Origin of the sequence: uncultured Tateyamaria sp. (assembly GCF_947503415.1) — a bacterium.
Lineage (GTDB): Bacteria > Pseudomonadota > Alphaproteobacteria > Rhodobacterales > Rhodobacteraceae > Tateyamaria.
In genome coordinates, this window is record NZ_CANNDS010000003.1 from 113828 (window position 1) to 227960 (window position 114133).

Here is a 114133-nt window from a genome sequence, read left to right on the forward strand (position 1 = left end):
GCAATCCCCGGACCAAAGTGCGCGCAACAACGGCACGGTTTCCCGCATGCGCTGCCCGGCTTCCCATGCGTCCATCCCGGGCATCATGCGTTCATATTCGTAGGAATAGGCGCCGCGTGCGATGCCCAGTTCGATCCGACCGCCCGTTATCACGTCTGCCGATGCAGCCTCGCCAGCCAGTCTGACCGGATGCCAGAAGGGCGCGATGACAGTGCCCGTGCCAAGGCGCACATTCCTGGTTTGGTGGGACAGGTCCACAAGCGTCAGGAACGGGTTGGGCGCGATCGTAAATTCCATCCCGTGATGCTCGCCTGTCCAGATTGCGCGCATCCCGCCGTCGTCGGCCATCTTGCACAGCTCGATGAAGTCGCGGCGCAATTCGTCGTGCTCCTGATCCGGGGTCAAGCGTTCCATATGAGCAAAGAGGGAGAAGTCCATGGCTCAGATCCTTTACGAAATGGTGTGGACGTCGCCATGCGTGGCGTCGCCCAAGTACAAGCCAAAGTCGCGGTTTTGAGCTTCCTCAGCATAGCGCGTCATCATGTGATTGATGGCTGGGCTGGCGTAGCTCAGCGTGGGCAAACGCGCTGTGTGGATGGGCTCCAAGTCGGGAAACCAGTTGGTTTGCCGCGCCGTTGCGCGAACAAAAGTATAGTGCGCGCGGGTGTCAGGATCATCGAAGATTGAATAAACAGGTCCCAATTCGATGGGCCCGAAGGTTGTTGTCATGTCGCTGCGAATGGATGCACGGTCGCGACAGGTGATGGACGGAGGCTGATAACCTGCGTCGGTTTTGTCGAGCAGTACGCTATCCCCGAACGCGATGATCACGCCGCCAATTGTTGATTTCGCACTGTCGGTCAGGGCTGCGCGCTCAAGCCCGAGGCTGAAGTAGCCTCCGTTGGCAAAGCCCAGCCCGAGGTCCGCCCGGTGTTCGAATGCCATAACTTCACCGATCAGAACGACATGATCGCCTGCAGGAACGGCCTTGTATGTGCGGCATGAGAATGTGCTGACTGCACCTTCGATCACCGGCACCCCACTTGCGTCATCATGGTGCGGAGCGACACCAAACCTGTCTGCTTTAGAGCTGGCGAAGGCATTTGAGATGTCCTCTTGCCCCTCTGCCAAAACGCTGATGGCGAAGTGTCGGCAGGCAGAGAAATCTTGAAAGGATGACAGGTGATGGCCGGGGCAAACAAGCACCAAGGGCGGGTCTAGCGAAACCGATGTGAATGAATTGGCGGTAAAGCCCCGTGCTGTCCCGTCGGACCGCCTCATCGTGACAACCGTGACCCCTGTCATGAAACTGCCGAAAGCAGAGCGCAGCGCGCGGCGGTCAAGCTGGGTCATGAGAACACTTTCCGTGCCAAGTCCGACAAAGCGTCGATCACAGCGTCCGCGTGTGTCATCGGCATCATGTGCGCCGCCCCGGGGACAATCCGCGCCCGGCCCAGCGGGGCAAGGGCCGCCATGCTATTCGACATTGCTGGGGTCGAATTGGGCTCGTCGCCGCCGGTCATGAAAAGCGCGGGGCAGCAGATGCTTTTCAGTTCTGCCTCTGTCGGGCCGTCCGAATGTGCAAAGACCGAATATGTAGATTTGTATCCAGCCGGATCGACATCGGTCAGCCACTTGCGACACGCCGTCCGTGCCGGCGTCTCCTCATCTCCGAACCAACGGCGCAGCGTTGGTTCCGGATCGCCATTCGTTTTGCTGTTCAGGCTTTGGGCGCGTGTGTTCACGGCCTGTGCCGCCTCTTTGCCGCGCTTGTGGATCGCGTTGAGTGCGGCCACACCGGCAATATTGTCCGGGTGCCGCCACGCCAGTTCAAGTGCAATCATCGCGCCGAACGAGTGGCCCACCACAAGGGACTTTGCCGGCAAGATGCGACGTATGACATCGACATAATCAGAAACGGATCGGGCATTTTCGAGCCTTGCGCTGTTCCCATGCCCGGGCAGGTCAATGGCGGTGACACAATAGCCGGTGGCCAGGCTGTCGATTTGTGCGTTCCAGGCTTCGGCACGCAAGCCAACACCATGCAACAACACTACATTTTGGCCTTCGCCCGCGACGATTGCGGACAGATCCGCCTGCTCAGACCGCTGCCGGGTTGTCCAGGTCATGTCCAAGGTCCTTGAGATCTTGATACCGGTCGCCAATCCGGTGGTGCGGGCGTCCGCCGGTGGCAGCTCCCAGAACCACGACGATCTCGTCCGCGCGTGGTGCATCCGGTATCGAGAATTGCAGCGTCAAGTAATGCGAGCGGCGCCCGGTATCGTTCTTGTCCATCAACGGCACCATGATCGGTGCGCACGCGGGACCACGGGTATTGGTAAAGGCAAGGTAGGATTTCGCGCCAACGGCCTCGCGAAAGAAGTTACCAAAGCGCAGGGTGTGGATCAGACCTGAGGCATGCTCTATCTCGCCATCAAGGCCAACCACAGCCGCCTTGCCGTAGGCTTCGATGGCGTCGCCACTGCCCGCCAGTGCGATCATCCGCTCGGTCAGCAGTTGACCGAGGACGGGTCCGTACGCATGAATCTCCGGTTTCAGATCCTCGACATACCGTCCAGCCCACGGGTTTCTGACAACCGCGGCCACTCCGAACATCCGCCAAGGCGGATCGGCTGGCCGAAAGCCTTCGACCAAAACCTCTTCGTCATAAGTGACGATCTTTCGAATGTCCGGTTGCATCGTGATCCTCGTTTCCGTGTTTGCGAACTATCGAAAACGGCACTGTCTTTGACAAACGAAGGTTTTGGGGGCTTAGGTATTAAAAAAACTAATGGCTGACTTCTGCAATGGCGAAATCCCTTCCTCCGCTCACCTGGTTTCGGGCATTTGAGGCCGCAGCGAGGCATTTGAGTTTCACGGCCGCCGCATCTGAGATCGGTATGACCCAATCCGCTGTAAGTCAGCAGGTCAAAGCCTTGGAAGCGCGGTTGAATACGGCCCTGTTTGCAAGACGACCAAGGGGTCTTGCGCTGACCGATGACGGGCGCAAGCTGTTGCCTCAGGTCGGTGCTGCGTTAGAAACACTTGCCGCAGCAACGGATGTTTTCGACTCCGGTGCGCGTTCCGATCTGCTTACCGTCGCGGCGTCAGTCAGCGTCGCACAATGGATCATCTCGCCACATCTTGCTGCGTTCAGAGCAAAGCATCCGCAGATACGGCTTCGGTTTCTAAGCACGATCTGGCCGGACGATTTTCGAGCGCCGCGTGCGGATGTGGAAATCCGGTTCGGGTCGCACAAGCAAGTCGGGCAAGGCGCGACCGAGCTGCAACCGAACCGGCTCATTCCGCTGAAAGCGCCAACGCTTGAAGGGGACCTGGAAAGCCTGCCACTGATCGAAGCGGTGGGCACGGCGGGTGGTTGGGCGATGTGGCGTGATCAGGTGAGTGAGGCTTCGCAGCCTGAGGTGTTTGTCGATTCGTACGGCATGGCGTTACAGCTTGCGATGCAGGGAAATGGCGTTGCTTTGGTCAGTGAAATCCTCGCCAGTCATGCCCTGCGCACCGGGGTTTTGACGCGTGCGCATGCCGCATCGCTTCCATCTCAAGAAGGCTACTTTCTGTGGTGTTCAGACGGCAATTCGAACGCAAAAGCATTCTCCGATTGGGTTATGCGCCTTGAGCATGAATAACTGCCGTTGATACTTTTTCGGCGTAAATGCGGGCGCGAAAAAACACGACTTATCAGTGGTGACCGATGCGACGTTGAAGCTGAATGATCGAGCCGACTGCGAGCGTATTCGCGTTTTCGAAACGCCGGAAAAGCGCGTGACTGACCGCTCTTCGCGCGGCGAAACTAGGGCCGACATACGCGGACAAAGCAGATCGCCCGCAAGCGGTTTTACGCGCACATGGTTTGACTCAAAAAACCATCGATGGTTGAATTTTCACAGAGTTACGCTGTTTTTCCGTTCGTTTTTTCGCTCCAAGTACTTTCAAAAGGTCATTGGCTCATGCCGTTCGATCTGGCTTTGGTAGATCTATTCAGGCCCTATATTCTTCGGGGCGAAGCGACTGCTTGGCACGCTGTTCTTTCCGTAATCTACGTCGAAAGCTACGAAACCGCGACTGGGCCCGGTGGTATGGTCATTCGCGGTGTTGCGCGGTTTTCAGGCGACGTTGATCTGCCCACGTTTGATCCCTCGACAGGGACGCTGACGGCCGGCGCTGCCAACACCGAAGGCCATCCCCGCAATCAGCCGGACAGATCCGAACCGTGGTTGGACATCACCGACACGCGTGTGGAATTTTCGATGACGGTGCCGCGGGTGGCAGGCACAATCATCGCCAATGGTGTTGCCACGGTTTCTGGTGGGAATGCGGCATTCCAACCCCTGCGTGACGTGTTGGATGCGCTGGACACACCGCCCATCGATCCGCCACCGTCGGATTACCCGAACACAGGCTTTACGTTGGATTTGATCCTTGCCGGGATCGAATTGCGCCCGCCTTTTTTGCAAGCTGCAGAGATGCGATCCGACGGCTTGCTGATCCCGCATTCGCAACGCTCGGACGTTGTGTTTCACCTGCCAAAGATCAAGCTCCGCCTGACGCAGGGATCCGACGCAAATGCGCAGGTTCAGGTGTGCCTTTTGTCGCTTGGCGCAACGGGTCTGGACGATCCCGGCGCACTGGCAGCCGCCGAACTGGTGACGATGGAGCCGAACCACGCGTTTATCGGGCCCGGTCGGGTGGTCGGGTTTGGTTTCCGGTCTGCGTATCTTGATCTGTCTGACGGTTACACGCCGCCCGAAGTGCTATCGCAATTTGGCTTCGACGAGGCGTGGACAGGTCTTTACCTGCCCGAGATTCGTATCTTCTTTTCCCCGAATGGGGCCGAGGATTTTGCCGTCAACGCCGGCGTGGAGAACCTGCTGATCGGCATCGGCGGCTCCAATGGTGTGACAGGCGACTTCGATGTGGCCGTCATCAATCAGGGCAGCGGCGATCTTGCCGTGGGCGCGAATTTTTTCACCAGTGACCGGCAAGGCATAGGGATCACGCGAACGGGGCCAGGCACGGCAACTGCTGCATTGCCGGAAACCACCCGGCTTGCCGTTGATATACGCGGGGGTCGGGCGCCCTACACCGTGACGGTTGATCAGGGCAGCGGTGTGCAAGCCGGTGTTGTGCACGACGTGACGACGCCCGCGACGGGTACACGCACAATCACGATCACTGCCAGCGACACCAGTGCGCCGCCCAAGCAGGCGGAGCTTGTCATCACCGCCGCGCGGCGCGCACCGCCTGCCATTGCGCCGCCACCGGGCGAGCCGCTTGCAGCCATTCTGACAACCACGTCCATTTCGCGCGAAATGCAGTCACTGCCTGCGCCGCCGCTGGTGCTGCTGAACGATAACCGTCAGGCGGGCACTGTCCGCGTCAGCTTGGCAGGTGTGACAGTTCCGCCCGGAACCGAGTGGATTGTCGATGGTGGGCCGCCAAGCTTGGGGACCAGCGTCGATATCAATGTCGCTGGGGGGCAGAGCCGCAGCATCGAAGCGCGAACGCCGTCGGATTCGATCTCATCCCTGACGGCCTATTTCCGTTTCGACACCCCGCCCAAAAACGATCCGCTCAACTACTCGCGGGCGACCGGCAATATTCGGGATGATCAGGCCCTGATCGCCAGCGAGACGTCGAATTGGAGACCGGGGGCACAGCCCTTTGATATCGCCCATGCCGGCGTCCTTTCGCGGATCAACCCCAAGGATGTCACCATCACCGGCACTGCCAGTTACGATGGCAACGAAGGCAAGGCGCAATACAACTGGTTGCTGAGCCAGCGACGCGCCGCAGGTGTGCGGGCGCTGATCGATGACCGTTTTCCGCCTGGCTTTACCGGAGCGGACTCACCATCCGGGCCCACCTTTACCGTCAGCTGGCGTGACAACACCTGGAGAACCCAGGGAGAGCCGAACAGGTCACAGTATTGGAGCGCCGAAATAGGCGGGTTCACCGTAAATTTCCCCGGCGAGGAGATCATCGGAGATGTCCGTCGCCCGGATGTTCCAGACCCGCCACCGCCGCCTGAGGTCACGGACACACCTCCCAGTGATCCGGCCACTCCGGATTGGTTCCGGTCTGCTCGCCTTAAGGTGCGGATCATCCGTAATCAGTTTGTAGCTCTTGAGCTGTCCGGCCAGATTGATTTCCAGACGGGTGTCGAAGGCGCGTTGCAACGCGGCGGGGCCGGAGAAACACCAGACGACATCCGGGGCGTCGGCAACAACCCCGCCGATGGCATCACCGATTTCCTGTTCCTTTATCAAACTGACCCGGCCAGCCAGACGGACGAGGTGAAATTGTACATCGGGGCAGACCCGGCGGACAAAGACGGGTTGGTCATGACGGGTCAATTGCCAGGTCAGGCGCTGCAGCCCAAGAATTTTGGGCGCGACCTGTTGGGTATGACAACGGTGTTCACACCGCTGTTGTCGGAAATCGCCCCGGCGAACCCCGCAGACGGAGGTGTCGCACCCATCGTTGCCTCGGCGGCGGTGATCGGCGTCGCAACGGGCTTGGCCACCGCCGGTTTCTTCAATGTTGAGCGGGTTATCCTGTTCGGTGGTGAAGGTGCATTCCGCAGGCAGGGTGACAATTGGCAGGTGAGCTTCCTCTTTGACGTGGAAACTGCCGTGTCCATGAACTTGTCGTTTGGCGGAGGGGACCCGCTTCTGGAAATCCCGCGCGATACGCCATTGGCCGTGCGATACAAGGCCATCGGTCTCAGCTTCGGTGAACCTCCGGGCAGCGGGGGGCGGTTCGAATTCCGTCCCGTCTTTGACAGTTCCAAAGGGTATTCGATTGATGTGTCGGGCCCCGGCGCCATCCGGGTTGCCGATCCGTTGGGCCAGATATTGCAAGTTTTGGGCGCTCGCATCGCGCGCACGAACCCATTGAGCTTCGAGATTGATCTGGGCTTTGCCATCGACTTGGGCGTGGTGTCCGTGGAACGCGCCCGCGTCCGCATGCCGGTGGATCCGCTTGGTCCGCCTGAGCTGACAGCCTTTGGCGCTGGCCTGAAAGTGCCCGGAGTGCTCGAAGGTTCAGGGTACATGGAGTTCAACGACGGCGCTGACGGAACCGAGATCAAAGGCGGCATCGATGTGCGCTTGATCCCGGTGAAGATGCGGATCGCGGCTCAGATCGCGATTGCGCAAATCCCGGAAAGCGCGGGCGGACCCGCCACCGGTGTTGCCGTCGCCTTGGAAGTCGAACTGCCTGTGGCCATCCCGCTTGCCCAGTCCGGTTTTGGCATATATGGCTTTGTTGGTCTGTTCGCGATGCATTACGCGCGGGACGAGGATGGGATCACGTCGCTTACGCCTGCGCTTGAATGGCTCAAAAACCGCGCCAATGGCGACCCCACGAACCTGCAGGCGTGGAAGACCAATGTGGACAGCTGGGCCTTTGGCGTCGGCATTACGCTGGGCACGATGGGCAGCCCGATCATCTTCAACGTCAAGGGCATGTTCCTGCTGGAACTGCCGGGCCCTCGGGTCTTGTTGGTGGTCAAGGCAAACCTGTTGGCAGTGCTTCCCGCCCTAAAGGACAAGAATGCCGAAGGCACGTTCCTGTGTGTCATCGACCTCGACTTTGGTCGGGGCACGCTGACAATCGGCATTTCCATCGATTTCACAATCGATCCGCTGGTCGAAATCAAGATTCCGATCGAGGCGTTCTTCAACCTCAAAGATGGCAAGTTCTGGCACGTTTATCTTGGCAGCTTTGCTGGCAGTGACCTGCAGGGGAACCCGCTGCCTGGCCCAATTCGTGCATCTATTCTAGGGGCATTCGACGGATCGGGATACGTCATGTTCTCCGGCCATGGCATTCCGAGTTACCAGCCCCCCGGGAACAATCTGCCCGCACTCAGTCAGGTCAATGGCTTCGGCATCGCCGCCGGTCTCGAAGTGTCGATCATCTGGGGCAACACCTCGATCAACCTGTACTTGAAGGTGACCGCCGGGTTTAACGCCATTATCGGCTTCCAGCCGTTCTATGTTGGCGGTCTGCTGTATCTACGCGGGGAGCTGAAGCTGTTCATCATCAGCCTGTCGGCGTCAGCGGCGTTGTCGGCGCAGGTGGGGGAACGGGCTGACGGCACGCAAGTCAGTCGGATCGACGGAGAGGTTTGTGGCGAGCTGAACCTCTTTTTCTTCAAGATCAAGGGCTGTGTGGATTTCCACATCGGTGAGGATTCCAAAATTCTGCCGCCGCCACCCGAACTGTACGCGGGTGCTGTTCTGGTCAGCCGCACACCCGCGCTTGCCGAAGGCACGGGCGTCGACCGCGGGATCGACAGCAAGATTGGCGACATGCCGCGCGGCAGCAGCCAACCTGCCGACAGCGAGATGCCAGTTGTCCCGATTGATGCGATCCCGGTTCTGAGCCTTGCAATGCCCGCCCTCGACGGTGGCATCACGCCGCTTGGCCAATCACCCGGGGGCAGCACCGGTGCGCCGTCTGGTGGTTTCATTGCCCGCGGTGATTTTGCGTATCGCTACACGATGACTGAGGTGTCTTTGGAGCGCGTGGGCGAAAGTGACGTTGTCCATCCCGGTAACACGCCGTCCACGTGGTGGACACTTGAGCCGCCTGACGGTGAGAACCTGACCACGCATCTGTCCCTGCTCAACTGGACGCCGAACCCTGCACCCAAGGCGTTGGAACGGTCGGAAATCCTCGAAGAAACAATACGAGAGCGTTGGGGTAACGTCTGCAACCCTGCTGCTCCAGCCGCCGCGGTTTTGTGGACCTTCGCAGATGAACGCCTTGGTCCGTCACCGACGGGTTGGGATTTGACAGGTATCGCATGGCCAGACCCCGAGGACACAACGCGTTCGGCCGACGCAGACACGGCCCTGCATGTGCACGAGACGTGGCGGACAAAGGACGCCGAATTGGACCAGTTGCGCGGCATTATCCCGGCAGTGGTCGAAGGTGGCTTGGTCAACTGTGCGCCTGATCCAAGCGATGACATACCCCAAGTCGGGGACGGTTTCGTCGGGCGCGATATCACTGGCCGCCCAGTTTTCGGAACGGTCAACACGGACACCGGAAACGATCTGGAGATAGGGCGGGAAGAACTGGAGCTTAACCTCGATATCGGACGGACGCTTCGCGGGGTAGCGCCCAACCTTTCGTTGGGGACAGGCACATTGAACGATGGTCTGACCGCCGCGACCGACAGAGACGTCACAACGCGGGCGTTCACGAACCGGACAAGCCGCTTGGCAGAACGAGCGCTGGTGGACCGGGCAGTTGTTGGATCGTTTGGATCTTCGCGCAACGTAGACAACCTGACGGCAGAACGACTTGACCTTGGCGAAGCCGCGCGGCGGCTGAAACAGGGATTGGCCTTGGACCGCAGCATGTTGCTTGGTGTTGCAAATGGCACCGCGCACGCGGCGGCGACGACCCATGTCCCCGGCGGGCCTCCGGGTGATCAGCCGCAATGCCCAGGCCGCGTACTGGCCTCACCGCTTTGGGACACTGGCGAACCGGTTGTCTTTGGTGACTTGAGCCGCGCCGACGAAGTGGCGGATCGGCTGGCCGAGCTTGGGGTCAAGCACGGACCCTTGTCGGATGTCATCGAAGTTGACAGCGGCGGTATTGTCGACGGTCACCTGCTGATGTGGGTCAACCGCGGCTTGCTGAACGATGAGCAGGGGACAGGCCGCGGGTTGATGATTCATTTCCTTGATGACGACGGAAACGTACTGGACGTGCGCCCGGTGCGCGTATCGGATCTGCTGTCAATGACCAGCATGCCGCCGCGCTGGGCTGATTTGAACGGACCATGGTTCGAAGACCTGTATCATACGGTTCTGTATGGTCAGTCACGCCTGTCGCCCCGCCAACCTGTCTGTGTGAAACTTGAGCCACCCAAGGAGGCGACGCGTTTCCGCATTGGCGTTCTGTATCTCGACGAAAAGCAGGCCAGCCGGTTCGAGCAGCAGGGGCGGCCATTCTATGTCGGTGCCATCGAACTCACCCGGTTGGGCGAGGTCGAGCGCGAGGATTACGACACCGCCGAAATTCAGAAGGACCGCGATGTGGTTCAGGAGTTCCTCGGCCCGATGAGCGCCGATGTCGCCCTGCTGTTCCCAGACTCGGTTTATCGCGTGACATGCCGCAGCGACGTGCGCATCCGCGATGACGAAGGTGTCGAAAGCGATGCGGCCGCTCAAACTGCCGAGTACTGGTTCCGCACCGATGCAGACGCGCCGACGCGGCTGGATCCATGGATCCTGTGCACCTTGCCGGCAGAGGGCGAAGCGCATGTGTTTGGCCTCGACAACCCGCGCATCGTGTTCGCGACAAATGCCGTCGACCAACTCTTTGCGGCCTACGGCAAAGAGTTGCGCGTGCGGCTCAAGGCGGCCTCGTTCAAGCAGGTTGAGGAACCGGGCCTTCCGCATCCCGTTCCAATCGATGCGGGCACGCTCGAGAACGTGCAAGCGCATGTGTTATCGCCATTCGAAGCGGTGCTTCAGGACGTCATCAAGGAAACCGGTCCATGCGTGGATGTTGCTGGCGACCGGGTGCGCCATTCCATGGTCAAACTGCCGATCCCGCTTGATCCGTACACTGACTACGTGATGGACATCGAATCTGTGGACATCGGCGCACCCGCTGAAACGGTGGGTGATCGGGTCTACCGTCTGAACTTCTCGACCGGCCAATTCGGACTGACCGAGGACTTTGCAAGAGACGTGCAAGCCACATTGACCGAGGATCGTTTTGTAGAAGCCGGAGCGCTGCAAGCGATTGGCAATGACCCACGGTTTGCTGGCCGGGAACTCGACAGTATCGTGCCGGGTCAGACATTGCTGACCACCATGGGCCCCGAACTGGACGAGGAACTGGTGGGCGCGGGCCTTGAGCCAATGGATGTACCGGGCGCGGCCCGTGTGATCGTCTTCTGGGAACAGGCCAATCCGGGTGCCGATCCACAACCGGCGGCCATTTTGCTGGATGCAAGTGAACCAATGCATCGGACACGGCCATTGCCGCAGGAAGTCACTGAGGAAGATCCCGATGGGATTGCCACAACCCGCTGGCGGCTTGAGCCGACACCGTGGCTGTCGATCGCGGAAAGTGCTGCCTCCGACAATGTCGTGGACACGATACTGTTTTCGCCAGGTGCGCAGCGCGCGCTGATCACACTCAAGCCCGGATCACGAGGGCAAAGCCTGCGCATCAACATGGTCCGCAAGGCATTTTCGGAGCCGTACCTTGATGAAGGCCTTGGCGGCGATGTCGAGTTTGAAATCATTGCAACCGATCTGACCCGCGCACCGTGGGAAGAGGACTAGGAGGGACCGATGAACCGTATTTTCAACCCTTACCGGTTCCGTGGCCAAGGTGCGATGATCACTGGCGACGCGCTGTTTCGCCCGTTCGCAGACGAAAGCGGGGTGGTCACCAGCCCGTTCGGACCTTCGGCAGATGTGGCCGCAACTCATGAAACCCTGCGCACGACGCGCGGCGCACCCCAAGGTCTGGACCTGAAGGATTTTGGCAATCGGACGCTGGCAGTCTTTCTGCGCTGGCAGGTCAACCCGCGCATCGGACTGCCGTCCGAACCTTTCAAGGTTTGGCGCCGTGTCGCCTTTCCGCTTTTGCAGAATCCCGAACCGGTCCTGTCGCACAGGGTCTCGCTGCCCCCGCTTGGCACGGTGCATCGATTCAGTGAACCGGTGATGTCGATTACCGTGCGCATCAGAAGCCTTGGGCCCGCGCTTGGCGTGACCATCGTACCGCTGGTGAACGGGGTCGGGTTCGAAAACATGTTGGGATTTGAAACCCTGAACATCCCGGCCAACGGCGTGCGCACATACCGGTTCTATGCCCCGTTCATAACAGCTGTAATGATTGCGGGAGCAGATGGGCAGGAAGTGTCTGCCGTTGGCGAGGCATTGTCGCAGGCAGAAAAAATCCAAGGCTGGGAGCTGGTGGAAACGGTGGGTCTGCCAGTTGATCCCAACGAATTCAGTGACCTGGACGGACAGGAGCATGGCATAGATCAGGGCATGGTGGGTCAGGAAGTGCCGGCACGCGAAGCGGCCAAGCAACGCTTTTCCCGCGGGTTGAATCCGTTCGGATGGTACCCGGCTTTCCCAACGGGGGACATGGCACCGACATGGGAGTTGCCTGACGTCGACGGCATGATTGACGATGCCAACAAGACATTGCTCGAGATGCTGCACAGGGCGCTGCAGGCACCACCCAACCAGCAGGTCAATGTACTGGATCACCACGTCATCCGCCCACCCGAAAACGCGAATGGCGACAGCATGCCAGCCGAAGATGGCGAAGCGCGCGTGTCGTCGGTCAAGCTGATGCAGATGGCGGTTGCCACAGATCCCATGCAATCCGTCTTGATGGGGTTTGGCACCGGATATCCTTATGTCGATCTGGATCCGATCCACTTTGGGGAGCAGAGCTTTCTCGGTTCATCAGATATGGCCGACTATGATTTCATGGTCACTGGCTTGTGGAACAAGGGGTTGGATGGCGACAGTGAACCACGCGAATACGCAGCACTCATTCCCCGCCCGCGCCGTGTCACCCGCCCGTTTCCTCCCGGTGACATGCGCGTTCATTTCCTTTCCCATCAACGACCCGCCGCCCCCGATGGAAGTTGGGTGGCCACCAGCCGCGCGAGTTGGGAGCAGTTGCCACTCGACAACATCAACGCGGTGTCCAGCTTTGCCTTCGGCCGGGCCGAGGGCGGTGTTGCAGGTCCTGCAACCCCGTTGATGGAGCCACGCCCCTCTGGCAAGGGCCTTATGCCGATCGGCAACAATGAAAACTTGCAAGACCCTGAATACCCACGGCAATCCGCATCGGACACCGGATTTGTCATCCCCAATTCACCCGGATCGGTAAGCGCGCAATACGGCGTGGCCACCCAAAATATCTTTGGCATCTGGAGCCCGTGGGGCACGCAACCCTTTTCAAGCACGCAACCAGAACCGGACACGGTCAACATCATCTCGGCTGAGATGCGACCGATCGATACGGGCAGTGGCACGGTGTGTCCCGCCGACTTGGTGGTGGAATTCGTCGTTGATTGGCGCGTCCGTTCCGTCAACAGGATCGATTTTGCCGGGCGTTTGTTCTCGGCGGACACACGCCACACGCCGGCACCCGGTGGATTACCCGGCGGATTGCAGAAAAGCATTGGTGGACCATCACAAAACGTCTTCATCGAATTTGCGGGTGACGTGCCATCACTGGTCGACCCAAGTGTGCCGGGCTTGAATGGTGCTGCCAACGTCATCAGTCTGGATGTTCAGGGGGAGGCCGAAGTTGGAACGCCTGGATTTGCCAGCCAAGGTCATGCGCGACGCTACCGTGTGACCATCCCCGGGTTTTCGCTGGATTATGCAGGCACCCCGCATGTGGGTCTTGCGATGCGCGCGCGCCTGCGAGAAGCCTTACCACCGGGGCGCATAGGCAGTTTCGGTCCGCGCAGCAAATTGACATACGCGTCGGATCCCCGATCTCGTCCGACGCAAGTGATCGAAATAGTGCGGCTTGCCAGCTTGCCGGATGCCAAAGGTGAATGCCACGCTATCGTCGAATGGCAGTCCGTTGCGGGTGCGGATGGCTATATCCTTTACCAAAGTACGGAAACCCGGATGCTGGCGAGCCGGGATTTGCCCGAGGCTTTGCCCGGCGTGACGCTCAGCACGCGCCTTGCAACCCTCAAAGCCGCATTTGAGGCATCGCCTGACAGGCGCGACTTCAATCGCGTGAACAAGACCTTGCTGACCGGAACCAATCTGGATGTTGCGCTGCCACGTGGATCGCAAGCCATTCATCTCTTTGTAGTTATTCCGATCAGCGCTGGCGGTGTCGAAGGTCCTTGGCCAAACGGACCGGATGCAAGCATGCAGTTGATCCCGTTCGTCGCCCCGCGCACCGCGACACCTGCACCCCCCACCATCGAGGCGCAGCGCATCGAAGAACCGGGTGGCTTTGCGGCACGCATACGTGTGGAAACCCGTCCCAGCTCTGGCGCACGCCCTGGCCGAATTGATCTGTATCGTACCCGTGTCGCGGATGCGGCCAGACAGATCGACAGCATGGGGCCGCCGCTTGTTTCACTGACCGGCAGCACGGCAGATTGGATGGTCGGCACCGACACAAACGGGACCGAGACGTGGATTACCGATGTTGCAGGCGACGACGCGCCGACCGGGTCGTGGAAGCCGCAGTGGTATCGGGCCATCGCCTGGGGGCTTGATGACGCACAACGCGGTGTACGCAAGGGCCGGGGGCGACCTTCGCCCGCCGTTCCTGTGGTGATACCGCCCGCTGGCCCACCGCAACTGTCGCCCCCCGTTCTAACCTGGCCCGGTGGGGGCAATCTGGGTGATATCCTGTTGTCCACGGCGTCGAATGCGCCCATCGCACCGACCAGTTTGGGGCCGCACACCTTGTCCGCCGAAGTGCGTCTGGAGGGGGAGCCGACGCTGCATTACTACACCATTGCGCCTGAGGCAGGCGATGATCCTCTAAACCCCGGTCAAAAGCTTCCAGGTGCGACGCCCTTGGACTTGATCCCGGAAGTGCCCGAGATGACGCAGACCGCTCTGTGGCGCGCGCCTAACGGCCTGGATCGCAACTATCGCCTCTTTATCCGCCGTCCAAACACAAGACCTGCTGGCAGCATCTTGTTGCGCATGACGGATCCGCTGGGACGGGTAACTGAACGCACCGTCAGTTTTGGCGAAGGTTCCATCATTCCGCTGCCGGATCTGAGTGATGTCGACCGGTTCAGCATCACGGGTCGGGGCACGGTGTATTCGGTGACCACCGACGCGCCTGTTGATGGCCCTCTCGAATATCGGGTTCGGATTTCCATCCGGCCTGCAGGCGGTGGCGGTATCTTGGGAACGGACAGGTTCCGTGATTTGCGTGAATTGCCAGACGCCTTCGATCGCTTTCGTCCGATACCGGACGAAACCCCGACCCCTGGCTTCCGTATCCCCCGACCATTCGAACCCCGTCCCGGTCCCATTATTGATCTGGGAACCAATCGCCCGTCGTCACAATTCAAAACGGACGGGCGCAACCTTGTGTACGACGCACCGTTGGATGAAGTGCCTATCGGTGGACGGCCGACAGCATCCGGCGCGCAGGCTCCGCTTTATGTCGCCACCCGGCAAAAGATCGGTGCGCGCACCGGCATCACCGTATTGGCCCGTCAGGACATTCGCAGCATCACGTTCGAGATCATCATGCCGGATGGGCGACGCGTCTCTAGTTCGGATCGGGATTGATCGCCATGACACAACTGAATGTCTTCACCCTGACCCCTCAAGCCGCCGCACAGGCGCTGCAAGACAATGGCCTCGATGCGCTTGGGTTGACCATGCCGCACTTGTCCAACGCTTGGGGTGCCGCCGATCCCAGCTTTGACAGCTCCACGTTGCGACTGACACCGTCCGGCAACGCGCTGGCACCTTTTCGCGGAACATTGGAATATCTGGATCAGGGCCATGAGTTTCGCGGTGTCACCGGCGCTGGGATAACTGGTCCCGTTGCTGCCTTTCGCCTTCACCCGCAGGCTGTCACACGGCTGTCGAGCCTTATGGCGCGTTACGCCGTGGCACCTGCACCCCATCATCGGCCCGTTCCGGAAACGCTGGTGTTCACTGGCGCAGTGCCTGCACCTGATCGCTCGCCGCAGACCTATGAACCCGGCGAAAGCCTGGGCCGGAACGAGCCGATGAGCTTTCATGACAGCCGTGGTCTGATTATCGATCCCGTGGCGGTCGCAGCGTTGTTTGATGACTTGATCACCGCATTCCCCGCTCTGGATTTTTCGGGCGGCGCAGGCACCGGAGGGGCAGGGGGCGTGGGCAGTATTGCGGGTCTGGCTACCGGAGTTGTGGCGCAGGTTGTCGATTTGCATGGCAACCCCTTCGTGGCGCCACTTGGCGATGTCGGTATCGAAAAGCAGGACGGGGCAGATACGCAGACCGGAACGCCTGACGGGTCGGGCTTGGTGACGCTTGGCACAGGCGAGGTGCTGGCCGCGACCGGCACGGGCGCAGACACCCGGATCCGCCTTGGTTGGGCCACGGGTGGCACGATGGCAAGCGGGCCATTGGCGCAACCCGGATTGCCGGGAGGCGTGACGTTGCCCCGCCAATTCCTGCGCGCCTTTGCCGTTGACCTTAATTGGCATTTGCGTGGCAACCGTACAACAAGTCCGGTGGTCGGTGTACCTGCCGAGGACGGTGACATGCCGGATGACCTCAAACCGCAGGTGCGGACCGAGGTGATTGTGGATTACGCCGTTGACGGCCCGGATTTGATGGCGCTGTCGAACGCCGTTCTGGCCCGGATGGACGGCGCAACAGGCAACCCCTTGATGTTTGCGGCGGCCCCGATCATTGCGGATGGCGTGGCGGCGCCGCTTGCACCGGGGGCACCTGCACGGTGGCCCGCATTTCCGGCCCCGGCGGGCGCCGGTGTCTTCGGAGCCAACCCGGCCCCATTGGTCGGGGCGACCGCGTCTTGGACTGCAGATGAGGATGTGGTTGTCACTCTTGCCGCCAACGCGGTGCCTGATGGATGTTCAGTGCGCATCTACAACCAACGGTTCATCTCCATCCCTGCAATCGGCGAAACGCCGTCTTTCAAACGGGGGGACGGCGGCGCGTCTATCGCCGTGGCGGGTCAACCGACCCTGATCCTGGTGCACAATCCGATGGGGCTGGAACCGGGCGACCCGAAACCAGACCCGGCAACGCTTGTCTTCGATATGGTCGTGACCCCACGTGCGCAAAATCGCCGTTTGTTTGCCGCACGAACCCTTCCCATTGCAGCGGGTCCTGCCGCTGTTCCTCCGGACGCTTTTGCGCCAGTGCTCGACCGCATGGCCGCTGTACCGGACACGGTGAAATCGGTCGCTCCCGTGCCGCTTTTTGGCACCGATGATGGCCCTGCCGATGGCGGAGCGGGCACGCCAGCTGACGCAGCGCGCGCGCTGGCGTCCGAAACGGTGCCGCGCACCGGGCCGCGCTTGCCCACCATGGGACGTCTGGAGGCCATCGTGGTCAGCGGTATCGGGTCTGCCGCGATCAGCGAAGGGCTTGACTGGGACGGTGTCCTGAGCGGCACGTCCTGGAGCCGTGATGCGATGTCGGCCAATCACGCGCAAGGCAATCCCGGCAACCCGCCGGGGCCTGATACGCACAGCGCAGGCGTGCGCGTTGAGGGGGCGCTGGCTTACGACCTCGCCCGTCATGCCGTTCGGCGTGTCCAGCCATTCATTCCACTGCCTGGCGGTCCACCCCCCGCTCAGGCGCCGGGGTGGCTTGCGATGTCGGGTGGCGACAACATGAACCCGCCGGAACGGGCAGGGGCGCCGCCAGCCGATGCAACCTCGTCAGGTGTATTGCTGCAATCCATCGCTGCCGTGGCCGAAACGCCGGAACTGTCGCTTTTGCCGCCGGGCAATCCTTTGGATTCTGCGGCGCCGATCGACGTGCAAACAGTGATCAATGATGTGGCGAGCGCCATTGGCATTCCGGCACCGATGATCGACGTCACAAACGGCAATCGCTTGCTGAACGAATTGCGACGAGAGTACGAATTGTCGGTCAACGGCGCACGTGATGCGCTCTGGTCATTGGCGCGCGCCTTTCATCAAGCGGAAGAGCTTGTGTACATCGAAACCGCCGGGCTTGCGCGCACGCTCCACGCCGGGGCAGGCGCGGGAGCCATCAGCATAGATCTGATGCAAATACTTGCAGATCGATTGGCGGTACAACCACGGCTGAAGGTCATTATCTGCACCCCTCGCGAGACCGACTTTGTACCACCCCCGTTTGTGCGTGCCGCGATCCAATTGCGGAATGAGGCGCTGACAGCGCTGACGTCCGGTGCCATGGAGCGTGTGGTGGCCTTTCACCCCGGGGGCTTCCCGGGGCGTGCGGCCAAACTGCCCGGAACGACAGTGATTGTGGACGACGTTTATTCCCTGACAGGGGCCACTCATCTGCGGCGTCGCGGGGTCAGTTTTGACGGTAGCGCAGCGGTGGCATCGGTTGATCACTCCATCGCTCAGGGCTACAGCGCAAAGGTGCGCAACCAGCGGGTTCTGTCTTTGGCTGCAAGGATGGGTATTGCGCAGCGCGATCCCATGGGATTGCCAACGTCAGACTTCATCCGGTTGCAACGGCCGTCTGCTGCGTTCTCATTGGTCCATGACGTCGTCGAACAGGGCGGTCTTGGCCGTGTTGAGCCAAATTGGGAGGGGCCCAGCGATGCCACTGTCATTCCCCAAACCGCAGATGTGGCGGACCCCGATGGAAGTGATGGGGCAAATCTGACCCTGTTCCTGGCGGCTTTGCTCAGCTGACCGTTTTAGGTCGCCTCGGCATTGAACGCCCGCCGATTGTGCAAGACAATGAGCATCAGCGTCGCGACCGCCGCGCTGATCCAAATCATTTCCAGCTTCATCATAAGCAGGGCTGCAAGCCCCAATCGGCACAATATCTCCCATACAGGCAGGCGATGCCTGTCAAATCCGGCCAATGCGGACGACAACAGGTAAAGCGCCACAACCAAACGGCAGAGCAACAGAACCAGCGCGCCAAGGTGAAGCTGTCCGTCATATCCTGAAAGGTACGCTGCGCCCCCAGCAGATTGCGGATCGCGGATGGCGTCGTCGATCAGCAAAAGCTCCGGATAAAAGGCAAAAACAAACGGGACCACAAACATCACGATGCCGGACCTCACCGCGGAAAAGCCGGTTGCCATCGGTTCAGCTCTGGTGATGGTCGCAGCCGCAAACGCGGCCAACGCGACAGGCGGTGTGATTGCACTGGCCACCGCGAAGTAGAAGATGAACATATGTGCCGTAAACAACGATAGACCTAACCCCGCCAGAACGGGGCCCATAAGAAGAGCTGCGTTGATATAGGCAGGCACGGCAGGCATCCCCATGCCCAAAAGCACAGCCAACAGCATCGTCATGAACAATGCCAGAAATTGGAAGAAATGAGAGCCTCCACCGCCCAAATCGAGACTGTTAAGCCAAGCCAGCACATCGAGAGACAGGAAGACGGGCAGCCCGGTAAAGGACAGGCAAAAGTCGATGATCGATACGGCAAGGAACATCAGGTAAAGGGTTGAGATCAGTTGACCCGCGTTAGCCAAGGCATCGACAATCCGACGCGGGCGTGCGCGCATTTCCGGGTCCAGAAACAAAAGCACAAGAAGCAGCATGACCGCCCACCACCCTGCAGCCCCTGCAGATCCCGCAGCGTTCTGAATGGCGCGTTGAATCCAGCTCAGACTTTCCACCTGACACCCGGTGTCCGACAGAATACGCTCCGCACCCAGCAAGCCACCAAGCAGGCCACAACCTACCGCATCCTTTGGTGTCAGCAACAATCCGAGGATCAAAAAGATAGGTCCGAAGATCATCATCAGGTTCAGGACATCCTGCCGGTTCAGGATCATGTCGTCGGTCAGTTTCCCGATGGCAGAGATGTTCTGCTTTCGGGATTGGAAGATGGCCGACAGGAACAGGCAGAAGAAATACGCGATGGCCGGTATGATCGCGGCGATGATCACGCTTGAGTAGGGGATGGCGGTCAATGAAGCGAGGACAAAGGCGGCAACACCCATCACCGGAGGCATGATAGACCCACCGGACGAGGCCGCCGCCTCAACCCCTCCGGCGAATACCTTGGAAAATCCGCGTTTGAGCATCATCGGAATGGTCAAAACGCCAGTGGAGAGCACGTTGACGATGGGGCCGCCGGAAATGGTGCCGAACATGGCAGATGACACAATGGCGGCATGTGCGGGACCGCCGCGCAGGTGACGTGTCCAGCGGAATGCCAGTTTGATAAGGGACCGCCCCCCCGCCGAACTGCCGAACAGCGACCCCAGAACCAGATACGGAAAGATCGTATTCAGCACGATATCCATGAACCGACCCAAAAGGCCCGAAGAGTTGTTCACCAACACATCATGTACGCGAGGTCGGCCATCAGCCAACATGCGTGGCTCTCCTGCCAGCTTGGTTACGAAGTACTTGTTGATGTCCTCGGCCCCGTACATGTACCAGACCAGCACGGTGAGGATTGTGTAGGCCGAAATGAGGATCGCGACGAGGACAAGGGGCAGTCCCCAGACCTTGATGTTGTAGGACAGGAACACCACGATCGCGAGGCCGACGATCAAGACAAGCCAGCCGCCGGTCGTATTCAGGCATTGCGGGTCTTCCACGGTTGTGGGCGCTGACAGGCCTATGCTTTCATTGAATGCCGCTGCCGCGGCGAGGCTTTCTTGTATCAAGCGCGCCCGGTCACCCGTCACCCGATCAATCAGGCAAATTGACTCGATCTCGATCAGGTAAGTGAGCGCTATGGTGAACGCCATCGCGACCATCGCGATATCAAGGCACAGACCAAATTTCCGCCTGATGGGCGACCTGTTCCGCCAGTCCCGCCACATGGAATGCTTCAGCACCACAATCAGCATCATCAACGCAAAGAACAGCGGGTAAAACCATTCAAAGGCGAACTTGCGGAACTTCGCGCCGCTCTGACCGGTGATGGCAGAGGCAAGCTGATCATACCCGGGTATCCCAGGGGTAGAGTTGATCAGCCCGATCAGCACCATCGCAATCGACAGGACATAAAGCAGGCGCAGTGCAAAGCCGCGATGTGCCTCATCCGCGTCCACTGAAGCGTCTGTCATAAGCTGTCCTGACGGTCAGGTGTCATGCCCGTGCGCAGCCTGCGCACAGGTCGGAAGGCGATGGGCTATTTTGCGCAATCGGGCAGGGCATAGCCCGCCTCTTCCCAGGCAGCGACAGCGCCCGGGTGGTACTTGAGTGGGTTGGGCCCACACATATCGGTCACAGCGATATCCGTCTCACCATGCCACGACACGGACATGAACGGTGCCTTAGCATGGTAGATGCCTTCGATATTTGCGATGAATGCCGCGGTCAGCGCCTTGGCCGTATCGAAATCCATGCTGGCGTTCACGATATCCGCCCCGACGGTCCCCGGACCGCGGAATGTGCCGTCTTCGGATGCGATCGTGACGCCATCGCCATACCCCATGTCAGCCACGGGCATCGAAAACCGAACCGTACCGGGAATGCCAGCCACCTTCTGAAACGCGTCACCTTCAAAGACATCCTTGGCCATCGAAAAGATGGTCATGTTGCCGGACGCAAGGGCCGCTGACACGCGCGGGTCCGGGAAGGACATCGGCAACACAAATGCATCAGCAGAGCCGTCCTGAATTGTTTTGACGGCCTGCCCCCAATTGACCTGGATCCCGGTGTAACCCGATCCCTCTTCGAGCCCTGTACTTGTCTTGATCAACAGGCGCGCATTTGACAGCGCAGCCCCGCGTGGTGGGCCGTTGTAGATGGTCTTGCCCTCAACACCGCTCCAGCCGGCGATGTTCGAGCTGTCATAGGCATAAAGCCCCTGAACGGAGATACGGTAGGTGTATAGAACAGCGAGATTGCCAGCCAATTCCGCACCTTTTTCCGCGCCGACGCTGGCATATGGGCCGACGCCACGGGAAAGAAAGAAGGGCAAGATGAACGGGGCTGCCGCGATGTCCGTTTTCCCTTCGGCGACGTTCTGGACCGAGTTGGTCAAGGTTTGACCGGATGTGACCTGTATGTCTGCCACGCCTTCTTTTGCAGCGGCTTCGGACAGCGCGATGATGGAGATGCCGGGCGTTGTATTCGGGGCTGCGGTCTCTGCCGTAAGAATGGACTGTGCCTGCGCGCTCGCGGCCATACATAAGGCCGTCGCCAGCCCGGCTATAATGGTTCGTGACATCATATTCCTCCCGAAGTGATGTGCATTCGACTTGGACCGTGCCGCTTGTTTGATCGTGGCTTTTGGCATGAAAATCGATTTTTTTGCTTGTTGGGTTAGTAATAACTAGATTATGATTCCAATCAATGCCGGACCTAAAGCTTTTTGTTGCACCCAATACTTGCGCGCGGGTTCCGACCATTGCGTTGGAAGAGATCGGCGTGCCCTTCGACACCGAGCTTATCCGTACGGCAGCGAACCAACAGAACTCGGCTGAATTTCTAAAGCTGAACCCTAAAGGCAAGGTGCCGACGCTGCTGATAAATGGCACACCACTCACGGAAAATGTCGCTATCTTAAGCTGGCTGAATGCCACTTTTCCCGACGCCGGGTTGCTACCAAGTACCAACTCCACTCTGGAGGCGCTGCAACAGACGGCAGATCTGGTCTTCTTTTCAGCCACAGTGCACCCGACCGTTACACGCGTCGCCATGCCTTTGAAGTTTATCGAAGATAAGGAATTGTCATTCGAAATCGTCCGTCCCTTGGGCATCGAGGCGATGAACAAGATCATGGCCATGATCGACGCGCGGCTCGAATCCGGGCCATGGTGGTACGGGGACGCCTGGTCCGTCGTCGACGGATATCTGTTCTGGGTCTGGGCCCGCATTCTGGGCGTAGGCTATCCTGGCGACACATACAGAAACATTCAACGTCACCATGATCTGAGCATTGCCCGCCCGGCTATTCAACGCGCGATGCTACGCGAAGAAAAGAACATCGAAATACTGAAATCCGAAGGGCTGTATATCCCGCCCCGTTGATGGTGCGAAGAAATTGGGGGATTCCGAATGAACGTCTTGTGGATCATGGCGGACCAGCTGCGGTGGGACTACCTCAGCTGTTACGGCGCAACCCATATCAACACGCCGAACCTCGACAGGCTTGCTTCAAGGGGCGTGCGGTTCAACCGAGCCTACGTGCAATCTCCGATCTGCGGTCCCAGCCGTATGAGCTTTTATACCGGCCGATATGTGCGCAGCCATGGCGCCACATGGAACGGTTTTCCGTTGCGGGTAGGGGAGCCAACATTGGGCGATCATCTGCGTGAGATTGGTGTGACCAGCACCCTTGTCGGCAAGACCCATATGCGCGCGGATGAAGAGGGCATGAAGCGCCTTGGAATTGAACCCGAAAGCACGATTGGCGCGCTGGTCAGCGAATGCGGGTTCGACGTGTTTGTACGAGACGATGGAACAAATGCGGCAACCGACAAGAACCGCCATGCAGAGGATTACGAACAGTATCTGCGTGACCATGGGATGGGGGGCGAGACCCCGTGGGAGGAATGGGCCAACACAGCAATCGGCCCGGATGGTCTGAAAAAGTCTGGCTGGCTTCTGGAAACCGCGCCGCTTGCGGCCCGGGTGCCCAAAGAGCATTCGGAGACAGCATGGCTGACAACACGCGGTATCGAATTCATGGAAGCTCAGGGTGACGACCCGTGGCTTTGCCATCTGAGCTACATCAAGCCGCACTGGCCGTATTTGGCACCCGCCCCCTACAACGACATGTACTCCAAGGATGATCTGCCAGAGGTAAATCGGCGCGAAGGGGAGCACACGCACCCCTTGATGCAAGGCTGGACCAACACACGCATCTGCAAAAGCTTCGCCCGCGACAACGTGCGGGATGTCGTGGCCCCTGTCTACATGGGTCTCATCAAGGAACTGGACGACAACATGGGCCGGCTCTTTGACTACCTTGAAAGCAGCGGGCGCATGGAGGACACCATGATTGTCTTCTGCTCGGATCACGGGGACAACATGGGTGACCACTGGCTTGGTGAGAAAGACCTGTTTTACGACTGTTCCGCCCGCATTCCACTGATGGTTTATGATCCAAGGCCGCAAGCTGACATGACACGCGGCACATCGACGGATGCTCTGGTTGAAGGGATCGATCTGGCTCCGACGTTCCAGTCCTTCTTTGGTGGGCCAGCCAAGGATCATGTGTTCGAGGGGTGTGCACTTGATCCTTTACTGCATGCAGACGGCGGGAAATGGCGGGATCACTGCATTTCGGAATACGACTACGCCACCCGCGATGCGCGGCGCGCGGTGAACGTGGATCAAAGCGATGCGCGCCTTGTTATGGTCTTTGACGGGCGCTGGAAATACATCCATGTGGAAACGATGCGACCGATGCTTTTTGATCTCGAGACTGATCCGGGCGAGTTGCATGATCTTGGCGATGACCCGCAGCACCAGGATCAGGTCGAGCGCTTGAAGGCATTGCACTTTGCGTGGACCCGTAAGCACCACACGCGGATCACGCGGTCGTCAGACGTGATCAACAGGATGGCGGATGCTCAGGAACCCGAAGGCATCTACATCGCCTATTGGGATCAGGAAGAGCTGGAAGCGAACGGGTTGAAAATGCCGCCGCACATTGATGCATAGTTTGGCGATCCTCCCGGCTGCACGAGCCTTCCACACGCCGGTTCTCTGCTGAACTCGACCTGAACAGCGACCGGCAAGGTATTAATTCGGGGGACAAAGTGGTGCCGCTGAAGGGACTCGAACCCCCGACCCCATCATTACGAATGACGTGCTCTACCAGCTGAGCTACAGCGGCCTGTTGGGTGCGGCTTATACTGAATGGATAAAACGGAACAAGAGGATATGTAATCACCCAAATGCCCGCGGTTTAAGGTGCCTTTAATCCCAGACGGGTAGGTCGCAGGCATCCTAATTGTGAATTGAACATGAAAACTCTGATGAAACTGCTCTTGGCCGTAAGTCTGATGCTCGGCCTGGGATTGCGGTCGGCGGACGCGGAACCAGCGACAGTGCGCGTTCTGGCAGACCAGGCAGTTTTGGTGCACCGGGTCACGAAATCGGTTTGTATGGTGCTGATCGGGGCTGAGACCCCGGTACATGTGCAGGACATTTCCCATTCGACCGAACAGCTTGTTCGACTGTCGCATGACTTGGACACAAGAGCAGATGTGTCAAAGGCACTACTTGCCGATGTCGATACGCTCACAAAGTCGGCACGCCAAATTGCAGCCGGTGATCTGCACACCGTTCCACTGACTCTTATATTGAGGATCAATCCGGATCTGGCCGACGCGTTCGATCAGATGAAGGTCGACGCGCCTTCTACGATCAGCGCTAAAAACCGCGGCTCATTCATGTTGGTTCAAGATTTGCGCGTTGTCTCGCAGGCATTTCAGCGTGATCTGTGCCTGGCGCTCACCGGTCTTGCACCTGATGGTGCAAACGAGGTTTTGGCCCGAAAAATTGCGTTCTTTGCCGTGTCGATGGACAGGTTGGTGACAGGCCGTGCGAAAGATGGGTTGGTCGCCGCACCGAACATCCACATCAAGATCACGCTTGGAAAAGTGGCGGGCAAGTGGAAGACGCTCGAACCCATTCTATCGGCAGCAGCGGCCGGACAACCGATTGATCCGCGTGATGCGCAGCTTGCTTCGGTCCTTGGGGACGCAATCCTCAAGAATCTCGACGACATAACGGATCGCTTTCTGGCGTTGTAGCCGTCAGCCCTGCAGCGCCTTTACCCCGACATCCCCATACGCTTGTTCGCGAATGGCCAGTGCCGCCGCGTAAGCGCCTGCGGCTGTCGTGAAGTACGGGATTTTGTCATACAGCGCGATGGATCTGATCGACTTGCTGTCTTCGACCGCCTGTGCGCCTTCCGTGGTGTTGAACACCAACTGGATACCGCTGTCTTTCATCATGTCCGTCACGTCAGGCCGTCCTTCATAGACTTTGTTCACCGTCCCGCATGGCACGCCATTGGCCTCAAGCCAGCTTGCGGTGCCGCGTGTCGCGACCGTGGTGAAGCCCAAACCATGCAGTATCTGTGCCGCCTCCAGCATCTGCGGGGTTTTGTCCATGTCCTTGATCGAGATGAACGTACATCCCGCACCGGGCAGCACCATACCAGCGCCCATCTGCGCCTTCAAAAACGCACGGGCAAATGTCCGATCCCACCCCATGACTTCGCCGGTTGATCGCATTTCGGGGCCAAGGATCGTGTCGACACCGGGGAAACGGGCAAAGGGCAACACCGCTTCCTTGACTGAAAACCACGGCATGTTTGGGTCGGCCAATGTCATCGGATCGGCCAGCGGCAGCACACTGTCATAGCTTGCATCCGCATCATAGGCCGGGCGCTGCGGGAAGTTCGACAGCGGTTCACCCGCCATGACCCGGGCTGCGATGGACGCGATGGCGCTGTCCGTGGATTTGGCAACGAAGGGCACCGTGCGCGATGCACGAGGGTTCACTTCGATCAGGAAAATGTCATCGCCCTGAATGGCGAATTGAATGTTCATGAGGCCCACCACGTTCAACGCTTTTGCCAGCGCATGGGTCTGTGCCTCAATCTCGGAAATCACGTCGGACGTCAGAGAGTAGGGGGGCAAGGAACAAGCGCTGTCGCCCGAGTGCACACCCGCTTCTTCGATGTGCTGCATGATGCCTGCAACATGCACATCCGTACCATCGCACAGCGCATCGACATCCAGTTCAACAGCGCCGGCAAGATAGCTGTCCAGCAACACGGGGCTGTCGCCCGATACGACAACCGCCTCGGAAATGTAGCGCTCAAGGTTGGCTTGATCGCGCACGATCTCCATCGCGCGACCGCCCAGGACGTAAGATGGCCGGATCACCAGCGGGAAGCCAATTTCACCTGCAATCTCAAGCGCTTCTGCGCCGGAATGGGCAATACCGTTCTTAGGCTGCTTGAGGCCCAGATCGTTCACGAGTGCCTGGAACCGTTCGCGGTCTTCGGCCAGATCAATGGCGTCGGGAGTGGTGCCCAGGATCGGGATACCCGCTTCTTCCAGCGCATTGGCAAGCTTCAGCGGTGTCTGCCCCCCGAACTGCACGATCACACCATGCAGCAATCCGTTGTCCTGCTCGACCCGCAGGATCTCCATGACATGCTCAAACGTCAGCGGCTCGAAATACAGCCGGTCAGACGTGTCATAATCTGTGCTGACCGTCTCCGGGTTGCAGTTGATCATGATCGTCTCGTAACCCGCCGCCGTCAGGGCAAAGCAGGCGTGACAGCAGCAATAGTCAAACTCGATCCCTTGCCCGATCCGGTTCGGACCACCGCCAAGGATAACCACCTTCTTGCGTTCGGACGGGCGCGCTTCGCACTCCACTTCGCCGAACACGGGCGTTTCGTAGGTGGAGTACATATACGGCGTTTGGGCTTCGAATTCGGCGGCGCAGGTGTCGATCCGTTTGAACACCGCCTTCACACCCAGATTTTCCCGCGCGCGGCGCACTTGACCTTCGTCGCGACCCGTCAATTGACCAAGCCGCGCATCGGTAAAGCCCATCATCTTGAGCGCACGCAGCCCTTCTTCGGTTACCGGCAGTCCGGCGTCGCGCACCTGTGCCTCGGTGTCCACGATTTCGCGAATGCGGGCAAGGAACCAAGGGTCGAACTTGGTCGCACCAAAGATATCATCATCGCTCAGCCCGTGCCGCATGGCCTGGGCAATCAGGCGCAAACGGTCCGGTGTCTGGGTAGAGATTGCTTTGACCACGGCTGCCTTGTCCGGCGCACCGGGAATGTCGATGTCGTCCAGACCGACAAGTCCGCTTTCCATCGACGCCATCGCCTTTTGCAGAGACTCGTGGAAGGTGCGCCCGATGGCCATCACTTCGCCCACGGATTTCATCGCGGTGGTCAGGGATGCCTCAGAGCCTGGGAATTTCTCGAACGCGAATTTAGGGATCTTCGTGACGACGTAATCGATGGTGGGCTCGAACGACGCGGGTGTGACCTTGGTGATATCGTTGTCGAGCTCGTCGAGCGTGTAACCGACCGCCAGTTTCGCCGCGATCTTCGCTATGGGAAAGCCCGTCGCCTTGGAGGCCAGCGCGGATGACCGCGACACGCGCGGGTTCATTTCGATCACGACCATGCGCCCGTCGTCGGGGTTGATCGCCCATTGCACGTTCGACCCGCCGGTCTCCACGCCGATCTCGCGCAGAACGGCGATCGAGTGGTTGCGCATGATCTGGTATTCTTTGTCGGTGAGCGTCAGGGCAGGGGCCACGGTGATGCTGTCGCCCGTGTGTACGCCCATCGGGTCCACGTTTTCGATGGAGCAGACGATGATGGCATTGTCAGCCGTGTCGCGCACGACCTCCATCTCGTATTCTTTCCAGCCCAGCAGCGACTCGTCCACCAGGATCTGACCCACGGGGGACGCGTCCATGCCCGACCGGCAAATGGCTTCATAGTCATCGCGGTTGTAGGCCACTCCGCCGCCCGTCCCGCCAAGGGTAAAGGCCGGGCGGATGATGGCAGGCAGGCCGATCTCTTCGAGCGTCTCAAGGGCGATGGCCACGCCTGCGGCAAGGTCCTTGTTGCCCTTCGCGTCCTTGGGCGCTGTCACGATGGTGGCGCGTGGGTTTTCGATCCCCAACCGGTCCATCGCCTCGCGGAACAGCTTGCGATCCTCGGCCATCTCGATGGCGTCGCGCTTGGCCCCGATCATCTCGACACCGAATTTCTCAAGCACGCCCATCTCTTCGAGCGCGAGGGAGGTGTTCAGACCCGTTTGCCCACCCATCGTGGGCAGCAAGGCATCGGGACGCTCCTTCTCGATGATCTTGGCGACAACTTCGGGGGTGATGGGTTCGATATAGGTGGCGTCGGCCAGCCCCGGATCGGTCATGATCGTGGCCGGGTTCGAGTTGACCAGAACCACCCGGTAGCCTTCCTCGCGCAGCGCCTTGCAGGCCTGAGCACCGGAGTAGTCAAATTCGCAGGCCTGACCGATCACGATGGGACCCGCGCCGATGATCATGATCGACTTGATGTCGGTACGCTTTGGCATCTTGGCCCCCCGGTGTGGATGCAGCCTGCGCAGCGGGCGCAAGCAAATTGTCCTGCGTTATAGGGATGGCGCGGGAAGGTGCAAGAGGGCCCGCGCGCCCGCGCCCGGAAAACTGCATCTGAGCGCGGAACTCTTTGCCTGCCGCCGCGGTTACGCCTGAGTGCGCGACCATCCAAACCACAGGGAACAGACATATGGCGTATTCAACACTTCTTTTGGGATCCATTGGCGTGCTGGCCGAAACATCCGATCTGCAACGCCGGGCTTTCAACACTGCTTTTGAGCTAAACGAGGTGGTGTGGCATTGGGATGCTGATACTTACCGCAGCTTGTTGGAAGTGCCGGGCGGCAAGGCGCGGTTGAAACATTACGCAGATACCCAAGGGGCCGAAGTCGAAATTGACGCAATCTACGAAGACAAGGTGCGTGTCTTCGAGAAGGCGTTGGAACAGGGTGTCGACTTGCGCCCGGGCATTGCCGATCTGATTGCCGAGGCGCAGGCTCAAGACATGAAAATCGGCTTTGTGACAGCGACCGACCCGCGTCAGGTCGCAGCGATATTGCGTGGACTCCATGCGACGATTGATCCGTCCGTTTTCGACTTCATCGGGGACAACACGCTGGCCGCACGGTCCAAGCCTGCACCGGACATCTACAATGAAGCGCTGCGCCACCTGGGTGTCACCGCCAATACGGCGCTGGCCATCGAAGACACGCCCGAAAGTGCGCAGGCCGCATTTGCCGCCGGTATCCGCACGCTTGGCTACCCCGGCGCGACGGTCGAAGGGCGCAGCTTTGGCGACGGTGTCGAAGTGATCGATGTCCCGCGCGTATCCCTATTGCGTGGAGAGGCGTCTATCGCAGCCTAGGCTTGTCGCCGCTCGTGCATGATGGACGCTGCCGCAGGTGTGGCCGCGTCATAAAGATAGTCTCGCGTCAAAGGCACGGCATCCCGTTTATGTGCCAATTGCAGGTGGTAAACACCCTGCATCTGCTGTTCGAACGCCATGATGCAGACGGTCAGGTAATACCGGAACATACGGACAAAGCGATCATCATAGGTCGCACTTATCTCATCCAGATGCGCGTCAAAACGGTCCCGCCAATGCCGGATCGTTTTGGCGTAATGCAGACGCCACACCTCGATGTCCATTTGCCAAAGTCCGGATTGCTCCATTGCCGGGGCAAGCTCGGACAGCGACGGGACATAGCCGCCCGGGAAGATGTATTTGTTGATCCACGATGAATGCGTCATGGGCGGAGCGGACCTGCCAATCGTGTGGATCAGGGCAACGCCGTCAGGATCCAACAGCTCGGCAACCCGATTGAAATATGTGCCGAAATTGGGCACGCCTACATGTTCCAGCATGCCAACCGATACGATCCTGTCAAAGGTGCCTTCGGTGTGGCGGTAGTCCTGCAGGCGGAACTCTATTTGGTCGGACAGGCCTTCTGCCTTGGCGCGGTGTTTTGCGGTGGCCAATTGGTTCTTGCTGAGCGTAATGCCGGTGACCCGGCATCCGTAATCGCGGGCAAGCGTTAGTGCCATGCCGCCCCAGCCGCACCCGATGTCGAGCACATGCATGCCGGGCTCAAGGCACAGCTTGCCGGCAATATGTGCCTTCTTCGCAATCTGCGCCTCTTCCAGCGACATGTCATCGTGCACGAAATAGGCGCAGGAATACTGCATGTCCTGATCCAGAAACAGCCGGTAGAGGTCGTCCGAAATGTCGTAGTGATGCGCTACGTTCTTGCGCGATGCGGTCGGCGCGTTGTTCTGAATGAAACGGCGCATGTGAAAGCGGGCCCGGTTCGCCATCAGCATCCACGGTGGAATGGTTCCCTTGAACCGATTGCGCACAATGATGGTCAGAACGTCGTCCAGCGTGCAGTTGCGCGGGATGATCTTTCCGTCCATGTACCCTTCGCCCAGACCCAGATCGGGGTTCAGGATTATGGATCGCAGCGTGGCCGCGTCAGATATCTCAAGGTGAGCGGTCGCACCGGTATCCGGGCCATAGTCCCGCGTCGATCCATCCGGATAGGTCAGGCTCAGACGGTCCGCGACCATCATGCCTTTCAAAAAACGGTCAAGCAGTTTGTCCCACATGATCGCACCCTCCTAGTCACTCCGCCCGTAAAAGTGCGGCGGGTGCAGGGGTTACGTCAAGGGTCTGGGGGCGGGCGCGTCCAGATATGCGCGCACGGTGCCTTCAAGTGCGCGTGGGTTGTCTGCATGCAGCCAATGCCCGGCCCCCGGTATCTTCACAAAGCGCGCTTCGGGAAACAGCGAACGGATGACCGGGCGATAGGCCTGAGTGACATAGTCGCTTTGCCCACCCGACAGGAACAAGGTCGAACCGGCGAAGGACGTTGTCACATCAGGAAACCCCAGAATCGCAGGCATGTTGTCCGCAAGCGCATCCAGGTTCAGCCGCCACCTTTGCTCAGCCACTTCCAGCGATTGGGTCAGGAAACTGCACAGGGCGGGATCCACGCCTTGCGCCGCAAGCTGATCATTTGCGTCTGACCGGCGGGTCACAGACGACAGATCCACGGCACGCATGGCATCGATGAACTCCATCTGAGAGTGGCCGTAGCTGACCGGCGCGATATCGCCGATCACGAGCCGACGAACCGCGTCTGGCCGGTCCAGCGCCAGCATCATCGCCGCTTTTCCGCCCATCGAGTGTCCCACCACGTCCATAGGGCCTCCAAGGCCGTGGATGATTTCCGCCAGATCAGCGCCCAGAGCTTCGTAGCTGTGATCATCTGACCAAAAGCTCTGCCCATGATTGCGCATGTCTACCGTGATCACACGGCGTGTGTCAGAAAGACGTTTGGCAATCACATTCCAGTTGCGCCCGGATCCGTAAAGGCCGTGTGCAATCAGAAGGGGTGTGCCGTCGGAAGATCCATGTTCGGAATAGCTGAGCATGGACACAGACTTAGCCAGATACAGCCCCCGGGACCAGAGGGATTGAGCGCCCGCGACGTCCGGGGTAGGAAGTCGCATGGAAACCCGAGACAGCATTCAGACACGCGCCGACCGGATTCAGGCCGCATTGAGAGCGGCATTTGGCGTGCGGGGCAAATCGCTGGACGCGGCCCTCAGCCGAACAGGGCGGCGTATGCCCAAGCGTGTGCATGCGGATGCGCGCAAGATCGTCGCGGCGCAGTCCTATGGTGGCCACCCCAAGCTTATGCGGCAGGTAGACCCTGCCGCGTTGTCCGCCGCAGAGGATCGTGTGCTGACATTTCTGGACGGCATCGACCGCGCGGACAGGCGGAAGGGGCTGTGGCTGGGGATCGGTGCCGCCGTGGCCTTCAACGTTCTTCTGGTGCTGACGGCCGTTGTGGTGTGGATGTGGTGGTCCGGGCACGTGTGAATGTCTGGATGTTCCGTGCATGATACGACGACGGTTGCAGTACCGTGACGACAGAACCCGCTCCGAACCAAACGCTGAGGCCAAAGCGCGTCCTCGTCCTTGGGGCCACGGGCACAATTGGCCGCGCCACCACAAATGCGCTTGTGCATCTTGGTTACGATGTGACGTGCCTTGTCCGGCCTGCTTCAGATGTGGGTGCCTTGGCCGGTGTTACGCTTGTGCAGGCAGATGTCACCGATCCCGCAACCCTCGAACGTGATGCCTTCGGCGATCCCCCCTATGATGCAGTCATCTCGTGCCTCGCGTCGCGCACCGGCGCGCCGCAAGATGCATGGGCCATCGACCATCAGGCGACCGTCAACGTAATTGACGCGGCACGAGCCACGGGTGTGCAGCAATTCGTTCTGCTGTCGGCCATCTGCGTCCAGAGACCACGCCTCGCGTTCCAGCACGCAAAACTGGCCGCCGAACAGGCACTGATTGCATCCGGTCTGACCTATTCGATTGTGCGTCCCACCGCCTATTTCAAGTCGCTGTCGGGCCAGATAGCACGGGTGCGGGCAGGCAGGCCCTATCTGCTGTTCGGGGACGGAGAGTTGACGGCCTGCACACCCATCAGCGACCGTGATCTCGGGGCCTACATGGCGTCGTGCCTGACCGCGCCAGAGCGGCAAAACCGTATCCTGCCGATAGGCGGCCCCGGTCCTGCGCTGACGCCGCGCGCGATGGGCACGCATCTATTCTCGCTGTTAGACAAGCCGCCAATCTTCAAACACGTCCCCGTGGGCATGATGCGTGGCATTGCAGGTGGCTTGGGGCTGGTCAGCCGTGTCATTCCCAGCTTGGCGGCAAAGGCGGAATTTGCGCGTATCGGTCTGTATTATGCGACAGAGTCGATGCTGGTCCTGAACGAAGACACAGGGCACTACGACCGCGGCACAACGCCGTCCACGGGCGCCGACACGCTGTTTGACTACTATGCCGATGTCATCGACGGCAAAGCCACTGTCGAGCGCGGTGATCACAGCGTGTTCTGAATGCCCCCCACGCCGGGCAGGGGGCGCTCACATCACAGGTTCGGATAAAGCGGGAAGCGTGCGCAAAGCTCGGCCACTTCGGCCTTCACCTTTGCTTCCACGTCTCCATTCCCATCTTCGCCATTTGCGGCCAACCCATCGACCACTTCGATGATCCAGTCGCCGATCTGACGGAACTCTGCCTCGCCAAACCCGCGCGTCGTGCCAGCGGGGGAGCCCAGACGAATGCCCGACGTGATCGTCGGCTTTTCATCATCAAACGGCACACCGTTCTTGTTGCAAGTGATATGCGCCCGGCCCAGTGCCTTCTCGGTTGCGTTGCCCTTCACACCTTTGGGGCGCAGGTCCACCAGCATCACGTGGGTGTCGGTGCCGTGGGTCACGGTGTCCAGCCCGCCCTGATGCAGCTGATCGGCGAGTGCTTGGGCGTTCTTGATCACCTGCTGCTGATAGGTCTTGAAGGACGGCTCCAGCGCTTCGCCAAAGGCCACGGCCTTGGCCGCGATCACGTGCATCAGCGGACCACCCTGAATGCCGGGGAAGATGGCGGAGTTGAACTTCTTCGCCAACGCCTCGTCATTTGTCAGGATCATGCCGCCGCGCGGGCCGCGCAGGGTCTTGTGGGTGGTGGTGGTCGCCACATGTACATGTGGGAAGGGCGAGGGGTATTCGCCCGCCGCGATCAGACCGGCAAAGTGCGCCACGTCGGCGAGCACATAGGCACCCACCTTGTCTGCAATCTCGCGGATGCGGGCAAAGTCGATGACACGCGGGATGGCCGACCCACCTGCGATGATCATCTGCGGCTTGTGCTCAAGCGCCAATGCCTCGATCTGGTCATAGTCGATGTCCAGCGTGTCGCGGCGCACACCGTATTGCACGGCATTGAACCACTTGCCCGACTGGTTGGGCTTGGCCCCGTGGGTCAGGTGCCCACCGGCATCAAGGCTCATGCCAAGGATCGTATCACCGGGCTGCAACAGCGCCTGAAACACACCCTGGTTGGCCTGAGAGCCGGAGTTCGGCTGCACATTGGCAAAGCCGCAATCAAAGAGCTTGCAGGCACGTTCGATGGCAAGGTTCTCGGCCACGTCAACGTATTGGCACCCACCATAATACCGACGGCCCGGATAGCCTTCGGCGTACTTGTTGGTCATCACGCTGCCTTGCGCTTCCAACACGGCGGCGGACACGATGTTTTCCGAGGCGATCAGCTCGATCTCGTCCCGCTGGCGGCCCAGCTCATCGCGGATGGACCCGAACAGTTCGGGGTCACGATCGGCCAAGGATTGGGTGAAAAAACCGTCGGTGCGATGGGGCGCATTCATTGGAACTCTCCTAGCGGGACTGAGTCGATTTGATTGGCCGTTTCCTATCGGAAACCGACCCTTTGAGCAAAGGATGTATCCCGACCAAACGCGCGCCACCAGCGACAAAGCGTGGTCAACGCTGGTAAGGGGCGAAAAGATATGGTTCTTTCGGCGCACTACGTTTGCCATAGGAAACTTTGAATGCCCCTCAAGATCGCCTTTGCGGCCAGCCGCGCGCCCGTGGCCCAAACCGCGCGGGCGACGTTGATCGGGCGCTATGGCGATGTGGATCAGGCGAAGGCGGACGTGGTTGTGGCCCTTGGGGGCGATGGGTTCATGTTGCAGACCCTGCACGCAACCGAACGCATGGACGTGCCTGTCTACGGTATGAACCGCGGCACCATCGGTTTTCTGATGAACGAATATGGCGAGGCCGATCTGGTCGACCGGCTTGAGGCGGCGGAGGAGGCGGAACTGAACCCGCTGTCCATGACCGCGTGGAACACGTCCGGCGAAAGCCACAAGGATCTTGCCATCAACGAAGTGTCACTGCTGCGGGCCGGGCCGCAGGCGGCAAAGCTGCGCATCACCGTGGATGGCCGTTTGCGCATGGACGAGTTGGTGTGCGACGGCGCGTTGGTGTCCACACCGGCAGGGTCAACCGCCTACAACTATTCTGCTCACGGACCGGTGTTGCCCATCGGGTCAGACGTGCTGGCCCTGACCGCCGTGGCTGCCTTCCGCCCACGGCGCTGGCGCGGGGCGCTGTTGCCCAAGATGGCCAAGGTCCGCTTTGACGTGCTGGAAAGCGAAAAGCGCCCCGTCATGGCCGAAGCGGATTCGCGATCTTTCCGGGACGTCGTGTCGGTCGAAATCCAGTCAGAGCCGTCCATCGTGCACCGTATCCTCTTCGACCCCGGTCACGGGCTCGAAGAGCGGCTCATTTCAGAGCAGTTCAACTAGGGTCAGCCCTGCGGGTTCAGATAGCCCCGTGCGATCTTGGTGGCTTGGCTCACGTCCAGAATGGGCGGCAACAGAGTCAGCAACTCACCGTCAGCATCCAGCAGATGCACAAAGCTGCCGTGGGAATAAATCCAGCCATATTCCGGGTCTTCAAACAGCGGCTCCACCTCGACCTTGAAGGCGTCATAGGCGCCTTGCAGCGCGTCCTCGTCCCCGGTCAGGCCCACGAAGTCGGTATGGATTTCCGCCAAAGGCTCTCCCATCGTCTCAACCGTGTCCTGATCGGGCGCAACGGTGATCATCACGGGCGTCACATCAATCCCGTCCGCAGCCAGTTCGTCCACAACCTGCGCCATCAGGGGCAGGGCGGCTGAACAGATGTTCAGGCAGTTGGCGTATCCGAAGAAAACCAACTGCGCCTTGCCATCAGGGTCCGCTTCGGTCCGTGTCTGGCCATGTTGGTCCAACAGAGCGTAAGGCCCACCGATATCCACAGGAAATGGACTTTGGCTTGCGGCAGGCATCCCCACCGCAAGCGCCATGATCGTCAAAAGAGTGCGCAACACCTCAGAAATTCTCCGCAATCCATTCCTTGTCGAAAGCAGGTCCAAGGCCAAGATACCCCTCTTCCTCGATGATCGCGGCGATGCTTGGATCACGACGGAACCATGGGCCCTTGCCCTTGGCCTCAGGGTGTTCAGCGGCCCATTTCTTGGTCCACTGGTTGGCCTTGATCTTGTCGCCGCCGCCCGGGGGCACAATGGTCTGCACCAGATAGACGTTGTTGGCACCCAGTTCCGGGTCATCAATCATCAACCCGTCCACGGTGATGGTCTGGTTGCAAAAGGGCTGCAATTCGACCGCCGCGCCGGTAAAGGCCGGTTGGCTGTTTTTCATCGGCAAGACCAGCACATCGTCCGCCGTGCGCACCAGCCCAAGCTGGCGTTTGCCGGCGCCGCAATCAGCGGGACAGTCACCGGTGAACTCACACACCAGATCAACAACGGTCGCCTCGAACGTGGCGGGCACTTCGGCATAGAGGTTCCAACTGCGCGCTTCGGACCCTTCGGAAAAGTCCTGCGCAGCGAGGGGTGCGGCCACAAGGGCCAGCGCGGCTGTAAACTGTTTCAACATGATCATTCCCCTCCGGGCCGGGCTGATTTCGGGATGGAGAAAGGGGGCACATTGCCATAGTCGTCGTGGTTCTGGTTCGTGATATCCAGATCAGACACAACCTCGGACACGACGATGTAGTTCAGGCCATCCCTCTGATAAAGCGTGCCATCCGCCTCAACCGTATGAGCGGCGAGCTTCAAAATGCCATCGCCGCCTGCGGTCTGATCGTCGTCGCCCACCTTCAACACCATATAGACAGTGCCGTCTTCGGCCAGCAGACCCACCGGGATGCCACCGGCACTGCACCACAGTGCACAGGTGTGGTGGGCAGAGCCGACAACGGCATCCGGGCTGCCCATGACGCCAGAATAGTAGCACCAGGTGTCGATAATCTCGCCCGTGACCTGAATGGGGGTGCCTTCGGCGGCTTGCCCGGCCATGGGCAGGGCAATCGCAGACAGCGCGCCAAAAATGAGTGATCGCATCATGCGGCCTTTCCTTTGAAACTGTAACATGAGGCTGACAGTTGACGTGGCGTCGGTCAAATCACGGTTTTTGGATTTGCGCATTTGTGATCGCTTGGCGGCTGCGGGCACGTCTGCTATCGTTGGTAGGCACGACAGAGGCACAAAAGCGCCCGCCAACCACAGGTATGACAGCACTTAGCAAATATGACCGGCTCGAAGCATCGGGCCTTTGGCGCGCGTCAGCGGATGCGCAGCGCCGTGAAGTGATCGTGTCGGTGGGCGATGCCACTTTGATCATATCCGACCTCAATGACCGCGCGATTACGCATTGGTCGCTGGCAGCTGTCGAAAAGGCGCCGATGCCGGACAAAGGCGGGGCGGCGTACCACCCCGATGGCGATCCGGAAGAGTTGCTTGAACTTGCCGCGACCGAAGACGCCATGATCGATGCGATTGATACGCTGCGCCGCGCGGTTGCGCGGGCACGTCCGAAACCTGGCCGCGTACGGTGGCTTGGGGCTGCGATTTCTGCCTCGGCGGTTGCGGCGCTGGCTCTGTTCTGGCTGCCGGGCGCTTTGGTCGATCACGCCATGCGCGTGGTGCCACCGGTAAAGGAGGCCGAGATCGGCGCAGCCCTGCTGGCGCGGATCGAACGGGTATCGGGCCAGCCCTGCAACACAATCGAAGCGCGCCCCGGGTTGGTTGCCCTTGCCGGGCGTACCGGGGCGGCCCGCGTTGTGGTGGTGCCGGGTGGCGTACGCGAAGCACTATCCTTGCCCGGCGGAACCGTCCTTTTGAACCGCACGTTGGTCGAAGACTACGAAGAACCGGATGTCGCCGCAGGCTACATCCTGGTCGAGCAGAGCCGCAGTGCTGAAACGCCTCCGTTGCGCAAGCTGCTGGAACATGCGGGCCCCCGTGCAACGGGCACGCTGCTTACCACAGGATCGTTGCCGCCCAGAGTGCTTGAAGCGTTTGCCGAAGATCAGTTGGCCACTCCTGCCGTCGAAATGCCTGCGGAGAACCTTCTGCCCACCTTCGCAACAGCCCAGGTGCGCAGCACGCCGTATGCCCGTGCGCGCGACATATCAGGCGAGGCGACGCTGCCCTTGATCGAGGCGGACCCGATGTCCGGGCAGGATCCCGCGCCAATCATGCGCGACAGGGATTGGCTGCAACTTCAGGCTATTTGCGAAAACTAGGGCTTACTTGCGGACAAACGCATCGCTGAAACCTACGGCCCGGCTGCGTTGCAACCCGTTAGACAGATCAGCGGATGACGCGAACGGACCGGCAAGCACGATCTGGTAGGATTTTCCCCCGCGCTTTACCTTGCCAATTCGCGCAGGAAGACCGGCGCGCGCGACGCGCTGTGCTGCCGCCTGTGCGTTTGCAGGCACACCAAATGTACCGACCTGCACGTATTGGCCTTTCGTTGTCGCCTCGGGCGATTTGCGCGGGGCTGTTTTCACAACAGGCTTTGGGGCGGACCGTGTGGATACAACGGGTTGGCGCGCCTTGGCACGGCTTTTGCGCTGCACGCGCTTCATGATCTTTCCATCGCGGCGCACCAGCGTCACAGTGCCCAGGTTGCGCTCCTGTGTGTCGATATCTGTATACGGGAACACAAGCGGCACTCTGGCCGTCATGTCCCGTCCCGTGCTGCGATCAATCAAACGACGCGGAACCGTGGCGGTCCACGCCAGTCGGGTCAGCGCGATGCCGTTCAACGACTGTTCTGCCCGACGCGGGTTCAATCGGTCATCTTCCCACACAGGAACATAGCCCTCGGGCACTTTGGAAGGGCGCTTCAGCGACCGGTTTTCAAACACATGGCGGGGTACGACCCGCGTTTGCGGACCTGCAATTCTGGCTTCGGGGGCTGTGGCAGCAACGGTGCGGGTGGGTGCAGGGCGCACGGGCGCTACAGGCACAGGTGCTTGCGCCGCGGCGACAGGGGCCGTCGTTGGCGACACCGATTGTGGTCCACACCGCACGGCGCGGGTTTGACCCGAATTGATATATCGCGAACTGACGGCGGTCCGGCCATCGCATGCCGGCACGGCCTGCTCTGCGGTTGCCGTGCGTTGCTGCGTCGGGGCAGGCGCAACGGGGCGCACCGGTGATGCAGCCGGACGGCGCACTGTCACGGCAGGTGCAGGCTGCACTGTCTGGGCTGTTCGTGCCGTGGGCTGAGGGGCAGGCGTCTGCACGGGCGCCGGGGCCACGTTGGTCTGCGCGGTGGGCGCATCAATCGTAATCTGCTCGGGCGATCCTTGTGTCGTCTGGCGTGGCGTGGACCGCGCTGCCGCCGCTGCATTTGCAGACAGCGTCGGCGTCTGACCACAGATCAGTTGGCGCTGGCGGTTGACCCGCGGCACCCAGGTCACATTGCCATCAATCCCGGCGCGGATGAACACACAGCCCCGACTGTCCACATATTGGGTGCCTTTGAAGGACGCGGGCGGAAACTCCGCTGGGGTCTGCGCACTGCGCAGGTTTTGCGCATGGCTCGCACCGATAAACACAGAAGCGGCAATAACAGCAATGGCTGCAATTCTGGTAAAACTCATCATATCCCCCACAAGATATAGGGTATACGATGCCTCAACACCGCGACTGAGTAAAGCGGCGATGCCCGCTATTTGGTGCCAAACATCCGATCCCCGGCATCGCCAAGGCCCGGCACGATATATCCGATGTCATTCAGGCGCTCATCGACCGACGCCGTGACAATCGGAACATCCGGATGCGCGTCTTTCATGCGGGCGATTCCCTCCGGAGCGGCCAGAAGGCACAAAAAGCGGATATTGGTGGCGCCCGCCTCTTTCAACTTGTCGATGGCAGCTGCGGACGAGTTGCCCGTGGCCAGCATCGGATCGACGGCAATGACCAGCCGATCTTGCAGGGCTTCGGGCACCTTGAAGTAATATTCGACCGGCTGAAGGGTCTCTTCATCCCGGTACAGACCGACAAAACCCACGCGCGCCGACGGGATCAGCTCCAAAACGCCATCCAGCAGGCCGTTGCCGGCCCGAAGGATCGAAATCAACGCCAGCTTCTTGCCGTCGAGAGTCGGTGCATCCATCGACTGCATCGGTGTTTCGATCTGCTTGGTGGTCATCGGCAACCCACGCGTCACCTCATAGGCCAGAAGCTGCGAAATCTCGCGTAACAACTGCCGGAACACCGCCGTCGGCGTGTTCTTGTCGCGCATGATGGTCAGCTTGTGCTGGACAAGGGGGTGGTCGACAACAGTCAGATGTTCGGACATGGGGCAGCTCCTCATTGGTGCCTCCTTCTGCCTCGCGATCAACGCGCCGACAATACCCCTTCTTCTGACTGAAAATATCACGGGGTTTGGGGCAGCGCCCCAATGCGCGCCAGCGCCAAAATATCGCGCGCGCCGTCAGGCGCTCATTTTGGAGAGACGCCCAGATGCCGCGCCACCAGATGAGCGACGTCCTGAAATCCTATCAACCCAAGAGGCCCGCCGTCGCCACCTTTCACCAAAACAGGGACCCGCTCGCGCGTATGATCCGTGCCAACCCAAGTGGGGTCATTGCCGTGATCAGCCGTCAGAACAAGCAGATCATCGGCACGCAATCGCGGCAACAGCGCACCGATCTGCGCATCGAACCACTCGAGATGCCGGGCATAGCCTGACACGTCCCGTCGGTGTCCATACAGGCTGTCAAATTCAACGAAATTGGCAAATGTCAGGCTGCCATCCTCCGCCTCATCAACGAGGGTCGAAAGATGCTCCATCAGCGTTGCATCCGGCCCTTTGCGTACCTCGTCAAAGCCTTGCATGGAAAAGATGTCACCAACCTTGCCCACCCCGTAAACATGCCGTCCGGCATCCTGTACCCAATTGGTCAGGATGGGGGCAGGGGGCGTGATCGCAAAGTCGCGGCGGTGGACGGTCCGCTCAAATGCACCCGGCTCACCCACGAACGGACGCGCAATGACACGGCCCACCCGCATGTTGTGTAATTTCGGGGCCACCGCCTTGCAAAGATCCATCAACCGATCCAGGCCAAAATGGTCTTCGTGGGCCGCGATCTGGAACACGCTGTCTGCGGATGTGTAACAGATCGGCTTGCCGGTCCGAACATGCTCTGCCCCCAGCTCCGCAATGATGGTTGTGCCGGACGCGTGGCAATTGCCCAATATGCCATCGACGCCCGCCGCAGTGCTGACAGCGTCGACAACATCATCGGGAAAGGCCGGCGTCTCGTCTGGAAAGTAATGCCAGTCCCACGGCACAGGTACACCGGCCAGTTCCCAATGCCCGGACGGGGTGTCCTTGCCCTGCGACACCTCCGTGGCCGCCCCCCACGGGCCTGTTCCACTGCCACCATTGGCAAGCGCCATGGCATCAAACAATCCCAGCGTGGCCAGATGCGGCACGGCCAACGGACCGCTACGCCCGTCTTCGGCGCGACCTGCTGCGCAGGCCTCGGCGATGTGTCCGACCGTATTTGCGCCGGTGTCTGGCACGTCACCGTTGAAATACGCATCCGCATCCGGTGCGCCGCCGATGCCAACGGAATCCATGACGATGAGAAACGCGCGGGGCATCAACCGATCCGTTCGGTGATGAGGTCCGGAACAGTCGGCGCCTGTGGACCGATTGTGATCGCCGCACGCACTGCTGCCTCGGCCCGGTCGGCTTCCGCCGGGCGGGCGGCATGTACGACGCACAGGGGCTGGCCCTTGGCAACCTTGGTGCCCAATCGCACCACATCCGACAGTCCGACGCCCGGATTGATCACATCGTTCTCAACCTTGCGCCCACCGCCCATATCCACAACGGCAAGGCCCAGCGCCTCTCCGTCCATGGCCGTGACAAAGCCTGCCCCGGGTGCATTGATCTCGCGGATCACCGTGGCTTCGGGCAAAAAACGGGGCCAGTTCTCCACGAAGTGCACGGGCCCGCCCATCGCCGCAATCATCGCACCAAATCGCTCGGCTGCGCGCCCATCACTGATCGCACTCACAATGGCATCGGCACCCGCCTGAACATCCTTGGCAAGCCCGCCATTGGCCAACAGGACACCGCCAAGGGCGGCACAAATCTCAACCAGTGGCCCGCTGGGCGACGTGGTCAGGGTCCGCATCACGTGCGCCACTTCAAGGGCGTTGCCAAGAGCAGGGGCAAGGGGTTGAGACATATCGGTGATCAGCGCAGTGGTCTTGCACCCGGCCGCATTGGCCGTGTTGACCAGCGCATCAGCCAAGGCGCGCGCATCCTCCGCGTCTTTCATGAACGCGCCAGACCCCACCTTGACGTCCAGCACCAACCCGTCCAGCCCCGCCGCCAGCTTTTTCGACAGGATCGACGCCGTGATCAGGTCCATGCTTTCAACGGTGGCTGTGACATCGCGCACGGCGTAAAGCCGTTTGTCCGCTGGCGCGATCTGCGCGGTGGCGCCCACAATGGCGCATCCGGCTTTGGTCATCACATCGCGCAAGCGCCGCTCGCTCAACTGCGTCGACACGCCGGGGATCGCGTCAAGTTTGTCCAGTGTTCCACCGGTATGACCCAACCCGCGCCCCGAAATCATCGGCACATAGGCGCCGCACGCGGCAAGGGCAGGGGCGAGGATCAGGCTGACGCAATCGCCCACACCGCCGGTCGAATGCTTGTCGAGAACGGGGCCGTCAAAATCCCACACCAGCACCTGCCCGCTGTCACGCATCGCCATGGTCAGGGCCACGCGCCCCGCATCACCCAGACCGTTCAGGCACACGGCCATGGCAAAGGCACCCGCTTGGGCGTCCGTCACAGTGCCATCGGCAAGGCTCTGGGCGAACCAGGTCAGCTCATCGCGGGATGGGGTCTGCCGTTGCCGCAACTTGGCGATGATGGACCGCGCGTCGCTCATGCGTCGCCATCCATGTGGGCCGCGACAAACGCACCGGGCAGCAGTTCAGCCAAGGTCATCACCTGCTCGACCCCTTTGGTCGTGGCCATGGTCACGCGCACATCGCCCGCGCCAAACTCGGCCAGCTTCTGGCGGCACCCACCACAGGGGGGCACTGGCATCGGACTGCCTGCAACAACATAGGCTTCGAGGATCTGGCGCTGACCCGCGGCCACCATGGCCGCAATGGCTCCGGCTTCGGCACATGTGCCCTCGGGATAAGCCACGTTTTCAACATTGCAGCCAGAAAATACGGTGCCGTCCGCTGCACGCAAAGCGGCCCCCACCTTGAAATTCGAATAGGGCGCATGCGCATTTTCCCGCACCGCCACTGCGGCCTGCTTCAGCTCGTCCATAACCATCCTCGTTTCGGAACTCCGATCCTATCCAAGCGTTGGCTTTTTGACTACCTGCTAAAGGAGAGAAACCATGTCCAGCACAAACCAGTCATCACGACTTGTCGTGTCCCCCGCATCCGCGCCGGACGCGAGCGACGAAAGCGTCGCGGAAATGACCGAAAAAACCGCAGCCGAACTGCGCGCACTATGCGAAGCGAAGGGCGAGCCCTTCGACACCGCACTCAGCGAAACACAGGCGCAGCAACGGATCGAAGCCCTCAAGGCAATGGACTAAACTGGTGTCGTTGCGAAGACGCCCGGCAATGATACTTCCAGCAATTCGATGTCATCTGACAGATTGGAATAGCGGGTTACCATGCCGGGCGGGACCACAAACGCGTCGCCCGGCTCCAGCGCAAACGGGGCACGCCCTTCGCCTTCAAGCGTCATTGTGCCGTCCATCACGAAGGTGAACAGGATGTCGCTGTCATGGGCGGTCCACTCCAGCGGGCCGGACCCCTTTCGCGCAACCTGAACCCCTGCAACCCCTGCCGTTCCGTTTGCAATCCCGGTATCGCGTCCCTCAAATCCACTCAGGCGAAATGGGCGCCAGACCGCATCCTCGACCTTGTGATGCACAAAGCGCTGGCCCTGAAATCGTCGCTCTGGATTGGCCGGGCCGTTGGGGAGTTCCATTTCGTGATCAATGGTGGTGACATGCTCGGCTGGCACCCCGATCTCGATCACCTCGATGTTGTCACTTGCATACAGCACCCGGTGTCGGATCTCTGGCGGCTGGATCACGCAGCAGCCCGCATGCAGCCGAAACGGCGCGCCCTGATCTTCGTACACAAGGTCCACCCAGCCCCGATAGCAAAAGATCAGCTGAAACCCGACCGTATGATAGTGCACCATGTCAGGCACAGGGCCGCCATCGGGAATGCGGATATGACTGGCAATGATCGACCCGCCCAACCGGTCAGGGATCAGATCGCGGTAGTGCATGCCCGCGCGTCCAATGATCCAGGGCGCCTGATCAGCCAACCTGCGCACGACAAAGCTGTGCACGGTTTCAGGCATCACAAGCGGTGGGTTCAGATCATCAATTTCAACCCGCGTGCCATTCGGGGCCACCAATTCTCGCGCGCCACCCGCGAACGCATCAGGATCATCCGTCAATATACGCAACGTCCCCGGCGGCTCGCTGGCACCTGCTTCGATACGCACGCGTAACCCATGGCCTGAAAACACAGCCACAGACGGGTCATCAGCGGGATAGATCATATCCATCCGCATCCCCAGAACCTTGGTGAAAAACGGAATATCGTCGCGCAATTCCTGCGTGGGCAGCCGTATCTCTGCGCGAACCTCAACCATCCGGGATCCCCTTCACTTTGCCAAATAAACTCCGGGGGCGTTGCGAATGCAACGGGGGCAGAGCCCCCTCAATGTAAGGTCGTGCGCAAAGCGCTCATCCGGATCACGATTGCCACATCTGACCAAACGTCAATTGGCGGCGTCCGCAAAACAGTTTAACGCTAAACCAAATCCGACGACCCAAAGGGGACATTCCATGGCCGACACACCAAATTTGCGCGACGCGGCACTCGCCTACCACGAATTCCCCAAACCCGGAAAACTCGAAATCCGTGCGACCAAGCCGATGGCAAACGGGCGCGATCTGGCGCGCGCCTATTCCCCCGGCGTGGCCGAAGCCTGCCTTGAAATCAAGGACGACCCCGCAAACGCCGCCCGCTTCACCGCACGTGGCAATCTGGTGGCCGTCGTCTCCAACGGTTCGGCCGTTCTGGGGCTCGGTGACATCGGCGCGCTGGCCTCCAAACCGGTGATGGAGGGCAAGGCGGTGCTCTTCAAGAAATTCGCCTCGATCGACTGCTTCGACATCGAAGTGAACGAAAACGACCCGGAAAAACTGGCCGACATCGTCTGCGCGCTGGAGCCGACCTTCGGCGCCATCAACCTCGAAGACATCAAGGCCCCCGACTGCTTTGTTGTCGAAAAACTCTGCCGCGAGCGTATGAATATCCCGGTGTTCCATGACGACCAGCACGGCACCGCCATCGTCGTCGGGGCGGCGGCCAAGAACGCGCTCTACGTGACGGGCAAAAAATTCGAAGACATCAAGATTGTCAGTACAGGCGGCGGGGCCGCAGGCATCGCCTGCCTCAACATGTTGCTCAAAATGGGCGTCAAACGCGAAAATGTCTGGCTTTGCGACATCCACGGCCTTGTCTACGAGGGCCGGGCCGAAGACATGAACCCGGCCAAGGCCGCCTTTGCCCAAGCGACAGACAAACGTACGCTCGATGATGTGATCGACGGCGCAGACATGTTCCTTGGCCTGTCCGGCCCCGGCGTTCTGAAGCCTGAACAGGTCGCAAAGATGGCAAAGCAGCCGATCATCTTTGCCCTCGCCAACCCCACACCTGAAATCCTGCCCGACGACGCCCGCAGCGTGGCACCTGACGCCATCATTGCCACGGGCCGCAGCGATTTCCCCAATCAGGTCAACAACGTGCTGTGCTTTCCGTTCATCTTCCGCGGCGCGCTTGATGTGGGCGCCACAACGATCAATGATGAAATGCAGCTGGCCTGCATCGATGGTATCGCGGCCCTTGCCCGCGCCACCACAAGCGCCGAAGCAGCCGCCGCCTACCAAGGCGAACAGCTCAATTTCGGCCCTGAATACCTGATCCCCAAACCGTTCGATCCGCGCCTTGTAGGCGTGGTCAGTTCTGCCGTGGCCAAGGCCGCCATGGAGACAGGCGTCGCACAACGCCCCATCGCGGACCTTGACGCCTACAAGACGTCGCTGGACGGGTCAGTTTTCAAATCGGCCCTGCTGATGCGCCCGGTGTTCGACGCCGCCCGCGTCACATCCCGCCGCATTGTCTTTGCCGAAGGCGAAGATGAACGGGTGCTGCGCGCCGCCCAAGCCATGGTCGAGGAAACCACCGAACGCCCCATCCTGATCGGACGGCCCGAGGTGATCGAGGCGCGGATTGCGCGCGCGGGCCTCACGATCAGGATCGGGGACACAGTCGATCTGGTGAACCCCGAAAACGACCCCCGCTACCGCGACTATTGGGGCACCTATCACGAGCTGATGTGCCGCCGCGGCGTCACGCCCGATCTGGCCCGCGCGATCATGCGCACCAACACCACCGCCATCGGCGCCGTTATGGTGCAACGGGACGAGGCGGACAGCCTGATCTGCGGCACCTTTGGTGAGTTCCGCTGGCACCTCAACTACATCAACTGCGTTCTGGGCCGCGACGGGCATCACCCCGTCGGCGCGCTGTCCATGATGATCCTCGAAGACGGCCCGCTCTTTGTCGCCGACACGCAGGTTCACCTGCACCCGGAACCGGAACAGATTGCCGAGATTGCCGTGGGCGCCGCACGCCACGTGCGCCGTTTCGGGATCGAACCCAAGATCGCCTTCTGCTCGCAAAGCCAGTTCGGCAATCAGGGCGACGGCTCGGGCTGGCGCCTGCGCGAGGCGATCCGCATGCTCGACGCGCAAGGGCACGATTTCTGCTACGAGGGAGAGATGAACATCGACACCGCCCTTGATCCCGAACTGCGCAACCGCCTGTTCCCGGGCAACCGGATGGACGGGGCCGCCAACGTGCTGGTCTTCGCCCATGCCGATGCGGCCTCGGGCGTGCGCAACATCCTCAAGATGAAGGGCGGCGGGCTAGAGGTTGGCCCCATCCTGATGGGCATGGGCAATCGCGCCCACATCGTGTCGCCTTCGATCACTGCGCGCGGCCTTTTGAACATGTCCGCCGTCGCGGGCACCCCCGTGGCGCATTACGGCTAGGCAACGGGGGGCGTCCCTCACCTGAAGGTGAAAAGACGTTTTTTGCTTCCCGTCCGATCAAACACATCTGGTCTTTCAAACACCATAAGGAGAAAACCGGATGAAACACGCACTCCTTGCCACCTGCGCGGTGACACTGGCCGCCTGTAGCCATGCCACTGTCGTTCAGGAAGGCACGTTTACCTTCCGGGGAGAGACCTACAGGTCGATCACACAGGACATCACCACCGGTGACCGGACCTTTCAACGACGTACCATTTTCGTGGGCGCACGGCGGGTCAGCTGTTCTGCCACGGACGACGCGGATTGCACGTTGGGCGTGATCGAAGCCACCAAAAGTGCGGGCGATCGTGGCGCATAGACGCGCTGTATCTTAGCGCGCAAAACCGTCGAACAGGGCCACATCGATTGGCTGGGATGATGCCGCCAAAGGCCAAACGCAATGCGCCGTCCGTTCCGGGGCCGGGCGATCAGGCACCCTGCATGCACCTTGTCTCGAAAATTTTTTCCAAACAGGCCGGGACCCAAAGGAAATCCACCGGGTTCACCCTATATCCAAACTAGGATTTCGGCAGGACGGGGGTACCATGCGCTTGATGTTGATGATGTTCACCTGCGTGGGCATGGCCGGATGTGTCGATACGGTCAGCGAGGACGCAGGCACCTTCACCTCGCGAGGCGAGACCTACGACACGACGACCCGCCAGTTCCAGCGCCCGGACGGCAGCACCTACTCCCGCATGACCATCTATGTCGGTGCCGAACGGGTCACCTGTATTCCAAACGACCGCGAAGACTGCGAAACCGCGTTGCTCGACACGTTCAACCGGGCGCGCAGCGGTTTCTGAGACAGCAAAGGATGACGTGATGCGACTTACACTTGCCCTTGTGTTCCCCCTGGCCCTCATCGCCTGCACAGAGGTGGTGTCCGAGCGCGAGGGCACCTTCAACTACCGCGGGGAGACACTGCGTGCCGTCACCCGGGAGTATTCGACCAACGGCAACACGTTCACCAAGCGGGTGATCTATGACGGCAATCGCCCGGTAAGCTGCTCGGCCACCGACGATGCCGACTGTCGCGCGGCGCTTTCTTACGAAAAACTGGACCGCAACGACTGATCAGACCCGAGACATTCTGCCCCTGTTGGCGCTCACGGCCCTTGCCCCCGGCGCCCTTGCCCGCGTAACCCTTTCTCCCAAGACGTTAAGGGAGGATGGGCCATGGGCTACCGCGCGGAATATGACAGCTGGAAAGCCGACCCGGAAGGGTGGTGGATGCAAGCGGCAGAGGCCATCGATTGGGTCGAAGCGCCGACAAAGGCACTGAGCCAGCGGGCCGACCACCTCTACGACTGGTTCGCGGATGCACAGGTGAACACCTGCTGGAACGCCGTCGACCGCCATGTCGAAGCGGGCCGCGGCGATCAGACGGCCATCATCTATGACAGCCCGATCACCGGCACGAAATCCAAAACCTCCTATGCCGAATTGCAAACCCAAGTCGCCTCGCTGGCAGGCGCGCTTGCGGCCAAGGGTGTCGTCATGGGCGACCGCGTCATCATCTACATGCCAATGGTGCCCGAAGCGCTGGTCGCCATGCTCGCCTGTGCCCGGCTTGGAGCCATCCATTCGGTGGTGTTCGGCGGCTTTGCGGCGAACGAACTGGCGGTCCGCATCGACGATTGCACACCCAAAGCGATCATCGCCGCCTCCTGCGGTCTCGAACCCGGCCGCACGGTGGAATACAAACCCTTGCTCGACGGCGCCATTGAATTGGCCGACCACACGCCCGAATTCAACGTGATCCTGCAACGCGACCAGTCGCCTTGTGAACTCGGCCCCCTTGATGTGGACTGGCATGCGGCGCAAGAAGGCGTTGATCCGGCCCCTTGCACACCCGTGCCCGGCGATCACCCAGCCTATATCCTCTACACCTCGGGCACCACCGGCGCGCCCAAGGGCGTGGTGCGCCCGACAGCGGGCCATCTCGTGGCGCTGAACTGGACGATGAAGAACATCTATCAGGTCGATCCGGGGGACGTCTTCTGGGCCGCGTCAGATGTCGGCTGGGTCGTCGGCCACTCCTACATCTGCTACGCGCCGCTCATTGCGGGCAACACCACGGTGGTGTTCGAAGGCAAACCCATCGGCACGCCAGATGCAGGCACCTTCTGGCGCGTGATCGAAGAACATGACGTCAAAACCTTCTTCACCGCCCCCACTGCCATCCGCGCGGTGAAACGCGAGGATCCCAAAGGCGAATACCGCGCCAAATATGACCTGAGCGGTCTCCGCGCACTGTATCTCGCGGGTGAACGGGCGGACCCCGACACAATTCAATGGGCACAGGACATGCTGGGCGTACCGGTCTATGACCATTGGTGGCAGACCGAAACTGGCTACACCATCGCGGGCAACCCTGCGGGTCTCGAAGCGCTGCCCGTCAAAATTGGTTCCCCCACCGTCGCGATGCCCGGCTACGACGTGCAAATCCTCGACGATGCGGGCCACCCAGTCGCGGCAGGCGAACTCGGTGCCATCGCCATTAAACTGCCCTTGCCCCCCGGCACGTTGCCCACGCTCTGGAACGCCGAAGACCGGTTCATAAAATCCTACCTGCACACTTTCCCCGGCTATTACGAGACGGGCGATGCGGGCATGATGGACGAAGACGGTTACCTCTACATCATGGCGCGCACCGATGACGTGATCAACGTGGCCGGGCACCGCCTGTCCACCGGTGCGATGGAGGAAGTCCTCGCAGGGCACCCGGATGTCGCAGAATGCGCGGTGGTCGGTGTCTCCGATCAGCTCAAGGGGCAATCGCCCGTGGGCCTTCTGTGCCTGACCAACGGCGTCAACCGGCCCCATCCGGAGATTGTCAGCGAATGCGTCAAACGCATCCGCGACCAGATCGGCCCGGTCGCCGCCTTCAAACAGGCCATCGTCGTGGACCGCCTGCCCAAGACGCGTTCGGGCAAAATCCTGCGCGCCACGGTGGTGAAAATCGCGGACAATCAGGATTTCAAGATGCCCGCCACGATCGACGACCCGGCCATTCTGGACGAAATCAAGGACGCGCTGCAAACCATCGGCTACGCTAAAGGGTAAGCCAAACCTGAGACACGCCGCTTCATTCGAACCACCCGCCTGACGGGAACCGTCAGGCCGCGCCGACCCGCCCCCATGGGGCGGCGCGATTGCGCCACCCCCGGGTCGGCGCGTGAATCCCTGTCAGACACGTCTTAAGTGTGCGGCTAAATTGCCCTTATCATTAGGGCAGGACGCTTCCGCCCTACGACCGATCCCCAAAGGCGCGCACGGGGTCGCTGACGCCCCGCAACTCAAGCGACCCCAGATCGGCCAACCCGGTCTGGGTCGCCGCCACCTCATCCGTGACCATGATGGCGTGGCCGTGGCTCTTGCCCGCATCGCAAAGGCGTGCGGCCACATTCGCGGCCAGACCAATCACGGTGAAATCCAGCCGCGTGCTTGACCCGATATTGCCATAGGTCACCCGACCAAAGGCAATGCCAATGGCACAAGACGTCTGCGCCGTGACCTCATCCTCTGCCACCTGCGCCACCACAGCGCGCGCGGCGTCCAAAGCGGACGCACAAGCCGCCGCTGCATCCTCGCCCGCCGGGAATACGGCCAACACAGCGTCGCCGATGAACTTCAAAACCTCGCCCCCATGGGCATCCACCACGGTCGAGGTGATCTCCAAAAACGCATTCAGCAGCGCAATGTATTCATCGCGCGGCAATTCCTGCTCCAACCGGGTGGAGCCGCGCAGATCACAGAACATAATGGCGGCATCAATCTCGTCGCCGTCGCCGCGCCGGATCTCTCCGCCCAACACGCGCGCACCGGACCGCTTGCCCACATAGGTCTCAAGCAAGGCCTGCGCATTGTCGCGCTGCATGAACACCTCGTAATACCGGCTGATGACGGTCGCACATTCAAACACCAGCCCAAGGTTCTCGGTGGTGAACCCATCAGGATGGTCCGACGTCAACGTCAGCACATTTGTCCGCCCATCGGAAAAGGGCAGGGGCATGGCGACATAATCTGTCGCCCCCTCGGCGCGCAGATCGTCCATGATGGGAAAACGCGACGCCTCGTCCGTATCCGCCAGCCGCTGACGCACCCCGCCCAAACCGTTCGACACATGCTGGAGCGGGCTGTTCACAAAGCCCGGAAACTGATGAATGTCGTAGGACGGGGTAAAGGTCTGCACCTCGTCCGTCTCCGCCCGCCAGATATGGTTCTTGCCCGCAATCATCGGATGCAGCGACCAGACCAGCACCGCAAGACGGGACACGGCAATGCCATTCTCACGCATCTTCGTGGCGACGGCACGGGTGAATTCCTCGGGATTGGGAACGGTGCCCGCCTCGCGCATCAACCAGTCGACCAAAGGCCCGGTGATGTTGCCATCGCGGTCGGTCTGCAACTGGTTCTGGCCCAGATCAACACGGGTCGCAGCATTGGGCATGAAGCCGACATAGCCCTGAATGCCCTTGCTCTCCGGCAGGGCCGACACATAGCTCCAGACCCCGTTCTCGATGGTGTTCCCATCCAGCAATACATCATGGTAACTTGCCGTGCCCTTGAACGGGCAAAAGGTCTGCAGCTCCGTCTTTGGCCCCAGCGGCACCACGATGTCCTCGCGCGGAACATAGATGGCCGTGGGCAGGCGCGTCTCGTACATGGCGCGGGCGCGCATGGTTTCGACCAGCAGGATATCGTTGTGCCAGATGCGCAACGGATGCGTCAGCGGCTCCACATCAATACTGTAGCCGGCAGGTTTGGCAATGTCGTCAAGGCTCATTGGGCGTCCCCTTACACGTCCATCCTACATGGGCGCGGCGGACCAGACCACCAAGGGCAGAAATCACATAACACGAAACCGCGGCCCCTTGGCCGCCAGCATGTTAATATTTGGTGGAATTTCGGTGACCGCACCGCCCGGTGTGTCAAGTCTTTGACTTGGGGTACAAATCACGGAACGGCTAAGATTGAATGACCGCTCAGAACATGTTGTCCCCGCGGGGACAAACCCCACGGGGACAGCGTTTTTGGCTCAGAACTTGGCTTTATTTTCGGCCATGAACGCATCAATTTGCTGTTCGGCTTCATCCTTGGCCACGCCATAGCGTTCCTGGATCTTGCCCGCCAACTGATCGCGGTCGCCTTCGGCCTGTTGCAGATCGTCGTCCGTCAATTCGCCCCATTTCTCCTTGAGCGAGCCGGTCATCTGCTTCCAATTGCCCTTGATCGTATCCCAGTTCATGTCGTGTCTCCTTTGCGCGGTGTCTGTTCACTGGATCAACGCGCGTGAGACCTGGGCGTTCCCTGCATCACAGGGCGGCGGCAGTTTTCCGCAACTCGAACTTCTGGATCTTCCCGGTCGAGGTCTTGGGCAATTCCTGAAACACCACCTGCTTCGGCGCCTTGAACCCCGCCAAAGTCTCGCGCGAAAACGCGATCAAATCCGCCTCGGACGGCGAGGCCCCCGGCTTCAATTCGACAAAGGCGCAGGGCACCTCGCCCCACTTCTCATCCGGCTTCGCCACCACCGCCGCCAGGTTCACATCCGGATGCGCCATCAGCACGCCCTCAACCTCGACGGAGGAGATATTCTCGCCGCCCGAAATGATGATGTCCTTGGCCCTGTCCGCAATTTGGATGTAGCCATCAGGATGCTGGATCGCGATGTCGCCCGAGTGGAAATACCCACCCTCAAACGCCTCTGCCGTGGCATCCGGGTTCTTCAGATACCCCTTCATGACCGAGTTGCCCCGGATCATGATCTCCCCCTGTGCCGCAGAGTCCATTGGCACCTGCGCCATGCCGCCGTCCATAACGGTGATATGCTCCATCATCGGAAACGCTACGCCCTGGCGCGCCTTGATGGCGGCGGTATCCTCGGCCCCGTCCCAGTCGCTTTGCCACAGGCATTCGGTCACGTGCCCATAGGTCTCGGTCAGCCCGTACACTTGCGTGACGTTGAAACCCAGCTTCTCGATCTTGTCCAGGGTGGCAGGGGCCGGGGGCGCACCGGCAGTGAACACCTCGACCACATGATCGAAGTCGCGCCGCTCGGCATCGTCGGCATTCACCAGCATGTTCAGCACAATCGGCGCGCCACCAAAATGCGTGACACCTTCGTCCGCAATCGCGTCATAGATGGGCTTTGCGGCGATGTCCCGGCAGCACACCAGCGTGCCCCCGAGCATCGGCATCATCCACGTGTGGTTCCAGCCATTGCAGTGAAACAGCGGGACAATCGCCATAAAGACCGGATGCAGCACCATGCGCCACGACACCACGGTGCCCATGGTCATCAGATACGCGCCCCGGTGATGGTACACGACGCCCTTGGGCCGACCGGTCGTGCCGGAAGTATAGTTGAGGGCAAGGCTCTCCCATTCATCCTCGGGCATGATCCAGTCAAAGGACGGATCGCCAGAGGCCAGCACCGCTTCATATTCAGGATGCCGCCCCGACGCGGGCCAGCCATGGGCGGCATCCGCCACCTCGACAATCCGCGGGGACGGGCCGTCCATCTTCGCAATCGCCGCCTCTGCCAGCTCCAGAAACTGAGGGTCGGCCAGCACAACCTTGGCACCGCCATGGTCAAAAATATAGGCGACCGTTTCCACATCCAGCCGCGTGTTGATCGTGTTCAGAACGGCCCCGCAGGCAGGCACGCCGAAATGCGCTTCGGCCTGCGCGGGCAGGTTCGGGATCAAGGTTGCCACCACATCGCCGGGGGCCACACCCATCTCGGCCAAGGCCGACGCCAACCGTGTGCAGCGCTCGTAATACTGCGCGTAAGTCACGCGATGATCGCCATAGATCACCGCAGTCCGCTCCGTAAAAACAGAAGCCGCGCGCCGCAGGTGCGACAGGGGCGTCAGGGGTACGTAATTCGCAGCCGTCTTGCCGAGACCGGTTTCATCTGCCATCCAACCCATATCGGTCCTCCCAGTCCTTTTGTGCGCAGTGATGTTGCGCACTTATGGCGAGGGGCGCAAGCTATGGAAAGCCCTGATGACAGCCACCCCCACCCATCGCCCGACGGCGGCTGCCCTGAACATGGTCGGCGCCATGTGTGTGATCGGGGTGATCGACATCTATGTGGCGGTGATCGCGGAAACGATCTCGGTTTGGCAGTTTCTGATCATGCGGTTGCTGCTGGCGGCCCCGATCATTCTGGCCCTGTCGGCCATGGGCTTCGGCACGGTCCGTCCCCGCAGGGTCAGGGCGGTGGCGTTCCGGTCGTCCCTGATTGCGACGGGCATGTTCTGCTATTTCGGAGCACTTGCCTTCATGCCAATCGCCATGGCGCTGGCAGGGCTCTTTACATCGCCCATCTTCGTGCTGCTGCTGACGGCCTTTGTCCTGCGCCAACGCATCGGGCCTTGGCGGATCATTGCAGTGGCGGTGGGGTTTGCAGGCATCCTTGTGGTGCTCGGTCCCTCGGGTGGCAGCCTTGGCTGGGTGGCGGTGTTGCCGGTTCTGGGTGGCATCCTCTATGCCTCAGGCGTCGTGGCGACACGGGCGCTGTGCGAAGGGGAAAGCACGCTGACGCTGCTCTTGGGCATTTTCGTGGCGCAAGGTGTGCTGGGCACCGTGGTCCTGGCGATCATCACGCTGATGAATGTACAGGTCGGGGTAGGGGGCATGGCCTTTCTGACCCGTGGCTGGATCTGGCCGATTGGAGAGGCGTGGCTCTACCTTCTTGTTCAGGTCATAGGCTCGGTGATCGGGGTCGGCCTGCTGAACCGTGCCTACCAGATGGGCGAGGCCAGCCATGTGGCGGTGTTCGAATATTCCATCATGATCTTCGGTCCGTTCTTTGGCTGGTGGTTGCTGGGTCAGCCAGTGACGTGGGTGCAGGGGGCAGGGATCGCGCTGATCGTTCTCGCGGGTGTGATCATTGCGGTGCGGTCCCGCGAACCGGTTGCACAGCATCCCGTGCCGGGCGCCCAGCCGGGCCAGCGCCCGACCGACCTCCCCCCGGAGGGCGGGCGCTAGGTCAACACCTGTGCTGAACGACACTGTTGTGCGAAATGGTTGAGCGCGTTCGCTGTTCATAGGCCCTCCAGGTCGGTCGGGCGCTGGCCTTCTGCCAATGGACACGCGGAAGGCGACGGGGCATCTTGCCCCCCATGATCCTGAGCACCGGTCGCAACTACGTCTTCATCCATGCCCCCAAGACGGGCGGCACGGCCATGACCCTCGCCCTTGAAGATCGCGCGATGAAGGATGACATCATGCTGGGCGACACGCCCAAGGCGCTCAAGCGCCGTCGCCGCTTGCAGGATGTCAAGACGCGCGGCAGGCTCTGGAAGCATTCGACCATGGCCGATATCGACGGATTGGTGCCGCGCCTTGATGGCCTCTTTGCCTTTACCCTTGTGCGCAATCCGTGGGATCGGCTGGTCAGCTACTACCACTGGCTGCGGGATCAGGACTTTGATCATCCGGCCGTGGCGCTGGCCGGGCAAATGGAGTTTGCTGACTTCGCCTGTGCCGCTCAAACGCGATCATCGCTGAAGGCGAGCCCCGCCCGACACTACATGACAGATGCTGAGGGGCACGAGCGGTGTGACCTTTACATCCGGCTGGAACAGTATGACACGGATGCAGCGCCGCTGTGGGATCACCTCGGGTTTCACCTGACATTGCCCCATGCAAACGCGTCGGACAGGGTTGCGGACTATCGCGTGTACTACACCGATGAGGCGCGCAGTGCCGTGGCTGATGCCTGTTCCGAAGACATCCAAAGATTCGGTTACCGCTTCGACTAAACTGACTGGACGACGGATTTCGCGCGAAATTGTCGCCATATTACGATCAATCCAAAGCAAACATCGCGACTTTAGCCAAACCCGGCGACAGTGCCCAATTCCCGCCCAGATTGCGACCCGTCTTGGCCCCGAGAATCACTGCACTTGGTCTTATCAAACGCAAACAGGCGCGCTGCCAGCGCCGCACCATGGGGATGGAAACGATGTTTGGATGGACAAGGGCGCAAGCCCCGCAGCGCATGGCTGAATCGACGGCGGCCTGGGATGGTGGTGTCATGACGACGCGGGGGCTTTTGGCGGGCACGCGGGTTGCCACGTCCATGGGCTGGCGTGCGGTGGATGCACTGGCGGCGGGCGACATGGTCCTCACCTTTGATGCGGGCCTGCAGCCGCTGGTCGAAGTGCGTCGCGACATCTTCTGGACCGCCGATGCCCCGGTTCCAGCCACTTACCATTCGGTGTTTGTCCCCGCGGGGGCGCTGGGCAACAGTGCCGATCTGGAACTGCTGCCGGATCAGGGTGTGCTGGTGGAAAGCGACGCCGCCTGCGACGCCTATGGCGATCCATTTGCCGTCCTGTCCGCCAAGTCGCTTGATGGCTACCGTGGTATCCGCCGCGTGTCCCCCCGTACGCAGATCGAGATCGTCACGCTTGTCTTTGCGGCGGAACAGGTTGTCTATGCCGAAGGTGGTGCTTTGGTGCACTGCCCGCGGCCCATGCTGGGTCTGGATGAACTGGGTGCGCCCATCGTTGGCTACGATGTGATTCCGCCGCGCGATGCGGCATTTCTGGTCGAATGCATGAAACTCGAAGCCAGCCAGTACCACAGCTGTCGCTGACCAGTTCGGCGCGCGACCTGGAGGCGCGCGCCTCGAACGCTCCGTGCCCGGCCCGTACATATCGGCCAACTGTCCCGCCCCCATTTCGGGGCAGTGGCCGGGTACGGGGTCGTAGTCCCAGATGGACTGATTATCCTTTCAGCATTGCTTGATGTTTGGTCCCGGAACGGCGGCCATCCGGCCATCATGGATTGCACCTTTATCCGTTTCCCGCCATGTGTCGCCGCGATGTTTTCACTGCAGGTGATGGTAAGCTGATGTCCGATCCCTCCAAACTCAGCGGCCACCCCGATTGGGTGTATGTTCTGCGCGACAGCTATGATTTTTACCGCCGCCTGTCGGCCGGGGGCAGCGGCAAGATCCGCACCCATCAACGCTCCGTTCGCGAGCGCATCAACCGCGTTCTCAAGGCGGATGCAGAGGTTCGGTTTCCCGAGCCCGCGCTGAAGCCGGTCACCAGCCATTTGAACCGCGCGCTGGACAATGGCCGAATGGAACGCCACGCGCCCTTCATCCGCTCGCTTGAGGCAATCCGGTCCACGCTGACCTGGCAATACGGGTACGAGAAGGTGCCGCGCGGGTTGGAACGCAAGTTCGCCTATGCCGAGTTGGTGGGGCCAAGCGGGCCTGTCATTACCGATGAGGTCATCTTGGGGCTGGTCCTGTTTGCGCCCGGCTGCACCTATCCCGCCCATGCCCACAGGGGGATCACCGAAAGCTACATCTGCCTGTCGGGGGCCGTGTCGGAGAATGATCAGGGCGTCTATGGCCCCGGATCGCTGATCTTCAACCCGCCCGAGACATTGCACCGGATCACGGTGGCGGACTTTCATCCGGCCCTGCTGCTGTATGCGTGGGAGGGGTCGAAAGAGGATCTGGCGGATCAGAAGATGGTGTTTACCCGCAAGTCCGGCTGAACGAAAAAAGGCCCCGCTCGTGCGGGACCTTTTCTTTGGTGTTGCGGTGCGCAGTGAATGCGCACCCTACGGTGTTTAGGCGGCTTCGGCAGCTTTGGGGCCAAAGCGGCCATAGAAGCTTTGGCCTTTCTCGGCCATCTCGCGCAGCAAGTCGGGGCATTTGAACCGTTCGCCATATTGCGCTTCGAGCTGATCGCACCGTTCGGCGGCGTAGGGTGCGCCGATGATGTCGAGCCAAGACAGCGGACCACCGGACCACGGGGCAAAGCCCCAGCCGAGGATCGCACCCACGTCGCCTTCGCGGATGTCCATCAGCACGCCTTCTTCCAGCGCGCGGACGGCTTCGAGAACCTGGGAGAAGAGCAGGCGGTGCTGCACTTCGGTGACGTCCGGTTGGTCATCCTTCAGCGGGTAGCGGTCGTGCACGCCACGCCAGATGCCTTGACGCTTGCCCTTGTCGTCGTAGTCGTAAAAGCCTGCGTTGGCTTTGCGACCCAGACGCCCTTCTTCTTCCATCCAGAAGATCAGGTCGTCGGACGGGCTGTCCGGGTAGTCGTCGCCCATGGCGGCCTTGGTTGCGCGGGCGATCTTTGCCCCCAGATCAATAGCGGTTTCGTCCGTCAATTGCAGCGGACCCAGCGGCATGCCAACCATCTTGGCGGCGTTTTCGATCAGCGCGGGTTCGACCCCTTCGGTGACCATCCGCGTCCCTTCGTTGATGTAGGGGATAATGCAGCGGTTGGCGTAGAAGAAGCGCGCGTCGTTGACCACGATGGGCGTTTTGCGGATCTGGCGCACGTAGTCGAGCGCCTTGGCCACGGCCCGGTCGCCGGTGTTCGCGCCCTTGATGATCTCGACCAGCAGCATCTTCTCGACGGGCGAGAAGAAGTGGATGCCGATGAACTGCTCCTGATTTTTGCTGGCCTTCGCCAGTTCGGAGATCGGCAGGGTCGAGGTGTTGGAGGCGAAGATGCAGTCGTCGGGGATGATCGCCTCGACCTTTTGCGTGATCTCGGCCTTGACCTCGGGGTCTTCGAAGACGGCTTCGATGATCAGGTCGCAGCCTTTGAGCGCGTCGAGATCAGGTGTGGCGGTGATGCGGGACAGAAGTGCTTCGCCCTTTTCCTGCGTGGTCTTGCCGCGCTTGATGCCGCCTTCGACGTACTTCTCGGAGTAGTTTTTGCCCCGATCTGCCGCTTCCTGATCGCGGTCGATGAGGACCACTTCGATACCGGCCTGGGCCGAGACGAGCGCAATGCCCGCGCCCATGAGGCCCGCACCCAGCACGCCGAGCTTCTTGACCCGTTGGTCTTCGATGCCTTGGGGCCGCACGGCACCCTTTTCCAGTGCTTCCTTGTTCAGGAACAGCGAGCGGATCATGGCCCCGGAGGAGGGGTTCATCAGCACATTGGTGAACCAGCGCGCTTCGATCTTGAGGGCCGTGTCAAAGGGCACAAGCGCGCCTTCATAGACGGCACTCAGCAGCGCCTTGGCGGCAGGGTAGACCCCTTGGGTCTTGCCGTTCACCATGGCGGCAGCCCCCACGAAGGTCATGAAACCTGCGGGGTGGTAGGGGGCACCGCCGGGCATCTTGTAGCCCTTTTGGTCCCATGGTTTGACAAGGTCCGCATCGGTGGCATTCAGCACCCATTCGCGGGCGGCGGCGACGGGGTCAGCGACGACCTCATCCACCAGCTTGCCCTTGGCTTTGTCGGGCGACACCATCTTGCCTTCCAGCAGGAAGGGCGAGGCGTCCATCGCGCCCAGCTTGCGGGCCAGACGGGTTGTGCCACCCGCGCCGGGGAAGATGCCGACGAGGATTTCGGGCAGGCCCACCTTGGCCTTGGGGTTGTCCGCGATGAAGGTGCGGTGCGTGGCCAGCGGCAATTCCAGACCGATGCCAGCGGCGGTGCCGGGCAGGGCGGCGGCAATCGGCTTGCCGCCCTTGTTGGTCTTGGGGTCCATGCCTGCGCGTTCGATCTTGCGCAGCAGGGCGTGCATTTTCATCGTGCCTTCGAACAGGCCCTTGGCGGGGTTGTCGCCCGCGTCGTCTTTCATCTTGGCCAGCAGGTTCAGGTCCATGCCGCCCGCAAAGGTGTCCTTGCCAGAGGTGATAACCACGCCCTTGACGGCGTCATCGGCCAGCACGTCGTCGATGTGGTCGTTGAGCTGTTCCAGCCCTTCAAGCGACATGACATTCATTGTCTTGTCCGCGACATCCCATGTGATTGTGGCGATGCCGTCGGCGTCTTTGGTCAGTGTAAAGTCAGCCATTGTAATTTCCTTTCCTTACACGCGTTCGATGATTGTGGCGGCACCCATGCCGGAGGCGACGCAGAGCGTAGCAAGACCGGTTTCCTTATCGGTCCGCTCCATTTCGTCCAGCAGCGTGCCGAGGATCATGGCACCTGTGGCGCCCAGCGGGTGGCCCATTGCGATGGCACCGCCGTTCACGTTCACCTTGTCGTGGTCGACGTCGAACGCCTGCAGGAAGCGCAGGACAACGGCGGCGAAGGCTTCGTTGACTTCGAACAGGTCGATGTCGCTGATCTTCATGCCAGTCTGGGCCAGAATGCGTTCGGTGACGGGCACGGGGCCGGTCAGGTTGATGGTGGGATCGGTGCCGATCTTGGCGGTGGAGTGGATGCGCGCGCGGGGCTTGATGCCCAGCTTTTCACCCAGTTCCTTATTGCCGATCAGGAGCGCTGCGGCGCCGTCCACGATGCCGGAGGAATTGCCCGCGTGGTGCACGTGGTTGATGCGTTCAAGATGCGGGTATTTCATCAGGGCCACCTTGTCGAAGCCGGGCATGACCTTGCCCATGGCCTCAAACGCGGCGTTGAGGGAGCCGAGAGACTGCATGTCCGTTTGAGGGCGCATGTATTCGTCGTGATCAAGGATCGGCAGGCCGTTCTGGTCCATGACGGGGATGATGGATTTAGAGAACCGTTTGTCGTCCCACGCTTCTTTCGCGCGGCGCTGGCTTTCGACCGAGTACTGGTCGACGTCATCGCGGGAAAAGCCGTATTCGGTGGCAATCAGATCCGCGCCGATGCCCTGCGGGGCAAAGTAGCTTTCCATGGCGATGGAGGGGTCTGCCGCAATGGCGGCCCCGTCAGAGCCCATGGCCACGCGGCCCATCATTTCGACCCCGCCCGCGATATAGCCGTCACCGGCCCCGCCGCGCACCTGGTTGGAGGCGATGTTGACGGCCTCGAGACCGGAGGCACAGAAGCGGTTGATGGCGATGCCGGGGATGGCTTCGTCGATGTCCGAGGCCAGCACGGCGGTCCGGGCGAGGTTGCCGCCCTGCTCCATCACCTGCGTGACGTTGCCCCAGATCACATCCTCGACCACGTGGCCGTCGATGTTGTTGCGCTCTTTCAGCGCGTTCAGGGTGAGGGCCGACAGGCGCAGCGAGGTCACCTCGTGCAGGGCACCATCCTTGCGGCCCTTGCCGCGCGGGGTGCGGATCGCGTCGTAGATATAGGCTTCGGTCATCATATTGGTCCTTCTGCCAGTGGCGTGTTCTTTGATCTCTAGGTGGGGTAGACCGGTCGGTCCAATCAAGAGTGACGTTGCGGCGTGTTACGTAAACTTATGCGCGATCAGCGGGAGAGCCGGGCATGAGGTCGTAGGGGGCTTTCCAGCCGGGGGTGTTCGAGATGTTGGTGAGCCAGCGGTCAATGTTGGGCCAATCGGTGCGATCGAAGCCGAAGGGTTCGGGGTAGTAGAGGTAACCGCAGCAACTGAGATCGGCGTTGGTGAGGCTGTCGCCCACGATCCAGTCGCGCCCTTCGAGGTGGGCGTTGAGGACGGTGTAGGCGGCCTTGAGGCGGCCTTGGTTGAAGGCGATGACCTCTTTGGGTTGTTTGTCTTCGGGCAGGAAGTTCATCAGGAAGCGCGTGACGCCGCACATGGAACTGAGCTTGTGGTTGTCCCAAAGGACCCAGCGCAGAACTTCGTATTTGTCATCGCCTTCGCCACCGAATTTACCGGTCTTGTCAGAGATGTATTGCTGGATGACACCCGATTGACTGATCTTTTTGTCACCATCAATCAGCAGGGGCGCTTCGCCCATCGGGTTGAGGGCGCGGTATTCGTCCGTTCTTGCTGCGCCGCCGAAGAAGTCGACAAAGACCGGCTCCCAGTCGAGGCCCGACAGTTGTAGGGCGAGAGCCGCTTTGTAGGAGTTCCCGCTTTCGCCGAAGCAGTGCAGTTTGAGGGTCATGGGTGCGGGCCTTTCCGGTCGTGATGTTTGAGAGGAGAGGACCGGTGGGTTTCACACCCCCCGGACCCCCCGTGGAGTTTATTTGGCAAGATGAAGCTGAATCTGTTCACCAAGCATTAAGGTTAACGCGCCTAACATAAGGGTGCATGGCAGGCTGGAGAGCTGAGCCATGTGCAAGGTGAAGCCCCAACATCCCGCTGTCACAGGCCGGATGGCGGGGTGGATCTTGTGCGCTGATCCAGTCTTCATCTTGCCAAGAAAACTCCCCCCGGAGGGCCGATCTGCTACAAACCGCTCGGCCTGGCGCATCAAAACGCCCTCGCAATCAGCTCTTTCATGATCTCGTTGGTGCCGCCGTAGATGCGCTGTACTCGCGCATCGGTCCACATCCCACCGATGTCGTAGTCGTTGGTAAAGCCGTAGCCGCCATGGAGTTGCAGGCATTCGTCCAGCACCCAGGCTTGGGTGTCCGTGGTCCAGTATTTGCACATGGCCGCTTTATCGACCGTCAATTCACCGCGGATATGTTCAGCCATGCATTCGTCAAAGAAGGACCGGCTGACCATCGTCTTCGTTTTCGCCTCGGCCAGTTTGAAGCGGGTGTTCTGGAATTGCAGGAGATTGCCGCCGAAGGCTTCGCGGTCCTTGCAATAGGCCAGCGTGCGCTCGACCGCGCCTTCCATGGCGCCCACCGCAGCGCAGGCGATGACCATCCGTTCCTGTGGCAGCTGTTGCATGAGCTGGTAGAAGCCCTGACCTTCGTCCCCGCCGAGGATATTCTCAGGTGCGATTTCCACGTTGTCGAAGAACAGCTCGGACGTGTCTGACGCGTGCATGCCGATCTTATCGAGATTGCGGCCGCGCGCGAAACCGTCGGCGCCATCCGTTTCGACGACCACCAGTGACACGCCTTTGGAGCCCAGAGAGGGGTCGGTCTTGGCCGCGACGATGATCAGGTTGGCGTGTTGCCCATTGGTGATAAAGGTTTTGGAGCCGTTCAATTTGTAGGCGTTGCCGTCCAGAATGGCGCGGGTCTTGATTGCTTGCACGTCGGATCCGGTGGAGGGCTCGGTCATCGCCAGCGCACCGACCAATTCGCCTGTCACCAGCTTGGGCAGCCAGCGCTGTTTCTGATCGTCGGTGCCATAGGACAAAACGTAATGCGCGACGATGCCGGAATGGATGCCGTGACCCCATGCGGCCAAATTGGCGCGAGATGCTTCGATCAGGATTGCGGCTTCGTGGCCAAAGTCACCGCCCGCGCCGCCATATTCTTCGGGGATCGAGGGGCACAAAAGGCCCAACTCACCGGCCTGCGCCCAGGTCGAACGGTCCATCTCGCCCTGCTTGCGCCAGCGGTCAAACTCGGGTGCCCATTCATTGGTGATGAATTGCGCCGTCATATCGGCGATCATTGCGTGTTCTTCGGTCATCCATGTGGATGCGCCGCTTGGCATATCTTTCATATCTCTCCTCCCCAGGAGACGTGTCAGCGTTTGCGCGCCTCCAACTCGGAATTGAACAGCCGCAGGCGGGCCGTCAGGTTTTCCTCGTTCATCACGCTATCGAAATTCTCGAACAGGAACGACAGGGCCTCGCCTTCGTCCAGACCCGCTTCGGCGGCAAACCGCTTGAGGCGGCGATAGCCGTCTTCGGTCATGGCGACGGGAAAGCGGCGGGTGAGGCGAAATCGTTTGGGCAAGGCGGTCTCCATAAAGCGGTAGGGCGGGGTTTTACCCCGCCGCCACCTTAGAAGTTTGCCGCTTCGAGGGCCATCACAGTGTCGGCACCCGATTGGATACGCGTCAGGTGCAGCGCCGTGGCGGGCAGTTGGCGCGCCATGTAGTAGCGGCCCGTTGCCAGTTTGGTCTCGTGGAAGTCGGTGTCCGACGTTCCGTTTGCCAGAGCCGCGCGCGACGCTTTACCCATCTTGGACCACATCAGGCCCAGGCAGACATGGCCGAACATGTGCATGAAGTCGTACGACCCGCTCAGCGCATTGTTCGGGTTCGTCATGCCGTTCTGCATGAAGTACATGCCGGCAGCTTGCAGGTCCTTCGATGCGGCTTTGAGCGGCTCCAGGAACTCGGCGTCATAGGCTTCGTCCTGACCGGAATTCTCCTTGATGAAGCTCTTCACCAGATCAAAGAACGCCATCACGTGCTTGCCGCCGTCCTGCGCCAGCTTGCGGCCCACGAGGTCCAGCGCCTGCACGCCATTGGCCCCTTCGTAGATCATCGCGATGCGAGCGTCGCGGGTGTATTGCGACATGCCCCATTCCTCGATGTAGCCATGCCCGCCATAGACCTGCTGGGCCTTGATGGTGTTGTCGTATCCCACGTCCGTGAGGAAGCCCTTGATGATCGGCGTCAGCAGCGACACGATGCCGTCCGCGTCCTTGTCACCCGCCCGGTGGGCGGCGTCGATCATGGTGGCCCCCCACAGCACGAATGCACGTGCGCCCTCGGCAAAGGACTTCTGATCCATCAGCGAGCGGCGGATATCGGGATGCACGATCAGCGGATCGGCAGGCTTTTCGGGGGCCTTGGCACCGGTCACGTCGCGCCCTTGCAGGCGGTCATTGGCGTATTCGACCGCGTTCTGATATGCGACCTCGGCTTGGGACAGGCCCTGCATGCCGACACCCAGACGCGCTTCGTTCATCATGGTGAACATGGCGCGCATGCCTTTGTGTTCTTCGCCCACAAGGTAGCCCACGGCGTCGTCGTAGTTCATGACGCAGGTGGAGTTGCCGTGAATGCCCATCTTCTCTTCGATGCTGCCAACGGCGACACCGTTGCGCGCGCCGAGCGAGCCGTCTTCGTTCACGAGGAACTTCGGGACGATAAACAGCGACACACCTTTGATGCCTTCGGGGCCGCCTTCGATCTTGGCCAGCACGAGGTGGATGATGTTGTCGGCCATGTCGTGCTCACCGGCGGAGATAAAGATCTTCTGGCCGGAGATTTTGAAGGTGCCGTCGTCCTGTGGGGCCGCCTTGGTGCGCATCAGGCCCAGATCGGTGCCGCAGTGCGGTTCGGTCAGGTTCATGGTGCCGGTCCATTCGCAGGACACCATCTTGGGCAGGTAGATATCTTTCAGCTCTTGGCTGGCGTGGGCCAGGATGGCGCTTGCCGCACCGTGCGTCAGACCCTGATACATAGTGAACGCCATGTTGGCGGAGCTGAACATTTCGCCAACGGCGGTGCCCATGACATACGGCATGTTCTGGCCACCGAATTCCTCAGGCATATCCAGACCGGTCCAGCCGCCTTCTTTCACCTGTTCAAACGCGTCCTTGAACCCGGTGGGGGTGTAGACGACGCCGTTTTCGAGGCGGCAGCCTTCGGTGTCACCGACAACGTTCAGGGGAGCCAGCACTTCGGAGGTCAGCTTGCCCGCCTCGTCGAGGATGGCGGCGGTGAAATCGGCCTCAAGCTCGTCATAGCCGGGGATATCCTGCCCGGTAACGTTCAGAACGTCGTGCAGGATGAATTGCATGTCTTTGGTGGGGGGCGTGTAGCTGGGCATAGGTCTCTCTCCCTTACAGTCAGCGGCGCTTACTCAGCGGCCTTCTTCGTGGTGTTCATGGAGGCGATCATCTTCTCGCCCCACTTCAACTGGTTCTTGAGGTCATCGATGGCCTCTGTCAGCTCGTCGCGTTGACGTTCCATATCATCAAGGCGGTCGCGGGCTATTTCATATGTCCGCGCAAGTTGGGTCTGTTGTTGGTCGCCCATGTCATAGAGGTCCAGCAGTTGGCGGATCTCTTCGAGGCTGAAGCCAAAGCGCTTGCCACGCAGGATCAGCTTCAACCGGGCGCGGTCGCGTTTGGTAAACAGGCGCTTTTGGCCTTCCCGGATTGGGAACAGCAATTCCTTGGCTTCGTAGAAGCGCAATGTCCGCGGCGTGACGTCGAACGCGTCGCACATTTCGCGGATGGTCATGGTTTTATCGGTCATCGGATCACTCGCATATCCTGTTACGGCCACGACATGGGGGAGAGTTGGATTCGATGCAACGGCTAGGTGACGTTGACGTAAGCTGTACGTTACGTCACGAGCAAAGCTGACGTGTTTGTGAAGCACGTCAACCGGGTTGCCGCGCCCTGTCTGACCTTTGTATTTAGCAAAAATTGTCGCGATTTACCTGTGACGCGATCCCCGCATTCTCATCAAATCGTAGCTTTTGGCGGCGTATCTCCTCGCAAGGAGAGATCGCTCATGGCTCAGATCGCACATTACACCTTTGACGATGGGTCCGGCGCGGGCACGCTTGCCGACAGCGCTGGCCCCACATCCGAGGATGGGGTGTATCAGGGGGATGCAACCCCTGACGGGGCTGGGGCAGGCCAGTTCGACGGCGATGGCGACTATGCGGAAGTCCCGGCGGACCCGGCCTTTGGGCTGGACGAAGGCACGGTCATCATCGGCTTTACCCAGGCCAGCGCGTCGCCGGGTGACAGGCCGTTCGGGGACGCCGCTGCGCAGACGCTTTTTTCCGTGGACTCGAAAGGGCTGGATGGCGGCGGCCACTTGACCATTTACATCACTTCGTCCGGTGAGGTTGCAGTGCGCCACCAGACGGACACGGCCGAATACATCTATTCCGGTGGCAATGTTGTTCTGGGCCAGCCTGTAACGCTGGCCTATTCGTGGGGACCGACTGGCAGCCAACTGGTCGTGAACGGCGCGGTCGTGGACAATGGCACCATACCGCTCAGCCTTGCCGGGGATGTCGAACCCATCACAATTGGTGCGTCGCAGGCCAGTTCCGGCGATGGCACGGCCAACAACATGACGGGCTTTTTCCATGGCGAGGTCGAGGATGTTCAGATCCACGACGATGCTGCCGCCGGATCCAGTACGATCATGTGCTTTACCGCCGGGACATGGATACATACGCCCAAAGGTCAGGTGCCCGTTGAACAGTTGGCAGCAGGCGATGTTGTATGGACCTGCGATCATGGCCCGCTGCCCCTTGTGAGCGTGCACAGCCGCACCATCAGCGCCGCGCAAGTGGCAGCCTTCCCCAATCTGCGCCCCATCCGCATTGCCCAACCGGAGGGGGCACCCGACCTGAGCGTGTCACGGCAGCATTGCATCGCCGTCTGGGACGGCCCACGGCAGGTTTTGGTCCGTGCCGCGCATTTGGAAAAGTTCGGCGGGCAGGGCTTCAGTTGCGAAGGGGGCGGTGAGGCCGTGACCTATGTTCATCTTGAATTCGGGGTCCACGCCTTGATTGTCGCCAACGGCATTCTGGCTGAAAGCCTGTTGCCTGACGCGCCTGCCCTGACAGGCCGCCCTTTGCCAGTCTCAAGCCGCGCCTGCCGGCAGGTACTGACTGGCAAACAGGCCCGGATCCTGCTGGACCGGCAACCGCCACGCCTTGTCCGTCCAGAGCTGTTGGCCTACGCCGTTTAGGCTGGATGCCTCCTTTTCCGCGCGGTCACTCTGTATGACGCGTTTCGCGACCGTTCCGCTCGTTCAGGTGATTATCCTGCACCAACACCATGCCAATTGGCCCTTTCTGATCTGTTGATACACATCAAGGGAACGGGGTTTGCCGCCTGCTACGCTTGTGTCACGCAATCATAAGGAGGACCCGACATGTTCAAGAAAATCGTAGTGGGTGTCGACGGATCGGCCACATCGGACAACGCGGTGCGCATTGCATGCGATCTGGCCGGAAAATACGACAGCGACATCTACCTGGTCCACACCCCACAACCGCAGACCGTCGCCTTTGCCATGGGGGCCGTGGCCGGCTACCACGCCGTCACCACGATGCCCAGCCATGATGAGGTGATGGAGGCCGCCAACCGGATCACCAGCGATGCCACGGCGATTGCCAAGGAATGCGGCCGCGAGATTGCAGGCACATTTACGGAGCAAGGCGACCCGGGCGCACATATCATCGAAGCCACGCAAGAGGTGGGCGCGGACCTGATCGTCACCGGACGGCGCGGTTTGGGCAGCATCGGGTCCCTGGTACAGGGCTCTACCAGCCAGCGGGTCAACCACCTTGCCAAATGCGCGACCCTTTCCGTGATCTGAGGCGCGTGGGCGCATATTGCGCCCATTTTGGACCTCAAGGCTGAGGGTCAGGGAACCGAATCCGCTTCCGAATGGTTGGTCAATTGCGCATCAACTATCAGAAGGGGTTCGTCATGAACCGCGTCATCTATCTTGTCGGCCTTGTGGTCATTGTTTTGGCCATCGTCGGCTTCGTCCTCTGATCAAAGCGGGGAGACGGACATACGTGCCCGTCCCCCGGACACGACTTCTTCTATGACGATTGAGTTTGGCTTGGCCGTTGTGGCTCACGCGTCCGCAGTTGTTACGGCTATACTTTTCCCATTAACAGAGAGGTCGGCGGCCAGCGTTTCTGTCGCTGTACTTCTGTGATGCGGGTGGCGTCTCGCTTAATCGAATGCGTTTCCGCTTGTCGACATTCGTGGCAGACGCGAACTGATCATTTCTACATTATCCATCACTGCTAATTGCAATGTAACTCATCACTGTGTGGATCATGCCCCACGGGGCGGGGACGTATCGTGCATCGCCTCGGAGGCCACGGAGAAGCCGCGCAGATTATGTGGCGTCGCTGCCGAGAAGTATATTAAGTCGCGACTGGATGAACGTAAGCTGCGCCTGCATGAAAACAGTGATGACTTTGACTGCTCACGGCGTTGGTATGGCTGGTAACTGTCCGGCTGCTGCGCAAGCACATCGACAAACCGAGACCGGAGCGCGAGTCCTCTCTGGAAGCGGCGCTTAGCTTCCCAGTTCAGTGGCCACGCTGTCGCGCAGGTCCTGAAGTTCCGAGCGGGCGTCTTCCAGCTGCTTGCGCTGTTCGTCCAGTTCCTTCAGCTGCCCATCGGCCAGATCGACCCACGCGCGCATCTGCGCTTCGGTGCCTTCCTTTTCGTAGATCATCAGCCACTGGCGGATGTCTTCCAACTGGAAGCCAAATTTGCGGCCGCGCAGGATCAGCTTCATGCGGGCACGTTCACGCGCGCCGTAAAACCGGGATCGGCCTTCGCGGTCGGGCTGCAAAAGCTCTATATATTCATAATATCGCAGTGTACGCGGCGTTACGTCGAACTGCGCGCACATCTCCTTAAAGCTCAAGCGGTCGTCTGCCATGACTGCCAACATCTCCATCCCTGACCTCCAAGCCTAAGGCGCGTGGGCGAGCCGCGCAACAGGTGCCTTGCCCATGCGGCGTGCAGGACCCATAACGTCAAAGCAGACCGCGCAACGAGGCCATATGTCCGACCCCGACAAACTCAAGCTTGCCCGACAATTCATCGAAGCTATTCCACATTCCCGCGATCTTGGGATGAAGCTGACACAGATGGAAGATGGGGTTGCCGTGATCACCATGCCCTACGACGACCGCCTGATCGGCGACCCCGAAACGGGTGTGATCAGTGGCGGCGCCGTATCGGCCCTTATGGATACGTGCTGCGGGGCGGCGGTGATGAGCCACCCCAAGAACCTTGGCGGCACCGCAACGCTTGATCTGCGCATCGACTACATGCGCGCCGCGACCCCCGGTCAGTCCATCACAACGACGGCCACCTGTTATCACGTGACCCGTTCGGTCGCGTTTGTTCGGGCGACGGCCTGTGATGATGATGGCGACAACCCGGTCGCCACTGCCACGGGCGCTTTCACGGTGGAGGGTACGCGATGAAACGGCCCGAACCCGTCCAAGTGGTCAAGCAACGGCGCGATGCCGCTCTCAAGGCACTGGTCAGCGGCGTGCCCTACATCCAGTACCTCGACATGACCTTTGACCGGCGCGGAGATGAGCTGACCGGCGTGTTGCCCTTCGACGAAAAGCTGATCGGCAACCCGCTCTTGCCCGCGCTGCATGGCGGTGTGACGGCGGCCTTCATGGAAGTGACGGCGGTTGTAACCCTGTCCTGGGCCTATCTGTGGGAGGATATCGAAGCGGGCAGTCTTGATTTCGATCCCGGCGCCGCGTCCCCGATGCCGCGCCTGCCGAAGACGGTGGATTTCTCCGTCGATTACCTGCGCTCGGGCCTGCCACGTGACGCTTATGCCCGCGCCCGGATCAACAGGTCCGGTCGGCGCTATGCGTCCGTCCATGTCGAAGGCTGGCAGGACAACCGGGACCGTCTGTTCGCCCAAGCCACCGGGCATTTCGTCATGCCGCAACGGCGGTAACTTGGAGGCCGTAGACCCAAAGGCCCCGCCCGCACCGCTGACGCACAAGCGGGTGCTCAAGATTGCGCTGCCCATCGTGCTGTCCAACGCCACGGTGCCCATCCTTGGTGCCGTGGACGTGGGCGTGGTGGGACAGATGGGCGAAGCGGCCCCAATCGGCGCCGTGGCCATGGGCGCCATCATCCTGACGACGATCTACTGGATTTTCGGGTTTTTGCGCATGGGCACCGTCAGTTTGGTGGGGCAGGCTGCGGGGGCGGGTGACGACAACGAGGTGTCGGCATGGCTGACGCGCGCATTGCTTGTTGCCGGTGTCGGTGGTGTGAGCCTGATTGTGATGCAGGTTCCGATCTTCTGGGCGGCGTTCCAACTGTCGCCTGCCAGTGCAGAGGTCGAAAGCCTGACCCGCGACTACCTGTTCATCCGCATCTGGACCGCGCCTGCCGCCATCGCCGTCTATGCCTTGACCGGTTGGCTGGTCGCGATGGAGCGGACGGTCAGCGTGTTCTGGGTCCAACTGGTGATGAACGGGGTCAACATCGTCCTGAGTTTTGTCTTTGTGCTGGGTTTCGGTTGGGGTGTGCCGGGGGTGGCCATCGCGACAGTGATCGCGGAAGCCATGGGCGCGGGGCTGGGTCTGTGGTTCTGCCGCGCCGCTTTTGTTCGCCCGGCGTGGCGCGATTGGCCGCGCGTTTTGCGCCGGGCGCAGCTGATCAAGATGGCGCTGTTGAACACTGACATCCTGCTGCGGTCGGCCATGCTGATGATCATCTTTTCCAGCTTCGTCTTTCTGGGCGCACGTTTTGGTGACGTGACGCTGGCCGCAAACGAGGTGCTCATCCAGTTCATGTATATCACCGCGTACGCCATGGACGGCTTTGCCTTTGCCGCCGAGACGTTGATTGCCCGCGCTTACGGTCGCAAGGATCCTGCGCGCGTCCGGCGGTCGTCACTGATGACGGGCATGTGGGGGATGGTGGTGTGCGGCACGACTGCCTTTGCCTTTGCGCTGGCGGGCCCCTGGCTTATCGATGTGATGGCAAAGGATGTCGAGGTGCAGATGGTGGCGCGTGAGTATCTGTGGTGGATGGTGGCGGCCCCGCTTGTGGGCTGTGCGGCGTGGATGTTCGATGGCATTTTCATTGGCGCGGGCCGGGGCCGGGACATGCGCAACATGATGGCGATATCATTTGTTCTGTATTGGCTGGCGGTGCTGACGCTGATGCCGCTGATGGGCAATCATGGGCTGTGGGCGGCGCTGCTGGTGTCGTTCATTGCGCGTGGGGTGACGCTGGGCGCGCGGTATCCGGCATTGGAGCGGGCTGCCGGGTGAGGGACTGGGGCGCTGCCCCAGACCCCGGAGTTTATCTGGCAAGATGAAGATGGATCAGAGCCAGGTCTCTGTCTCAGATCCTACGGCGTCTGTGACGGACTGGTGGCCGTCTTTTTCCAGCTGCGCGTCCACCCCTTCGGCGATGCGCGCGGCGAGGCTGAGACCGCCATAGACAAGGCCCGTGTAAAGCTGCACCGCCGATGCGCCTGCCTTGATCTTGGCATAGGCTTGTTCGGCGGACGCGATGCCGCCGACGCCGATGAGCGGGACGTTGGTGAGCTTGTGCAATTTGGCGAGCACGCGCGTTGATTTGTCGAACAGCGGTTGGCCTGACAGGCCGCCTTTTTCCTGTGCCTGAGGGCTGCGCAGCCCATCCCGATCCAGCGTTGTGTTTGTGGCGATGATCGCGGCCACGCGGGCATCCTCGGCCACCTTGGCGATGTCGGCAAGGTCCTGATCTGTGAGGTCCGGGGCGATTTTCAGGAAAACGGGAATGTTGCCCCGCACCTGCATGACGCCGTCGAGCAGGGCCGCGAGGGCCATTGGGCCTTGCAGGTCGCGCAGTTTTTCGGTGTTGGGGCTGGAAACGTTGACCGTGGCAAAGTCGATATGCGGTGCGCAGTGTTGCAGGACTCGCGCGAAGTCTTCGGCCCGGTTGGCGCTGTCCTTGTTGGCACCGAGGTTCAAGCCCACGGGCACGCCCTTGGGACGTTTGGCGAGGCGCGCCGCGATCGCCTCCATCCCGTCATTGTTGAAGCCGAAGCGGTTGATGGCGGCCGCATCTTCGGTCAGGCGAAAGAGGCGCGGTTTGGGGTTGCCGGGCTGGGGCAGGGGGGTGGCGGCGCCCACCTCGATCCAGCCGAAGCCTGCGCGGCTGAGCGGCGCGATGGCGGTGGCGTTCTTGTCGAACCCTGCAGCAAGACCCACCGGATTGGGCAGGTCCATGCCCGCCAGTGTCGTGCGCAAGCGCGGACTGGTCACAGGGCCGGGCAGCGAAGCAAGAGGCGTGTGCAGCGCTTTCAGCGCCAGCCCGTGCGCCACCTCCGGGTCCAGCTTGCGCAGGCCGCGTGTTCCGATCCGTTCAAGTGCCTGCTTCATCCGAAGGATGCGCCCTGATCGGCCGGTTTGCAGCGAATGAGGCGCGAGGTTTTGACCGCCGCCTGTCGGTGTACCACCGCGCGCTGATAATCGGGGTCCGTGACCATGGCCAGAAACGCGCCAGAGTTGGGATAGCGCGCGATGAACACGGCATCCCATGCCTCGTCCGCGGGGCCGATCAGCACCGTTTCGAACCCGCCGCGCCAGACGATGCTGCCGCCGACCTTTTCCAGAATGGCACCCGTTTGCTTGCCGTAGAGCCCGTAGGCCTGTGCGCCGGTCAGCCCATCACGCGCCAGCTCATGATCACCGGGGTAGTTGGCAAGATCGTTGAAGCGGACAAGGTTCAGCATCTCGATGGGCACATCGCGGGGCAGGTCCTTGAAGGCGGCGAATTGGTCGGCTGTGGGATCGATATGTGTCATGCGTCAAATCCTGCGCCGGCCGGAAACTGGTGTACTCCGTTTTCCAACGGAAGGGGCTGCGCCCAATGCACGTCCGCAAGGCGCATTTCGCGGTAAAGATGCGGGAACTCGGCCCCGCCGCGCGACACTTCCCATTTCAGATCGTCCCCAAGGGCGTCCGCATCGACGGCAATGAGGAACAGATCCTCTTGCTCTGCAAAATGCTTGGCCGCCGTTTCAGCGGCCTGCGCCGCGGTTGAGAAGTGGACATAGCCGTCGGCCGCATCGATGGGCGCACCCGGCGTGGTGCCGTTTTCGCGCAAGGCGGCCCATTCGGGACCGCGAAAAATCTTGTAGATCAGCATGAACGCGTGATGCCGTTTGCCCAAGCGCTGGTCAAGTGGGCGCTGTCATGAACCTGTCGCGTGCTTTCCGTAAGGAACCGCTTTGACTCGGACGGCGGATTGTTGTCACGATGTCGTCATAACCAATATGGGAGACACCAGAATGACCCGATTTTTGATGGGCACTGCTGCACTGGCGCTGAGCGCTGGTATGGCATCCGCCGAATACACGCTGCACATCCTGCACACCAACGACATGCACAGCCGCATTGAATCGATCAACAAGTACGATTCGACCTGTAATGCCGAAGGAGAGGCCGAAGGCGAGTGTTTTGGCGGTGTGGCGCGCGTGAAAACGGCCATTGATGCCAAGAAAGCCAGCTTGGACAACCAGAATGTCGTCGTGCTTGACGCGGGCGACCCGTTCCAGGGGTCGCTGTTCTACACCACCTACAAGGGTGCCGCCGAAGCCGAGTTCATGGAGCAGATGGGCTATCACGCCATGGCCGTGGGCAACCACGAGTTCGACGACGGTCCTCAAGGGTTGGCGGACTTCATCGAGAAGGTCAGCTTCCCGGTGATCTCTGGCAACCTCGATCTGTCGTCGTCGGACGAGCTGAAAGGCAAGGTGCAGAACCATGTCGTGCTTGAGGTGGGCGGCAAGAAGATCGGTGTGATCTCGGCGCTGGCCACGGATACGGTTGAGACCTCCAGCCCCGGCCCGAACGTCGTCTTTCAGGACGAGATCGAAGCACTGCAGGCCGACGTTGCCACGCTGGAAGGCGAGGGCGTCGATATCATCATTGCGCTGAACCACGTGGGCCTGAACAAGGACCTGGCCATTGCCGAAGCCGTGGACGGCATCGACGTGGTGATTGGCGGGCACAGCCACACGTTGATGACCAATGGTGACGATGAAACCCCTGCCTATCCTGAGATGGTGGGCGACACGCCCGTGGCGCAAGCCTATGCCTACACCAAATATCTGGGCCACTTGACCGTGACCTTTGACGACGACGGCAACGTGACGGCGTCCTCCGGTGATCCAATGTTGCTGGATGCGTCGGTTGAGCCAAATGGCGCGTTCACCTCTCGCATCGCTGAAATGGGCGCGCCCATCGAAGAGATGAAAACGCGCGTCGTGGCAGAAGCGGCTGAGGTCATCGAAGGCGGGCGCGACACGTGCCGGGCACAGGAATGCGCCATGGGGTCGCTGATTGCCGATGCGATGCTGGATCGGGTCAAGGATCAGGGGATCGAGATCGCCATTCAGAACGGCGGCGGCATCCGGGCGTCGATTGATGCGGGCGAAGTGACCATGGGCGAAGTGCTGACCGTACTTCCGTTCCAGAACACGCTGTCGACCTTCCAGGTTCCCGGGTCAGCCATTGTGGCAGCACTTGAGAATGGCGTCGGTCAGATCGAGGATGGCGCAGGCCGCTTCCCGCAGGTCGCTGGCATGAGCTATGCCTTTGACACGTCCAAGCCCGCCGGTGAGCGGATCAGCGACGTCATGGTGGGCGGAGCGGCCATCGACATGGACAAGATCTATGGCGTGGTCAGCAACAACTACGTCCGCAATGGTGGTGACGGCTATGCGATGTTCGTGAACGCCGAAAATGCCTATGATTTCGGACCTGACCTTGCCGATGTGACGGCGGAGTATCTGGCGGAAAAAGGGCCGTTCACGCCGTACACCGACGGTCGGATCACAGCCAAGTAAATGGGCGGGGCGCAGGACACCTGCGCCTTACCCGAAACCCTGAAACGCGCGGATCCGGTCTGCGCGTTTTTCTATTCCGCCGCACGACCCGTTGGCATCACGGGCTGCAAGGGCGCAGGATAGGCACTGGCGGCAAATTTCAGCAACTCCGACACGCGTGTCGTGGTGTGGGGAAAGGTGGACAGCGCCTTGACCAGCCAGCGAAAGAACCCGCCGCCATGCCGCTCGCCCTGCTTCACGAAAGCATCGACATTCACCTGATCGGCAATGTCGCTCCCGACCACCAGCTTGACCATGGACTGCACGGCAACATCGATGTCGCCACCAATCATGGCCAGCCCAAGACGGTCGCCGGACAGCTTCAGCGCACGCTCGTACGGGTATAGCAGGATATTGAAGATCGCCAGTTTCTCGACCCCATTGAGGAACGCCTGCAGCCACATGAACCGGTAGTGTTTGGAGGCCAGCGCCCCCACGAAACGCCCGACAAGAAACCGCAATTCGTCATCGTTGTTCTCGGGCCGCATCAATTCCGAATTCAACAGCAGCACCTTCACGTTCAGCAACGGCATCAGCGCCATGTTGTAGGTGCCTTCCTGATAGACGTAGGCTTGGATCGGTTTGGTGTAGCCAAAATACTGCTTGGCATCTTCGATGGCGCGGTGCGCGTCGGGGAAACTCTCTGCCGTGACCAGAATGGTGTTGTTCATGTAGTAGGCCGCAAACATCCTGAGTGAAAACCACAGCACGAACAGCACCAAGGGGGCGATCAGAAGGATCAAACCAAACGATGCGATGGTGAGGGCGGCAACGATGATCCCCAGAGGGATCAGAACGAACAGGGTCACGTAAAACCTTGGTGTTTCCTTGGGATGACGCAGGGCAGATAATTCTTTTCGTGAAATGGGCATGGAATAATCCCTTCGATTGAAACTGTCGGATCGGGCCGCAGGAAATAAGGCGGCTAGGTACGCGGTCGGAAAATATGGACCTGCGATAGTATACCGTGAAATAGGTGATTTTTCTACTTTACCGTTGCGGGGGCGGATCAAGATCCGCCTTACACGCCAGACCGCCATCGGGTAGCGTTGCGCGCATGTGCGGACGATTTTCAGTGACAATGCCCCACGATGCCATGGCACAGCTATTCAATGCCGTGCCTGCCAACGATCTGCCGGACGTACCCAATTACAATGTCTGCCCGACTGACGCGGTGTCCGCCATAAGCTATCTGGACGGGCAACGCAGGCTCGCGCCCATGCGTTGGGGGTTCATCCCGCATTGGTACAAGAAACCCAACGATGGCCCGCTTTTGATCAATGCACGCGCCGAGACGATCGCCGAAAAGCCAGCCTTCCGGGCGGCCTGCCGCGAACGGCGGGCGGTGATGATTGCAACGGGGTTTTACGAATGGACGCGGGACGGAGAGACGCGCCTGCCATGGTACATCACCCGCAGCGACGGGGCACCGCTGGCCTTCGCGGCTGTTTGGCAGGACTGGACGGCAAAGGGATCAGATGATCCGGCGCTGCGAACGGCGGCCATTGTCACCACGAGGGCCAACGCGCCGATGTCAACCATCCACCACCGTATGCCGGTGATCCTTGAACCGGATGACATCGCCCTTTGGCTGGGCGAAAAAGGCAAAGGGGCCGCCGCGCTGATGCGGGCCGCCCCTGAGGAAACCTTGGTCTGGCACCGGGTCGCGACAACGGTCAATTCCAACCGCGCGTCTGGCCCCGAATTGATCGATCCGATCGAGGATTAGTCGAGCGGTGCGGCACCGAAGCTCAAGTTGCCTTCGACAAGGAACGAACCGTCTTCCTCTGACACGGCATCCGCATCGTAGAACGTGGTTTGCACACCCTGTTCCATCACCATCGTCACTGTGCCCTGATCGGCAATCGGGCCGATGGCCCAGCTTGCGTGCTTGGAAACGATGTTGTGTTCGACCCCGGTCAGGTTGGTGAACTTCACCGTGTCGCCATCATCGATATACAGGATCGACGGGAAATAGGCGTCCGGAAGGATCAGGATCTCGTGTTCCGCGGCCGAGACTGCGGTCGCAGCTGTCAGCGTGGCCAGAACGGCTCCAAGTTGCATTGCGCGCTTCATGCCAGCACTCCTTTTGCTTCGGCCCCACCCGAAAAACAGAATCGTATCCGCTGTCTATGCGCGGGAATTGGGGCTGAAATGAGGCGCGGGTGCGACCGGGCTGCGGCGGGTGTGCGTGTTTTGCCCCGCGTCCCGTAGCGATGTCGCATGGTCTTGGGCGCGCAAGCGCATTACATAAGGCCCAAGCCAAAACGATGGAGGACCGCATGAACGCCGAGACAAAGATCCTGAAGCCCAAGGACGCGCCTGACCTTGGCAGCTTTGACTGGTCCGATCCGTTGCGCATGTCCGATCAGCTGTCCGAGGATGAGCGGATGATCCAGGCCTCTGCCCAGGCCTATGCGCAGGAAAAACTGGCCCCCCGTGTGATCAGTGCCTTTGCGGACGAGACGACCGATCCGGGTATTTTCCGCGAAATGGGCGATATGGGACTGCTGGGTGTGACCCTGCCCGAAGAATATGGCGGCCTCGGCGGGTCCTATGTGTCCTACGGCCTTGTCGCGCGCGAGGTCGAGCGGGTCGACAGCGGTTACCGATCGATGATGTCTGTGCAGTCGTCCCTCGTGATTTACCCGATCTATGCTTACGGCTCGGAAGAGCAGCGCAAAAAGTATCTGCCGAAACTCGCTTCCGGCGAATGGATCGGCTGTTTTGGTCTGACCGAACCCGACGCAGGATCGGACCCTGCAGGGATGAAAACAACGGCGAAGAAAACCGACGCGGGCTACGTGTTGAACGGTGCCAAGATGTGGATTTCCAACGCCCCAATCGCGGATGTCTTCGTGATTTGGGCCAAGTCGGAGGCCCATGGCGGCAAAATCCGCGGGTTCGTGCTGGAAAAAGGCATGGCGGGCCTGTCCGCCCCCAAGATCGAGAACAAGCTGTCCCTGCGCGCCTCCATCACCGGCGAGATCGTGATGGAGAACGTGGAAGTGAGCGAAGACGCGTTGTTGCCGGATGTGCAGGGCCTCAAGGGCCCGTTCGGCTGTCTGAACCGCGCCCGCTACGGCATTTCCTGGGGGGCCATGGGCGCTGCGGAGTTCTGTTGGCACGCGGCCCGTCAATACGGTCTGGACCGCAAGCAATTTGGCAAGCCGTTGGCGCAGACACAGCTGTTTCAGAAGAAGCTGGCGGACATGCAGACAGAGATCACGCTTGGTCTGCAAGCGTCTTTGCAAGTGGGACGTTTGATGGATGAAGCCCAGGCCGCGCCCGAGATGATCTCGATCGTCAAGCGCAACAATTGCGGCAAGGCGCTGGAGATTGCCCGTGCGGCGCGCGACATGCATGGCGGCAATGGCATCTCGGGTGAGTTTCAGGTCATGCGCCACATGATGAACCTTGAGACGGTCAACACCTATGAAGGCACCCACGATGTGCATGCCCTGATCCTCGGGCGCGCGCAAACCGGGTTGCAGGCTTTTTTCTGACGCCAGCACTGGGGGTTTTCCACCCCCAGACGCCTGATGTTCTTTGAACAGAAAGTGCGGGGTGCTTGTAAGGTAAGCCTTCCAAGGAAGCAAAGCCGCTTGGTACGCGGACGTGGACCCGCGGCGCGATTCTATGGCTCAATCGCCCGGATGTGGGCTTTGAAATTGCTCCAAGAGTGGGTGTGGGGTGACACCAAGGTGCTCTTATCGCCGCGCCGGATTTGACCAGAGATGAAAATGGTATCGTTCAGCTGCGTCTGCTGCATTGCAGCGCGAATTGGGGTGTCGGACTCTGATCTCACATCCCGAACTGCATTGAAGTGTTTGTTGAAAAACAACCCACAACCTTCTGGAACAGATAGCAAAAAACCGATCCTTTTCGCATAAATGTCAGACGCTAAGATCACTTGCACTGCTGCCCGCACGACCTCGACATTTGTCGGGAATGGATAGGGCTTCGATCAGTTTTGCACACGTGTGCAAAAAACAGTTGCCAAGTCATGGGGCCGGTGTCTAGCCTGAACCGGCAACCTTTTGACCGGGGGGTCTCATGGCGGAAATCCAGCTGCGCAACATCAACAAGCGGTGGGGATCATTTGTGGGGGTCGACAATTTTGACCTGACCATCGGGGACGAGGAATTTCTGGTGCTGCTGGGTCCCTCGGGCTGCGGCAAGACCACAACCATGCGCATGATTGCGGGCCTCGAGGATGCGACCGAGGGCGACATCATGATCGACGGCAAGCGCGTCAATGATCTGGACCCCAAGGACCGCGATGTGGCGATGGTGTTCCAGTCTTACGGCCTTTATCCGCACCTCAACGTCTACGAAAACATCCGCTTTCCGCTGAAGGTCCGCAAGGTGGACCCGTCCACCCATGACGAACGGGTGCGCCGTGCATCTGCCATGGTGGAGCTGGACGAGTTCCTGCACCGCAAACCCGCTGAACTCTCCGGCGGCCAACGTCAGCGCGTGGCCCTGGCCCGTGCCATCGTGCGCGAACCCAACGTGTTCCTGATGGACGAACCACTTTCCAACCTGGATGCCAAGCTGCGTGTGTCCACCCGCGCCCAGATCAAGAACCTCAGCCACGAATTAAAGGTCACAACTGTCTACGTCACCCACGACCAGATCGAGGCGATGACATTGGCCGACCGCGTGGTCGTGATGAAGCAGGGCAAGGTGCAACAGGTTGGTACGCCGACGGAAATCTACGACCGGCCCGCCAATACCTTTGTCGCCAGCTTTATCGGCTCCCCAGCCATGAACCTGATGGAAGGTACCATGGCGGGCGGCACCTTCACCGGAGACAACGTCACAATCAACGGGCTGAACGCACCCGATGGTCCCGCGACACTGGGCTTCCGCGCAGAAGATGCGGCGCTGGCGGAGGAGGGCGGGCAGATCACCGCGCCCATCTACACCATCGAACTTTTGGGCGACGCCACCATGCTTACCGTCCGTGCGGGCGGGCAGTTGGTGTCGATCAAGGCGCACAAGGAATACCGGGCGCAGATTGGCGACACCGTCTCTTTCTCCGTTCCTGCGGGCATCTGCCACGCATTCTCATCCTCTTCCGGCGAACGCCTCGCCTGAGGACACTGGCCGCCCGGGGGCACCGGGGCGGCCCAACATCAGCCAGTGCAGGCTTGCAAGATGCACTGGCGCCAAACGCAACAGGGAGTTTGCACATGTATTTGAAGAAACTGGCACTGGCGGGCGCTGTCTCGCTTCTGGGGACCACGGCCTTTGCCGCGTGTTCCTATGAAAACGACGTGCCGCTGAAGTCGCTGAGCGCGGGTTTTGAAGCGTGGAAAGCCGTGACGGACGCCATGGCGGAGTGCGGCAACTTCCAGGCCGAACTGGATCAGGAATTCCGCACCAAGCAGCCAGCGGCCTTTGAAGCCAACCCATCGCTCTATCACATCGGTGGCGTGTCGAACGGGACCATCACGCCGCTGCTGAACGCGGAAACCATCCGGCCCCTGGATGATCTGGTTGCCAAGTATGGTCAGAACCTGTCGCCCAACCAGCTGATCCGCGTGGACGGTCAGATCATGGCCGTCGCCATGATGGTGAACACACAGCACCTGATGTACCGCGAGGATATCTTTGCCGATCTGGGCATCGAGACACCCTCCACATGGGACGAAGTGTTCGCGGCCGCTGCCAAGATCGAGGAAGCGGGTGTTGTGGATCACGCCATTGGTGCGACCATGAAATCCGGTTGGAACCTCGCGCAGGAATTCGTGAACATGTATCCCGGTTTCGGTGGGGTGTTCTTCAATGACGACAACACCACAGCCGTGAATTCCGACGCGGGCATGAAGGCGTTGGCGACCATGCAGGCGACGCTGGAATACACGGACCCAGAGGTTCTGGTCAGCGACAGCACTTACGTGCAGCAGCAATTCCAGCAGGGCAAGATCGCCATGGCAAACCTGTGGGCATCCCGCGCCGGTGCCATGAATGACGAAGCCGAAAGCCAGGTTGTGGGCAAGGTCAAGATGGCCGCCGCTCCGCTCGCCATGGATGGTGGCGCACCTGCCACGACCCTGTGGTGGGACGGCATCGTGATCGCCGCCAACATCACGGATGAAGAGGCTGACGCCGCCTTCCGTCTGGCGATGGAAGGTCTGGACACAGAGATGGTGCAGGGTGCCAACGAGGCGGCCATCTGGCTGGTGAACGGCTATCAGCCCGGCCCACTGGCCGAAGGCGCGATTGCCACGGCGACTGCGAACCCCGCACCGCCTGCGTATCCGTCCACCACGCAGATGGGCCTGCTGCACACGGCTCTGGGCAACGAGTTGCCCGCTTTCCTGACGGGCGAGCGTGATGCAGCGGCGACGCTTGTGGCCGTCGAAGAAGCCTACACCACCTCGGCCAAAGAGGCTGGCGTGCTGGAATAAGCACTTTTGGCTGGCCGGGGGGGTGCCCTCGGCCAGCCGTTTCTCAGGGGGACAGATGACACAGGACCACGATCATATCGTTGCGGGCGGTGGCTCTGCTGGATGCGCGGTGGCTGCGCGTCTTGCCGAACGACCGGGTGCACGGGTCCGGGTGCTTGACGGCAAGGCCGCCGCGTCCGTCAGAGCGCCTTCACCGTTCCATCGCTACAAGAGGACTGACGCATGAAGTTCAAGACCTTCTTTTGGTTCGTGGCGCCGTCGGTGTTCATGATGCTGCTCTTCATCGCGGCCCCTCTGATCTCGGTCTTTATCCAGTCCTTTCAGATCACCCAGCCGGTCATGCAGCAGGTCGAGGTTGAAACCTGCACACCCGGCTTCCTCACCCAGACCTGCGTGACGGAAACCAAGACGGTGCCCATCATTGACGAGGCCACCGGGCGGACCCAGACGACGACGGAGTGGGTTGGCTTTCAAAGCTATCAGAACGTGCTGCAAATGGACAAGTTCTGGTCCGCCATCGGATCGGGCAACTGGGGCGACATCCTTCAAATCGACTTCTGGAAGGCGCTGCGCTTTACCCTGATGTTCACGCTGGTGACGCTGCCGTTGGTGGTGGGCGTGGGTCTGATGATCGCTTTGGCTGTCAACAACGCCGCCAAGTCCTTGCGCGGCCCGGTCATCTTCGTGTCACTCCTGCCCTTCATCATCACGCCGGTCATCGGGTCGCTGTCGATCTACTGGCTCTTTGTGGGCGACGGCATTCTGACGGCCACACTGGAGCGCTGGACGGGGCAGGACATCGCCATGTTCGCACAGGCTTGGACCATCGAGCTGCTGATGTACTTTTACCGTGTCTGGCACGTGGCTCCCTTCGCCTTCGTGATTTTTTATGCGGGCCTGCAAACGGTCAACATGGACACGCTGGAAAGCGCCATCATCGACGGTGCCAACCGGTTCGAACGGCTGCGCTATGTGATCGTGCCGCACCTGATGCCGCTGATCATCTTCATTGCCCTCATTCACCTGATGGACTGCTACCGCGTCTTTGACGAGATCATCGGCTTCCGCTCTCAGGCACATGTCATCTCGCTGCAATGGCTGACCTTCGACTTCCTCACACCGGATGACGCGGGCAACCGGGCGATCAGCCGGGCGGCGGCATCGGCCATGCTGACCATGGTGGGCATCGTGATCCTGCTGATCCTGCCGCTGCGCCGCACATGGCGCGACCACAAGCGAGGGGCGCACTGATGTCCTCTAAGGCCACTGCACAACCGCTCTCGCTCAAGATTGCGTCCGGCGCGTTCCTCGCTTTCTGGTGCCTGATCGCGGCCTTCCCCATCGTGTGGATCGCCGTGATGAGCGTGAAATCCCCGCGCGATGCGTTCGCGGCCAGCGCATGGGACGTGATCACCGGCCCCGCCACCCGGGCGGCAGGCAACGGGCTGAGCGTCATCGACATCGCACTCGGCCTGGTGTTTCTCTACTTCACCGTCCGCTGGGCCTTTACCCGATTGCCCGGCATGGTCGCGCAGTTCTCGCCCCCCGGTTTCATCGTGCTGGGGTGGCTGGTTGGGGCTTTGGCCTATGGGCTGGTGTTCGTGCTGATCTTCTTCGGTGTGCTGCCTTACGTCTTTGGTGCGTTGAACAGTATCGCAGGTCCTCTCGGCACCCCCATCCTGGGTCTGACCACGGAGCATTACGTGGCGGTCTGGGGCGAAAACCAGTTCTACCGCAACTTCATCAACTCGATGATCGTGACCGCGGGCGTCGTCACCGTGTCGCTCACGGTGGGCACATTGGCGGGGTATGGCCTCGCACGCTCGGGCTCCAATCTCGCTTTCTGGCTGCTGATCATCGCGCTTGTGTTCCGCGCCCTACCACACTCGGTGCTGGTGGCGGGCTACCTGCCGTGGTTCATCAACTCTGCCGAAATCCTGCGCCCAATCCTCGGTGATCTCAGCCCCACACTCTACGGCCAACCATGGGCGATCATCGCAGTGCTGGTGGCCATCAACCAACCTTTTACAATCTGGATGCTGCGGTCGTTCTTCCAGAATATCCCAGCCGAACTGGACGAGGCGGCACGGGTAGACGGCTGTTCCCACTTTCAGGCGTTCCGGCGGGTGATCATGCCGGTCATGTGGCCGGGGGTAATCACAACCGGCCTCTTTTCGTTCCTGCTGGGCTACAACGATTTCTTGGTCACGGCCCTGCTGCTCGACGCTCAGAACCAAACAATGGTCCCGGCCATTGCGGGCTACTTCAACCGCGAAACCACGACCACCGATCAGGTCGAAGCGGTCGCGGCGGCGGTATCCATCACGGCGCCCCTGTTCCTTCTGGTCATGGTCTTTCAACGCCAGATCGTGTCGGGGCTGACGGCAGGCGCGGTGAAGGGGTGATGGTTTCTTCTGGCTAAAAATATCCCGGGGTCTGGGGCAGCGCCCCAGTCCTGATCTCAAAAAGGATGCAACGTCTATGAAAGGTTCCCGCCCGGAACAAGCGGTCCTGACCCGCGACACGGATATGTCCAAGACGGACGCCACGCGGGCCGTGATCGAAGGTATGGTGGACGGTCTGAACGACCACCGCATTGACGATATCGGCCAGTTCTTTGCCCAGTCCTTTCGCTGGATGGGCAACACGGGCTGCGGAACGAAGACCGGCTTGCAGGAATTTCAGGACAACTGGCAGCGCCCGTTTCAGGCGGCGTTTTCCGACAAGGTCTGCGTGGACGAAGCACGGCTTTACATGGGTGAATGGGCCGCGGCTTTCGGGCGCCAAGAGGCGACCCATGCCGGTACATTCATGGGGATTGCCCCCACCGGCAAGCGGATCGAGATCCGGTACATGGACTTCTGGAAGGTCGAGGATGGCCGCATCACCGACAATTACGTGATGGTCGATTTTCCCCATGTCCTCGCCCAGTTGGGGCGGGACGTTTTTGATGGTGAGGGCTGGGAAGCCTTCGATCGCGGCGACAAGACCCCGCCGCGCCCCGATAGCTGAGGTGACAAGATGACGATTGAATACCTGAAACGCGGCAAGCCCGAGGCCGAGCGGGCCGAAGATGACGCCAAGACCCGCGCCATTGTCGAAGCGACCCTGACGGACATCGAAAAGCGCGGCGATGTGGCTGTGCGCGAGTTGTCGGAGAAGTTCGACAATTACAGCCCCGAGAGCTTCCGCCTGACCGAAGCCGACATTGCCGCCTTGATGGAGGAACTGACCCCGCGCGAGATGCAGGACATCAAGTTCGCGCAACAACAGGTCCGCGACTTCGCACAGGCGCAGAGGGACTCGATGCTGGACATCGAGGTCGAGACGATGCCGGGCGTGATCCTTGGTCACAAGAACATCCCCGTGCAATCCGTTGGGTGCTACGTGCCGGGGGGCAAGTTCCCCATGGTGGCCTCGGCCCACATGTCCGTCGCCACGGCGAGCGTGGCTGGCGTACCTCGGATCATCGCCGCGACCCCGCCGTGGCAAGGCAAACCGAACCCTGCCGTGATCGCGGCCATGCATCTGGGCGGCGCGCATGAGATCTATGTCATGGGTGGCATTCAGGCCGTGGGCGCCATGGCCATCGGCACCGAAACCATTGATCCCGTGCACATGCTTGTTGGTCCCGGCAATGCCTTCGTGGCCGAAGCCAAGCGGCAGCTTTTCGGTCGCGTTGGCATCGACCTGTTCGCAGGTCCAACCGAAACCATGGTGATCGCGGACGAGACCGTGGACGCCGAGATGTGTGCGACCGACCTGCTTGGCCAGGCCGAACACGGCTACAACTCGCCCGCCGTGCTGCTGACCAACTCGCGCAAACTGGCCGACGACACCGCATCAGAGATTGAACGCATCCTGACCATCCTGCCCACCGCCGACACGGCTCGCAAAAGCTGGGTGGATTATGGCGAGATCATCCTGTGCGACACCTATGACGAGATGCTGAAGGTTGCTGACGATGTGGCCTCGGAACATGTGCAGGTGATGACGGACCGGGATGATTGGTTCCTTGAGCACATGACGTGCTATGGCGCGCTGTTCCTTGGGCCGCGCACCAATGTGGCCAATGGCGACAAGGTGATCGGCACCAACCATACCCTGCCTACGAAGAAGGCGGGGCGCTACACAGGTGGCCTCTGGGTCGGCAAGTTCCTCAAGACGCATTCCTATCAAAAGGTCACTACGGACGAAGCCGCGGCAGAGATCGGGGCCTACGGCTCGCGTCTGTGCATGCTTGAAGGGTTCGTGGGCCATGCCGAGCAGTGCAATCTGCGGGTCCGCCGCTATGGCGGGATCAACGTTCCCTACGGTGAGGGGGCCCCTGCGCGCGACGCAGCGGAATAGACCGTGTCGGAACAGAACCAACGCAACAAAGTAACGGCGCTGACGCTTTGGGCCGCTCTTGATCGTGACCCGACAAGTGCGGCGGCGCTGCTGCCAGCCTTGACCGGATGGCACGGGCCGGTCCCCGTCGGACTGCAGCCAGATGCCGAGGCCATCATTGATGCGCTGTTCGCGCCGCTGCGCGCAGCCATTCCTGATTTGCGCCGCCAGACGCATATCTTCATGGGCGGTGTATCGGCCGCGCAAGAAAAAGGTGGCGCGGACGGCGCGTCTTGGGTCGCCGGAACAGGCTATTACACCGGACGGGCGACGGCAGAGGTGTTCGGCATTCCCGCCACAGGTCACGACCTGCGCATCCGCTGGGGCGAATTCCTGCGCTTTGACGCGTCGGGGCAGATCACCCATGCCCAGACGATCTGGGATTTCGTGGATTGGTTTGATCAGATCGGATTGCCCGTGCTGCCGCCCCCCCGTGGTGCTGCGCATGTCTTTCCCGCGCCCACCGCCTATGACGGTGTTTTGACAGCCGTGCAATCTGAGGTTGTATCTGAAAAAACAATGGCTTTGGGGAAAACCTTCATTTTCGGCGGGCTCAACAGTTTCGACGAAACTGACCTGTCCAGTATGGGCATGGCTCGGTTTTTTCACCCCAATGTCAAATGGTACGGACCCGGCGGGATTGGCGCGTGCCTGTCGCTTGCAGAGTTCGAGACCCTGCACCAGCAACCCTGGCTGGAGGCGTTTCCCGATCGCAAGGTAATGCACCTCGAAAGCCTGTTTGCCGAGGATCGGCTGCTTGCCGCGTCCGGTCCGATGGGGGTCGTCGGGTCGCATGGCGGCACGTATCTGGGGCACGCGGCAACCGGCGCGCCGATTGAGGTGTCCGGCATCGACTTCTGGCTGCGCACTGCAGATCAATTCACTGAAAACTGGGTGTTCGTCGATATGATCCATCTGTTCCAGCAAATGGGCGTCGATCTGTTTGCCCGCATGAAGGCAGGCGCATGACCGATCCGCACACACGCCACAAAGAGCTGATCGCGCCACTTCGCGCAGCGATGTACGACTTCGACATGCAGACGATGCGCGCTGTCCTGCACGACCTGTGCGCGCCTGACGTCGCCTTCCGCCTCGCCTTTCCGTTCGAGACCACAACTGGTGTGGATGCCTATGTCGAGGGAGCCTTTGCCCCGCTGGCACGCGCGATCCCGGATCTGGAACGGCGCGACCATATCGTGATGGCGGGTCCCACGCCCGAAGGCGCTGACTGGGTTGGGTGTGGTGGATATTATTCCGGCACCTTCACGGCCCCATGGCTGGATATCCCGCCCACAGGTCACATCGTGCATATGCGGTTCCACGAGTTTTATCGGTTCGAAGACGGCAAGATCGTCGAGATGCAGGCGCTGTGGGATATTCCGGAGGTGATGATGCAGGCAGGCGCATGGCCGATGGTGCCCAGTCTCGGGCGCGAATGGCATGTGCCCGGTCCCGCCTCTTGCGACGGTCTGGTGCCGGGGCCTTATGATGCAACGGCAAGTTCGACGTCCTGCCAGCACATCATCGACATGCTTGAACATCTCAAGAAGCACCCCAGTCAGGGCGGCCCCGAAGTGATGGAGATGGAGACGTTCTGGCATCCCAAAATGATGTGGTACGGCCCCTCGGGCATCGGATCGGGGCGCGGCATCGCAGGCTTTCGCAATTGGCACCAGATCCCGTTCCTGAACGGCATGCCGGACCGCGGGCAGTATGTGGACGAGATCGAGTACCATTTCTTTGGCGACGGACAGTATGCGGCTGTCACGGGGTGGCCGGACATGTACCAGACAATCACACATGGTGGCTGGTTGGGATTGCCGCCCACGCACACGCGGATCGAGATGCGGAGCCTTGATTTCTGGCGGTTGGAAAATGGCCTGATCCGGGAGAACTGGGTCCTCGTCGATATGTTGCAAATGTATGATCAGATCGGTGTCGATGTGTTTGCGCGGATGCGCGAATTCAACAAGGTGCGCGCAGGTTTCGATCCAGAGACGGGCAGGGCGGTATGAGCATAGTGATCCACGGGCGTGCGACGTCGTCCAACGTGCAGGCTGTCATGTGGTGCGCCGCGGAACTTGGCCTTGCGGTGACGCGCAAGGATGTCGGTGGTCGTTTTGGCGGCACAGACACTCCTGCCTACCGGATGATGAACCCGATGGGGCTGGTGCCCGCATTGGAGGACGGCGACACGGTGATGTTCGAAAGTGCTGCTATTCTTCGGTACCTTGTGGCGCGGTATGGCAACGACCGGGTTGGTATGTCCCCGCGCGACGATATGTGGGCCGAATGGGCCAAGAACACGCTCTGCCGCGCGTTTACCGTGCCTGTGTTCTGGGCCTACTACCGCACGCCCGAGGCGGCACGTGATATGGCTGCGGTGTCTGCGGCTGTTGCCCGGTTCGAAGAGCTTCTTGGCTTGGTTCTGGCTGAGCGCGGGGACCGCACCTGGATCACTGGCGACAAGTTTGGATTGGCCGACATATGGGTCGGTCACGTGCTCTACCGCTACCTGACCCTCGACATCGAGCGCACCGTACCTGCGGGCACGCGCGACTATTATGATGCGGTGACCGCGCGCCCTGCATATCGGACCCATGTGATGGTCGATTACTCCGAACTGAAAGGGAGGCTGTCGTTTTGACCCAATTGCCCCGCACCCCGTCCTTTGACCTGACCGGCAAGCGCGCACTTGTGACCGGCGCATCGTCGGGCATCGGCCTTGGCTGCGCCGTCGCCTTGGCGGAGGCTGGCGCGCATGTGGTCTGTGCCGCACGGCGGGCCGACGCGCTGGCCGAGGTTGTGAACGCCATGGCCGAGCAGGGGTGGAGTGCCGAGGCCTTGCCGCTTGATCAATCCGATATTGATGCGGTGAATGCAGCCTTTGTTCAGCCCTTCGACATTGTCCTGAACTCGGCAGGCCTCGCGCGCCACGGCCCGTCGATGGAGACGCAGCCTGATGATTTCGACGCTGTTGTGGGCATCAACCTCAAAGGCGCGTATTTCCTGTCGACGGCTGCAGCGCGCGCCCTGACCAAGGCGGGCAAGGGCGGGTCGATCATCCATATCTCGTCGCAGATGGGCCATGTGGGCGGCATTGACCGCGCCGTATATTGCGCCACCAAACATGGGGTCGAAGGCATGGTGAAATCCATGGCCATCGAATGGGGCAAGGCAAATATCCGTATCAACACGGTGTGCCCGACCTTCGTGCGCACGGCCTTTACCGAGAAATCGTTCGAAGACCCCGAGCGCTTTGCCTGGATCATGGACAAGATCAAACTACCTCGCGTGGCGGAGGTTGAGGACATCATGGGGGCGGTCCTGTTTCTTGCCTCTGATGCATCGGCCATGGTCACGGGCACGTCGATGTTGATCGACGGCGGGTGGACCGCAGACTGATGCCGGACAAGGTGACAGCGCTGGATGTGGCCGAACGGGCGGGTGTCTCCCGCTCGGCGGTCAGTCGCGTGTTTACCCCCGGTGCCTCTGTGTCCAAGCGCACGGCGGATAAGGTGCGGCAGGCAGCGGATGCGCTGGGCTATCGGCCCAACGTGTTGGCGCGGTCGCTGATCACCGGCCGCAGCAGGATCATTGGGTTGGTCGTCGCCTATCTTGAGAACCATTTTTACCCCGAAGCCATCGAACGGCTCAGCCGCAAGCTGCAGGAACAGGGGTATCACGTGCTGGTTTTCCTGTCGTCCAACTCGGGCGAGGAAGCGGATGAAGTGATGGAAGAACTGCTCGACTATCAGGTCGATGGGATCATCGCGGCCAGCGTCGGCATGTCCAACGACCTGACCCAGCGGTGCGAGGCGGCAGGCATTCCCATTGTTCTGTTCAACCGCGCGCAGGATGATGACCGGCTGTCAGCCGTCACGTCCGACAACTACCACGGTGGCCGCAAGCTGGCAGAGTTCCTTGTGGCCGGTGGGCACAGCCGCATCGCCCATGTTGCGGGGTGGGAGGGGGCTTCGACCCAGCGCGACCGCGAGGCAGGCTTTGTGGCGGGGCTGCAAGCGGCTGGTCAGTCGCTCTTTGCCCGTGGTGTGAGTGACTTCAAATTCGAACAGGCCAAGGCGGTCGCGCGCGAGATGTTTGCAGGCCCAGACCGGCCCGATGCCGTGTTCTGTTCCAATGATCACATGGCCTTTGCCGTCATGGATGTGCTGCGCTTTGAATTGGGGTTGAGCGTGCCCGGCGATGTGTCTGTCGTAGGCTACGACGATGTGACCCTGTCCGCCTGGCCCAGCTACGATCTGACCACGGTGCGCCAACCCGCAGGCCAGATGGCCGATGCCACTGTTGAAATACTGATGGACCGCCTGCGCGATCCCGAAACAAATCCCCGCCGCGTCGTGCTGGACGGACCATTGGTCCTGCGCGGATCGGCCCGCATACCCAAAGGATGGACCTCATGAAGGGTTTTTCGAACCGGTGGAAAGACTTCCCCGACTATATCATCGGCATCACCAAGGAGATCTGGGAAGATCGCGGCATCGCGACCCTGCATCACTATTACAGCCCCGACATCGTTGTGCGCTCGCCGGGGTCGGTGGTGATCGGCAACGAAAAGGTCATTGGGGCCACGATGGCGACCTTGGCCGAATTCCCTGATCGGGCATTGCTGGGCGAGGATGTGATCTGGAGCGGCACACCCGAGGACGGCATGCTGTCGTCGCACCGTATCCTGTCGACGGCCACGCATATGGCGGATGGGGTCTATGGTCCGGCCTCGGGCAAACGGTTGCAGTACCGCATTATCGCGGATTGCCATGCCATCAATGACCAGATCAATGACGAGTGGCTGATCCGCGATCAGACGGCCATCGTGAACCAGATCGGATGGGACGCCAAGGAATATGCCGCTGACCTGATCGAACGGGAGGGAGGCATGGAGAACGCGGTGCGTCCGCTGACGCCTGCCACGGATCAGCCCGGCCCCTACAAGGGTCGTGGCAATGACAACGCATGGGGCCAGAAATATGCCGACATCCTGACCCGGGTGATGGGGGCCGATATGGCCGCGATCCCGGCAGAATATGACCGCGCCGTGCAATCCGAATATCCCGGTGGCGTGACAGGCCACGGCACCGGCCCGGTGGATCGGTTCTGGATGGGCCTGCGGGCGTCTTTTCCGGATGCGACATTCACCATCGATCACCAGATCGGGCGCGATGATGATATGATGCCGCCGCGTGCCGCCATCCGCTGGGCGCTGCATGGCAAGCATGACGGCTGGGGCTATTTCGGCGCCCCCACCGGGGCCGAGGTTTATGTGCTGGGGATTTCCCATGCCGAGTTTGGTCCATGGGGCCTGCGTCGGGAATACGCGCTGTTTGACGAGACGGCGATCTGGAAGCAGATACTGTTGCAGACGGGATAGTCATGGACCGCTACGACCACCTCATGTTCACCGACGCCGTGAAGGCGCTGCAAGAGGCAGATGGATCTGCCGACATGTATGCCCGCAGCTACGGCGCGCGCACCCATGCGCTGTCGGCGGATGAGGTGGCGTTTGTTGCCTCGCGCACGTCGTTCTACATGGCGACAGTGTCCGAGACCGGGTGGCCCTATATCCAGCACCGGGGTGGGCCTGCCGGGTTCCTCAAGGTGCTGGACGATCACACGCTGGGCCTTGCAGATTATCGAGGCAACAAGCAGCACATCTCCGAAGGCAACCTTGCCGGGGACAACCGCGTGTCGCTGTTCCTGATGGATTATCCCCGCAAGGCCCGGATGAAGCTGCAAGGGCGCGCACGATTTCAGAGCGCGGCAGATGCGCCGGATCTGACGGCACAATTGGCTGTCGACGGGCAGGGCCGGGTAGACCGGGTCGTGACCATCGCGCTGGAAGCCTTTGACTGGAACTGCCCACAGTTCATCACGCCGCGCTTTGATGCGTCCGAGATTGCCCAATTGGTCGGGCCGGAGATCGACAAGCAGAGCGCCCGCATTGCCGAGCTTGAGGCGGAGCTGGCCGCACTGAAGGGGCAGGCATGACCGACATCTACCGTGCTGCCGAACGACTGATGGGGATGGGAAACGCCGACTGGCGGCGCCATGCCAACCCCCTGAGCGTTTGGACGCGGTTTACATGTTTGCCGCTTATGGTGCTGGTGATCTATGCGCGCCAGTGGATCGGGTGGTGGGCGCTGCCGCTGTTCCTGCTGACGGCGGTGTGGACGTGGTCCAATCCGCGTGCTTTTCCACCGCCCGCGGATTTTGGGTCTTGGGCGTCGCGAGGCACGTTGGGTGAGCGCATCTTTCTGGCCCGTGACCGCTATGACGTGGCCCCGCACCATATCCGCGCGGCGCATGGTCTGACTGGCTTGTCTGCCGTCGGCGTTTTGCCCCTGATCTATGGCCTGATTGTGCTGAACCCTTGGGCCACGCTTTTCGGCCTTGTCGCAACGATCCTGCCCAAGGTCTGGTTCGTGGACCGCATGGTCTGGATCCACGCCGACATCACCCAAACAATACCGGGCGACCCGTTGCCCGACCCGACACTTCCACACGAAAGGACCACCCCATGACCCCCGCCGAGATGGAGCCGCGCATCGTGCGTTACGGCGACCTCCGCCCCTGCAAGACTGCGTTCATTGACGCGCACACGCCCGGCTCGGACCAAAAGGAGAACTTCACCATCATCGGCGGTGGTGTGTCCGAAAGCCCGGACCAGCACGTCCATATCGGCATCCCGCATGGCTTCAACATCGGGGCTGCGGGCCAACCGCCCAAGTGCCGCAACAGCCTTCACAGCCACCGCACGGCCGAGGTGTTCTTTGTTCTATCGGGCCGCTGGCGGTTCTTCTGGGGGCGCTGGGGAGACGCGGGCGAGGTGGTGCTGGAAGAGGGTGATATCATCAACATCCCCACCGACATCTTTCGCGGGTTCGAGAATATCGGCACGGATTACGGGATGATCATGGCGATCCTTGGGGGCGATGATGCGGGTGGCGGCGTGATCTGGGCACCGCAAGTGATCGAGGACGCCAGCGATCATGGATTGGTGTTGGGCGACAATGGGAGCCTCTATGACAGCAAGAAGGGCCAAGGCCTGCCGGACGGTGTGACACCGATGCCGGTGCTGAGTGACGAAGAGCTGAAGACCTATCCTGAGATGTCGCCCATGCAGATCGTGGGCATGGGTGTGCGCAGGTACTGGGACATGGTCTGTCTGGCCAAGGACGCGCCGTGCAAGGTGATCGGAGAGCACGGGATCATCCGTGACAAGCCGGGGTTTGAGGTGGATCTGATCACCCGCTCAAGTGCGTTTGAGGAGATGCACAGCCACGAGCGCCCTTCCGTTCTGATGCCCATGCGCGGGCATTGGCGGGTGACGTGGCAGGGCGGCAGCACAACGCTGGCCCCCGGCGACACGATGAGTGTGCCGGAAAACCTGGCCCACAGCGTGGTGCCCTCGATGACCGGTGAGGCATCGCTCTATCATATCGTGGGCACCGATGACCCTGCGGGTCCGACGTGGACAGGATGAGCGCGGACCCGGATGATATCCGTGGCGTGTATGATCGTCAGGCGGCGGTCTATGATGGCCAGCGGTCCCGCGCGTTGTTCGAAGCGCGCTGGCTTGCCCGATTTGCCGCCGGGTTGCGGACAGGTGCACGGGTGCTTGACCTTGGTTGCGGTGCGGGCGAGCCTATTGCGCGCTGGTTCAAGGCCGAAGGGTTCGCCGTCACGGGGGTGGATTTTTCGGAGCCCATGCTTGAGATCGCGCGCAGCCGCTGGCCCGATGGGGACTGGCGGCAGGGCGATATGCGTGACTTTGATCTGGGCGAGTGCTTTGATGGTATCATCGCCTGGAACAGCTTTTTCCATCTGACCGAACTTGAACAGCGCGGGTGTATCGCGCGCATGGCCCGGCATCTGGAACCGGGCGGCGTTCTGATGCTGACGGTTGGCCCCGATGCCGGTGAGGTCACAGGCACTGTCGGTGACGAAACCGTTTACCACGCGTCCCTGTCGCCTGCCGAATACGCCACATGCCTCGAAGCAAATGGCTTGCGCCTGACCGGCTTTCTGGCCGAAGACCCTGAGACCAACCGCCATTCCGTGCTGATGGCGCGCAAGACCTGAAGGAGACCACTATGCCAGTCACAACCACCCATGTCGGGTCATTGCCCCGCACCCAAGAGGTTGTCGATTTCATCTTTGCGCGCGAGCGGGAGGAGCCGTTTGATCAGGCCGCCTTCGATGCCGCGATGACCCAAGCCGTGGATGAAACCGTGGCCCGGCAGGTGGCCGCGGGCGTCGACATCGTCAGCGATGGCGAGACGTCGAAGATCAGCTATGCGACCTACGTGAAAGACCGCTATACCGGCTTTTCCGGTGACAGCCCACGCAACGCGCCTGCGGACCTCAAGCAGTTTCCCAGCTTTCTCAAGCGCCTTGCCGACGACGGCGGCACACCGCAATACGCCCGGCCCATGTGTACGGGCGCGGTGCGGTCGAAGGGGCAGGGGGAGTTGGAAAAGGACATCGCCAACCTGAAGGCGGCGATGGCCAAGCACGGCGTAGACCGTGGGTTCATGAATGCAGCTTCCCCGGGCGTGATCTCGTTGTTTCTGCAGAACGATTTCTATCCGACACGCGACGCCTATCTTGCCGCCCTCGCGGATGCGATGAAGGCGGAATACGAGACCATTGTGGGCGCCGGGCTGGACCTGCAACTCGATTGCCCCGACCTCGCCCTGTCGCGGCACATGCTGTTCAATGACCTGAGCGACGCGGAGTTCCTGAAGATCGCGGATGGCCACGTGGAGGCGCTGAACCATGCGCTTGCGAATGTTCCGGCCGAAAAGGTGCGCGTTCATATCTGCTGGGGCAATTACGAAGGCCCGCACACCTGCGACATTGCCATGGACACGGTGTTCCCGACGCTGATGGCGACCAAGTCGCGGTATGTTTTGTTCGAGACATCGAACCCCCGTCATGCCCATGAATGGACCGTATTCCGCGACCGCAAGTCCGAGATTCCGGATGACAAGGTGCTGGTGCCCGGCGTCGTGGACACGACCACAAACTTCGTCGAACACCCGGAGGTCGTGGCGCAGCGGATCGAGCGGTTCACTGGCATTGTCGGATCGGACCGCGTGATCGCTGGCAGCGATTGTGGCTTTGGAACGTTTGCAGGCTTCGGGTCGGTCGATCCCGAGATCGCCTATGCCAAGCTTTCGGCTCTGTCCGAGGGTGCCGCGATGGCAAAGGGTTGATCCATGGATGATGCCCTGCACGATCTGCTGAAATCCGTCGATACCCCCACCGTTTGCAATGCCATCGAAGTGGCGCAGGGCAAGCGCGGGTTCAACGCGTTCACACGCGGCACATTGCTGGCGTCGCACCCCGAAGGCGTCATGGTGGGCTACGCTCGCACCGCCCGCATCCGCGCGCTGGCCCCACCGACCGAAGCGCCGGATGTGATCAAGGCGCGGCGGATGGCTTACTATAAATACATGTCCGAAGGGCCGCGCCCCGCGGTTTGCGTGGTGCAGGATCTGGATGTGCCGAACGCCATTGGCGCCTATTGGGGCGAGGTGAATTCCAATATCCACAAGGCGTTTGGTTTGGCGGGCACGCTGACCGATGGCGTGATGCGCGATCTTGGCGATCTGGCCGAGGGGTATCCGGTGGTCGCAGGCTCTGTCGGTCCAAGCCACGGCTTTGTGCATGTTGTGGACTATGACCAGCCGGTGCGCATCCACGGCCTTGATGTCCAACCCGATGATCTGGTCCATGCGGACCGACACGGTGCTGTCGTGATCCCGGATGACGTCGTGCCGTCGCTGGCGGATGCCATCGCAACGCTGATGCGGTCAGAGGCTATCGTGTTTGATGCCGTGAAGGGCAAGCGCATCGGTTTCGAAGAGTTCGAAGCCGCTTGGGCCGCGTTTGAGGCCGCGCGCACATGATCCGCTGGGCAATTGCCTTTGCCCTGCTATGTCAGCCGGTTATGGCACAGGATTTGGAATTGACCCCCGATTGGGAATATGTCGCTGACACGGTGATGGGTGGCGTGTCGTCCGGGCAGGCGCGGCAAGAGGTCATCGGGGCGCATGAGGCCGTGCGGCTGACCGGGGACGTATCGCTCGACAACAATGGCGGTTTTGTCCAGATCGCCTTCGATCTGGCGGATGGCGGTATTTTTGATGCCAGCGGCTATACTGGCATCGCGCTTGATGTGTTGGGCAATGGCGAGACCTACGACCTGCGCCTGCGCACCGATGCGCTCACCCGGCCTTGGCAATCCTTCCGAACAGAGTTCGTGGCACCAGACACGTGGACGACGATCGAGCTGTCGTTTTCTGCGTTTGAAGCGCATCGCACCGACGCCACATTTGACCCCGCACGTTTGCGCCGCATTGGCATCCTCGCCATCGGGCGCGAGATGCAGGCGGATATTGCGGTCTCGGGCGTCCGCCTTACGCGCTAGTCACGCGGGGCGGGTGCACCGCCTTCGAAATTGTTGCCGTGTTCGTAGTCGCAGGGCGCGTCCTGCATCTGCAAGTGTAGGCCGTCGCCGGTATAGGGATGCGCGCGTGCCAGATCTTCGTCCACGTCGATCCCCAGACCGGGGGCGTCCGGCGGCGTGATGAACCCGTCCTCGACCCGAATGCTGCCCCTGATCAGTTGATCATGGAACGGCGTCTCGATGGTCTCGCACATCAGCAGGTTCGGGATAGACGTCGCCAAATGAAGGTTGGCGGCCCATTCCACGGGCCCGGCATACAGGTGCGGCGCCATCTGCGCGTTGTAGACCTCGGCCATGGCGGCGACTTTCTTCATCTCCCAGATGCCGCCCGCCCGGCCCAAGGCTGGTTGCAGGATTGTCGCGGCCCCGCTGCGCAGCACGGGCGCGAACTCGGCCTTGGTGGTCAACCGCTCGCCTGTCGCGACAGGGATACGCACAGCGCGCGCAACCTTGGCCATTTCTTCCGTCGCATCTGGCGGAATGGGCTCCTCGAACCAGAGCGGCGAGTAAGGCTCCAACGCCTGCCCTAGCCGAATGGCACCCGCCGTGGTGAACTGCCCGTGCGTGCCAAAAAGAAGGTCAGCGCGGTCCCCCACGGCCTCGCGGATGGCTTTGCAAAAGGCCACGGACTGGGAAATGTCCCACATCCCCGGCATGTGCCCGCCGCGCATGGTGTAAGGGCCGGCAGGGTCGAACTTCACCGCAGTATAGCCGCGATCCACAGCGTCCAAGGCTGCTTCTGCTGCCATTTCGGGCGAGGTCCAAAACGTATCAAGTGCATGATGAGGCAGAGGATAGAGGTAGGTGTAGGCGCGGATGCGGTCGTTCATTTTGCCGCCGAGCAGCGCCCAGACCGGCCGCCCGCGCGCTTTGCCCAGAATGTCCCAGCACGCGATCTCAAGCCCTGAAAACGCGCCCATGACCGTCAAGTCAGGCCGCTGGGTGAAACCCGAGGAATAGGCGCGTCGGAACATCAGCTCGATATTCTCTGGGCTCTCGCCCGCCATGTGCCTGTCAAACACATCCTCGATCACCGCGCGCATGGCGTCCGGGCCCACGGATGAAGCGTAACACTCTCCCCACCCGACAATACCATCGTCGGTCGTGAGCTTCACGAGAATCCAATACCGTCCGCCCCAACCAGGTGCAGGTGGGGCCGTGACGATGATATCAAGATCTTTCAGTCGCACAGCGGACGCTCCTTCATCTTGCCAAAAAAACTCCGGGGGTCCCGAAGGGCGGGGGCTGGCCCCCTCCTACCTGTCAAACAGAACGACGTTCCGCCGTGCCGTGCCGGATTTGGTATCGGCAATCGCGTCGTTGATCTGATCCAGCGACCACCGCCCCGAAATCAGGCTGTCCAGTTGCAACCGGCCCTGCTGATAGAGGTCGACCATCCACGGAATATCCCGCTGGATCACCACGTCGCCCATCTTGGACCCGACCATACCTTGCCCGGTAGCGGCCAGAATGACAGGCTCGTATTCGGTGGTGGCCCCGGAATGGGGCATGCCGACCATGATGACCTTGCCGCCGCGCCCCAGGTATTTCGGCGCTTGTTCATAGGCCGGGATAGCGCCCACGGTCACAATGACTGCTTCGGCCCCTTTGCCGCCCAATGCCTTGTAACTTGCGCGCCATGGGGACTTGCCAGTGGCCAGCACACCATGGGTGGCACCAAAGGACTTTGCGTCTTCCAGCTTCTCCTCGGTCATGTCGACGGCGACGATGCGCCGGGCACCGGCGATCCGCGCGCCTTGAATGGCGTTCAGGCCCACACCGCCTGCGCCAATCACCACGACATCCTGACCGGCCCGCAAACCCGCTGCGTTCACCACGGCACCGACGCCGGTGATCACACCGCAGGCGATCAGGCTTGCCGCTTCTTTCGAGATGTCATCGGAAATCTTCACAAGTTGTTTCTGATCCACGACCACCTTTTCGGCGAAGGCGCCGCAGGCCATGGCTTGGTGCAGCTTGCCATCGTCCGCGGTGCGAATAGGTCCCTTGTCCCCGTCATAGGGCGTCTCGCAAACCGTGGGCTTGCCGCTGGCACAGGACGGGCAAGCCCCGCAGGCGCGGATCAGGGTGACGACAACGCTGTCGCCTGCCGCCAGCCCAACCACGCCGGGTCCTACCGCGCTGATGACACCTGCGGCCTCATGCCCATAGACGGCGGGCAAGCTGCCGCCCCACGCGCCGTCTGCGTATGAAATGTCGGAGTGGCAGATGGCAACGGCATCCAAAGTCACCTCGACCTCGCCCATCTCGGGCGCGCGGATCAGGATATCCTCGACCACGAGGGGTGCGCCGAATTCATGGCACACGGCGGCTTTTATGGTTTGCATGTCCGTCCCTTCGTCATGTCTTTCGTGGGACGGTGGCGCAGGGGCTTGGCGCAAGCAAGCCTGAAAACGACGGGCCTATGGCGCAGTTGACCCGCTGACCTTCGGGGACCCGATGGTTTTGGCGCTCCGCATGAAGACCATCAGGGCAAGCGCGATCAGTACGGCGGCCAGAAGGAAGGGCGCGCCGGGCAGATACACACCCGTTTCGGGTGCCGTGAATGTGTAGAACACGGATGTCATCACCAGTGGCGACAGGATCATCGCAAGCGCCGAGATCGACACCAGCGCGCCCTGCAACTCGCCTTGTTCATCGTCGCCGACCGCTTTGGACATGATGCCCTGCAAGGCAGGCGTTATGACCGCTGGCAGGGCTGCCAATGGGGTCAGGATCAGAAGCCACGCCCCGGAGCTGACAAACCCGATCAACAGGAACACGGCCACGTCTGCCGCGTGGCCGTAGATCACCGCTCCGCGTTCGCCCATGAGGCGCAGCATGGGGCGGATCAGCCCGCCTTGCACCACCGCCATCGCAATGCCGAACAGGCTCAACGACAGGCCCACCATGCCCGGTGACCAGTCAAAGCGTTCAGTCGTGTAGTAGGCCCAGACCGCCGGATAGACGGTGAACGCCACCTGATAGATGAAAAACACCAGCAACAGGGGCCCCAGACCGGGCAGTTTGCCAAGGTGCTTGAACAGCCCGAACGGGTTGGCCCGCGCCCATGTGAACGGGCGGCGGATGCGGTCGTCGACGGTTTCTTTCAGCACGAAAAAGCCAAACACCGCGTTTGCCGCAGCCAGTCCAGCGGCGGCATAGAACGGCGCCCGTGTGCCGTACTCGGCCAGAAAACCACCCATGGCAGGGCCAAGGACAAAACCCAGACCAAAGGCCGCTCCGATCAGACCGAAATTGGCGGCCTTGTCCTCAGGCTTGGAAATGTCGGCCATATACGCGTTGGCGGTCGATTGGGTGGCCGCCGTGATCCCGCCGACAACCCGGCCCACAAGCAAGAGCCATATGGTGCCTGCGACGGCCATGACCAGGTAATCGACCGCAAGGACAAGCAATGAGACGAGCAATATCGGGCGCCGCCCGTAGCGGTCCGAAAGCGCGCCGAGCAGTGGACCAAAGAGGAACTGCATCGCCGCAAAGGTGGTGGACAGAACGCCGCCCCACAGTGCGGCGGTGCCAAGGCCCATGCCCTGCACCTCTTGGATCAGATCGGGCATGACGGGCACGATCAAACCAATGCCCATCGCGTCGATCATCACGGTCAACAGGATAAAGACGACAGGCAGTCTCACAGGGTGTTGACCCGCTCGGCAAAGGCGCGGGCCTGAGCAGGCGCGGTGCCCAGTCCCGCATGCGGATCAAACAGATCGGAAGGCAAGTCTGGGTGTGCAGCACGCGCCACGTCCGCAAGGGACATTTCGCGCGCAACGGCATCCGCAATCAGCGCTTTGGTTTTGGCCTGCGCCTCGGGGCGGGGCATCTCGGCGGCGAGGGCAAAGCTCAGAGCCTCGGCGTGCACGCCGCCCAGACCATCGAATTTGGATATCATCGCATCTGTGTTGGGTGACCATCCGCCCACAAGCGCGTGTGCCACGTTGATCGAGGCAGCCCAGCACAGTGCAATCTGCGGCATCACCATCCATTCGGTGAACCACGCCGCCCCATCGCGCTGATGCTGGTGTGCTGCAGCGGCCTGCAGCGAGGCCCGCAAGCCGGTCATATGATGACCCAGCGCCACCAGTGCGGACGGCCCAACCGGGTTCTGCTTTTGCGGCATGGTTGACGATGATCCGGCCCCGCTGAGCGTCATCTCCTGACACTCAGTTGCGGCCAGTGCCACGGCGCTCTGACCCATGCCGGACAGGTCGGCCACGATCCGCCCCATCCAGTCGGCGATACACAGCACGGGGCCCCGGTCCGTGTGCCAGCTTCGCCCCGGATCATGTAAGCTCAACGCCTCTGCCAGGGCCGCGCGCGTCTCGTCGGCATGCGGACCCAATGCGGACGAGGTTCCTGCTGCTCCGCTCAATGACACCCACAGTGACCTTGCCTTCAGATCGGCCAGTTCATCGACGGCATCAGCCAGCGGTTGCCCCCATTGTGCCAGCACCGCCCCCCAGCTTGTAGGCGTTGCGTGCTGGCCGTATGTGCGACCCGCCATGGGTGTCTCTGCATGCTTTTTCGCTTGTGCGCCCATTGTCTTGACCATCTCGATCAAGTGCGCATTCTGAGTGTTCAGCGTCTGACGCAGGCGCAGCATAAGGCTTGTGTCGATAATGTCCTGACTGGTGGCCCCCCAATGCGCGTATTGCGCGTGTTCCGGCGCTTCCATTGCCTTGCGAAACTCGGTCACGAGGGCGGGGACACTGACACCGTTCTGCCCTGTTGCCTGCGCCAGCCCTGCCGGGTCGATCTGCACCTCAAGCGATGACCGGTGGATAAAAGCAGCACTCAATTCAGGGATCACCCCTTGCGCGCCCTGCACCTTTGCCAGCGCGCCCTCGACCAACAGCATTGCCCGCACGTCGGCGCTGTCGGACCAGAGGCGGCCAATTTCGCCCGTGGGAAACAACTGCCCATAAAGCGCAGACGAAAAGACCGATGCTGCCATGGATCAGATATGCCCCGTGGCGCGCATGAAGTCCGTGAGCACGCGGGCATATTCCTCGGGTTGATCGACGCAAGGCAGGTGGCCCGCCTTGCGGATGAGGTGGAACTGGCTGCCGGGGATCAGATCGACGGTTTCGCGCACCAGATCGGGCGGGGTGGACCCATCTTCGGACCCGGCAATGCCCAGTGTCGGTAGGCGCAGCGTAGCGGTTGTGGCGTAGAAATCCGTGCCAGATATGGCAGCAGAACAGCCAGCATAGCCCTCGTCCTCTTGCCGCGCCAACATGTTGCGCCACAATTCGAGGTCCGTGCTTTGGAGAAAATCGCGCGCAAACCAGCGCTCCATGACCGCATCGGCCAGGCTTTCGATCCCGTCGGTTTTCACGCCCTGAATGCGCTCGTCCCACATCGCCTTGGTGCCGATCTTGGCCCCGGTGTTCGACAGCACCAGAGCGCGCATGAGGTCCAGCCGTTTGACGGCCAACCCTTGCGCAATCAAGCCGCCGATAGAGAGCCCGACGAACAGCACTTCCTTGAAGCCGTGCATGTCCATCAGCGCTTCGCAATCGCTGACCAGCGCGCCCATGGAATAAGGCGCGGGCGGGCAAGTCGACAGTCCGTGCCCCCGCTTGTCAAAGCGCAGGATACGCAGGCCATCGGGCAGCAGCGGCAGGATCGGGTCCCATAGCCGCATGTCCGTGCCAAGTGAGTTTACAAAGACCACCGGCGCGCCGTCCTCCGGCCCGTCGATGCGATAGTGCAGGCGCACGTCACCCAAGTCTGCCATGTGCATTTTGCTTAATCCTTCAATCGCATATGCGCGATGATCTGCCCGTGATCCGAGGCCAGCTTGTTATACGGTGCCTCGGCATGGCTGCCATCGGTCAGATGATCGTTCAACACGCTGAAATAGTCCATGTGCCCGATGCTTCCCGGGGCGTCAGACAGAAAATGGCGGGACATGTAGATCTGGTCGATGCTTTCATACACACCGCCAAACGCTGCCGTATAAACCATGTCGCGACTGGATTTGCGGATGAACTGCTTTTCCGCCGATTGCAGGCGGACGGCCTCTATATCTTCACGGATTTGCGCGTCCTCTTCTTCGGAATAGCGGTCGCGCGGGGTTTCGGCATCGTGGCGCAGCATCCAGGCGTAGTTTTTGAAGGGCTGTTCACCGCTGATAATCTCGGAACTGACGGCGTGTTGTCCGTCGTTGAAATCCCCCACGACCATAACCGGGTTGCCCGCCTGTAGTTCCTCGACGATGGCGCGGCGCAGCACCCAAGCCTCGGCAATACGGCGCAGGGCAGAGCGGGCACCACCCAAGGCCCGGCCCACCGGATCGTATTTTGTCAGGTCCACCTCGGGTGCAAAATCCTCGCCCGGTTGCCGCACGAATTCGCCCAGCTTGGATTTCAGATGGCAATTGAAGACGGTGATCACGTGGTTGCCCACTGGCACGCGCGCCCTGAGGATTGGGCGGCTGAGGCGGGTCAGGCGAAAGCTGCCTCCGCCATCTGGGCCCATGGGGCCAAAGTCGATGTCGATGGGTTCGTCCAGATCCTGAATGATCTTTGGTTCGCCCACGAATCCGAAGCGCGATAGGATCGCAACGCCGGGGCGTCGTTGCCCGGGTCCGGCATCGTTGACGTTTGGGGCCACGGCCAGCGCCGCATCGGTATAGGGACGGTAGGCCAGCTTGCGAAAGATCGCTTTGCGCCGGTAGCGTTTGTCGGGGCCGGGGATGTGTTCCGCGTTGTCAGCCATACCCTCGGCATCGGCGGTGTCGATGACATCGCGCAGGGCGCTTTCTTCGAAAACCTCCTGTAAGCCCACGATGTCGGCGTCCATCGTCTGCAACTGTTCCGACAGCCAGTCGACTTTCCACGCATATTCTTCGGGCGTGTATTGCTGGAAACGGTAGTATTCCTGATCCGGTCCAATCAGGTTCTTGACGTTGAAACTGGCGATGGTGAAGTCGGTCATTCAAGGGTGTCCAATGCACGTTGGAAAAGGGCAGGGTCCACGTTTCCGCCCGATATCGTGACGATCACGTCGTCCCCCTCTATCTGGTCCTGCCGACACAGGGCGGCAGCAAGGGCTGCGGCACCGCCCGGTTCCGCCACGACTTTCACGCGCAGGAAGGCGAGTGCCATGGCGTGCAATGCTTCATCTTCGGTGATGACCAGACCGGGACCGCACAAGCGCTGCATGATGGGAAAGGTCAGGTCACCGGGCTGCGGCGTGATGATGGCGTCGCAGATATTGCCGGACACTGCGCTGTTCCGCTCAATCCCGCCTGAGCGGAGGGAGCGCGTGACGTCATCAAATCCTTCCGGCTCTGCCGGGCGCACGCGCAACCCCGGCGCATCGGCCTCAAGCGCCAAGGCAATGCCGCTGGTCAAACCGCCCCCACCGCAACACACGATCACATCAGCAGCCACGACGCCAACGGCGGCCGCCTGTTCCGCGATCTCCAGGCCTGTTGTGCCCTGACCGGCGATCACCTGCGGTTCGTCATAGGGTTTGATCAGGGTCAGCCCACGCTCCTCGGCCAGTTGCGCGCCGATGATGTCCCGGTCTTCCGACCCGCGATCATAGAGCACCACCTCGGCCCCGAGGGCGCGCGTGTTCTCGATCTTCAACGCAGGTGCATCGCTGGGCATGACGATGACTGATGGTACGCCATGCATCTGTGCGGCCAGAGCCACACCTTGCGCGTGATTGCCGCTGGAAAAGGCGATGACACCAGCGCTGCGCGTACCTTCGTCCAAGGCTGATAGGGCAGACCATGCACCGCGAAACTTGAAGCTGCCGGTGTGCTGCAGGCATTCGGGTTTGATCCAGACGCGGCGCCCCGCGATGTCGTCCAGAAAGGGGGAGTTGAGCAAGGGTGTCACGCGCGCATGGCCGCTTAGTCGCGTCGCAGCGGCGCGGATCATTTCGATATTCAAGTCAGCTTCTCCATCCAAGCCCGTATGGCGTCCAGTGCTTCGGGTTCGTCCAAAAAGGGCACGTGACCTCGACCCGGCACGTCTGCAAAGATCATGTCCGGGCGTCGCGTCCGCATCTTCTGCGCCGTCTCTGTGCTCAGCAGATCAGAGTTTGCACCCCGGATCAGGCACACAGGCTTGTCCGCAAGTGCATCGAAAAAGGGCCACAGATCAGGCACGTCGCCGCCCGCTTCAACCGCATCGCGCAGGTGCGGGTCATACGTGATGTTCAGGCCGTCTTCGGTTTCGACGAAATGGGTCTGCGCTTCTTGCATCCAACGCTCTGGCGACACGCCGTCAAAGCCTTTCAAGACGTAAGCCAAGGCAGCGGCGGCTTCGGCATGGGTGCGCGCAGCGGGTCGCTTGCCGAGAAACGTCATGATGCCCGACAGACCCGCCGGATCAAGCTCGGGTCCCACATCATTCAGGGCGGCACCCAGCAATCGGTCCGGAGCGGCGGCGGCAAGCCCCATCGCATTGAGACCCCCGCGCGACGTGCCCAGAATCGCAACCGAGGACAGAGACAGATGATCCATCAATTCCATCACATCGCGGACCTCGATGGGCAGGGTGTAGTTTTGCCACGTTTCATCCCACTGCGATTGCCCACGCCCGCGGTAATCCATCTTGATCAATCGGCAGGGGGGCAGATGCGGGGTGAGGTACTGAAAGTCCTGTGTGGTGCGGGTCAGCCCGGGCAGGCAGAGCAGGGGCAGGCCCTGTCCCTCGTCTTCGAAATACAGGGACAAGCCGTCGGACGTCTCAAAGGTGCTCATGCGGTGGCAAGCTCCGGGATGCCGGTCAGGTCGGTCAATACGTGTTGCGGCGTCCAGGGCAAGCGGTCCAGTGGCTCGCCCGCGCGATTGACCCATGCAGTGGTAAAGCCGTATCCCGATGCCCCCGCCGCGTCCCACCCATTGGACGACACGAACAGGACTTCGTCCTTGGCACAGCCAAAGCGTTTTCCGACCAGATCGTACACACTTGCATCCGGCTTGAAGATGCCCACGCTTTCCACGGACAGGCAGTCATCCAGCACATCGCGGATGCCCGCCGATTGCACGGCGCCGTTCAGCATGTCAGGTGAGCCGTTGGACAGGATGGCCGTGTTCATGCCGGCCTCTTTCAGGGCATGCAGCATCGCGGGCACTTCCGCATAGGCCTGCAATTCCCAGTAAAGCGCCAGAAGCCGCGCACGCAGGGCGGTGTCGCCGTCCAAGCCATTGCGTTCAAGCGCCCAGTCCAATCCTTCCTGCGTGACCTGCCAGAAGTCGGTATGGGCGCCCGTGATCGCACGGAGCCACGTGTATTGCAGCTGTTTCAAACGCCAATGTTCCGCCACGGCGGGCCATGTGTCGGCCAATTGCGGAAAGTCCGGCTCGGCCGCAGCGATGCGCGCAGCAGCGGCCACGTCGAACAATGTGCCATAGGCGTCAAATATGCAGGTGGTGATGGGCATCGGGCACTCCTTTGGCCGCAGACTGGCACGGGCGGGCAGGGACGAAAAGGGGCGAGGTGGGGTTTACCCTACTGACATCGGCAGGCAGGGTATGTCATCTGTCGAACGGGCAGACATGTTGGGAGGCTCTCATGACGGACATCAAGGACGGCGACACCGTGCGCATCCACTACACCGGGACGTTGCTGGACGGCACCGTCTTTGACAGCTCGGACGGGCGCGACCCGCTGGAGTTCGTGGTTGGGTCCGGGCAGATCATTCCGGGTCTGGATGTGGCGTTGCCGGGGATGTCGGAGGGCGAGAAGAAATCCGTGAGCATCCCGTGCGACAAAGCCTATGGTCCGATCAACCCCGCTTTGCGGCAGGACGTGCCACGCGATGCCATTCCGGAAGAAATCCCGTTGGAAGTGGGGCTGCAACTGCAGATGCAGACACCTCAGGGTCAGCCGATGCCTGTCACTGTGGTTGAGATCGGCGACAGCGAGGTCACGCTGGATGCAAATCACCCGCTGGCCGGCCAGGACCTGAAATTTGATTTCGAGGTTGTGTCTTTCGACGCTGGCTGACGCGCGTTCACGCATTCGCGGAACGACGCCCCACCCACCGTCCCATCAGCCATCCGGTGCCAATCCGCGCAGTGCCTTTGCCACCGCGTCAGCCTGTGCTTGTGTGTCATCGCTCGCAAGTATCGCGTCCGCTGGCGTTCCGCCCCGGCGCACGGGCACGGCGTTGCGCGGCATCTGCCTGACCTGCACGTCGGCAGGGGCGTCGAATTGCGCGGCGTGTGAGCGGGGCGGCACATCATGCGCGGCGGCGATAACCTGCTCGACAAAGCCCGGGTTCATGCGCAGGGCCAACAGGAGCCCCAAGCCCGTAAATGAAAAAAGCACACGTCCCAACCACTTCGACCGTCTGGCGCGGGCGGCTCTGCGGTCCAATATGCGCGCGTGGCGCATTGGGTCTTTGATGTGTCGTGGCGTGAACACTGCGGAGCACCTGACGTTGACCATCCGAAGGCGGATCTCAGGGCGGATTTGGCAGAAAACCCAACCTGCAAGTGCATGATGACCAGCAAAAGATTTACAAAATCTTTCGATTTACCGCGGTGTGATCAAGGATGCGGAGGAAACGCGTGGGCCTATCAAGGGCCACGTGGTGTGTCCCGAGGAGTGAGGTCCGGCATTACAGATGATCGGGTTGCGGCATCCCCAGCACGTGAAAGCCACCATCCACGCGGATCGTCTCGCCCGTGGTGCAGGCACCGGCATCCGAACACAGGTACACGGCCGTACCACCCACCGCCTCAAGCGTTGCGTTAGAGCGCAAGGGCGCGTTCTGATCGGTGTGCTTGTACGTTTTGCGCGCGCCAGCGATGGCAGAGCCTGCCAGTGTTTTCATAGGTCCGGGAGAGATGGCATTGACGCGAATGCCGTCGGGGCCCAGGTCGTTCGCAAGATAGCGTGTGGCCGATTCCAGCGCGGCCTTGGCCACACCCATCACGTTGTAGTTCGGCACAACACGGTTTGATCCGAGATAGGTCAGCGTGATCAGCGATCCGCCGTTTTCGACCATCATCGGATGCGCCCGTCGGGCCACCTCGATGAAGGAATAAGCCGAGATATCCATGGAATGCTTGAAGTTCGCGCGGCTCGTGTTCAGGAACCGACCGGTCAATTCCGATTTGTCGGAAAAGGCCACCGCGTGGATCAGGAAGTCAATCGTTGGCCAGCGGGCTTCAAGGGCCTCAAACGCGGCGTCCAGCGATGCGTCATCGGTCACATCCACATCGACCATGAAGTCCGACCCGACGCTGGCGGCCAACGGCTCCAACCGCTTGCCGAAGGCTTCGCCCTGGTAGCTGAACGCCAATTCCGCTCCGGCTTCGTGCATCGCCTTGGCAATGCCCCATGCGATGGATCGGTCATTCGCAACACCCATCACAAGGCCGCGTTTTCCTGCAAGCAATCCCGTCATATTCAAATCTTACCCGTGATATTTCGAAAGGATCATCGATCCATTGGTGCCGCCGAAGCCAAACGAATTGGTCATCACCGAATCGAGCCCTGCATTTGCGCGCATCTCGGTCGCGATCTCTGCCGGATCAAGCGCAGGGTCGAGTGTTTCGACATTGATCGACGGTGTGATGAAATCGTGGTCAAGCATCAGGAGGCTGAAGATCGCTTCGAGCGCGCCAGCCGCGCCTTGCGCGTGTCCCGTCATTGACTTTGTGGAACTCACGGGTGGTGTCGTGCCCTGCCCAAAGACGCGGCGGACCGCTTCGATTTCGCCCACATCGCCCACCGGGGTCGATGTGCCGTGCGCGTTGATATAGCTGACCTTGCGGTCCTGCGGCAGTGTCTCAAGGGCTGCGCGCATCGCCCGTTCGCCACCTTCGCCCGAAGGGGCGACCATGTCGTGGCCGTCGGAGGTGGCCGCGTAGCCCGTCACTTCTGCATAGATCTTGGCGCCGCGCGCTTTTGCATGCTCGAGTTCTTCGAGCACGACAATGCCGCCACCGCCCGAGATCACAAACCCATCGCGGTCCGCATCAAACGCGCGGCTCGCCTTGGCAGGTGTGTCATTGTATTTCGACGACATCGCGCCCATCGCGTCGAACAGGCAAGACAGGGTCCAATCCAGTTCCTCTGCGCCGCCTGCGAACATCACATCCTGTTTGCCCAGCATGATCTGTTCGGCCGCATTTCCGATGCAATGCAGCGAGGTCGAACAGGCGCTGGTGATGGAATAGTTGATGCCCTTGATCTTGAAGCCCGTCGCAAGGTTCGCGCTGATGGTCGAGGACATGCACTTGGGCACCGCAAAGGGGCCGATGCGCTTGGTGGCTCCGGTTTTCAAGACGGTCTGATGCGCCGTCAGCATCGCCGACGTGGACGGCCCGCCCGAGCCTGCCACCAGTCCGGTGCGCGGGTTCACAACATCGCTTTCGTCCAGACCTGCATCCGCAATGGCCTGCGTCATGGCGATATGCGCATAGGCCGCGCCCGGTCCCATGAACCGCAAGGCGCGCTTGTCCACGTGTTCTTTGACATCAAGTTTCAGTGTGCCCGCGATCTGGCTGCGAAAGCCGTGCTCGGCCATGTCGGGGCTGGCTTCGATGCCGGAGGTGCCGTCCTTCAGACTGGCAAGAACCTGGTCCGTGTCGTTCCCGATGGATGAAACGATGCCGAGGCCCGTTACAACAACCCTGCGCATGTGCGCTCCTTCATCTAAGTGTTGTCCCATGTAGGACAGGGCCGCAGGCAGGCGCAACCCGTTTACCCTGCGGAGGTACTTACGCCAGCAAGGAAACCGGTCATCGCGTCTGTCACCGCCGCAGGAGTCTCCACGGGCGCGCTGTGGCCCGCCCTGGGGATCGTGACCAAAGAAGATCCTGCAATTGCGGCCTGCATTTTGCGCGATTGTGCGACGGGCGTTGCGATATCGTCTTCGCCCACGATGATCAGGGTTGGGGGCTGTGTCGTGAGGGCCTCCAGCGCGTCCAGAACGGAATCGCGGTTAAAGATCGCCTTGCCAAAGCGGTAGATCGATCCCTTGTCCAGATTGACGATGCGCTTCCGCCAGGTGGCCACTTCGCCTGTGCGCGCGGGGTCCGTAAGGAACGGTTGCGCCATCAGGATCGGCATCACCTTGCCCAGCAAGGGCCGGGTGCCGATCAGGCGCACGGCAAACAGCAGCTGGTTGTATTGCTTCATCGCACTTTGATCTTCGGCCCCGGCGGCGGTGTCGATCAAGGTCAGGCTACGGATCAACTCCGGCGCACGCAAGGCGAGCCGCACGCCCACAAACCCGCCGGTCGACATGCCCGCGAAATGAACCGGGCCGTCGCACAACTGCCGGATCAATGCGGCCGCGTCATCGACAAGGTCGTACATTCCAAACGGTGTTCTGCACTGCGCGCTTTGCCCATGCCCTCGATGATCAAAGGCGATCACGCGATAGCAGGTAGCCAGCTCTGCGATCTGGTGGTCGAACATGCGGTGATCCATCAGGAACCCATGGGAAAAAACGACCGTCTCCGGCCCACTTCCGGTCTCAATGTAGTGCAGAGTTGTTCCGTTGACGTCGATGCTTGGCATAGCTGGTTCTCCGCTGCAGACCTGCGCCGAACGCTCACGCAGCAGCGCGCGCCGGTCAAGGGACAACATCGGGAGGAACGGAAAGGAAAGGCCTCAGCTCTCGCTCAAAGCGACCTTCATATCCTTGACCTCATAGATCACCTCACCATCCGCTTCGACGATGCCGTCAGCGACACCCATGGTCAGGCGGCGGGTCTGGATGGCCTTGGTGAAGTCGATCTTGTAGGTCAGCATCTTGCGTTCGGGACGCACCATGCCCTTGAGTTTCACCTCACCCACCCCGAGCGCATAGCCGCGCCCTGTCCAGCCGCGCCAACCCAGATTGAAGCCGGTCAACTGCCACAGCCCATCCAGACCCAGACAGCCGGGCATGATCGGATTGCCGGGAAAGTGGCACTCAAAGAACCACAGATCAGGCGTGATATCGAACTCGGCCGTGATGTGGCCCTTGCCGTGCGCGCCGCCATCTGCGGACACATCCGTGATGCGATCCATCATCAGCATCGGCGGCTCGGGCAATTGCGCGTTTCCGGGGCCGAACAGCTCGCCGCGGGCGCACTTCAACAGATCGTCTTTGTCGAAACTGGTGGGGTAGTTTGCCATTCGGGCCTCGTATTCGTCGCGCATGTGTTCCCGTCAATGGGTCTGGTCCGTCTAGCACCGGGGGGGCAAAGGGTGCAAGGGCAGGGCATGGTGTCTTGTTATGTAGGCACGCGTCCGGCAGGGTTCGCGCCATGGACCACATCATCAATCTCGACCGCTATCCGCTGCACCGACCGAACACACCGGAATGGGACGAACTGGTCTCGTTTGCCAAGGACGGGTTGGCGCAGGACGGCTTGTTCAACCTGCCGGGGTTCATGACGCCGCAGGCGCTTGCATCCGTGCTGGAGCACGTTCACCCGCGGATGGCGTCAGAGAGCTTTCACCACCGGCGCTGGCATAACATTTACTTCAAGGACACTGTCGACGGCCTCTCCCCAGATGACCCGGCGCTGACCAAGGTGGAAACGGCCAATCACACGCTGTGTCACGACCAGATGCACGGCACGGCGCTGGACCAGATCTACCAATGGCCTGAATTCGCTCAATTTCTTGCGGCCGTGATGGACAAGTCGCGTCTTTACACAATGGACGACGCGCTGGCCGGGCTGAACGTGCTGGAATACCGTCCGGGCGAGGCGCTCAATTGGCATTTCGACCGCTCGATCTTTACCACGACGCTGCTGTTGCAAGAGGCAACGGAGGGTGGCGTGTTCGAGTACGCCAAGGATTTGCGCAGCGACGAGAACCCCAACCATACAGGCATTGCCAAGCTGCTCAGCGGGACGGTCGCGACGAAACAGTTGGCGCAGGACGCGGGCACACTGAACGTTTTTCTGGGGGTCAACACGGCGCACAAGGTTACAACCGTTGGGCCGGGCACCTCTCGGATCGTAGCGGTTCTGTCGCACTACGACACGCCAGGACGCGCCTTCTCTGCCGAGGAACAGATGGGCTTTTTCGGACGTGTGGCATAATGCGCCTTGGGCTTTTGCGATTGAATTGCAAACGGCCCGCCCTTTATATGGTATGTAAGGGAAAGAGGACACGATGACCGACACGCAACACGACGTAGGTACGACATGGCTTGCAGGGGCGGGGCTGCGCCCGACGCGCCAGCGTGTGACGCTTGCTGCTTTGTTGATCGGTGATGGCCAACACCGCCATGTGACGGCAGAAAGCCTGTTCGAGGCGGCCAAGGATCAGGGCGAAGCGGTGTCGTTGGCCACCGTCTACAACACGCTGCGTGCGTTTTGCGATGCCGGGCTGATGCAGGAAGTCACGGTGGACGGGTCAAAAAGCTACTTCGACACAAACACCCACGACCATCCGCACTTTTTCTGGGAAGACGAGGCCAAGCTGACCGATGCCCCGTCAGACGAGTTGGTGATTGCGCAATTGCCCGATGCACCCGAAGGGGCAGAGATTGCATCCGTTGATGTCGTGATACGCCTGCGCCGCAAGAAATAAGCGCTCAGCCTCCTTTACCAACATCTAACACATTGTCTGTAACTCTCTGTCATTCTTCCGGCGCAGGGGTCTGAGACGTGTTGGACACTGAACGAAACTCTGATCAGGGCGCTACCAAAGCGCCGCTGTCGCGATTGCTTCAATTGCAATGCCGTGCGCTGGCGGCTGTGCCGCACGAATTTCGCGCTGTTGGGACATGGTTGAATTACAACTGTGCGCTGCTGACCCAGCTTGATGATGTCGAGCACCGTGAACGTGTTTTGGCGGATATGAACGACGCACGCACAGCGCTGGACAAGGTGATGCTTTATTTCGACCTGAACAGCGACATACCGGATGTGCATCCGCAGGCGCTGGAATGGTTTCGCTCGTGCCTGCAGCGCGCGCCGCAGAAATCCGAACCATTCCGCAAGACGGCGAACATGTTGTCACATGTGCAGGATGTGGTTCTGAATGATCCTGCGGCCGCGAAGAACATACACCGCGACACATCCCACTACATCATCACGCAGCTTGCGCCCGAGATCGTTGCATTGCTCGATATTCTGAACGCTGAGGTGGAACAGCAGGAACAGGACCGCGTGCATTACGCCGAGCAGTTGCGGTCCAAGGCAGATGCCGCCGTGTCTGACATCAAGTCGATCAGCAAGATGGTTCGCCTCATCTCGCTCAACGCGTCTGTCGAGGCGGCGCGGGCCGGCGATGCCGGGCGCGCTTTCGGCGTCATCGCGTCAGAGGTCAAAGCCATGTCCGAAGCAATTCAGACATCGGCCAACACGGTCACAGGAACGGTGCGCGACCTGTCGGACCGGTTGTAGTCGATACCGCGCGGCGCACATGTTTAGTTGTTTTTGAAATTACCCGCGGGTCGCCTCGCCACGTGTCAAAACCACTGACCGGGCTCCATCAGCCCAAGGTCAAGAAGCTGCCGGGAATGCCACTCAAACGGTGCCGAGTTGTGCCATTTGAACGTGTCGATGTCATAGGTGCTGCCCGGGTTCAGCTTCAACGCCTTGGCTGTCCGAAACGAACAGATGGCTGATGTCAGGTTGTGATGCCACTGGCAGGCGTAGGTATTGTATTCTTGATCGTTGAAGGTGTGATCGTCGCGCAGCTCCAGCCCCGGTTTGGTCTTGAACAAGGATATCCTGTCGATCTTGCGCCGCGCCTCGGGAACGTGTTCTTCAAACCGCCAACGCAACCCGCCATAGAAGTTCAACTGCCGCTCTTTCGGATGCCCGTCCTCGCCGGAGCGGGCCAAGGCGTAGTAGCCTGAACGGTCCAGATGCGCCCGATCAAGCGACACCGCGTTTGGGCAGTCCCACAGGTCATCCGCGTACAGATCGACCACATAGGTCAGCATCGCATTGCGCCGCTCTTCGGTGTGAAAGGCCAGCATCTCGCCGACAGATCTTGTTTCGCAAAAAGGGTGAAACAGGAATTCGGCGTTGTAGCAGTAGTACATCCACGTGCCGGGCGGCACGGCCCCGATCACCCCGTTGACCGCTGTCTGCAGCGCACCCGACTTCGAGGTGTCGAAATCAATGCGTATCACCGTTTCTGCCAAATCCCGTGCCAGCTCGAACCGCGACGGCATGAATGCAATGACGTGCGTGAACCCTGCCTGCTGATGGTGCCGCAGGGTGGTGTCAACTTCCACGTCGTCCTCGGCCAGAACAACGGCCACCGACCCTTTTTTGGGGATCGCCACGTGGTCGTTTATGAAACTGTTCAGACTGTCGAAGTGCATGGTCTGCCTCAATTGACTTTGTTGTCGTCAAATTTCGGTTAATCCGCCTCGCATTGCAAGATGTCGGACGGGCTGGTAGAGCGCGCATTCCATCCAAATGTTCCGGGATAGCAACCCATGTCGACGCCCAAGAAGCTCTTTATCAAGACCTACGGCTGCCAGATGAACGTCTATGACAGCGAACGGATGGCCGAGGCGCTGGGCGGGCAGGGCTATGTGGAAACGACCACGGCAGACGATGCCGACATGATCCTGCTGAACACCTGCCACATCCGCGAGAAGGCTGCCGAAAAGGTCTATTCCGAATTGGGGCGGTTCAAGGGGCTCAAGGCCGACAAACCCGATCTCAAGATCGGCGTTGCGGGCTGCGTGGCTCAGGCCGAAGGGCAGGAAATCATGCGCCGCCAGCCGATGGTCGATCTGGTTGTCGGCCCCCAAAGCTACCACCGCCTG

Annotated in this window: 105 protein-coding genes and 1 tRNA gene (2 of these 106 cut by a window edge); 55 read left to right on the forward strand and 51 right to left on the reverse strand. The window is 60.9% G+C overall.

Annotation, left to right across the window (positions count from 1 at the left end; translation table 11 throughout):
- The 4 genes in view from Q1A32_RS17205 to Q1A32_RS17220 are tightly spaced (at most 12 nt apart) and all read right to left on the reverse strand, a layout consistent with a single transcriptional unit that may run on beyond the window.
- Positions 1-438: the start of an LLM class flavin-dependent oxidoreductase gene (locus Q1A32_RS17205; protein ID WP_299655907.1), read on the reverse strand. It extends 597 nt beyond the left edge of the window; the window shows 438 of its 1035 coding nt (coding positions 1-438); the start codon lies at positions 436-438; its stop codon lies beyond the left edge, outside the window.
- 12 nt (positions 439-450) lie between these two features.
- The gene (locus tag Q1A32_RS17210) at positions 451-1353 is read right to left on the reverse strand and encodes a flavin reductase family protein (protein WP_299655909.1); all 903 of its coding nucleotides are present in this window, start codon (positions 1351-1353) and stop codon (positions 451-453) included.
- Positions 1350-2129, reverse strand: coding sequence for an alpha/beta fold hydrolase (locus Q1A32_RS17215; protein WP_299655911.1), 780 nt, complete (start codon positions 2127-2129; stop codon positions 1350-1352). The genes Q1A32_RS17210 and Q1A32_RS17215 overlap by 4 nt, the downstream gene beginning before the upstream one ends.
- Complete coding sequence (locus Q1A32_RS17220) at positions 2101-2700, reverse strand: amino acid synthesis family protein (protein ID WP_299655913.1); 600 nt, start codon at positions 2698-2700, stop codon at positions 2101-2103. Before Q1A32_RS17220 ends, Q1A32_RS17215 begins: the two co-directional genes overlap by 29 nt.
- Positions 2701-2807: 107 nt before the next feature.
- Here Q1A32_RS17220 and Q1A32_RS17225 point away from each other — a divergent pair, with 107 nt between their 5' ends.
- The 4 genes from Q1A32_RS17225 (at position 2808) to Q1A32_RS17240 (ending at position 18412) form a co-directional block, all read left to right on the forward strand.
- Positions 2808-3650 carry a LysR family transcriptional regulator gene (locus Q1A32_RS17225; RefSeq protein ID WP_299655915.1) on the forward strand — a complete coding sequence of 281 codons (843 nt, stop codon included), beginning with the start codon at positions 2808-2810 and terminating at the stop codon, positions 3648-3650.
- A gap of 321 nt (positions 3651-3971) precedes the next feature.
- The gene (locus Q1A32_RS17230) at positions 3972-11342 is read left to right on the forward strand and encodes a hypothetical protein (protein WP_299655917.1); all 7371 of its coding nucleotides are present in this window, start codon (positions 3972-3974) and stop codon (positions 11340-11342) included.
- 9 nt (positions 11343-11351) lie between these two features.
- On the forward strand, positions 11352-15320 hold the full coding sequence (locus Q1A32_RS17235) for a hypothetical protein (protein WP_299655920.1): 3969 nt from the start codon (positions 11352-11354) through the stop codon (positions 15318-15320).
- A 5-nt stretch (positions 15321-15325) separates the two neighbouring features.
- Positions 15326-18412, forward strand: a complete 3087-nt coding sequence (locus Q1A32_RS17240) for a hypothetical protein (RefSeq protein WP_299655923.1) — start codon at positions 15326-15328, stop codon at positions 18410-18412.
- 5 nt (positions 18413-18417) lie between these two features.
- Here the strand turns inward: Q1A32_RS17240 and Q1A32_RS17245 are convergent, their stop codons facing one another.
- Both Q1A32_RS17245 and Q1A32_RS17250 read right to left on the reverse strand, forming a co-directional pair.
- Positions 18418-20766: a TRAP transporter fused permease subunit gene (locus Q1A32_RS17245; protein ID WP_299655926.1), complete on the reverse strand. Its 2349-nt coding sequence runs from the start codon at positions 20764-20766 to the stop codon at positions 18418-18420.
- Between the two features lie 65 nt (positions 20767-20831).
- On the reverse strand, positions 20832-21875 hold the full coding sequence (locus tag Q1A32_RS17250) for a TAXI family TRAP transporter solute-binding subunit (protein ID WP_299655929.1): 1044 nt from the start codon (positions 21873-21875) through the stop codon (positions 20832-20834).
- Positions 21876-22000: 125 nt separating this feature from the next.
- Between Q1A32_RS17250 and Q1A32_RS17255 the strand changes: the two genes are divergently transcribed.
- Together Q1A32_RS17255 and Q1A32_RS17260 are read left to right on the forward strand one after the other, a co-directional pair.
- Complete coding sequence (locus tag Q1A32_RS17255; RefSeq protein ID WP_299655932.1) at positions 22001-22678, forward strand: glutathione S-transferase family protein; 678 nt, start codon at positions 22001-22003, stop codon at positions 22676-22678.
- A 27-nt stretch (positions 22679-22705) separates the two neighbouring features.
- Complete coding sequence (locus tag Q1A32_RS17260; protein WP_299655935.1) at positions 22706-24316, forward strand: alkaline phosphatase family protein; 1611 nt, start codon at positions 22706-22708, stop codon at positions 24314-24316.
- 99 nt (positions 24317-24415) lie between these two features.
- Here the strand turns inward: Q1A32_RS17260 and Q1A32_RS17265 are convergent.
- Positions 24416-24491, reverse strand: a tRNA-Thr gene (locus tag Q1A32_RS17265).
- Between the two features lie 142 nt (positions 24492-24633).
- Between Q1A32_RS17265 and Q1A32_RS17270 the strand changes: the two genes are divergently transcribed.
- Positions 24634-25413 (forward strand): hypothetical protein, encoded by a 780-nt coding sequence (locus Q1A32_RS17270; protein ID WP_299655938.1) that lies wholly within the window; start codon positions 24634-24636, stop codon positions 25411-25413.
- Between the two features lie 3 nt (positions 25414-25416).
- Here Q1A32_RS17270 and carB read toward each other — a convergent pair whose 3' ends face one another.
- Entirely contained in the window at positions 25417-28749 is a 3333-nt protein-coding gene (gene carB, locus Q1A32_RS17275) for a carbamoyl-phosphate synthase large subunit (protein WP_299655941.1), read from the reverse strand.
- Between the two features lie 194 nt (positions 28750-28943).
- Here carB and Q1A32_RS17280 point away from each other — a divergent pair, with 194 nt between their 5' ends.
- On the forward strand, positions 28944-29618 hold the full coding sequence (locus tag Q1A32_RS17280; protein ID WP_299655944.1) for an HAD-IA family hydrolase: 675 nt from the start codon (positions 28944-28946) through the stop codon (positions 29616-29618).
- Here the strand turns inward: Q1A32_RS17280 and Q1A32_RS17285 are convergent.
- Both Q1A32_RS17285 and Q1A32_RS17290 read right to left on the reverse strand, forming a co-directional pair.
- Entirely contained in the window at positions 29615-30859 is a 1245-nt protein-coding gene (locus Q1A32_RS17285; protein WP_299655948.1) for a cyclopropane-fatty-acyl-phospholipid synthase family protein, read from the reverse strand. The two genes, Q1A32_RS17280 and Q1A32_RS17285, sit on opposite strands and share 4 nt — an antisense overlap.
- A 51-nt stretch (positions 30860-30910) precedes the next feature.
- Positions 30911-31687 (reverse strand): alpha/beta fold hydrolase, encoded by a 777-nt coding sequence (locus tag Q1A32_RS17290; protein ID WP_299656702.1) that lies wholly within the window; start codon positions 31685-31687, stop codon positions 30911-30913.
- 76 nt (positions 31688-31763) lie between these two features.
- Between Q1A32_RS17290 and Q1A32_RS17295 the strand changes: the two genes are divergently transcribed.
- Together Q1A32_RS17295 and Q1A32_RS17300 are read left to right on the forward strand one after the other, a co-directional pair.
- Complete coding sequence (locus Q1A32_RS17295; protein WP_299655951.1) at positions 31764-32138, forward strand: hypothetical protein; 375 nt, start codon at positions 31764-31766, stop codon at positions 32136-32138.
- A 44-nt stretch (positions 32139-32182) separates the two neighbouring features.
- Complete coding sequence (locus tag Q1A32_RS17300) at positions 32183-33175, forward strand: NAD(P)H-binding protein (RefSeq protein WP_299655954.1); 993 nt, start codon at positions 32183-32185, stop codon at positions 33173-33175.
- A 32-nt stretch (positions 33176-33207) separates the two neighbouring features.
- Here Q1A32_RS17300 and glyA read toward each other — a convergent pair whose 3' ends face one another.
- Complete coding sequence (gene glyA, locus Q1A32_RS17305; protein ID WP_299655957.1) at positions 33208-34503, reverse strand: serine hydroxymethyltransferase; 1296 nt, start codon at positions 34501-34503, stop codon at positions 33208-33210.
- Between the two features lie 183 nt (positions 34504-34686).
- Here glyA and Q1A32_RS17310 point away from each other — a divergent pair, with 183 nt between their 5' ends.
- Positions 34687-35448 (forward strand): NAD kinase, encoded by a 762-nt coding sequence (locus Q1A32_RS17310; RefSeq protein ID WP_299614705.1) that lies wholly within the window; start codon positions 34687-34689, stop codon positions 35446-35448.
- 2 nt (positions 35449-35450) lie between these two features.
- Here the strand turns inward: Q1A32_RS17310 and Q1A32_RS17315 are convergent, their stop codons facing one another.
- From Q1A32_RS17315 to Q1A32_RS17325, 3 genes are read right to left on the reverse strand one after another with little or no spacing between them, the layout of a single operon-like run.
- A complete protein-coding gene (locus Q1A32_RS17315) occupies positions 35451-36014 on the reverse strand; it encodes an SCO family protein (RefSeq protein WP_299655960.1) in 564 nt (187 codons plus the stop codon).
- Position 36015: 1 nt separating this feature from the next.
- Positions 36016-36582 (reverse strand): hypothetical protein, encoded by a 567-nt coding sequence (locus Q1A32_RS17320; RefSeq protein ID WP_299655963.1) that lies wholly within the window; start codon positions 36580-36582, stop codon positions 36016-36018.
- A 2-nt stretch (positions 36583-36584) separates the two neighbouring features.
- A complete protein-coding gene (locus Q1A32_RS17325; protein ID WP_299655966.1) occupies positions 36585-37052 on the reverse strand; it encodes a hypothetical protein in 468 nt (155 codons plus the stop codon).
- Positions 37053-37216: 164 nt separating this feature from the next.
- Here Q1A32_RS17325 and Q1A32_RS17330 point away from each other — a divergent pair, with 164 nt between their 5' ends.
- Complete coding sequence (locus Q1A32_RS17330) at positions 37217-38233, forward strand: hypothetical protein (RefSeq protein ID WP_299655969.1); 1017 nt, start codon at positions 37217-37219, stop codon at positions 38231-38233.
- Between the two features lie 3 nt (positions 38234-38236).
- On the opposite strand, the gene Q1A32_RS17335 is transcribed toward Q1A32_RS17330, so the two are convergent.
- From Q1A32_RS17335 to Q1A32_RS17355, 5 genes are all read right to left on the reverse strand, one after another.
- A complete protein-coding gene (locus tag Q1A32_RS17335) occupies positions 38237-39604 on the reverse strand; it encodes an SPOR domain-containing protein (RefSeq protein ID WP_299655972.1) in 1368 nt (455 codons plus the stop codon).
- A 68-nt stretch (positions 39605-39672) separates the two neighbouring features.
- Positions 39673-40305, reverse strand: coding sequence for a uracil phosphoribosyltransferase (gene upp / locus Q1A32_RS17340; protein ID WP_299614711.1), 633 nt, complete (start codon positions 40303-40305; stop codon positions 39673-39675).
- 143 nt (positions 40306-40448) lie between these two features.
- Entirely contained in the window at positions 40449-41615 is a 1167-nt protein-coding gene (locus Q1A32_RS17345) for a phosphopentomutase (protein WP_299655975.1), read from the reverse strand.
- Complete coding sequence (locus Q1A32_RS17350) at positions 41615-42922, reverse strand: thymidine phosphorylase (RefSeq protein WP_299655978.1); 1308 nt, start codon at positions 42920-42922, stop codon at positions 41615-41617. The genes Q1A32_RS17345 and Q1A32_RS17350 overlap by 1 nt, the downstream gene beginning before the upstream one ends.
- Positions 42919-43317, reverse strand: a complete 399-nt coding sequence (locus Q1A32_RS17355; protein WP_299655981.1) for a cytidine deaminase — start codon at positions 43315-43317, stop codon at positions 42919-42921. The genes Q1A32_RS17350 and Q1A32_RS17355 overlap by 4 nt, the downstream gene beginning before the upstream one ends.
- 73 nt (positions 43318-43390) lie before the next feature.
- Here Q1A32_RS17355 and Q1A32_RS17360 point away from each other — a divergent pair, with 73 nt between their 5' ends.
- Complete coding sequence (locus tag Q1A32_RS17360) at positions 43391-43594, forward strand: hypothetical protein (RefSeq protein ID WP_299655985.1); 204 nt, start codon at positions 43391-43393, stop codon at positions 43592-43594.
- Here the strand turns inward: Q1A32_RS17360 and Q1A32_RS17365 are convergent.
- Positions 43591-44676: a cupin domain-containing protein gene (locus Q1A32_RS17365; RefSeq protein WP_299655988.1), complete on the reverse strand. Its 1086-nt coding sequence runs from the start codon at positions 44674-44676 to the stop codon at positions 43591-43593. The two genes, Q1A32_RS17360 and Q1A32_RS17365, sit on opposite strands and share 4 nt — an antisense overlap.
- Before the next feature lie 196 nt (positions 44677-44872).
- Here Q1A32_RS17365 and Q1A32_RS17370 point away from each other — a divergent pair, with 196 nt between their 5' ends.
- From Q1A32_RS17370 to Q1A32_RS17390, 5 genes are all read left to right on the forward strand, one after another.
- Positions 44873-47146 carry an NADP-dependent malic enzyme gene (locus Q1A32_RS17370; RefSeq protein ID WP_299655991.1) on the forward strand — a complete coding sequence of 758 codons (2274 nt, stop codon included), beginning with the start codon at positions 44873-44875 and terminating at the stop codon, positions 47144-47146.
- 100 nt (positions 47147-47246) lie between these two features.
- On the forward strand, positions 47247-47507 hold the full coding sequence (locus Q1A32_RS17375; RefSeq protein WP_299655994.1) for a hypothetical protein: 261 nt from the start codon (positions 47247-47249) through the stop codon (positions 47505-47507).
- 226 nt (positions 47508-47733) lie between these two features.
- A complete protein-coding gene (locus Q1A32_RS17380; protein WP_299655997.1) occupies positions 47734-47994 on the forward strand; it encodes a hypothetical protein in 261 nt (86 codons plus the stop codon).
- A 19-nt stretch (positions 47995-48013) separates the two neighbouring features.
- Positions 48014-48265, forward strand: coding sequence for a hypothetical protein (locus tag Q1A32_RS17385; RefSeq protein ID WP_299656000.1), 252 nt, complete (start codon positions 48014-48016; stop codon positions 48263-48265).
- 102 nt (positions 48266-48367) lie between these two features.
- Entirely contained in the window at positions 48368-50257 is a 1890-nt protein-coding gene (locus tag Q1A32_RS17390) for an AMP-binding protein (RefSeq protein ID WP_299656003.1), read from the forward strand.
- Positions 50258-50441: 184 nt separating this feature from the next.
- On the opposite strand, the gene Q1A32_RS17395 is transcribed toward Q1A32_RS17390, so the two are convergent.
- From Q1A32_RS17395 to Q1A32_RS17405, 3 genes are all read right to left on the reverse strand, one after another.
- Positions 50442-51980, reverse strand: coding sequence for a DUF427 domain-containing protein (locus tag Q1A32_RS17395; protein ID WP_299656006.1), 1539 nt, complete (start codon positions 51978-51980; stop codon positions 50442-50444).
- 252 nt (positions 51981-52232) lie between these two features.
- The gene (locus Q1A32_RS17400; protein ID WP_299614725.1) at positions 52233-52442 is read right to left on the reverse strand and encodes a CsbD family protein; all 210 of its coding nucleotides are present in this window, start codon (positions 52440-52442) and stop codon (positions 52233-52235) included.
- A 67-nt stretch (positions 52443-52509) separates the two neighbouring features.
- On the reverse strand, positions 52510-54129 hold the full coding sequence (locus Q1A32_RS17405) for a long-chain-fatty-acid--CoA ligase (protein WP_299656009.1): 1620 nt from the start codon (positions 54127-54129) through the stop codon (positions 52510-52512).
- Between the two features lie 76 nt (positions 54130-54205).
- Between Q1A32_RS17405 and Q1A32_RS17410 the strand changes: the two genes are divergently transcribed.
- From Q1A32_RS17410 to Q1A32_RS17425, 4 genes are all read left to right on the forward strand, one after another.
- A complete protein-coding gene (locus Q1A32_RS17410; protein ID WP_299656012.1) occupies positions 54206-55192 on the forward strand; it encodes a DMT family transporter in 987 nt (328 codons plus the stop codon).
- Positions 55193-55326: 134 nt separating this feature from the next.
- Positions 55327-55968: a sulfotransferase family 2 domain-containing protein gene (locus Q1A32_RS17415; RefSeq protein ID WP_299656015.1), complete on the forward strand. Its 642-nt coding sequence runs from the start codon at positions 55327-55329 to the stop codon at positions 55966-55968.
- A 203-nt stretch (positions 55969-56171) separates the two neighbouring features.
- Positions 56172-56807 carry a Hint domain-containing protein gene (locus tag Q1A32_RS17420; protein WP_299656018.1) on the forward strand — a complete coding sequence of 212 codons (636 nt, stop codon included), beginning with the start codon at positions 56172-56174 and terminating at the stop codon, positions 56805-56807.
- A 257-nt stretch (positions 56808-57064) separates the two neighbouring features.
- Complete coding sequence (locus Q1A32_RS17425) at positions 57065-57724, forward strand: dimethylsulfonioproprionate lyase family protein (RefSeq protein WP_299656021.1); 660 nt, start codon at positions 57065-57067, stop codon at positions 57722-57724.
- Between the two features lie 75 nt (positions 57725-57799).
- Here the strand turns inward: Q1A32_RS17425 and Q1A32_RS17430 are convergent, their stop codons facing one another.
- From Q1A32_RS17430 to Q1A32_RS17460, 7 genes are all read right to left on the reverse strand, one after another.
- On the reverse strand, positions 57800-59998 hold the full coding sequence (locus tag Q1A32_RS17430) for a 3-hydroxyacyl-CoA dehydrogenase NAD-binding domain-containing protein (protein WP_299656024.1): 2199 nt from the start codon (positions 59996-59998) through the stop codon (positions 57800-57802).
- 15 nt (positions 59999-60013) lie between these two features.
- Complete coding sequence (locus Q1A32_RS17435) at positions 60014-61225, reverse strand: acetyl-CoA C-acetyltransferase (protein WP_299656027.1); 1212 nt, start codon at positions 61223-61225, stop codon at positions 60014-60016.
- A 97-nt stretch (positions 61226-61322) separates the two neighbouring features.
- On the reverse strand, positions 61323-61955 hold the full coding sequence (locus Q1A32_RS17440; protein ID WP_299656030.1) for a glutathione S-transferase family protein: 633 nt from the start codon (positions 61953-61955) through the stop codon (positions 61323-61325).
- A gap of 308 nt (positions 61956-62263) precedes the next feature.
- The gene (locus tag Q1A32_RS17445; protein ID WP_299656705.1) at positions 62264-63412 is read right to left on the reverse strand and encodes an acyl-CoA dehydrogenase family protein; all 1149 of its coding nucleotides are present in this window, start codon (positions 63410-63412) and stop codon (positions 62264-62266) included.
- 32 nt (positions 63413-63444) lie between these two features.
- Positions 63445-63657 carry a hypothetical protein gene (locus tag Q1A32_RS17450; protein ID WP_299201830.1) on the reverse strand — a complete coding sequence of 71 codons (213 nt, stop codon included), beginning with the start codon at positions 63655-63657 and terminating at the stop codon, positions 63445-63447.
- A 47-nt stretch (positions 63658-63704) separates the two neighbouring features.
- Positions 63705-65486, reverse strand: coding sequence for an acyl-CoA dehydrogenase C-terminal domain-containing protein (locus Q1A32_RS17455; protein ID WP_299656033.1), 1782 nt, complete (start codon positions 65484-65486; stop codon positions 63705-63707).
- Positions 65487-65515: 29 nt separating this feature from the next.
- Positions 65516-65917 carry a MerR family DNA-binding transcriptional regulator gene (locus Q1A32_RS17460; protein ID WP_299614736.1) on the reverse strand — a complete coding sequence of 134 codons (402 nt, stop codon included), beginning with the start codon at positions 65915-65917 and terminating at the stop codon, positions 65516-65518.
- A 261-nt stretch (positions 65918-66178) separates the two neighbouring features.
- Here Q1A32_RS17460 and Q1A32_RS17465 point away from each other — a divergent pair, with 261 nt between their 5' ends.
- Together Q1A32_RS17465 and Q1A32_RS17470 are read left to right on the forward strand one after the other, a co-directional pair.
- Complete coding sequence (locus Q1A32_RS17465) at positions 66179-67378, forward strand: Hint domain-containing protein (RefSeq protein ID WP_299656036.1); 1200 nt, start codon at positions 66179-66181, stop codon at positions 67376-67378.
- 186 nt (positions 67379-67564) lie between these two features.
- Positions 67565-68011: a universal stress protein gene (locus Q1A32_RS17470; RefSeq protein WP_299656040.1), complete on the forward strand. Its 447-nt coding sequence runs from the start codon at positions 67565-67567 to the stop codon at positions 68009-68011.
- A 720-nt stretch (positions 68012-68731) separates the two neighbouring features.
- Here the strand turns inward: Q1A32_RS17470 and Q1A32_RS17475 are convergent.
- Positions 68732-69103, reverse strand: a complete 372-nt coding sequence (locus Q1A32_RS17475; protein WP_299615485.1) for a MerR family DNA-binding transcriptional regulator — start codon at positions 69101-69103, stop codon at positions 68732-68734.
- A gap of 124 nt (positions 69104-69227) precedes the next feature.
- Here Q1A32_RS17475 and Q1A32_RS17480 point away from each other — a divergent pair, with 124 nt between their 5' ends.
- From Q1A32_RS17480 to Q1A32_RS17490, 3 genes are read left to right on the forward strand one after another with little or no spacing between them, the layout of a single operon-like run.
- Positions 69228-69656 (forward strand): PaaI family thioesterase, encoded by a 429-nt coding sequence (locus tag Q1A32_RS17480; RefSeq protein ID WP_299656043.1) that lies wholly within the window; start codon positions 69228-69230, stop codon positions 69654-69656.
- Positions 69653-70153: a PaaI family thioesterase gene (locus Q1A32_RS17485; RefSeq protein ID WP_299656046.1), complete on the forward strand. Its 501-nt coding sequence runs from the start codon at positions 69653-69655 to the stop codon at positions 70151-70153. Before Q1A32_RS17480 ends, Q1A32_RS17485 begins: the two co-directional genes overlap by 4 nt.
- 1 nt (position 70154) lies before the next feature.
- Complete coding sequence (locus Q1A32_RS17490; protein ID WP_299656049.1) at positions 70155-71486, forward strand: MATE family efflux transporter; 1332 nt, start codon at positions 70155-70157, stop codon at positions 71484-71486.
- Positions 71487-71540: 54 nt separating this feature from the next.
- Here Q1A32_RS17490 and Q1A32_RS17495 read toward each other — a convergent pair whose 3' ends face one another.
- From Q1A32_RS17495 to Q1A32_RS17505, 3 genes are read right to left on the reverse strand one after another with little or no spacing between them, the layout of a single operon-like run.
- Positions 71541-72584, reverse strand: a complete 1044-nt coding sequence (locus Q1A32_RS17495; protein WP_299656052.1) for a quinone-dependent dihydroorotate dehydrogenase — start codon at positions 72582-72584, stop codon at positions 71541-71543.
- Entirely contained in the window at positions 72581-73009 is a 429-nt protein-coding gene (locus Q1A32_RS17500; RefSeq protein WP_299656055.1) for a DUF1330 domain-containing protein, read from the reverse strand. The genes Q1A32_RS17495 and Q1A32_RS17500 overlap by 4 nt, the downstream gene beginning before the upstream one ends.
- Positions 73006-73353 carry a DUF952 domain-containing protein gene (locus Q1A32_RS17505; RefSeq protein WP_299656058.1) on the reverse strand — a complete coding sequence of 116 codons (348 nt, stop codon included), beginning with the start codon at positions 73351-73353 and terminating at the stop codon, positions 73006-73008. The genes Q1A32_RS17500 and Q1A32_RS17505 overlap by 4 nt, the downstream gene beginning before the upstream one ends.
- 142 nt (positions 73354-73495) lie before the next feature.
- Here Q1A32_RS17505 and Q1A32_RS17510 point away from each other — a divergent pair, with 142 nt between their 5' ends.
- The gene (locus Q1A32_RS17510) at positions 73496-75055 is read left to right on the forward strand and encodes a bifunctional UDP-sugar hydrolase/5'-nucleotidase (RefSeq protein WP_299656061.1); all 1560 of its coding nucleotides are present in this window, start codon (positions 73496-73498) and stop codon (positions 75053-75055) included.
- 71 nt (positions 75056-75126) lie between these two features.
- Here Q1A32_RS17510 and Q1A32_RS17515 read toward each other — a convergent pair whose 3' ends face one another.
- The gene (locus Q1A32_RS17515) at positions 75127-75966 is read right to left on the reverse strand and encodes a M48 family metallopeptidase (RefSeq protein WP_299656064.1); all 840 of its coding nucleotides are present in this window, start codon (positions 75964-75966) and stop codon (positions 75127-75129) included.
- Positions 75967-76151: 185 nt separating this feature from the next.
- On the opposite strand from Q1A32_RS17515, the gene Q1A32_RS17520 reads away from it, so the two are divergent.
- A complete protein-coding gene (locus tag Q1A32_RS17520; protein ID WP_299656067.1) occupies positions 76152-76823 on the forward strand; it encodes an SOS response-associated peptidase in 672 nt (223 codons plus the stop codon).
- On the opposite strand, the gene Q1A32_RS17525 is transcribed toward Q1A32_RS17520, so the two are convergent.
- Positions 76820-77170 carry a hypothetical protein gene (locus tag Q1A32_RS17525; protein ID WP_299614759.1) on the reverse strand — a complete coding sequence of 117 codons (351 nt, stop codon included), beginning with the start codon at positions 77168-77170 and terminating at the stop codon, positions 76820-76822. The genes Q1A32_RS17520 and Q1A32_RS17525 overlap by 4 nt on opposite strands.
- 206 nt (positions 77171-77376) lie before the next feature.
- On the opposite strand from Q1A32_RS17525, the gene Q1A32_RS17530 reads away from it, so the two are divergent.
- From Q1A32_RS17530 to Q1A32_RS17630, 21 genes are all read left to right on the forward strand, one after another.
- Positions 77377-78600, forward strand: a complete 1224-nt coding sequence (locus Q1A32_RS17530; protein ID WP_299656070.1) for an acyl-CoA dehydrogenase — start codon at positions 77377-77379, stop codon at positions 78598-78600.
- Positions 78601-79150: 550 nt separating this feature from the next.
- Positions 79151-80197 carry an ABC transporter ATP-binding protein gene (locus Q1A32_RS17535; protein ID WP_299656073.1) on the forward strand — a complete coding sequence of 349 codons (1047 nt, stop codon included), beginning with the start codon at positions 79151-79153 and terminating at the stop codon, positions 80195-80197.
- A gap of 95 nt (positions 80198-80292) precedes the next feature.
- A complete protein-coding gene (locus Q1A32_RS17540) occupies positions 80293-81513 on the forward strand; it encodes an ABC transporter substrate-binding protein (RefSeq protein WP_299656076.1) in 1221 nt (406 codons plus the stop codon).
- A gap of 55 nt (positions 81514-81568) precedes the next feature.
- A complete protein-coding gene (locus tag Q1A32_RS17545) occupies positions 81569-81739 on the forward strand; it encodes an NAD(P)-binding protein (RefSeq protein ID WP_299656079.1) in 171 nt (56 codons plus the stop codon).
- Positions 81736-82764, forward strand: coding sequence for a carbohydrate ABC transporter permease (locus tag Q1A32_RS17550; protein ID WP_299656082.1), 1029 nt, complete (start codon positions 81736-81738; stop codon positions 82762-82764). Before Q1A32_RS17545 ends, Q1A32_RS17550 begins: the two co-directional genes overlap by 4 nt.
- A complete protein-coding gene (locus Q1A32_RS17555; protein ID WP_299656708.1) occupies positions 82761-83918 on the forward strand; it encodes a carbohydrate ABC transporter permease in 1158 nt (385 codons plus the stop codon). Before Q1A32_RS17550 ends, Q1A32_RS17555 begins: the two co-directional genes overlap by 4 nt.
- A 76-nt stretch (positions 83919-83994) precedes the next feature.
- The gene (locus tag Q1A32_RS17560) at positions 83995-84525 is read left to right on the forward strand and encodes an ester cyclase (RefSeq protein ID WP_299656084.1); all 531 of its coding nucleotides are present in this window, start codon (positions 83995-83997) and stop codon (positions 84523-84525) included.
- 9 nt (positions 84526-84534) lie between these two features.
- Positions 84535-85863, forward strand: coding sequence for a histidinol dehydrogenase (gene hisD, locus Q1A32_RS17565; RefSeq protein WP_299656086.1), 1329 nt, complete (start codon positions 84535-84537; stop codon positions 85861-85863).
- Between the two features lie 3 nt (positions 85864-85866).
- Positions 85867-86871, forward strand: coding sequence for an ester cyclase (locus Q1A32_RS17570; protein WP_299656088.1), 1005 nt, complete (start codon positions 85867-85869; stop codon positions 86869-86871).
- Positions 86868-87917, forward strand: coding sequence for an ester cyclase (locus Q1A32_RS17575; protein WP_299656090.1), 1050 nt, complete (start codon positions 86868-86870; stop codon positions 87915-87917). The genes Q1A32_RS17570 and Q1A32_RS17575 overlap by 4 nt, the downstream gene beginning before the upstream one ends.
- Complete coding sequence (locus Q1A32_RS17580; RefSeq protein ID WP_299656092.1) at positions 87914-88549, forward strand: glutathione S-transferase family protein; 636 nt, start codon at positions 87914-87916, stop codon at positions 88547-88549. The genes Q1A32_RS17575 and Q1A32_RS17580 overlap by 4 nt, the downstream gene beginning before the upstream one ends.
- Positions 88546-89307 (forward strand): SDR family NAD(P)-dependent oxidoreductase, encoded by a 762-nt coding sequence (locus Q1A32_RS17585; RefSeq protein WP_299656094.1) that lies wholly within the window; start codon positions 88546-88548, stop codon positions 89305-89307. Before Q1A32_RS17580 ends, Q1A32_RS17585 begins: the two co-directional genes overlap by 4 nt.
- Complete coding sequence (locus Q1A32_RS17590; RefSeq protein ID WP_299656096.1) at positions 89307-90326, forward strand: LacI family DNA-binding transcriptional regulator; 1020 nt, start codon at positions 89307-89309, stop codon at positions 90324-90326. The genes Q1A32_RS17585 and Q1A32_RS17590 overlap by 1 nt, the downstream gene beginning before the upstream one ends.
- The gene (locus Q1A32_RS17595; RefSeq protein WP_299656098.1) at positions 90323-91291 is read left to right on the forward strand and encodes a nuclear transport factor 2 family protein; all 969 of its coding nucleotides are present in this window, start codon (positions 90323-90325) and stop codon (positions 91289-91291) included. Before Q1A32_RS17590 ends, Q1A32_RS17595 begins: the two co-directional genes overlap by 4 nt.
- Positions 91292-91293: 2 nt before the next feature.
- On the forward strand, positions 91294-91908 hold the full coding sequence (locus tag Q1A32_RS17600; RefSeq protein WP_299656100.1) for a pyridoxamine 5'-phosphate oxidase family protein: 615 nt from the start codon (positions 91294-91296) through the stop codon (positions 91906-91908).
- Positions 91905-92441 (forward strand): DUF6653 family protein, encoded by a 537-nt coding sequence (locus Q1A32_RS17605; protein ID WP_299656103.1) that lies wholly within the window; start codon positions 91905-91907, stop codon positions 92439-92441. The genes Q1A32_RS17600 and Q1A32_RS17605 overlap by 4 nt, the downstream gene beginning before the upstream one ends.
- The gene (locus tag Q1A32_RS17610) at positions 92438-93403 is read left to right on the forward strand and encodes a cupin domain-containing protein (RefSeq protein WP_299656106.1); all 966 of its coding nucleotides are present in this window, start codon (positions 92438-92440) and stop codon (positions 93401-93403) included. The genes Q1A32_RS17605 and Q1A32_RS17610 overlap by 4 nt, the downstream gene beginning before the upstream one ends.
- On the forward strand, positions 93400-94002 hold the full coding sequence (locus Q1A32_RS17615) for a class I SAM-dependent methyltransferase (protein ID WP_299656109.1): 603 nt from the start codon (positions 93400-93402) through the stop codon (positions 94000-94002). Before Q1A32_RS17610 ends, Q1A32_RS17615 begins: the two co-directional genes overlap by 4 nt.
- Before the next feature lie 11 nt (positions 94003-94013).
- Positions 94014-95138, forward strand: a complete 1125-nt coding sequence (locus Q1A32_RS17620; protein ID WP_299656112.1) for a cobalamin-independent methionine synthase II family protein — start codon at positions 94014-94016, stop codon at positions 95136-95138.
- A 3-nt stretch (positions 95139-95141) separates the two neighbouring features.
- Positions 95142-95834: an RraA family protein gene (locus Q1A32_RS17625; RefSeq protein ID WP_299656115.1), complete on the forward strand. Its 693-nt coding sequence runs from the start codon at positions 95142-95144 to the stop codon at positions 95832-95834.
- Positions 95831-96355: a CIA30 family protein gene (locus Q1A32_RS17630; RefSeq protein ID WP_299656117.1), complete on the forward strand. Its 525-nt coding sequence runs from the start codon at positions 95831-95833 to the stop codon at positions 96353-96355. Before Q1A32_RS17625 ends, Q1A32_RS17630 begins: the two co-directional genes overlap by 4 nt.
- Here Q1A32_RS17630 and Q1A32_RS17635 read toward each other — a convergent pair.
- From Q1A32_RS17635 to Q1A32_RS17675, 9 genes are all read right to left on the reverse strand, one after another.
- Entirely contained in the window at positions 96352-97584 is a 1233-nt protein-coding gene (locus Q1A32_RS17635) for a mandelate racemase/muconate lactonizing enzyme family protein (RefSeq protein WP_299656119.1), read from the reverse strand. The genes Q1A32_RS17630 and Q1A32_RS17635 overlap by 4 nt on opposite strands.
- A 66-nt stretch (positions 97585-97650) precedes the next feature.
- Positions 97651-98742, reverse strand: a complete 1092-nt coding sequence (locus Q1A32_RS17640) for a Zn-dependent alcohol dehydrogenase (protein WP_299656122.1) — start codon at positions 98740-98742, stop codon at positions 97651-97653.
- 75 nt (positions 98743-98817) lie between these two features.
- Positions 98818-100047, reverse strand: coding sequence for a TCR/Tet family MFS transporter (locus tag Q1A32_RS17645; protein ID WP_299656124.1), 1230 nt, complete (start codon positions 100045-100047; stop codon positions 98818-98820).
- Complete coding sequence (locus Q1A32_RS17650) at positions 100044-101366, reverse strand: lyase family protein (RefSeq protein WP_299656126.1); 1323 nt, start codon at positions 101364-101366, stop codon at positions 100044-100046. The genes Q1A32_RS17645 and Q1A32_RS17650 overlap by 4 nt, the downstream gene beginning before the upstream one ends.
- A 3-nt stretch (positions 101367-101369) precedes the next feature.
- Positions 101370-102158, reverse strand: coding sequence for a 3-oxoadipate enol-lactonase (gene pcaD, locus Q1A32_RS17655; protein WP_299656128.1), 789 nt, complete (start codon positions 102156-102158; stop codon positions 101370-101372).
- A gap of 5 nt (positions 102159-102163) precedes the next feature.
- Positions 102164-103354 carry an endonuclease/exonuclease/phosphatase family protein gene (locus tag Q1A32_RS17660; protein WP_299656131.1) on the reverse strand — a complete coding sequence of 397 codons (1191 nt, stop codon included), beginning with the start codon at positions 103352-103354 and terminating at the stop codon, positions 102164-102166.
- A complete protein-coding gene (locus tag Q1A32_RS17665) occupies positions 103351-104322 on the reverse strand; it encodes a threonine/serine dehydratase (RefSeq protein ID WP_299656133.1) in 972 nt (323 codons plus the stop codon). The genes Q1A32_RS17660 and Q1A32_RS17665 overlap by 4 nt, the downstream gene beginning before the upstream one ends.
- The gene (locus tag Q1A32_RS17670; protein WP_299656135.1) at positions 104319-105137 is read right to left on the reverse strand and encodes an alpha/beta fold hydrolase; all 819 of its coding nucleotides are present in this window, start codon (positions 105135-105137) and stop codon (positions 104319-104321) included. Before Q1A32_RS17670 ends, Q1A32_RS17665 begins: the two co-directional genes overlap by 4 nt.
- Positions 105134-105820, reverse strand: a complete 687-nt coding sequence (locus Q1A32_RS17675; protein ID WP_299656138.1) for a haloacid dehalogenase type II — start codon at positions 105818-105820, stop codon at positions 105134-105136. Before Q1A32_RS17675 ends, Q1A32_RS17670 begins: the two co-directional genes overlap by 4 nt.
- Before the next feature lie 131 nt (positions 105821-105951).
- Here Q1A32_RS17675 and Q1A32_RS17680 point away from each other — a divergent pair, with 131 nt between their 5' ends.
- On the forward strand, positions 105952-106386 hold the full coding sequence (locus tag Q1A32_RS17680) for a peptidylprolyl isomerase (protein ID WP_299614835.1): 435 nt from the start codon (positions 105952-105954) through the stop codon (positions 106384-106386).
- Positions 106387-106431: 45 nt separating this feature from the next.
- Here Q1A32_RS17680 and Q1A32_RS17685 read toward each other — a convergent pair whose 3' ends face one another.
- The 5 genes from Q1A32_RS17685 to fabA all read right to left on the reverse strand — a co-directional run bounded on the left by Q1A32_RS17685 (position 106432) and on the right by fabA (position 110520).
- Positions 106432-106710 (reverse strand): hypothetical protein, encoded by a 279-nt coding sequence (locus Q1A32_RS17685; RefSeq protein ID WP_299656140.1) that lies wholly within the window; start codon positions 106708-106710, stop codon positions 106432-106434.
- 292 nt (positions 106711-107002) lie between these two features.
- Positions 107003-107794, reverse strand: a complete 792-nt coding sequence (locus Q1A32_RS17690) for an enoyl-ACP reductase (protein ID WP_299614840.1) — start codon at positions 107792-107794, stop codon at positions 107003-107005.
- Between the two features lie 9 nt (positions 107795-107803).
- Positions 107804-109033 (reverse strand): beta-ketoacyl-ACP synthase I, encoded by a 1230-nt coding sequence (gene fabB / locus Q1A32_RS17695; RefSeq protein WP_299614842.1) that lies wholly within the window; start codon positions 109031-109033, stop codon positions 107804-107806.
- 62 nt (positions 109034-109095) lie between these two features.
- The gene (locus Q1A32_RS17700; RefSeq protein WP_299656142.1) at positions 109096-109917 is read right to left on the reverse strand and encodes an alpha/beta fold hydrolase; all 822 of its coding nucleotides are present in this window, start codon (positions 109915-109917) and stop codon (positions 109096-109098) included.
- A gap of 93 nt (positions 109918-110010) precedes the next feature.
- Positions 110011-110520, reverse strand: coding sequence for a bifunctional 3-hydroxydecanoyl-ACP dehydratase/trans-2-decenoyl-ACP isomerase (gene fabA / locus Q1A32_RS17705; RefSeq protein WP_299614846.1), 510 nt, complete (start codon positions 110518-110520; stop codon positions 110011-110013).
- A gap of 131 nt (positions 110521-110651) precedes the next feature.
- On the opposite strand from fabA, the gene Q1A32_RS17710 reads away from it, so the two are divergent.
- The 3 genes from Q1A32_RS17710 (at position 110652) to Q1A32_RS17720 (ending at position 112748) form a co-directional block, all read left to right on the forward strand.
- Positions 110652-111437: a 2OG-Fe(II) oxygenase gene (locus Q1A32_RS17710; protein WP_299656144.1), complete on the forward strand. Its 786-nt coding sequence runs from the start codon at positions 110652-110654 to the stop codon at positions 111435-111437.
- A 73-nt stretch (positions 111438-111510) separates the two neighbouring features.
- Positions 111511-111930, forward strand: a complete 420-nt coding sequence (irrA, locus tag Q1A32_RS17715; RefSeq protein ID WP_299614851.1) for an iron response transcriptional regulator IrrA — start codon at positions 111511-111513, stop codon at positions 111928-111930.
- Positions 111931-112007: 77 nt separating this feature from the next.
- A complete protein-coding gene (locus Q1A32_RS17720; RefSeq protein WP_299656146.1) occupies positions 112008-112748 on the forward strand; it encodes a methyl-accepting chemotaxis protein in 741 nt (246 codons plus the stop codon).
- 65 nt (positions 112749-112813) lie between these two features.
- Here the strand turns inward: Q1A32_RS17720 and Q1A32_RS17725 are convergent, their stop codons facing one another.
- Complete coding sequence (locus Q1A32_RS17725; RefSeq protein WP_299614858.1) at positions 112814-113680, reverse strand: hypothetical protein; 867 nt, start codon at positions 113678-113680, stop codon at positions 112814-112816.
- A 117-nt stretch (positions 113681-113797) separates the two neighbouring features.
- Here Q1A32_RS17725 and miaB point away from each other — a divergent pair, with 117 nt between their 5' ends.
- Positions 113798-114133 carry the 5' end (the start) of a tRNA (N6-isopentenyl adenosine(37)-C2)-methylthiotransferase MiaB gene (gene miaB, locus Q1A32_RS17730; RefSeq protein WP_299614859.1) on the forward strand. Its footprint extends 987 nt past the window's final position, so 336 of the gene's 1323 nt are visible here — the first part of the coding sequence; it begins with the start codon at positions 113798-113800; its stop codon lies off the right edge, out of view.

What these genes read in the sequence shown, in the direction of transcription:
- Q1A32_RS17210 (WP_299655909.1), bottom strand. Translation starts at nt 1,353, where the DNA reads ATGACCCAGCTTGACCGCCGCGCGCTGCGCTCTGCTTTCGGCAGTTTC.
- Q1A32_RS17725 (WP_299614858.1), bottom strand. Translation starts at nt 113,680, where the DNA reads ATGCACTTCGACAGTCTGAACAGTTTCATAAACGACCACGTGGCGATC.
- Q1A32_RS17445 (WP_299656705.1), bottom strand. Translation starts at nt 63,412, where the DNA reads ATGCCAAGCGGCGCATCCACATGGATGACCGAAGAACACGCAATGATC.
- Q1A32_RS17485 (WP_299656046.1), top strand. Translation starts at nt 69,653, where the DNA reads ATGAAACGGCCCGAACCCGTCCAAGTGGTCAAGCAACGGCGCGATGCC.
- Q1A32_RS17660 (WP_299656131.1), bottom strand. Translation starts at nt 103,354, where the DNA reads ATGACCGACTTCACCATCGCCAGTTTCAACGTCAAGAACCTGATTGGA.
- Q1A32_RS17625 (WP_299656115.1), top strand. Translation starts at nt 95,142, where the DNA reads ATGGATGATGCCCTGCACGATCTGCTGAAATCCGTCGATACCCCCACC.
- upp (WP_299614711.1), bottom strand. Translation starts at nt 40,305, where the DNA reads ATGTCCGAACATCTGACTGTTGTCGACCACCCCCTTGTCCAGCACAAG.
- Q1A32_RS17295 (WP_299655951.1), top strand. Translation starts at nt 31,764, where the DNA reads ATGGAAACCCGAGACAGCATTCAGACACGCGCCGACCGGATTCAGGCC.
- Q1A32_RS17535 (WP_299656073.1), top strand. Translation starts at nt 79,151, where the DNA reads ATGGCGGAAATCCAGCTGCGCAACATCAACAAGCGGTGGGGATCATTT.
- Q1A32_RS17435 (WP_299656027.1), bottom strand. Translation starts at nt 61,225, where the DNA reads ATGACCGAAGCCTATATCTACGACGCGATCCGCACCCCGCGCGGCAAG.
- Q1A32_RS17290 (WP_299656702.1), bottom strand. Translation starts at nt 31,687, where the DNA reads ATGCTCAGCTATTCCGAACATGGATCTTCCGACGGCACACCCCTTCTG.
- Q1A32_RS17230 (WP_299655917.1), top strand. Translation starts at nt 3,972, where the DNA reads ATGCCGTTCGATCTGGCTTTGGTAGATCTATTCAGGCCCTATATTCTT.
- Q1A32_RS17460 (WP_299614736.1), bottom strand. Translation starts at nt 65,917, where the DNA reads ATGACCGATAAAACCATGACCATCCGCGAAATGTGCGACGCGTTCGAC.
- Q1A32_RS17220 (WP_299655913.1), bottom strand. Translation starts at nt 2,700, where the DNA reads ATGCAACCGGACATTCGAAAGATCGTCACTTATGACGAAGAGGTTTTG.
- Q1A32_RS17545 (WP_299656079.1), top strand. Translation starts at nt 81,569, where the DNA reads ATGACACAGGACCACGATCATATCGTTGCGGGCGGTGGCTCTGCTGGA.
- Q1A32_RS17605 (WP_299656103.1), top strand. Translation starts at nt 91,905, where the DNA reads ATGACCGACATCTACCGTGCTGCCGAACGACTGATGGGGATGGGAAAC.
- Q1A32_RS17425 (WP_299656021.1), top strand. Translation starts at nt 57,065, where the DNA reads ATGTCCGATCCCTCCAAACTCAGCGGCCACCCCGATTGGGTGTATGTT.
- Q1A32_RS17560 (WP_299656084.1), top strand. Translation starts at nt 83,995, where the DNA reads ATGAAAGGTTCCCGCCCGGAACAAGCGGTCCTGACCCGCGACACGGAT.
- Q1A32_RS17470 (WP_299656040.1), top strand. Translation starts at nt 67,565, where the DNA reads ATGTTCAAGAAAATCGTAGTGGGTGTCGACGGATCGGCCACATCGGAC.
- Q1A32_RS17240 (WP_299655923.1), top strand. Translation starts at nt 15,326, where the DNA reads ATGACACAACTGAATGTCTTCACCCTGACCCCTCAAGCCGCCGCACAG.
- Q1A32_RS17405 (WP_299656009.1), bottom strand. Translation starts at nt 54,129, where the DNA reads ATGGGTTGGATGGCAGATGAAACCGGTCTCGGCAAGACGGCTGCGAAT.
- Q1A32_RS17690 (WP_299614840.1), bottom strand. Translation starts at nt 107,794, where the DNA reads ATGACGGGATTGCTTGCAGGAAAACGCGGCCTTGTGATGGGTGTTGCG.
- Q1A32_RS17590 (WP_299656096.1), top strand. Translation starts at nt 89,307, where the DNA reads ATGCCGGACAAGGTGACAGCGCTGGATGTGGCCGAACGGGCGGGTGTC.
- Q1A32_RS17650 (WP_299656126.1), bottom strand. Translation starts at nt 101,366, where the DNA reads ATGGCAGCATCGGTCTTTTCGTCTGCGCTTTATGGGCAGTTGTTTCCC.
- fabA (WP_299614846.1), bottom strand. Translation starts at nt 110,520, where the DNA reads ATGGCAAACTACCCCACCAGTTTCGACAAAGACGATCTGTTGAAGTGC.
- Q1A32_RS17380 (WP_299655997.1), top strand. Translation starts at nt 47,734, where the DNA reads ATGCGCTTGATGTTGATGATGTTCACCTGCGTGGGCATGGCCGGATGT.
- Q1A32_RS17530 (WP_299656070.1), top strand. Translation starts at nt 77,377, where the DNA reads ATGAACGCCGAGACAAAGATCCTGAAGCCCAAGGACGCGCCTGACCTT.
- Q1A32_RS17670 (WP_299656135.1), bottom strand. Translation starts at nt 105,137, where the DNA reads ATGAGCACCTTTGAGACGTCCGACGGCTTGTCCCTGTATTTCGAAGAC.
- Q1A32_RS17245 (WP_299655926.1), bottom strand. Translation starts at nt 20,766, where the DNA reads ATGACAGACGCTTCAGTGGACGCGGATGAGGCACATCGCGGCTTTGCA.
- Q1A32_RS17465 (WP_299656036.1), top strand. Translation starts at nt 66,179, where the DNA reads ATGGCTCAGATCGCACATTACACCTTTGACGATGGGTCCGGCGCGGGC.
- Q1A32_RS17225 (WP_299655915.1), top strand. Translation starts at nt 2,808, where the DNA reads ATGGCGAAATCCCTTCCTCCGCTCACCTGGTTTCGGGCATTTGAGGCC.
- Q1A32_RS17700 (WP_299656142.1), bottom strand. Translation starts at nt 109,917, where the DNA reads ATGCCAAGCATCGACGTCAACGGAACAACTCTGCACTACATTGAGACC.
- Q1A32_RS17250 (WP_299655929.1), bottom strand. Translation starts at nt 21,875, where the DNA reads ATGTCACGAACCATTATAGCCGGGCTGGCGACGGCCTTATGTATGGCC.
- Q1A32_RS17680 (WP_299614835.1), top strand. Translation starts at nt 105,952, where the DNA reads ATGACGGACATCAAGGACGGCGACACCGTGCGCATCCACTACACCGGG.
- Q1A32_RS17540 (WP_299656076.1), top strand. Translation starts at nt 80,293, where the DNA reads ATGTATTTGAAGAAACTGGCACTGGCGGGCGCTGTCTCGCTTCTGGGG.
- Q1A32_RS17320 (WP_299655963.1), bottom strand. Translation starts at nt 36,582, where the DNA reads ATGTTGAAACAGTTTACAGCCGCGCTGGCCCTTGTGGCCGCACCCCTC.
- Q1A32_RS17600 (WP_299656100.1), top strand. Translation starts at nt 91,294, where the DNA reads ATGGACCGCTACGACCACCTCATGTTCACCGACGCCGTGAAGGCGCTG.
- Q1A32_RS17270 (WP_299655938.1), top strand. Translation starts at nt 24,634, where the DNA reads ATGAAACTGCTCTTGGCCGTAAGTCTGATGCTCGGCCTGGGATTGCGG.
- Q1A32_RS17395 (WP_299656006.1), bottom strand. Translation starts at nt 51,980, where the DNA reads ATGAGCCTTGACGACATTGCCAAACCTGCCGGCTACAGTATTGATGTG.
- Q1A32_RS17430 (WP_299656024.1), bottom strand. Translation starts at nt 59,998, where the DNA reads ATGGCTGACTTTACACTGACCAAAGACGCCGACGGCATCGCCACAATC.
- Q1A32_RS17375 (WP_299655994.1), top strand. Translation starts at nt 47,247, where the DNA reads ATGAAACACGCACTCCTTGCCACCTGCGCGGTGACACTGGCCGCCTGT.
- Q1A32_RS17410 (WP_299656012.1), top strand. Translation starts at nt 54,206, where the DNA reads ATGACAGCCACCCCCACCCATCGCCCGACGGCGGCTGCCCTGAACATG.
- Q1A32_RS17360 (WP_299655985.1), top strand. Translation starts at nt 43,391, where the DNA reads ATGTCCAGCACAAACCAGTCATCACGACTTGTCGTGTCCCCCGCATCC.
- Q1A32_RS17325 (WP_299655966.1), bottom strand. Translation starts at nt 37,052, where the DNA reads ATGATGCGATCACTCATTTTTGGCGCGCTGTCTGCGATTGCCCTGCCC.
- Q1A32_RS17505 (WP_299656058.1), bottom strand. Translation starts at nt 73,353, where the DNA reads ATGCTGATCTACAAGATTTTTCGCGGTCCCGAATGGGCCGCCTTGCGC.
- Q1A32_RS17345 (WP_299655975.1), bottom strand. Translation starts at nt 41,615, where the DNA reads ATGCCCCGCGCGTTTCTCATCGTCATGGATTCCGTTGGCATCGGCGGC.
- Q1A32_RS17580 (WP_299656092.1), top strand. Translation starts at nt 87,914, where the DNA reads ATGAGCATAGTGATCCACGGGCGTGCGACGTCGTCCAACGTGCAGGCT.
- Q1A32_RS17510 (WP_299656061.1), top strand. Translation starts at nt 73,496, where the DNA reads ATGACCCGATTTTTGATGGGCACTGCTGCACTGGCGCTGAGCGCTGGT.
- Q1A32_RS17475 (WP_299615485.1), bottom strand. Translation starts at nt 69,103, where the DNA reads ATGGCAGACGACCGCTTGAGCTTTAAGGAGATGTGCGCGCAGTTCGAC.
- Q1A32_RS17610 (WP_299656106.1), top strand. Translation starts at nt 92,438, where the DNA reads ATGACCCCCGCCGAGATGGAGCCGCGCATCGTGCGTTACGGCGACCTC.
- Q1A32_RS17710 (WP_299656144.1), top strand. Translation starts at nt 110,652, where the DNA reads ATGGACCACATCATCAATCTCGACCGCTATCCGCTGCACCGACCGAAC.
- irrA (WP_299614851.1), top strand. Translation starts at nt 111,511, where the DNA reads ATGACCGACACGCAACACGACGTAGGTACGACATGGCTTGCAGGGGCG.
- Q1A32_RS17365 (WP_299655988.1), bottom strand. Translation starts at nt 44,676, where the DNA reads ATGGTTGAGGTTCGCGCAGAGATACGGCTGCCCACGCAGGAATTGCGC.
- Q1A32_RS17620 (WP_299656112.1), top strand. Translation starts at nt 94,014, where the DNA reads ATGCCAGTCACAACCACCCATGTCGGGTCATTGCCCCGCACCCAAGAG.
- Q1A32_RS17500 (WP_299656055.1), bottom strand. Translation starts at nt 73,009, where the DNA reads ATGACACATATCGATCCCACAGCCGACCAATTCGCCGCCTTCAAGGAC.
- Q1A32_RS17515 (WP_299656064.1), bottom strand. Translation starts at nt 75,966, where the DNA reads ATGCCCATTTCACGAAAAGAATTATCTGCCCTGCGTCATCCCAAGGAA.
- Q1A32_RS17550 (WP_299656082.1), top strand. Translation starts at nt 81,736, where the DNA reads ATGAAGTTCAAGACCTTCTTTTGGTTCGTGGCGCCGTCGGTGTTCATG.
- Q1A32_RS17285 (WP_299655948.1), bottom strand. Translation starts at nt 30,859, where the DNA reads ATGTGGGACAAACTGCTTGACCGTTTTTTGAAAGGCATGATGGTCGCG.
- Q1A32_RS17480 (WP_299656043.1), top strand. Translation starts at nt 69,228, where the DNA reads ATGTCCGACCCCGACAAACTCAAGCTTGCCCGACAATTCATCGAAGCT.
- Q1A32_RS17400 (WP_299614725.1), bottom strand. Translation starts at nt 52,442, where the DNA reads ATGAACTGGGATACGATCAAGGGCAATTGGAAGCAGATGACCGGCTCG.
- carB (WP_299655941.1), bottom strand. Translation starts at nt 28,749, where the DNA reads ATGCCAAAGCGTACCGACATCAAGTCGATCATGATCATCGGCGCGGGT.
- Q1A32_RS17495 (WP_299656052.1), bottom strand. Translation starts at nt 72,584, where the DNA reads ATGAAGCAGGCACTTGAACGGATCGGAACACGCGGCCTGCGCAAGCTG.
- pcaD (WP_299656128.1), bottom strand. Translation starts at nt 102,158, where the DNA reads ATGCACATGGCAGACTTGGGTGACGTGCGCCTGCACTATCGCATCGAC.
- Q1A32_RS17440 (WP_299656030.1), bottom strand. Translation starts at nt 61,955, where the DNA reads ATGACCCTCAAACTGCACTGCTTCGGCGAAAGCGGGAACTCCTACAAA.
- hisD (WP_299656086.1), top strand. Translation starts at nt 84,535, where the DNA reads ATGACGATTGAATACCTGAAACGCGGCAAGCCCGAGGCCGAGCGGGCC.
- Q1A32_RS17415 (WP_299656015.1), top strand. Translation starts at nt 55,327, where the DNA reads ATGATCCTGAGCACCGGTCGCAACTACGTCTTCATCCATGCCCCCAAG.
- Q1A32_RS17420 (WP_299656018.1), top strand. Translation starts at nt 56,172, where the DNA reads ATGTTTGGATGGACAAGGGCGCAAGCCCCGCAGCGCATGGCTGAATCG.
- Q1A32_RS17330 (WP_299655969.1), top strand. Translation starts at nt 37,217, where the DNA reads ATGACAGCACTTAGCAAATATGACCGGCTCGAAGCATCGGGCCTTTGG.
- Q1A32_RS17335 (WP_299655972.1), bottom strand. Translation starts at nt 39,604, where the DNA reads ATGAGTTTTACCAGAATTGCAGCCATTGCTGTTATTGCCGCTTCTGTG.
- Q1A32_RS17355 (WP_299655981.1), bottom strand. Translation starts at nt 43,317, where the DNA reads ATGGACGAGCTGAAGCAGGCCGCAGTGGCGGTGCGGGAAAATGCGCAT.
- Q1A32_RS17615 (WP_299656109.1), top strand. Translation starts at nt 93,400, where the DNA reads ATGAGCGCGGACCCGGATGATATCCGTGGCGTGTATGATCGTCAGGCG.
- Q1A32_RS17575 (WP_299656090.1), top strand. Translation starts at nt 86,868, where the DNA reads ATGACCGATCCGCACACACGCCACAAAGAGCTGATCGCGCCACTTCGC.
- Q1A32_RS17390 (WP_299656003.1), top strand. Translation starts at nt 48,368, where the DNA reads ATGGGCTACCGCGCGGAATATGACAGCTGGAAAGCCGACCCGGAAGGG.
- Q1A32_RS17350 (WP_299655978.1), bottom strand. Translation starts at nt 42,922, where the DNA reads ATGAGCGACGCGCGGTCCATCATCGCCAAGTTGCGGCAACGGCAGACC.
- Q1A32_RS17595 (WP_299656098.1), top strand. Translation starts at nt 90,323, where the DNA reads ATGAAGGGTTTTTCGAACCGGTGGAAAGACTTCCCCGACTATATCATC.
- Q1A32_RS17255 (WP_299655932.1), top strand. Translation starts at nt 22,001, where the DNA reads ATGCCGGACCTAAAGCTTTTTGTTGCACCCAATACTTGCGCGCGGGTT.
- Q1A32_RS17260 (WP_299655935.1), top strand. Translation starts at nt 22,706, where the DNA reads ATGAACGTCTTGTGGATCATGGCGGACCAGCTGCGGTGGGACTACCTC.
- Q1A32_RS17280 (WP_299655944.1), top strand. Translation starts at nt 28,944, where the DNA reads ATGGCGTATTCAACACTTCTTTTGGGATCCATTGGCGTGCTGGCCGAA.
- Q1A32_RS17675 (WP_299656138.1), bottom strand. Translation starts at nt 105,820, where the DNA reads ATGCCCATCACCACCTGCATATTTGACGCCTATGGCACATTGTTCGAC.
- Q1A32_RS17455 (WP_299656033.1), bottom strand. Translation starts at nt 65,486, where the DNA reads ATGCCCAGCTACACGCCCCCCACCAAAGACATGCAATTCATCCTGCAC.
- Q1A32_RS17525 (WP_299614759.1), bottom strand. Translation starts at nt 77,170, where the DNA reads ATGAAGCGCGCAATGCAACTTGGAGCCGTTCTGGCCACGCTGACAGCT.
- Q1A32_RS17630 (WP_299656117.1), top strand. Translation starts at nt 95,831, where the DNA reads ATGATCCGCTGGGCAATTGCCTTTGCCCTGCTATGTCAGCCGGTTATG.
- fabB (WP_299614842.1), bottom strand. Translation starts at nt 109,033, where the DNA reads ATGCGCAGGGTTGTTGTAACGGGCCTCGGCATCGTTTCATCCATCGGG.
- Q1A32_RS17310 (WP_299614705.1), top strand. Translation starts at nt 34,687, where the DNA reads ATGCCCCTCAAGATCGCCTTTGCGGCCAGCCGCGCGCCCGTGGCCCAA.
- Q1A32_RS17640 (WP_299656122.1), bottom strand. Translation starts at nt 98,742, where the DNA reads ATGCAAACCATAAAAGCCGCCGTGTGCCATGAATTCGGCGCACCCCTC.
- Q1A32_RS17385 (WP_299656000.1), top strand. Translation starts at nt 48,014, where the DNA reads ATGCGACTTACACTTGCCCTTGTGTTCCCCCTGGCCCTCATCGCCTGC.
- Q1A32_RS17235 (WP_299655920.1), top strand. Translation starts at nt 11,352, where the DNA reads ATGAACCGTATTTTCAACCCTTACCGGTTCCGTGGCCAAGGTGCGATG.
- Q1A32_RS17520 (WP_299656067.1), top strand. Translation starts at nt 76,152, where the DNA reads ATGTGCGGACGATTTTCAGTGACAATGCCCCACGATGCCATGGCACAG.
- glyA (WP_299655957.1), bottom strand. Translation starts at nt 34,503, where the DNA reads ATGAATGCGCCCCATCGCACCGACGGTTTTTTCACCCAATCCTTGGCC.
- Q1A32_RS17215 (WP_299655911.1), bottom strand. Translation starts at nt 2,129, where the DNA reads ATGACCTGGACAACCCGGCAGCGGTCTGAGCAGGCGGATCTGTCCGCA.
- Q1A32_RS17370 (WP_299655991.1), top strand. Translation starts at nt 44,873, where the DNA reads ATGGCCGACACACCAAATTTGCGCGACGCGGCACTCGCCTACCACGAA.